This is a genomic window from Pseudoalteromonas ostreae (genome assembly GCF_018069805.1).
GTDB classification, from domain to species: domain Bacteria; phylum Pseudomonadota; class Gammaproteobacteria; order Enterobacterales; family Alteromonadaceae; genus Pseudoalteromonas; species Pseudoalteromonas ostreae.
Genome location: NZ_JAGPYN010000016.1, coordinates 1 through 115,343, shown reverse-complemented (window position 1 = coordinate 115,343; position 115,343 = coordinate 1). Strand labels below are relative to the sequence as shown.

General features: G+C 40.9%; 96 protein-coding genes and 2 tRNA genes (1 of these 98 running past the window's edge). 43 read left to right on the top strand and 55 right to left on the bottom strand.

Annotated elements, in window-relative coordinates; genetic code table 11:
• From J7338_RS14160 to prfC, 4 genes are all read right to left on the bottom strand, one after another.
• Positions 1 to 444, bottom strand: the 5' portion of a protein-coding gene (locus J7338_RS14160; protein WP_210797656.1) for a TatD family hydrolase. The gene continues 330 nt to the left of window position 1, outside the view; 444 of the gene's 774 nt are visible here — the first part of the coding sequence; the start codon lies at positions 442 to 444; the stop codon falls past the left edge of the window.
• A gap of 5 nt (positions 445 to 449) precedes the next feature.
• Positions 450 to 1,088, bottom strand: coding sequence for a pyridoxamine 5'-phosphate oxidase (gene pdxH, locus J7338_RS14155; protein WP_210797655.1), 639 nt, complete (start codon positions 1,086 to 1,088; stop codon positions 450 to 452).
• Positions 1,089 to 1,379: 291 nt separating this feature from the next.
• A complete protein-coding gene (gene argS / locus J7338_RS14150) occupies positions 1,380 to 3,122 on the bottom strand; it encodes an arginine--tRNA ligase (RefSeq protein WP_210797654.1) in 1,743 nt (580 codons plus the stop codon).
• A gap of 55 nt (positions 3,123 to 3,177) precedes the next feature.
• Positions 3,178 to 4,761 carry a peptide chain release factor 3 gene (gene prfC / locus J7338_RS14145; RefSeq protein ID WP_210797653.1) on the bottom strand — a complete coding sequence of 528 codons (1,584 nt, stop codon included), beginning with the start codon at positions 4,759 to 4,761 and terminating at the stop codon, positions 3,178 to 3,180.
• A gap of 261 nt (positions 4,762 to 5,022) precedes the next feature.
• Between prfC and J7338_RS14140 the strand changes: the two genes are divergently transcribed.
• Positions 5,023 to 7,692 (top strand): hybrid sensor histidine kinase/response regulator, encoded by a 2,670-nt coding sequence (locus tag J7338_RS14140; protein ID WP_210797652.1) that lies wholly within the window; start codon positions 5,023 to 5,025, stop codon positions 7,690 to 7,692.
• Here the strand turns inward: J7338_RS14140 and rimI are convergent.
• The 4 genes from rimI to J7338_RS14120 form a co-directional block, all read right to left on the bottom strand.
• Positions 7,689 to 8,150 carry a ribosomal protein S18-alanine N-acetyltransferase gene (gene rimI, locus J7338_RS14135; protein WP_210797651.1) on the bottom strand — a complete coding sequence of 154 codons (462 nt, stop codon included), beginning with the start codon at positions 8,148 to 8,150 and terminating at the stop codon, positions 7,689 to 7,691. The two genes, J7338_RS14140 and rimI, sit on opposite strands and share 4 nt — an antisense overlap.
• The gene (locus J7338_RS14130) at positions 8,137 to 8,445 is read right to left on the bottom strand and encodes a hypothetical protein (protein WP_210797650.1); all 309 of its coding nucleotides are present in this window, start codon (positions 8,443 to 8,445) and stop codon (positions 8,137 to 8,139) included. Before J7338_RS14130 ends, rimI begins: the two co-directional genes overlap by 14 nt.
• Before the next feature lie 65 nt (positions 8,446 to 8,510).
• Positions 8,511 to 8,587, bottom strand: a tRNA-Trp gene (locus J7338_RS14125).
• Positions 8,588 to 8,785: 198 nt separating this feature from the next.
• Complete coding sequence (locus J7338_RS14120; RefSeq protein ID WP_210797649.1) at positions 8,786 to 9,556, bottom strand: AraC family transcriptional regulator; 771 nt, start codon at positions 9,554 to 9,556, stop codon at positions 8,786 to 8,788.
• Between the two features lie 96 nt (positions 9,557 to 9,652).
• Here J7338_RS14120 and J7338_RS14115 point away from each other — a divergent pair, with 96 nt between their 5' ends.
• The gene (locus tag J7338_RS14115) at positions 9,653 to 10,369 is read left to right on the top strand and encodes a type 1 glutamine amidotransferase (protein ID WP_210797648.1); all 717 of its coding nucleotides are present in this window, start codon (positions 9,653 to 9,655) and stop codon (positions 10,367 to 10,369) included.
• A gap of 142 nt (positions 10,370 to 10,511) precedes the next feature.
• On the opposite strand, the gene guaA is transcribed toward J7338_RS14115, so the two are convergent.
• On the bottom strand, positions 10,512 to 12,089 hold the full coding sequence (gene guaA / locus J7338_RS14110) for a glutamine-hydrolyzing GMP synthase (RefSeq protein ID WP_210797647.1): 1,578 nt from the start codon (positions 12,087 to 12,089) through the stop codon (positions 10,512 to 10,514).
• A gap of 103 nt (positions 12,090 to 12,192) precedes the next feature.
• Positions 12,193 to 13,662, bottom strand: a complete 1,470-nt coding sequence (gene guaB / locus J7338_RS14105) for an IMP dehydrogenase (RefSeq protein ID WP_210797646.1) — start codon at positions 13,660 to 13,662, stop codon at positions 12,193 to 12,195.
• Positions 13,663 to 13,797: 135 nt separating this feature from the next.
• Here guaB and xseA point away from each other — a divergent pair, with 135 nt between their 5' ends.
• Positions 13,798 to 15,132: an exodeoxyribonuclease VII large subunit gene (gene xseA / locus J7338_RS14100; protein ID WP_210797645.1), complete on the top strand. Its 1,335-nt coding sequence runs from the start codon at positions 13,798 to 13,800 to the stop codon at positions 15,130 to 15,132.
• A 6-nt stretch (positions 15,133 to 15,138) separates the two neighbouring features.
• On the opposite strand, the gene J7338_RS14095 is transcribed toward xseA, so the two are convergent.
• The 3 genes from J7338_RS14095 to J7338_RS14085 all read right to left on the bottom strand — a co-directional run bounded on the left by J7338_RS14095 (position 15,139) and on the right by J7338_RS14085 (position 19,735).
• Entirely contained in the window at positions 15,139 to 15,810 is a 672-nt protein-coding gene (locus J7338_RS14095) for a hypothetical protein (RefSeq protein ID WP_210797644.1), read from the bottom strand.
• 29 nt (positions 15,811 to 15,839) lie between these two features.
• The gene (gene cysE / locus J7338_RS14090; protein WP_210797643.1) at positions 15,840 to 16,655 is read right to left on the bottom strand and encodes a serine O-acetyltransferase; all 816 of its coding nucleotides are present in this window, start codon (positions 16,653 to 16,655) and stop codon (positions 15,840 to 15,842) included.
• Between the two features lie 194 nt (positions 16,656 to 16,849).
• On the bottom strand, positions 16,850 to 19,735 hold the full coding sequence (locus tag J7338_RS14085; RefSeq protein ID WP_210797642.1) for a M16 family metallopeptidase: 2,886 nt from the start codon (positions 19,733 to 19,735) through the stop codon (positions 16,850 to 16,852).
• 248 nt (positions 19,736 to 19,983) lie between these two features.
• Between J7338_RS14085 and J7338_RS14080 the strand changes: the two genes are divergently transcribed.
• From J7338_RS14080 to J7338_RS14070, 3 genes are all read left to right on the top strand, one after another.
• A complete protein-coding gene (locus tag J7338_RS14080; RefSeq protein WP_210797641.1) occupies positions 19,984 to 20,940 on the top strand; it encodes a methylenetetrahydrofolate reductase in 957 nt (318 codons plus the stop codon).
• A 123-nt stretch (positions 20,941 to 21,063) separates the two neighbouring features.
• Positions 21,064 to 21,678 carry a hypothetical protein gene (locus J7338_RS14075; protein ID WP_084448042.1) on the top strand — a complete coding sequence of 205 codons (615 nt, stop codon included), beginning with the start codon at positions 21,064 to 21,066 and terminating at the stop codon, positions 21,676 to 21,678.
• Complete coding sequence (locus tag J7338_RS14070) at positions 21,675 to 22,343, top strand: hypothetical protein (protein WP_210797640.1); 669 nt, start codon at positions 21,675 to 21,677, stop codon at positions 22,341 to 22,343. Before J7338_RS14075 ends, J7338_RS14070 begins: the two co-directional genes overlap by 4 nt.
• Before the next feature lie 198 nt (positions 22,344 to 22,541).
• On the opposite strand, the gene J7338_RS14065 is transcribed toward J7338_RS14070, so the two are convergent.
• The gene (locus J7338_RS14065) at positions 22,542 to 23,789 is read right to left on the bottom strand and encodes a DEAD/DEAH box helicase (protein ID WP_210797639.1); all 1,248 of its coding nucleotides are present in this window, start codon (positions 23,787 to 23,789) and stop codon (positions 22,542 to 22,544) included.
• A gap of 542 nt (positions 23,790 to 24,331) precedes the next feature.
• Positions 24,332 to 24,416: transfer RNA gene (locus tag J7338_RS14060), tRNA-Leu, on the bottom strand.
• 261 nt (positions 24,417 to 24,677) lie between these two features.
• Between J7338_RS14060 and J7338_RS14055 the strand changes: the two genes are divergently transcribed.
• Positions 24,678 to 25,172 (top strand): RDD family protein, encoded by a 495-nt coding sequence (locus J7338_RS14055; RefSeq protein ID WP_210797638.1) that lies wholly within the window; start codon positions 24,678 to 24,680, stop codon positions 25,170 to 25,172.
• Between the two features lie 31 nt (positions 25,173 to 25,203).
• On the opposite strand, the gene lptG is transcribed toward J7338_RS14055, so the two are convergent.
• Both lptG and lptF read right to left on the bottom strand, forming a co-directional pair.
• A complete protein-coding gene (lptG, locus tag J7338_RS14050; protein WP_210797637.1) occupies positions 25,204 to 26,271 on the bottom strand; it encodes an LPS export ABC transporter permease LptG in 1,068 nt (355 codons plus the stop codon).
• Complete coding sequence (gene lptF, locus J7338_RS14045; RefSeq protein ID WP_210797636.1) at positions 26,268 to 27,380, bottom strand: LPS export ABC transporter permease LptF; 1,113 nt, start codon at positions 27,378 to 27,380, stop codon at positions 26,268 to 26,270. The genes lptG and lptF overlap by 4 nt, the downstream gene beginning before the upstream one ends.
• Positions 27,381 to 27,644: 264 nt before the next feature.
• Here lptF and pepA point away from each other — a divergent pair, with 264 nt between their 5' ends.
• The 3 genes from pepA to J7338_RS14030 all read left to right on the top strand — a co-directional run bounded on the left by pepA (position 27,645) and on the right by J7338_RS14030 (position 32,693).
• Positions 27,645 to 29,156 (top strand): leucyl aminopeptidase, encoded by a 1,512-nt coding sequence (gene pepA, locus J7338_RS14040; protein ID WP_210797635.1) that lies wholly within the window; start codon positions 27,645 to 27,647, stop codon positions 29,154 to 29,156.
• Positions 29,157 to 29,330: 174 nt separating this feature from the next.
• A complete protein-coding gene (locus J7338_RS14035) occupies positions 29,331 to 29,777 on the top strand; it encodes a DNA polymerase III subunit chi (RefSeq protein ID WP_145234983.1) in 447 nt (148 codons plus the stop codon).
• Positions 29,778 to 29,837: 60 nt separating this feature from the next.
• On the top strand, positions 29,838 to 32,693 hold the full coding sequence (locus J7338_RS14030; protein WP_210797634.1) for a valine--tRNA ligase: 2,856 nt from the start codon (positions 29,838 to 29,840) through the stop codon (positions 32,691 to 32,693).
• Positions 32,694 to 32,790: 97 nt separating this feature from the next.
• On the opposite strand, the gene J7338_RS14025 is transcribed toward J7338_RS14030, so the two are convergent.
• Entirely contained in the window at positions 32,791 to 34,053 is a 1,263-nt protein-coding gene (locus J7338_RS14025; protein WP_210797633.1) for an outer membrane protein transport protein, read from the bottom strand.
• Positions 34,054 to 34,340: 287 nt separating this feature from the next.
• On the opposite strand from J7338_RS14025, the gene J7338_RS20825 reads away from it, so the two are divergent.
• Positions 34,341 to 34,682: a hypothetical protein gene (locus J7338_RS20825; protein WP_275074491.1), complete on the top strand. Its 342-nt coding sequence runs from the start codon at positions 34,341 to 34,343 to the stop codon at positions 34,680 to 34,682.
• Here the strand turns inward: J7338_RS20825 and J7338_RS14015 are convergent.
• From J7338_RS14015 to J7338_RS13970, 10 genes are all read right to left on the bottom strand, one after another.
• Positions 34,642 to 35,859: an HD-GYP domain-containing protein gene (locus tag J7338_RS14015; protein ID WP_210797631.1), complete on the bottom strand. Its 1,218-nt coding sequence runs from the start codon at positions 35,857 to 35,859 to the stop codon at positions 34,642 to 34,644. The genes J7338_RS20825 and J7338_RS14015 overlap by 41 nt on opposite strands.
• Before the next feature lie 177 nt (positions 35,860 to 36,036).
• Entirely contained in the window at positions 36,037 to 36,372 is a 336-nt protein-coding gene (gene rraB, locus J7338_RS14010) for a ribonuclease E inhibitor RraB (RefSeq protein ID WP_210797630.1), read from the bottom strand.
• Positions 36,372 to 37,085, bottom strand: coding sequence for a 1-acylglycerol-3-phosphate O-acyltransferase (locus J7338_RS14005; protein WP_210797629.1), 714 nt, complete (start codon positions 37,083 to 37,085; stop codon positions 36,372 to 36,374). The genes rraB and J7338_RS14005 overlap by 1 nt, the downstream gene beginning before the upstream one ends.
• Positions 37,086 to 37,240: 155 nt before the next feature.
• Positions 37,241 to 39,532: a DNA topoisomerase IV subunit A gene (gene parC, locus J7338_RS14000; protein WP_210797628.1), complete on the bottom strand. Its 2,292-nt coding sequence runs from the start codon at positions 39,530 to 39,532 to the stop codon at positions 37,241 to 37,243.
• 6 nt (positions 39,533 to 39,538) lie between these two features.
• The gene (locus tag J7338_RS13995; protein ID WP_210797627.1) at positions 39,539 to 40,636 is read right to left on the bottom strand and encodes a PQQ-dependent sugar dehydrogenase; all 1,098 of its coding nucleotides are present in this window, start codon (positions 40,634 to 40,636) and stop codon (positions 39,539 to 39,541) included.
• A 75-nt stretch (positions 40,637 to 40,711) separates the two neighbouring features.
• Positions 40,712 to 42,601, bottom strand: a complete 1,890-nt coding sequence (gene parE, locus J7338_RS13990; protein WP_210797626.1) for a DNA topoisomerase IV subunit B — start codon at positions 42,599 to 42,601, stop codon at positions 40,712 to 40,714.
• Between the two features lie 31 nt (positions 42,602 to 42,632).
• Positions 42,633 to 43,193, bottom strand: a complete 561-nt coding sequence (locus J7338_RS13985) for a YqiA/YcfP family alpha/beta fold hydrolase (RefSeq protein WP_210797625.1) — start codon at positions 43,191 to 43,193, stop codon at positions 42,633 to 42,635.
• Positions 43,178 to 43,969, bottom strand: a complete 792-nt coding sequence (locus J7338_RS13980) for a metallophosphoesterase (protein ID WP_210797667.1) — start codon at positions 43,967 to 43,969, stop codon at positions 43,178 to 43,180. The genes J7338_RS13985 and J7338_RS13980 overlap by 16 nt, the downstream gene beginning before the upstream one ends.
• Positions 43,956 to 44,414 (bottom strand): DUF1249 domain-containing protein, encoded by a 459-nt coding sequence (locus J7338_RS13975; protein WP_210797624.1) that lies wholly within the window; start codon positions 44,412 to 44,414, stop codon positions 43,956 to 43,958. Before J7338_RS13975 ends, J7338_RS13980 begins: the two co-directional genes overlap by 14 nt.
• A gap of 44 nt (positions 44,415 to 44,458) precedes the next feature.
• The gene (locus tag J7338_RS13970) at positions 44,459 to 45,085 is read right to left on the bottom strand and encodes an NUDIX domain-containing protein (RefSeq protein ID WP_210797623.1); all 627 of its coding nucleotides are present in this window, start codon (positions 45,083 to 45,085) and stop codon (positions 44,459 to 44,461) included.
• Positions 45,086 to 45,525: 440 nt separating this feature from the next.
• Here J7338_RS13970 and tolC point away from each other — a divergent pair, with 440 nt between their 5' ends.
• The 3 genes from tolC (at position 45,526) to J7338_RS13955 (ending at position 48,528) form a co-directional block, all read left to right on the top strand.
• Positions 45,526 to 46,869 carry an outer membrane channel protein TolC gene (gene tolC, locus J7338_RS13965; protein ID WP_210797622.1) on the top strand — a complete coding sequence of 448 codons (1,344 nt, stop codon included), beginning with the start codon at positions 45,526 to 45,528 and terminating at the stop codon, positions 46,867 to 46,869.
• Positions 46,870 to 46,974: 105 nt separating this feature from the next.
• Positions 46,975 to 47,901, top strand: a complete 927-nt coding sequence (lpxL, locus tag J7338_RS13960) for an LpxL/LpxP family Kdo(2)-lipid IV(A) lauroyl/palmitoleoyl acyltransferase (RefSeq protein ID WP_210797621.1) — start codon at positions 46,975 to 46,977, stop codon at positions 47,899 to 47,901.
• Positions 47,902 to 47,955: 54 nt separating this feature from the next.
• Positions 47,956 to 48,528 (top strand): TcpQ domain-containing protein, encoded by a 573-nt coding sequence (locus J7338_RS13955; RefSeq protein WP_210797620.1) that lies wholly within the window; start codon positions 47,956 to 47,958, stop codon positions 48,526 to 48,528.
• Here J7338_RS13955 and glnE read toward each other — a convergent pair.
• On the bottom strand, positions 48,525 to 51,323 hold the full coding sequence (gene glnE, locus J7338_RS13950) for a bifunctional [glutamate--ammonia ligase]-adenylyl-L-tyrosine phosphorylase/[glutamate--ammonia-ligase] adenylyltransferase (protein ID WP_210797619.1): 2,799 nt from the start codon (positions 51,321 to 51,323) through the stop codon (positions 48,525 to 48,527). The two genes, J7338_RS13955 and glnE, sit on opposite strands and share 4 nt — an antisense overlap.
• 73 nt (positions 51,324 to 51,396) lie before the next feature.
• Between glnE and J7338_RS13945 the strand changes: the two genes are divergently transcribed.
• The 6 genes from J7338_RS13945 to ruvX all read left to right on the top strand — a co-directional run bounded on the left by J7338_RS13945 (position 51,397) and on the right by ruvX (position 55,708).
• Positions 51,397 to 52,290: a DUF350 domain-containing protein gene (locus J7338_RS13945; RefSeq protein ID WP_210797618.1), complete on the top strand. Its 894-nt coding sequence runs from the start codon at positions 51,397 to 51,399 to the stop codon at positions 52,288 to 52,290.
• A 30-nt stretch (positions 52,291 to 52,320) separates the two neighbouring features.
• Positions 52,321 to 52,794: a hypothetical protein gene (locus tag J7338_RS13940; protein WP_210797617.1), complete on the top strand. Its 474-nt coding sequence runs from the start codon at positions 52,321 to 52,323 to the stop codon at positions 52,792 to 52,794.
• Between the two features lie 105 nt (positions 52,795 to 52,899).
• The gene (gene rsmE / locus J7338_RS13935) at positions 52,900 to 53,634 is read left to right on the top strand and encodes a 16S rRNA (uracil(1498)-N(3))-methyltransferase (RefSeq protein ID WP_210797616.1); all 735 of its coding nucleotides are present in this window, start codon (positions 52,900 to 52,902) and stop codon (positions 53,632 to 53,634) included.
• 54 nt (positions 53,635 to 53,688) lie between these two features.
• On the top strand, positions 53,689 to 54,642 hold the full coding sequence (gene gshB / locus J7338_RS13930) for a glutathione synthase (RefSeq protein ID WP_210797615.1): 954 nt from the start codon (positions 53,689 to 53,691) through the stop codon (positions 54,640 to 54,642).
• 27 nt (positions 54,643 to 54,669) lie between these two features.
• On the top strand, positions 54,670 to 55,227 hold the full coding sequence (locus J7338_RS13925; protein WP_210797614.1) for a YqgE/AlgH family protein: 558 nt from the start codon (positions 54,670 to 54,672) through the stop codon (positions 55,225 to 55,227).
• Positions 55,228 to 55,261: 34 nt separating this feature from the next.
• Positions 55,262 to 55,708 carry a Holliday junction resolvase RuvX gene (ruvX, locus tag J7338_RS13920; protein WP_210797613.1) on the top strand — a complete coding sequence of 149 codons (447 nt, stop codon included), beginning with the start codon at positions 55,262 to 55,264 and terminating at the stop codon, positions 55,706 to 55,708.
• On the opposite strand, the gene J7338_RS13915 is transcribed toward ruvX, so the two are convergent.
• Genes J7338_RS13915 through J7338_RS13905 form a run of 3 tightly spaced genes read right to left on the bottom strand, consistent with a single transcriptional unit; the run spans position 55,671 to position 58,789 of the window.
• The gene (locus J7338_RS13915; protein WP_215909092.1) at positions 55,671 to 56,597 is read right to left on the bottom strand and encodes a hypothetical protein; all 927 of its coding nucleotides are present in this window, start codon (positions 56,595 to 56,597) and stop codon (positions 55,671 to 55,673) included. The two genes, ruvX and J7338_RS13915, sit on opposite strands and share 38 nt — an antisense overlap.
• A gap of 1 nt (position 56,598) precedes the next feature.
• Positions 56,599 to 57,729, bottom strand: a complete 1,131-nt coding sequence (locus J7338_RS13910; protein ID WP_210797612.1) for a PilT/PilU family type 4a pilus ATPase — start codon at positions 57,727 to 57,729, stop codon at positions 56,599 to 56,601.
• Between the two features lie 19 nt (positions 57,730 to 57,748).
• Positions 57,749 to 58,789 (bottom strand): type IV pilus twitching motility protein PilT, encoded by a 1,041-nt coding sequence (locus tag J7338_RS13905; RefSeq protein ID WP_210797611.1) that lies wholly within the window; start codon positions 58,787 to 58,789, stop codon positions 57,749 to 57,751.
• Positions 58,790 to 58,791: 2 nt separating this feature from the next.
• Between J7338_RS13905 and J7338_RS13900 the strand changes: the two genes are divergently transcribed.
• The 9 genes from J7338_RS13900 to J7338_RS13860 all read left to right on the top strand — a co-directional run bounded on the left by J7338_RS13900 (position 58,792) and on the right by J7338_RS13860 (position 67,198).
• The gene (locus J7338_RS13900; protein WP_275074492.1) at positions 58,792 to 59,505 is read left to right on the top strand and encodes a YggS family pyridoxal phosphate-dependent enzyme; all 714 of its coding nucleotides are present in this window, start codon (positions 58,792 to 58,794) and stop codon (positions 59,503 to 59,505) included.
• Between the two features lie 15 nt (positions 59,506 to 59,520).
• Positions 59,521 to 60,342: a pyrroline-5-carboxylate reductase gene (gene proC, locus J7338_RS13895; protein WP_210797609.1), complete on the top strand. Its 822-nt coding sequence runs from the start codon at positions 59,521 to 59,523 to the stop codon at positions 60,340 to 60,342.
• A 57-nt stretch (positions 60,343 to 60,399) separates the two neighbouring features.
• Entirely contained in the window at positions 60,400 to 60,933 is a 534-nt protein-coding gene (locus J7338_RS13890; protein WP_210797608.1) for a YggT family protein, read from the top strand.
• Between the two features lie 51 nt (positions 60,934 to 60,984).
• The gene (locus J7338_RS13885; protein WP_210797607.1) at positions 60,985 to 61,428 is read left to right on the top strand and encodes a DUF4426 domain-containing protein; all 444 of its coding nucleotides are present in this window, start codon (positions 60,985 to 60,987) and stop codon (positions 61,426 to 61,428) included.
• A gap of 3 nt (positions 61,429 to 61,431) precedes the next feature.
• Positions 61,432 to 62,031 (top strand): XTP/dITP diphosphatase, encoded by a 600-nt coding sequence (locus J7338_RS13880; protein ID WP_210797606.1) that lies wholly within the window; start codon positions 61,432 to 61,434, stop codon positions 62,029 to 62,031.
• Positions 62,028 to 63,164: a radical SAM family heme chaperone HemW gene (hemW, locus tag J7338_RS13875; protein ID WP_210797605.1), complete on the top strand. Its 1,137-nt coding sequence runs from the start codon at positions 62,028 to 62,030 to the stop codon at positions 63,162 to 63,164. The genes J7338_RS13880 and hemW overlap by 4 nt, the downstream gene beginning before the upstream one ends.
• An 83-nt stretch (positions 63,165 to 63,247) precedes the next feature.
• Complete coding sequence (locus tag J7338_RS13870) at positions 63,248 to 65,080, top strand: DUF885 domain-containing protein (protein ID WP_210797604.1); 1,833 nt, start codon at positions 63,248 to 63,250, stop codon at positions 65,078 to 65,080.
• Between the two features lie 138 nt (positions 65,081 to 65,218).
• Positions 65,219 to 65,920, top strand: a complete 702-nt coding sequence (locus J7338_RS13865; protein WP_210797603.1) for a hypothetical protein — start codon at positions 65,219 to 65,221, stop codon at positions 65,918 to 65,920.
• A 12-nt stretch (positions 65,921 to 65,932) separates the two neighbouring features.
• Positions 65,933 to 67,198 carry a lipopolysaccharide biosynthesis protein gene (locus J7338_RS13860; protein ID WP_210797602.1) on the top strand — a complete coding sequence of 422 codons (1,266 nt, stop codon included), beginning with the start codon at positions 65,933 to 65,935 and terminating at the stop codon, positions 67,196 to 67,198.
• Here J7338_RS13860 and J7338_RS13855 read toward each other — a convergent pair.
• Positions 67,187 to 67,903, bottom strand: coding sequence for an SIMPL domain-containing protein (locus J7338_RS13855; RefSeq protein WP_210797601.1), 717 nt, complete (start codon positions 67,901 to 67,903; stop codon positions 67,187 to 67,189). The genes J7338_RS13860 and J7338_RS13855 overlap by 12 nt on opposite strands.
• Positions 67,904 to 68,048: 145 nt before the next feature.
• Here J7338_RS13855 and J7338_RS13850 point away from each other — a divergent pair, with 145 nt between their 5' ends.
• Together J7338_RS13850 and J7338_RS13845 are read left to right on the top strand one after the other, a co-directional pair.
• Positions 68,049 to 70,724, top strand: coding sequence for a bifunctional acetate--CoA ligase family protein/GNAT family N-acetyltransferase (locus J7338_RS13850; protein WP_210797600.1), 2,676 nt, complete (start codon positions 68,049 to 68,051; stop codon positions 70,722 to 70,724).
• A 4-nt stretch (positions 70,725 to 70,728) separates the two neighbouring features.
• Entirely contained in the window at positions 70,729 to 71,688 is a 960-nt protein-coding gene (locus J7338_RS13845; RefSeq protein WP_210797599.1) for an ion transporter, read from the top strand.
• 451 nt (positions 71,689 to 72,139) lie between these two features.
• On the opposite strand, the gene J7338_RS13840 is transcribed toward J7338_RS13845, so the two are convergent.
• The 3 genes from J7338_RS13840 to J7338_RS13830 are packed head-to-tail and all read right to left on the bottom strand — an operon-like array spanning position 72,140 to position 77,294.
• Positions 72,140 to 76,648, bottom strand: coding sequence for an EAL domain-containing protein (locus tag J7338_RS13840; RefSeq protein ID WP_210797598.1), 4,509 nt, complete (start codon positions 76,646 to 76,648; stop codon positions 72,140 to 72,142).
• 38 nt (positions 76,649 to 76,686) lie between these two features.
• Positions 76,687 to 77,091, bottom strand: coding sequence for a GNAT family N-acetyltransferase (locus J7338_RS13835; RefSeq protein WP_149981284.1), 405 nt, complete (start codon positions 77,089 to 77,091; stop codon positions 76,687 to 76,689).
• Positions 77,091 to 77,294: a DUF3283 family protein gene (locus tag J7338_RS13830; protein WP_210797597.1), complete on the bottom strand. Its 204-nt coding sequence runs from the start codon at positions 77,292 to 77,294 to the stop codon at positions 77,091 to 77,093. The genes J7338_RS13835 and J7338_RS13830 overlap by 1 nt, the downstream gene beginning before the upstream one ends.
• A gap of 229 nt (positions 77,295 to 77,523) precedes the next feature.
• Between J7338_RS13830 and J7338_RS13825 the strand changes: the two genes are divergently transcribed.
• Positions 77,524 to 78,219 (top strand): transporter substrate-binding domain-containing protein, encoded by a 696-nt coding sequence (locus J7338_RS13825; RefSeq protein ID WP_275074493.1) that lies wholly within the window; start codon positions 77,524 to 77,526, stop codon positions 78,217 to 78,219.
• Here the strand turns inward: J7338_RS13825 and J7338_RS13820 are convergent.
• From J7338_RS13820 to zntR, 4 genes are all read right to left on the bottom strand, one after another.
• Positions 78,216 to 78,461 (bottom strand): DUF1289 domain-containing protein, encoded by a 246-nt coding sequence (locus J7338_RS13820; RefSeq protein ID WP_210797596.1) that lies wholly within the window; start codon positions 78,459 to 78,461, stop codon positions 78,216 to 78,218. The two genes, J7338_RS13825 and J7338_RS13820, sit on opposite strands and share 4 nt — an antisense overlap.
• A gap of 101 nt (positions 78,462 to 78,562) precedes the next feature.
• On the bottom strand, positions 78,563 to 79,696 hold the full coding sequence (locus J7338_RS13815; RefSeq protein ID WP_210797595.1) for a 1-acyl-sn-glycerol-3-phosphate acyltransferase: 1,134 nt from the start codon (positions 79,694 to 79,696) through the stop codon (positions 78,563 to 78,565).
• Between the two features lie 158 nt (positions 79,697 to 79,854).
• Positions 79,855 to 81,135 (bottom strand): SO_0444 family Cu/Zn efflux transporter, encoded by a 1,281-nt coding sequence (locus J7338_RS13810; RefSeq protein WP_210797594.1) that lies wholly within the window; start codon positions 81,133 to 81,135, stop codon positions 79,855 to 79,857.
• Positions 81,119 to 81,532, bottom strand: a complete 414-nt coding sequence (gene zntR, locus J7338_RS13805) for a Zn(2+)-responsive transcriptional regulator (RefSeq protein WP_210797593.1) — start codon at positions 81,530 to 81,532, stop codon at positions 81,119 to 81,121. The genes J7338_RS13810 and zntR overlap by 17 nt, the downstream gene beginning before the upstream one ends.
• A gap of 101 nt (positions 81,533 to 81,633) precedes the next feature.
• On the opposite strand from zntR, the gene J7338_RS13800 reads away from it, so the two are divergent.
• Both J7338_RS13800 and J7338_RS13795 read left to right on the top strand, forming a co-directional pair.
• Positions 81,634 to 82,578, top strand: a complete 945-nt coding sequence (locus J7338_RS13800) for a D-2-hydroxyacid dehydrogenase (protein WP_210797592.1) — start codon at positions 81,634 to 81,636, stop codon at positions 82,576 to 82,578.
• Between the two features lie 165 nt (positions 82,579 to 82,743).
• Positions 82,744 to 83,124: a DUF3192 domain-containing protein gene (locus J7338_RS13795; protein WP_210797591.1), complete on the top strand. Its 381-nt coding sequence runs from the start codon at positions 82,744 to 82,746 to the stop codon at positions 83,122 to 83,124.
• Positions 83,125 to 83,190: 66 nt separating this feature from the next.
• On the opposite strand, the gene J7338_RS13790 is transcribed toward J7338_RS13795, so the two are convergent.
• The 3 genes from J7338_RS13790 to J7338_RS13780 form a co-directional block, all read right to left on the bottom strand.
• Positions 83,191 to 84,105 (bottom strand): diguanylate cyclase, encoded by a 915-nt coding sequence (locus J7338_RS13790; RefSeq protein WP_210797590.1) that lies wholly within the window; start codon positions 84,103 to 84,105, stop codon positions 83,191 to 83,193.
• Positions 84,074 to 87,529, bottom strand: coding sequence for an ATP-binding protein (locus J7338_RS13785; protein ID WP_210797589.1), 3,456 nt, complete (start codon positions 87,527 to 87,529; stop codon positions 84,074 to 84,076). Before J7338_RS13785 ends, J7338_RS13790 begins: the two co-directional genes overlap by 32 nt.
• 66 nt (positions 87,530 to 87,595) lie before the next feature.
• Positions 87,596 to 88,993 carry a PhoH family protein gene (locus J7338_RS13780; RefSeq protein ID WP_210797588.1) on the bottom strand — a complete coding sequence of 466 codons (1,398 nt, stop codon included), beginning with the start codon at positions 88,991 to 88,993 and terminating at the stop codon, positions 87,596 to 87,598.
• A gap of 296 nt (positions 88,994 to 89,289) precedes the next feature.
• Between J7338_RS13780 and rapA the strand changes: the two genes are divergently transcribed.
• Entirely contained in the window at positions 89,290 to 92,184 is a 2,895-nt protein-coding gene (rapA, locus tag J7338_RS13775; protein WP_210797587.1) for an RNA polymerase-associated protein RapA, read from the top strand.
• 486 nt (positions 92,185 to 92,670) lie between these two features.
• On the opposite strand, the gene J7338_RS13770 is transcribed toward rapA, so the two are convergent.
• From J7338_RS13770 to ampD, 8 genes are all read right to left on the bottom strand, one after another.
• Positions 92,671 to 92,976, bottom strand: coding sequence for an REP-associated tyrosine transposase (locus tag J7338_RS13770; RefSeq protein WP_415837807.1), 306 nt, complete (start codon positions 92,974 to 92,976; stop codon positions 92,671 to 92,673).
• A 606-nt stretch (positions 92,977 to 93,582) separates the two neighbouring features.
• Positions 93,583 to 94,272 carry a tRNA-uridine aminocarboxypropyltransferase gene (locus J7338_RS13765; RefSeq protein ID WP_210797585.1) on the bottom strand — a complete coding sequence of 230 codons (690 nt, stop codon included), beginning with the start codon at positions 94,270 to 94,272 and terminating at the stop codon, positions 93,583 to 93,585.
• Positions 94,273 to 94,406: 134 nt separating this feature from the next.
• Positions 94,407 to 95,834, bottom strand: a complete 1,428-nt coding sequence (lpdA, locus tag J7338_RS13760) for a dihydrolipoyl dehydrogenase (RefSeq protein WP_210797584.1) — start codon at positions 95,832 to 95,834, stop codon at positions 94,407 to 94,409.
• Between the two features lie 200 nt (positions 95,835 to 96,034).
• Positions 96,035 to 97,942 (bottom strand): pyruvate dehydrogenase complex dihydrolipoyllysine-residue acetyltransferase, encoded by a 1,908-nt coding sequence (gene aceF, locus J7338_RS13755; RefSeq protein WP_210797583.1) that lies wholly within the window; start codon positions 97,940 to 97,942, stop codon positions 96,035 to 96,037.
• A 10-nt stretch (positions 97,943 to 97,952) separates the two neighbouring features.
• A complete protein-coding gene (gene aceE / locus J7338_RS13750) occupies positions 97,953 to 100,619 on the bottom strand; it encodes a pyruvate dehydrogenase (acetyl-transferring), homodimeric type (protein ID WP_210797582.1) in 2,667 nt (888 codons plus the stop codon).
• 108 nt (positions 100,620 to 100,727) lie between these two features.
• On the bottom strand, positions 100,728 to 101,477 hold the full coding sequence (gene pdhR, locus J7338_RS13745; RefSeq protein ID WP_210797581.1) for a pyruvate dehydrogenase complex transcriptional repressor PdhR: 750 nt from the start codon (positions 101,475 to 101,477) through the stop codon (positions 100,728 to 100,730).
• A gap of 347 nt (positions 101,478 to 101,824) precedes the next feature.
• The gene (gene ampE / locus J7338_RS13740) at positions 101,825 to 102,676 is read right to left on the bottom strand and encodes a beta-lactamase regulator AmpE (protein WP_210797580.1); all 852 of its coding nucleotides are present in this window, start codon (positions 102,674 to 102,676) and stop codon (positions 101,825 to 101,827) included.
• 48 nt (positions 102,677 to 102,724) lie between these two features.
• A complete protein-coding gene (gene ampD / locus J7338_RS13735; protein WP_210797579.1) occupies positions 102,725 to 103,267 on the bottom strand; it encodes a 1,6-anhydro-N-acetylmuramyl-L-alanine amidase AmpD in 543 nt (180 codons plus the stop codon).
• A 381-nt stretch (positions 103,268 to 103,648) separates the two neighbouring features.
• Here ampD and nadC point away from each other — a divergent pair, with 381 nt between their 5' ends.
• The 8 genes from nadC (at position 103,649) to yacG (ending at position 112,336) form a co-directional block, all read left to right on the top strand.
• Positions 103,649 to 104,494, top strand: a complete 846-nt coding sequence (nadC, locus tag J7338_RS13730; protein ID WP_210797578.1) for a carboxylating nicotinate-nucleotide diphosphorylase — start codon at positions 103,649 to 103,651, stop codon at positions 104,492 to 104,494.
• A gap of 528 nt (positions 104,495 to 105,022) precedes the next feature.
• Positions 105,023 to 105,487, top strand: coding sequence for a pilin (locus J7338_RS13725; protein WP_210797577.1), 465 nt, complete (start codon positions 105,023 to 105,025; stop codon positions 105,485 to 105,487).
• Positions 105,488 to 105,815: 328 nt separating this feature from the next.
• Positions 105,816 to 106,859, top strand: coding sequence for an O-antigen ligase family protein (locus J7338_RS13720; protein ID WP_228732993.1), 1,044 nt, complete (start codon positions 105,816 to 105,818; stop codon positions 106,857 to 106,859).
• A 2-nt stretch (positions 106,860 to 106,861) separates the two neighbouring features.
• The gene (locus J7338_RS13715; RefSeq protein WP_210797575.1) at positions 106,862 to 108,091 is read left to right on the top strand and encodes a type II secretion system F family protein; all 1,230 of its coding nucleotides are present in this window, start codon (positions 106,862 to 106,864) and stop codon (positions 108,089 to 108,091) included.
• A gap of 594 nt (positions 108,092 to 108,685) precedes the next feature.
• Positions 108,686 to 109,585, top strand: coding sequence for a prepilin peptidase (locus tag J7338_RS13710; RefSeq protein WP_210797574.1), 900 nt, complete (start codon positions 108,686 to 108,688; stop codon positions 109,583 to 109,585).
• A gap of 1 nt (position 109,586) precedes the next feature.
• On the top strand, positions 109,587 to 110,222 hold the full coding sequence (coaE, locus tag J7338_RS13705) for a dephospho-CoA kinase (protein ID WP_210797573.1): 636 nt from the start codon (positions 109,587 to 109,589) through the stop codon (positions 110,220 to 110,222).
• Between the two features lie 136 nt (positions 110,223 to 110,358).
• Positions 110,359 to 112,038 (top strand): type IV-A pilus assembly ATPase PilB, encoded by a 1,680-nt coding sequence (pilB, locus tag J7338_RS13700; protein ID WP_210797572.1) that lies wholly within the window; start codon positions 110,359 to 110,361, stop codon positions 112,036 to 112,038.
• A gap of 67 nt (positions 112,039 to 112,105) precedes the next feature.
• A complete protein-coding gene (gene yacG, locus J7338_RS13695) occupies positions 112,106 to 112,336 on the top strand; it encodes a DNA gyrase inhibitor YacG (protein ID WP_210797571.1) in 231 nt (76 codons plus the stop codon).
• Positions 112,337 to 112,434: 98 nt separating this feature from the next.
• On the opposite strand, the gene J7338_RS13690 is transcribed toward yacG, so the two are convergent.
• The 4 genes from J7338_RS13690 to J7338_RS13675 all read right to left on the bottom strand — a co-directional run.
• A complete protein-coding gene (locus tag J7338_RS13690; protein ID WP_415837806.1) occupies positions 112,435 to 113,667 on the bottom strand; it encodes an NRAMP family divalent metal transporter in 1,233 nt (410 codons plus the stop codon).
• Positions 113,668 to 113,800: 133 nt separating this feature from the next.
• Positions 113,801 to 114,157: a ribosome hibernation-promoting factor, HPF/YfiA family gene (gene hpf, locus J7338_RS13685; protein ID WP_145235189.1), complete on the bottom strand. Its 357-nt coding sequence runs from the start codon at positions 114,155 to 114,157 to the stop codon at positions 113,801 to 113,803.
• A 183-nt stretch (positions 114,158 to 114,340) separates the two neighbouring features.
• Positions 114,341 to 114,652 (bottom strand): pyrimidine/purine nucleoside phosphorylase, encoded by a 312-nt coding sequence (gene ppnP / locus J7338_RS13680; RefSeq protein ID WP_210797570.1) that lies wholly within the window; start codon positions 114,650 to 114,652, stop codon positions 114,341 to 114,343.
• Between the two features lie 291 nt (positions 114,653 to 114,943).
• Positions 114,944 to 115,343: hypothetical protein (locus J7338_RS13675; protein ID WP_210797569.1), on the bottom strand; the 400-nt coding region annotated here is incomplete at its 5' end.

The window sequence follows — 115,343 nt, the reverse complement described above, 5'->3', positions numbered from 1 at the left end:
CTTTTTAGGCTGGCAGCGTTTGAATGCTTGGGCGATTAAGTCATGACTTTGTCGGTGGTGCACAATCAAAGGCAACTCAAGCTGATTGGCAAGCGCGATATGATGCTCAAAAATCTGAGTTTGTACGGCTAAGTCATCAATACTGCGGTCAATTCCGCACTCACCAATAGCGATAAGTTGCGAGCGATGTTGCTCTGCAAATTCAGTTAATGCTGCTAAATGGCTATGTTGATACTCAGCTAAAAAGTAAGGATGTAAACCGGCGGCAATACGAACGTTTGTATGCTGCGCGGAAAATGCGATTAACGCCTGGGATTGTGCCAAGGTAACCCCCGGCACGATTAGTTTTTTAATGTTATGCTGCTGACACTGATTAATTAGTTGTGCGCGGCAAGCATCAAATTCAGTAAAATCTAAATGGCAGTGTGAATCAATAAATGCCATAACACTTATGGGTTTAAACGAGTAATTTGCCAACTATTCTCAGCTTGACGCTGATACATAAAGCGGTCATGCAGGCGGTGTGCACCACCTTGCCAAAACTCAATTTTAGTCGGTACTACGCAATAGCCCCCCCAAAAATCAGGCAGTGGTATTTCGCCTTTAGCAAACTTGGTTTTCATATTAGCAAAAGTTTCCATCAACACTTTACGCGATGAAACTGGCCGACTTTGTGCTGACGCCCATGCAGCCAGCTGGCTTTCTTTGGGACGTGACAAAAAGTACTTGGCAACCGCTGAAGTTGGCAGTGGTTGTGCTTCACCATAAACAATCACCTGGCGCTCCATATGGTGCCACGGAAAATGCAAAGAGATTTTATTATTGCCTTTTAGCTCTTGTGCTTTACGCGAACCCGTATTGGTAAAAAACACAAACCCGTTATCATCAAGATGCTTTAATAGCACAATACGCTGTGAAGGCTGACCGGTTTCATCAACCGTTGCCACCACCATAGCCGTTGGATCAGGCATTTGTGTCGCCACTGCATTTTCAAGCCACATTTCAAACTGCTTAAACGGACAATCAAGCAAGTTGTCTTCGCTTAACCCATTTTGCAGGTACTCGCGACGAATATCTTCGAGTTTCATATCAAATCCTTCTTTATCAGCTGTAAGCTACACCTAGCACCTAAAATTATCTGCAAGTGCTGACAAGGCGGAGTGCTTTTTTATGCCAAAGAGCATACGTTTTTGTATGTGACTTAGGCTAAAAAAGCACGACAACGTAGTCAAAGTGAACTACACGCAGCAGACGTTCACCTAAGTAGTTTAGTCTAAGATAAGGCGGACACTCGACTTATCCCTATGAGCATACGTAGTTGTATGTGATTAGGGTCAGTCGAGTGGACAACGCAGTATTAGATTAAAATACGACGGTGATTACATTTGCTCCATGACTTCAATGCCTAAAAGATCTAGGCCCGTTTTCAGCGTATCCGCTACCAAATTACACAGCACTAAACGGCTATCACGTACACTTGGCTCTACGCCTTCTTTTAGCACTGGGCAGGCTTCGTAGAATGTCATGTAAAGACTGGCAAGCTCGTATAGGTAACTACACAATACATGCGGAGTTGCTTCACTGATCATTTGGTCTAGCACTTCTTCTAGCTGCAACAATTTAAGCGCGAGGGTTTTTTCTTGTGCTTCTACAATAGCAACATCTGCGTTTAAGCTTGCCGCGTCTACGCCTGATTTACGGAAAATACTACGTACGCGAGTATAAGCATATTGTAAGTAAGGTGCTGTTGCCCCTTCAAAGCTAAGCATACTGTCCCAGTTGAAAATGTAATCGCTGGTACGGTGCTTAGAAAGGTCAGCATATTTAACTGCGCCAATACCTACTTTACGGGCAATTTCAATGCGCTCTTCATCAGTTAAGTCAGACTCGCGCTCAGCAAGCTTAGCAGCAGCTCGAGTGATTGACTCTTCAAGTAAATCAGCAAGTTTTACCGTGCCACCTGTACGCGTTTTAAATGGTTTACCGTCTTCACCCATCATGGTGCCAAATGGGCAAAATTCGTAGCTAGTTTCATCACGTAGTAAACCGGCTTTACGGGCTGTAAGCTCTACTTGATTGAAGTGTAAGTTTTGACGCGCATCAACAAAAATTAAAATACGCGCTGCGCCTAACTTGTTTGAACGGTAATCACAGGCGGCTAAATCAGTGGTTGCGTATAAGAAACCGCCACCGGATTTTTGCACGATAAACACTGATGGCTCACCATCTTTATTTGCCAACTCATCTAAAAACACCACCTGTGCGCCTTGTGACTCAACGGCCATTTTTTTATCTTGTAAGAGCTTAATGATATTGTTCAGCTCACTGTTATAAGCACTTTCAGCCATGATGTCGTCTGGTGTAAGCGTTACATTTAAGCGTTTGTATACTTCTTCAGAATGCTTTACCGAGGTTGCGATAAACAACTTCCACAGTTTTTCACAGTGCGCGTCGCCACCTTGCAGTTTTACTACGTAGTCACGAGCTTTATCGGCAAAACCTTGTTCGTCATCAAAACGCTTTTTAGCGTCGCGGTAGAAAGTTTCTAGATCAGCAAGAGCCACAGAATCTAAATCAACACCTTGGCCGATTTGATCTTCTAGATGCGCAATAAGCATACCAAATTGCGTGCCCCAATCACCCATGTGATTTTGACGAATAACCGTGTCGCCACGAAACTCCAGTGCACGAACAACCGCGTCACCAATGATCGTTGAACGTAAATGCCCTACGTGCATTTCTTTAGCTAGGTTAGGTGAGGAGTAATCAACCACTACTTTTTTCGGTTGCGCGTGCTCGGCAACAGCCAGCTTTGAATCTTGGTTTGCCGCTTTTAAGCTTTGCGCTAAAAACTCAGATTTTAAGTGAATATTTATAAAACCAGGGCCTGCAATTTCTGTTTTGTCTGCGATATCACTTACATCTAAGTGATCAATAATTTGTTGTGCAAGCTCACGCGGGTTGCTTTTCATTTTTTTAGCAGCGCCCATAGCACCGTTTATTTGGTAGTCACCAAATTGTGGGCGGGTACTCTGTGTTACCGCAGGGTTAGTATCTGCTGGTAAGCCAGCGCCAGTCATGGCTGCAATAGCTCTTTCAATTAGTAGGGTACGAATATTCATGCAATTTATTACCTTTACCAGCCCGCGTTGGCGGGCTTTAAATTAATTTTTAAGTTTAGTTTTCACGTGTGTGGTTAAACGTCACTTCTGGATAGCGCTCTACTGATAAATTAAGATTTACACGACTTGGTGCTATGTAAGTTAAGTTATCACCGCCATCTAGTGCTAAGTTGCTCTCGCACTTACGTTTAAAGTCTTCAAACTTTTTAACGTCATCCGAACTTACCCAACGTGCGGTATTTACATTCACGCTTTCGTATAAAGCATCTACGTTATATTCTGCTTTCAAACGCGCTACAACCACATCAAACTGCAATATACCAACCGCGCCTACAATTAAGTCGTTATTAATAAGTGGTCTAAATACTTGTACTGCACCTTCTTCAGACAGCTGTACTAACCCTTTTAATAATTGCTTTTGCTTTAGTGGATCGCGCAGACGAATACGGCGGAACAATTCTGGCGCAAAGTTTGGAATACCGCTAAATTTAAGCTTTTCACCTTGGGTGAAGGTATCACCAATTTGAATTGTGCCGTGGTTATGTAAACCAATAATATCGCCAGCATAGGCATCTGCTGCGCGCTCACGATCACCCGCCATAAAGGTTACCGCATCAGAAATACTGACTTGCTTACCAATACGTACATGGTTCATTTTCATGCCTTGGCTGTACTTGCCTGATACAATACGCATAAACGCAATACGGTCACGGTGCTTAGGGTCCATATTCGCTTGAATTTTAAATACGAAACCCGTGAAGTTCTCTTCTGTTGCAACAACAGTTCGGTCTTCTGTTTCACGCGGTAATGGCGTTGGTGCCCACTCAGTTAGGCCATCAAGCACATGGTCAACACCAAAGTTACCAAGCGCAGTACCAAAGTACACTGGTGATAACTCACCTGCTAAAAAAAGCTCTAAATCAAACTCGTGCGATGCACCAATAACCAGCTCTAACTCTTCACGCAGTTGCCCAGCAAGCTCATCGCCAATCGCTACATCAAGCTCAGGGTTATCAAGCCCTTTAATGCTGCGTACTTCTTGAATAGTATGGCCTTGGCCTGTTTTGTATAACAAGGTTTCGCCGCGGTGAATATGATAAACACCTTTAAACTCTTTACCACAGCCAATTGGCCATGTGATCGGTGCACAAGCTATATTTAGCTCTGTTTCAACTTCGTCTAACAACTCCATTGGGTCGCGTATATCGCGGTCACATTTATTCATAAATGTCACAATTGGTGTGGTACGTAAGCGCGTTACTTCCATTAATTTACGGGTACGATCTTCTACGCCTTTCGCCGCATCGATAACCATTAAACATGAATCTACCGCAGTAAGAGTACGATAAGTATCTTCAGAGAAGTCTTCGTGTCCTGGGGTATCCAGTAAATTAACAAGCGCTTTATTATATGGAAATTGCATCACAGAGGTAGTTACAGAAATACCGCGCTCTTTTTCCATTTCCATCCAGTCTGATTTTGCATGCTGGTTAGAACCGCGGCCTTTAACAGTCCCTGCTTTTTGAATAGCTTGTCCGAACAACAGTACTTTCTCGGTGATAGTAGTTTTACCTGCATCCGGGTGAGAGATGATAGCGAACGTGCGTCGCGTATTGATTTCATTTAATAAATTAGACATGTAAGCCGCTTTAAGTCATAACAAGACGCCACTAAAACAACCCTAAGCAAAGGGCTCTGCTGCGCACTGTAATTTGAAAATAGAATTGCCAGTATTATACCTTGTTTGTCTTAGCCAAAAAAGCAACGATTGTAAGTAATTAGCTGATAATTTAGTTTCAAATAATACCAGCCCTATTGCAGTAGCCAACGCACTAAACTTGTGTAATTTTACGCTAACGCATACTATTGGTGGATTGCATGGAGGATATTTTGTTTGGGTATGAGAACCAGTAAGTTAAGTATAAGATTATTATGGTATATCACGCCGTTGGTGATTTTACCGTTATTGTTTTTAGGTGGCTTTACTCTCACCAACGTTACCAGTTCCACGCAAAAACAAGCTGAGCTAATTGTTAGCCGTTTTGTTGAACAGCAACAACAAAAAATGTTCAATTACATTGATTCATTCCATTCCACTACAAAGTTACTCTCGGCCTCCCCGGTACTAAGTGACTTTTTAGCCGATGACTTACGCGACAATAATAATTACACTCGCAGGCTAGGCGCGCTAATGGATGTATTTGCCAGTTACTCAGAAGCTTACCCTGATATTATTAGCGTGAATTTGATTTCACCTGATGGTCAAAGTGATGCCTATTACTCTAGTAATTTAAATACCGCGCCAACCAACTACCCGTTTTTCCCGCAAGTATTACAAAGTAACTTACGCCAACAGCAGTTTATGGTACAAAAACAAGATGGCACCACTAGCCTGTATTTTATTCAACGTATTTACAGTGCCGATTACTACCTAAAGCGCCCGCAACAACTCGGTTTTATTGTCGTACACGTTGAACCATCGATTTTAAATACCAGTATTTTAGAAGCCCCCTATAACAATACGCTGAATTTACTACTCACCAATAACGGGAAAATATTATTTAGTTCAGACTATGATAAGCGCGGTCAATATATTAGTGAATATGAACTTAAACAAGTTCATAAATTAGCTGATCTAGGCAAACTTTCAACCATAGAGCTATCGAGTATAGATAAAGTTGAACGGATGATTTACGCCATCCAAATGAGCGGAGGTTATTATTATGTCTCTACCATTCCTAAAGCTTTGCTGTATCAATCAGGTAAAGCTATCAGCTTAATTACCGCGTTGATTGTCATAGTCTCAGTGATCACCCTGCCGATGCTGATTTTTATTGTGGTTCGAAATTTACTACTTAACCCAATTGAGTTACTTGGGGCAGCCAGCCATCGAGTAGGTGACGGCGATTTGTCGGTATATTTGCCTGCCCATAATAATGATGAGGTGGGGGTATTATTTAATGATTTTAATCACATGGTGAACCAAATTCGTCATTATCAAGACGAACTTGAAGAATATAAGCAACACCTAGAAGATAAGGTCGAAAGCCGTACCAAGGCACTTGAAACCATGAATAGTCAACTCGAGGTGGCCATTGCCCAAGCGGAACAAGCGAACCAATTAAAAAGCCGCTTTTTAGCCAATATGAGTCATGAGATACGTACACCACTAACCGCCATCATGGGCTTTACTGAGCAACTATTACACAGCAATAAAACCAGCGGTGATGCTTTGCATCTGAGCACTATATTACGTAACTCAAAGCATCTACTTGAGTTAATTAATAATATTCTAGACTTGTCTAAAATCGAAGCCGAAAAATTAGCAGTTGAAAAAGAGCCCCTGGATATAGTGCAATTAGTGCATGATATAGATTCAATTATTCGGCCCTTGTCACAAGAGAAAAGGCTCAATTGCAATATCAACTTTCACTTACCATTACCGCGCATTATTAATAGTGATAGCACTCGCTTAAAACAAATTCTCATTAATATTGCCAGCAACGCAGTGAAGTTTACCGAGCAAGGTTTAATTGAATTAGATATTACCTATAACAGTGATTTACAACTCATAGAATTTGCCATTAAAGATAGCGGTATTGGCATGTCAGAGCGAGAAGTTGAGCGGATATTTAAACCTTTTGAACAAGCAGATACAACAACAACACGACGCTTTGGCGGCACGGGCTTAGGCTTATGTATTTCTAAAAATTTAGCACAATTGCTTGGTGGTGACGTTCATGTAACAAGCACGCCAGGCCAAGGAAGCTGTTTCTGCATACAAATTGCCTGTAACTTACCTGCTGATAAACAACAAACAGTGCCAATGCTGACTGAGTTAAGCCAATTAACGCCCACCAAGGACTTACAACTTTCGTTTGCAGAAAATAGTTTTGATGCCAATATATTAGTCGCCGAGGATAACCCTGACAACCAAGTACTGATCAAGTTATTACTGCAAACATGGGGACTTGAACCTGATATAGCCAACAATGGTGCAGAAGCTGTTGAAATGGCGCTAGTGAATGACTATCAGCTCATTATTATGGACATGCAAATGCCTGTAATGGGTGGTTTAGAAGCCACACAAATGTTACGTCACGCCGCTTATGATGGTCCTATCATTGCGCTTACTGCGAATGTTATGAAGCATGATGTTGACACCTACCTCAAAGCTGGTTGTAACGAAGCATTGGCTAAACCCATCGATAAAGATGCCTTAGAAAATTTGCTTGTTAGCTACTTAAATATTGAAAAAGGCAGTCAAAAAAAATGGGATAGCTTGCTTAACAGCGAAAAGTTTAAACAGATCAACGACAACTATCGCTTAAAACTGCCGGATTATTTAACCGACGTTACACAGTTATACAACAATGCTGAATGGGAACAACTCAGAGCGCTGGCCCATAGTTTAAAAGGCAGTGCTGGTTGTTTTGGTTTTAGTAATATTCATCATGCGGCGGCTACACTTGAAGATAATTTACGTAGCTCTGATCACAACCGCCGTGACTATTTAGCAATGAGCTTAATTGAAGCGATAAAATATACCTGCAACAAGAACAATCATTAACCAAAAAGTAATGTCATTCCCATTAAGATAGCATCCTCATGGCCATTTTTTGATGGGTCATCACTTGGGTAGTAATTTTTACGCACCGACATTTCACTAAAGCCTGCCCGCTCATACAAGGCGATGGCGCGAGTATTGGTTTCACGAACTTCTAAAAATAAGTTTTCAGCGTGGTGTTTTTCGCCATATTCAATAAACGCGGCAAGCAATTTTTTTGCAATCCCCCTCCCCTGAAAATCAGGTGCCACGCAGATATCCATTAAAGTAAAGTCAGGCCCTGCTTTTTCACCGATATAAAAACCAATAATTTGCTGCTCACTAAACGCGGCTAAATTAAAGTAACGCCCAGCAAGACATGATTGCATGGTATTTACTGTCCACGGATGAGTGTGACACGCGTTTTCAACACGCATCAGTGCATCAATGGATAATTCAGTAACAGATTCAAAGGTTATCAAGGTGTGTGCTCATCAGCGCCCATAGTGCGCGTTTATTGTTAGCATTAAGCTGTTGATTAGGAATACTCAGTTGACCATCATGCCATGCCAGCGTATCGCTTTGCACTACTTGGCTAATTCTTAATGGGGCAATAGCGCGATTTAAATCAGCTAATAGCGTTGTACTTAGCTCTATATTTACCTGCGGCGCTGCACTTGGTGCATAAGAACGTTGTTCAGCGACAGGCTGTAATCGGAAATGCTGATTTAGTTCGAGGTTTTCTATACCAAAAATAGCTGCGTATCGTGTATGCATAAAAACTCAGTAGATTTAAACACTGGAACAATATAAGAAGTAATCAAGGCTATGTAAAGAAGAAGTGGCAGGGGCGGAGAGACTCGAACTCCCAACCATCGGTTTTGGAGACCGCTGTTCTACCAATTGGAACTACGCCCCTGCAATGACGACGAATTATAGAGACCTTTCGCTAAAGGTAAAGAAAAAAATCATTTTTTTAGTTTAACTGCCTCTTAAATAAGCAAAACGATGAATTTACATGCTACTCAATATTTTTATAACGCGCTTGCCCTAACAATATTTGAATGAAAAGAGATGTTATTTGGCTTCTTTACATCAGCAAATTTGCATTTGTATTCTATAAATTGGCTGCAGAGTATTTTCTTGGTGTTTGGTTGAACAACTTCTTAAAAGCCTGTACATAAGCGGAATCTGACGTGTACCCCAATTCGATAGCAATTTCCTGTATGCTCATTTTCGAGTCTAATAACTGCAAAGATAAAACGAGCCTTATATTTTGCCGCCACAGCGAAAATGATTGAGAAAACTCTTTCGCGCATAGCCGAGATAACGTACGCTCAGACGCCCCGACTTTTGTTGCCCATTGCTTCAATGTGAAAGGCAAATCTGGGTGCTGTTTAAGCTGTAAAAAAACAGATAAAAGGCGTTTATCCGTAGGAATAAGTAGAGGTATTTCATAGCTGTTTGCTACCTCGATTTGATCTCTCAATACGATTAACAAATGCGTGATATTAGCTTCTGATTGAGATAGTGAATTGCTCTCAAATAAAAGCAGTATTAACTCTTTCATGAAAGAATTTATTTGGCATGATTTCGCCTCACCTCCATACTGAACATACAGGTTAGGATTGAGGTAAATCGCCAAAAATTGCGTATCTGTTACAGCAATGGATTTATGAACTGTATTTGCGGGTATGTAAAGCATCCCATTATGAGGGACGATTCCACTTTTATCTCCAAGATTAGATTGCAGTAATCCTTTCAATGGAAATACTATTTGGTGCCATGGGTGTGAATGAAAATCATCAATATAACCAGACACCATGTTAATTGTTTTAGTTATGAGTTGTTGATTAGGAAAGTCTCGGATGAGATTATTAGCTTGCATAATTGGCGACTTATCTACATTAAACGTCAGTTAGTATAAATCACGCCACGTGGATTTGATATAACATCAAAAACCGATTAATCAAAAGGTAGAAAGATGCATATTCACTTTATTGTCCATGAACATTTCGAAGCCCCTGGAGCCTATGAATCTTGGGCAAAAAAACGTAATCATACAATTACTTACTCGCGAGTATATCTAAAAGAACCTCTCCCTCAACATATTGAAGATATTGATTTTCTGATTGTAATGGGAGGACCTCAAGATCCAACAACAACAATTGAACAATGTGTACACTTCGATGCAAAAAGCGAACAGGCCATTATTTCAAAAGCAATTAATGCAAAAAAAGCTGTACTTGGCATTTGTCTAGGTTCACAACTGATTGGTGAAGCGTTAGGGGCAAAATATGAACATAGCCCAGAGCGTGAGATTGGGAAGTTTTCGATAACGCTAACTGATACAGGGCTAATACATCCATTATTTAACCATTTAGGTAAAACCTTAGCAGTGGGTCATTGGCATAATGACATGCCAGGGCTAACTACTGACGCTAAAATTATTGCTTATAGTGAAGGATGCCCAAGGCAAATTGTTGCTTATAGTGATTTAGTGTTTGGATTTCAGTGTCATCTGGAGCTAACTAAAAATGTCGTAGCATTACTCATTGAAAACAGTGATCTTAGCGAAGCTAAAAAATATCGATTTGTCGATGAACCTAGCGTTTTACTTAATCATGACTATGACAAAATGAATCAGCTATTACATGGTTTTTTAGACAAACTGGAAAGTTTTTATAAATCAAAATGTTGAACAATGATTTTTTTCCTTCTATGACATCGCTAGTAATCAACCTGAGTATGCTAAAATCCATTTGATGATAAAAAAGTCCGCAATTACGCGGACTTAATTAAGATTTAATGCCTGTTAGTGCCAGACGTTTCAGGCCGAAAAATTATTCCCACTCGATTGTCGCAGGTGGTTTTCCTGAAATATCGTAAACAACGCGTGAGATACCGTCGATTTCATTAATGATGCGGTTTGAAACCAGACCTAAGAACTCATACGGTAAATGTGACCAACGTGCAGTCATAAAGTCGATAGTTTCTACACAACGAAGACTTACAACCCAATCATACTTACGTGCATCACCCATAACGCCTACAGACTTCACCGGTAAGAATACCGTGAACGCTTGGCTTACTTTATGGTAAAGCTCGGCTTTGTGTAGTTCTTCGATGAAGATAGCGTCAGCACGGCGCAATAAGTCACAGTACTCTTTTTTGATTTCGCCAAGTACGCGCACACCTAGACCAGGCCCAGGGAACGGGTGACGATAAAGCATGTCGTACGGTAAACCGAGCTCTAAACCAATTTTACGTACTTCATCTTTAAATAATTCACGCAGTGGCTCAACTAAGCCCATTTCCATGTCATCTGGTAAGCCGCCCACATTATGGTGAGACTTGATCACATGCGCTTTACCCGTTGCAGACGCTGCTGACTCGATAACATCTGGGTAGATAGTACCTTGACCTAACCATTTCGCATTTTTAAGCTTTTTAGATTCGCTATCAAATACCTTAATAAATGTATGGCCAATCGCTTTACGCTTGTCTTCAGGGTCTGATTTGCCAGCAAGATCCGCTAAGAATAATTCCTCGGCATCCACTTTGATAATGTTTAGGCCAAACTTATTGCCAAACATATCCATTACTTGCTGACCTTCATTTAGACGCAGTAAACCGTTATCAACAAATACACAGGTTAAACGGTTGCCAATCGCGCGGTGAATAAGCATAGCCACCACTGATGAATCTACACCACCAGATAAACCTAAGATTACTTCGTCATCACCCACAGTATCTTTAATGCGCTCTATGGCGTCATCAATGATTTTTGCAGCAGTCCACAGCTTTTCACAACCACAAATATCAATCGCAAAGCGTTCTAGTAAACGTTGGCCTTGATGGGTGTGGGTTACTTCTGGATGGAATTGTACGCCGTAAAAACGTTTTTCTTCATTAGACATTGCCGCATGTGGGCAAGTAGATGTTTTAGCAGTGGTTTTGAAGGTATCTGGAATTTCCATTACTTTATCGCCGTGGCTCATCCACACGTCTAAAATGCCATTGCCACCATCAGTAATATGATCTTCAATAGCGTCAAATAATGCACAGTTACCGACTTTTTCAACTTGCGCGTAACCAAACTCTTTCTTATCAGAGCTATGAACGCTGCCGCCAAGCTGAGTAGCCATTGTTTGCATGCCGTAACAAATACCAAGTACAGGTACGCCTGCATTGAATACATACTCAGGGGCACGCGGGCTGTTTTCTAAGGTTGTTGACTCAGGGCCACCAGATAGAATGATACCTTGTGGATTGAACTCACGGATCTGCTCTTCCGTTACGTCCCATGCCCACAGTTCACAGTAAACACCAATTTCTCGCACACGGCGGGCGATCAATTGCGTGTATTGCGAACCAAAGTCTAAAATAAGAATTCGTGAATCGTGAATGTCTTTGCTCATTGAGGGTCTCGTTAGTCAAGAACTAGCACTCAGGTTACCTGAATGACTATAATAAATAAGGGCTAGCGAAGCTAGCCCAGTAATTTTAATAGATTTGAAGCTATTAACCTAAGCGGTAGTTAGGTGCTTCTTTGGTGATTTGCACATCATGAACATGTGACTCACCCATACCTGCTGAAGTAACACGTACAAACTGAGGTTTAGTGTTTAATTCTTCAATCGTGGCACAACCGGTTAAGCCCATTGCGCTGCGCAGGCCGCCAACTTGTTGGTGAATGATTGTCGCGATTGGACCTTTATAAGCCACACGACCTTCAATACCTTCAGGAACAAGTTTGTCTGCTTGATTTGATTTTTGGAAATAGCGATCTGATGAACCTTCTTTTTGATCCATCGCACCGAGTGAACCCATACCACGGTATGACTTGTAGTAACGGCCTTGGTAAAGCTCGACTTCACCAGGCGCTTCTTCAGTACCCGCTAGCATTGAGCCAACCATCACACATGATGCACCAGCAACAAGTGCTTTTACGATATCACCTGAGAAACGAATACCACCGTCAGCAATCACTGGAATATCACGACCTTTTAGGCCATCAACAGCATCAGAGATAGCTGTAATTTGTGGTACACCACAACCAGTAACAATACGCGTAGTGCAGATTGAACCTGGGCCAATTCCTACTTTAACTGCATCAGCACCGGCGTCTGCAAGCGCAATCGCACCTTCAGCTGTTGCAACATTACCCGCTACAATTTGTAAGTCTGGGAACGCTTGACGTGTGGCAGCCACACGGTCGATAACACCTTGAGAATGACCATGTGAGGTATCAATTAGTAATACATCAACGCCCGCTTCGACTAATGCTGCAATACGCTCATCAGTACCTGGACCTACACCAACGGCAGCACCTACACGTAAACGACCTTGCTCATCTTTACATGCATGTGGTTTGTCTTGTGCTTTTTGATAATCTTTTACTGTGATCATGCCTTTTAATTTAAACACATCATCAACAACAAGGATTTTTTCGATACGGTGTTCGTGCATTAATCCTAAGATTTCATCACGCGCAGCACCTTCTTTTACAGTGACTAACTTTTCTTTTTTAGTCATCACTGTTGAAACCGGTTGCTCAAGCTTGGTTTCGAAACGCATATCGCGGCTGGTAACAATACCAACAAGGCCGTTTTCAGCGTCCGTTACCGGAAAACCTGAAAAGCCTTTTTCTTCTGCAAGCGCTATTGCATCTGCAATGGTTAAATCCGCTGTTACAGTAACAGGGAAAGATACGATACCCGCTTCATACGTTTTAACTTTACGTACGTTTTTGGCTTGTTCTTCAATTGTCATGTTTTTGTGGATAAAACCTAAACCGCCCTCTTGCGCTAGCGCAATCGCTAAGCGTGCTTCGGTAACAGTATCCATAGATGCTGAAACTAGCGGCAAGTTAAGTTTGATACCACGCGTTAAGCGAGTTGAAATGTTTGCCGTATGTGGCAAAACAGTAGAATGACCGGGTACTAAAAGTACGTCATCAAAGGTAAGAGCTTCTTTAGCAATTCTAAGCATTTTGGCAACTTCTCACATGTGGATCTTGTTTAAGGAATTGCGGCCAAATTTTATCAGCGTTGTGGACACGAGTAAATAAGATTTCACAATTATTTATGATAAAATACCCCCATCATCGCTTTTTAGAGTCGCTTTATGGCCGTAACATCCCAGCAGCAAACGATTTATACCGTTTCTAGGTTAAATAGAGAAATAAGAACCGTACTCGAACAAGGATTCGCATCGTTAAATTTAACCGGTGAAATATCAAATTTCATTACACCAGCCTCTGGTCATTGGTATTTCACCCTCAAAGATGATCGCGCTCAAGTAAAAGCGGCGATGTGGCGAGGCAACAATCGAGGCCAACGCTATCGCCCTGAAAATGGCGCACAAGTGACAGTTCGAGCCCGAGTATCGCTATATGAACCCCGTGGTGACTATCAGCTGATTGTTGAACACATGGAAGCTGCTGGCGAAGGGCAACTAAAGCAACAGTTTGATGAATTAAAAATGCGCTTAGCCGCCGAAGGTTTATTTAGCTCCGCCCATAAACAAACATTGCCTGGGGTTGTGCATCGTGTTGGTGTTATTACATCAGCCACAGGAGCGGCTATCAAAGATATTTTGACCGTTCTAAAACGCCGCGCTCCACAACTTGAAGTGGTGATCTACCCTGCTATGGTGCAAGGAAAAGATGCGCACCTACAATTAATTGATAAAATCAATATTGCGAATGCCCGCAATGAAGTTGATGTAATTATTTTAGGCCGCGGCGGTGGATCACTAGAAGATTTATGGTGCTTTAACCATGAACTACTGGCACGCGCTATTTTTGCCAGTAAGCTACCAATTATCAGTGCTGTCGGTCATGAAATTGATACCACCATTAGCGATTATGTTGCCGATGTGCGCGCCGCAACGCCCAGCGCGGCTGCAGAGCTTGTTAGCCCCAATAGCAGCGAACTTTATAATCAAATCCAACAACAATTAAATCGCTTAGCCAATGCGTTTAAACATCAGTTATCTGCAAAGCAAAGCATTGCAACAGCACTTGAGCACCGTTTAACATTGTGCCATCCGCGTAATCAGTTAAATCAGCAAACGCAACGTTTAGATGAATTGACCGTAGCATTACAGCAGGCAATACAACAGCGGCTCTATCAATATGAGCGCCGCTTAAATAATCTAACGCCGCGACTAATGCAGCGCTCGCCAGATCGCAAAATCACTCAGGCAAGTCATCAATTACAGCAACTGCAAGGGCGTTTAACGCAAACCATGCAGCAGCAATTACACAGTGCCCAAAATACCCTCGCAATGCAGGCTAGTCGATTAGAATCTGTAAGTCCGCTCAATGTGCTCGCTCGTGGTTATAGCATCACTAAAAATGAGCAAGGGCGAGTGATTAAGTCTATTAAGCAAGTAACTCAAGGTGATTTAATTGTAACTGAGCTTGCTGATGGCGTGATTCAAGCTCATGTCAGCTGAAGCTCGTTATTCTGTCTGAGTGCTTAATAATAACGAAAAATCGCGATCGCTTGATTTTGAAGTACTGACTTTAAATTGCTGCCAAAAGTCTTCTTGTACCAACTTAGTATTGAGTTCGCGCCATTGGGTATGATCAAAATCATCTACATCCTTTGGCGCTGCAAGTTCAAATTTACATACCGAACTTTTACACTGCGCACTAACCAACTCAGGGGTGATGCCAAGATCAGCAATCTGTAAAAAGTCTTTCATGGCAGTTTCGGTACGATAAGCCCACTCTTCATTGCGACTTTGCTCAGTAAACTTGTCTAGCAAAGCTTGTTCAAAATCGGACGGTGCTTGTAATTGTTGTTGGTAAGCTTTTACTAATTTTTGCTGTTGCAGTAACTCACGCTTGAGCTGTTGCACTTGTTGCTCAAGCGGTTGCTCTTCTGCCGTTTGCTGTTGTGACGCAATGGCCATTTTTTTGCTATCAATCGCTTGTGCAAAATTTGCTGCTTGATTCGCAACAGCTGTTTCAACGTCCATCTCCATTATATCGCGTTGCTGCTCAAGCTCGTGTATTGATAGTGTATGAACAGGTGTTGTCTTGCTTGAGGCAAAGTGAAAGTAACCCCAAGTTAAAACCACACCAACAGTAAACGCCAGCATACGAGAAAACAAACCATTATTACTCATTTATAATTCCATTTATGGCTAATTCTGATTTATAGCATTGCACTGGTGTGTGATTCATTTACAGCTTCAACTTCTAAAAAGTTTTGATTCATGCTTTGCGCTGGACAGGGACAGCTCGGTTTACCCACTATTTTGGCTGGCACGCCAACTACCGTAGTATGTGGTGGCACGGCGCTCAATACCACTGAGCCTGCGCCAATTCGGGCGCCCTCCCCAACTTCAATATTACCCAATACTTTTGCCCCAGCGCCAATCAATACCCCGGCACGAATTTTGGGATGACGATCACCTTTTTCATTACCAGTACCACCTAAGGTGACTGATTGCAAAATAGAGACGTTATCTTCAATAACAGCGGTTTCTCCAATGACTATACCAGTTGCATGGTCAAACATAATACCATGGCCGACTTTACAAGCAGGATGGATATCAACGCCAAATACTTCTGAGGTGCGGCTTTGAATAAAGCGAGCGAGTTCTTTACGGTTTTGTAACCATAAGCAATGGGCGAGTCGATGTGCTTGAATTGCATGGAAACCTTTTAAATTTAAGATCACTGTTAAATATGTATCGGCAGCGGGATCACGATCTTTAACGGCTTTTATATCATGGGCGACATGAGTCAACATACGATCACATTCCACAAACGCCTGATCAAATAACTCACGAATGGTAAATGCAGATACCACTGCGTCTGCCAACTTATTAGCAACAATAAAGCTCAATGCAGACCCCAAACACTCATGATTTAAAATGCATGAATACACATGACTTGCTAACAGAGGTTCACGGGTAACGACTTCATTTGCTTCGGTGCGAAGCTGTTGCCAAATTTCATGACGCATAGGACGACCTTAAATTAATACGAAAATAAGCTTTTATGCAGTTTAACGGATTTCAAGTCAGATGTGTTAACGCTGCGGTTATTTGTTCTAGTTATTAGGTATAACTAAATTACTAGTTCACTTTATTATAGACAAAATAAAACGCCCCAAATTTGGGGCATTTAAATTAAGCGTCTAAGTTATTTAAATGTTCGTTATTCAAACACCTTATCTACAGCAAGTACTTCGATATTTTTCGCAGGGATAGACAACTTGTAATCAGCGATTACTTTATCTTCAGCAACTAGTTCAGCTGATTTCTCTGCGTTATATACCATAGGGGATGTTTGCTCTGACGCTAAGCGCTTTTGCATATCTTTGCCATCGCCAGTGATAAACACATACTGGATATTATCTGTTTGTAAGTTCGCTTTAATTACACGATTAACATCAGCTAAAGTCAGCTTTTCAAGCTTGCTCGTTACATACTTCACGAAAGTATCGGTGTTATAAAACTCACTATCTAGCGCATACCCTAATTGACGGTTTTGACTGGCGACCATTTGTGGCACAAAGTTAATTAAGAAGTTACGCGTTGCGTTAAAATCTTTTTCAGTCATACCGTTTTTGATCAGTTTATCAAGTTCAAACAGCGCTGTACGCGTTGCAAAGTGCGCATCGTTGTTTGAACGCAGTGGTCGTAACCAGACTTGGAAGATTTGCTCTGAACGACCTAAGTTGGCATCAGGTTTAGTTTGAAACATACCCCGTGGGAAATACTCAATATACGCGTAATCACCGTAGTTCATACCACGTGTTTGACGAATACGTTCATAAAGGTATGCATTTGAACTGCGATGCTCACCAAAGTATGAACGTACTAACCACAGTGCTGTCCAATCTTCACTGCTACGAATGGTATCAATTGGGAAACCAAATGATACCGCAGTTGACTGTGCTGACTTTTCTACTATCGTTGCATGGTGACCTTTAAGCACTGGCGCATCAGGGATCAATAAACGACTTTGCTGACCTTTAGGCAAAGCACTTAAATCGCTAAACATGATGGTTTTAAGAGCCTCTGGCACTGCGCCGATTAAACCCACTGTAAGTTTAGCTTGAGTAAATTCTTTCGCATAAAACGCTTTCACGTCATCAAGGGTTAATGCTTCTAAATCAGATAAATCACCATAGTTATAGCTCTCATAAGGATGACCTTGATACAGCTTATGATAAAGCACTTCTTTACCTAGCTCTTCGTCATTTGAGGCTTTTAAGTCTGACTTTATGCCGTCGATGAGTTCTTTCTTCAGGCGTTTAAAGTCATCTTCTCTAAAGCCTGGGTTTAGTAACTGCTCACTAACCAGTGCATACCATGTTGCAGCGTTATCTTTATGTACCCGCCCTTGCAGCGAAATCATTTCTTTATCTATCTGATAACCAAAACTACCAGCCAGGGGATAAAGTGCCTGTTTAATGTCGTTGTAGCTCTTCGCCTGCGAACCACCTTGCGCAAGCATGGCCGCAGTAAGTGCCGCTACGCCTTTTTGACCTTTAGGATCAGCCGCAGCACCGGTATGGAATAACCAGTTAATATCAATCAATGGCGAACTATTGGTTTTATCTAGCACTTTAAAGTGACGCTGTTGCACTGTTTGCTTGCTAGTAACGAGCCTGTTTAAATCAACGTCTTGCTCAAAACCAGCCACTTTATCCAGTGCAGACATAGTCACAGTAGTACGACCACTGTCTACAAAATACTTATTAGCAATGTCTTTAATATCTTGCGCGGTGATGCTATCTGACGTTGCATATAACTGATTGACGACTTCTGGATCGCGCTCAAAATGCATATAACTGGCAAGGGTTGAAGCTATTGCTTGTGATGAATCTAAGCCGTTAATAAAGCTATATTTTAAATTTGACTTTAAATCGGCTAACTTTTGGCTATCAACCAACTCTGTGCGAGCTTTTGCGTAGGTGCTATTAATTGCATCACGAGCAACCGCTAAATCGGCCTCATTTTCAACTTTTACAAATACATGCAGTAAACCCGGATCTTTTGTATCTGGGTTGTAGGTAAACATTTGGCTGGCGATTTGTTTATCGACTACTAACTCTTGGTATAAATCTGAGTTGTTAGAAAAATAAAGCTGTGACAGTAAATCAAGCGCGGCTCTATCTTTTTGCTTTGGCTGCCAAGCTGTGCCTTTATACGAGACTAATAACCAATGCCCTGGCAAGCCTTCGTTTTGCTCATGTATATATTTCGCCGCTTGCTGTTTTGGTTCGGTTGGAATATCAGCAATATAATCGCCTTTTTGCCACTTACCCCAATACTTTTTAACCATTGCCATGGTTGCTTGCGGATCGACATCACCGACAATTACTAGCGATACATATTCAGGTTTATAGAACTTTTCAAAAAACTCTTTACCGTATGCCATTTGATCCGGCATGGCTTCAATATCTTCAAAAAAGCCCATGGTGGTATGCTTATAAGTGTGTTTTTCAAATGCTTCATTGCGTACTGCAGAAAGTAACTTTCGTACTGGGCTGGCATTATTCTTAAGGTACTCGCCTTTAACTGTTAATGCCTCAGTACGAAATTGTTCTTCTGAGTAAGTGAGGTTTTGAAAAATATCCGCTTCAATCTCAAGTACTTTATCAAGATGTTGCTTTGAAAAATTTAAGTGATAGTTAGTGTAATCATTGGTAGTGTAAGCATGGTTATCTACACCTGAATTTTTCAGGATGTCTGAATACACATCTTGCGGGAATTTTTCAGAACCTTTAAACATCATGTGTTCAAAAAAGTGCGCAAAACCAGTTTTGCCCGCTTCGACTTCGTTACGTGAGCCAACAGACACAGGAATTTGTAATGAAACCACATCTGGGTAATCAGTTTTCACCACCATAACGCGTAAACCGTTATCAAGCTCTTCTAATAAATAATCTTGTGAGAACACCCGATCATTACTGCTGGCAACTGTTGACTGTTCAATCTCAACCTCTTTGACCATGTTTGAGCCGCTGTTACTTGCACAGCCGCCCAGTGCAAGCGTTACCGCAAGGCTGGTTGCTAATAATTTAAATTTCATTGCTATCCCTTGTTAGTTGAATAAATTTCTTGTTTTTAGACATTCGATTATGCAACAAAGCAAGTCAATATAAGAGCCCTTGGCCAATGATTTATGTAAACAGTTGTGTATTTTCCGTACCTAAAACCAGATTAAACATGAGATAAATTCATACACATTGAGAAAGTTTCATTAAAAAAATCTATCTAGACGTCTAAATGGCTGCTATATTAGCTGACATAGAAAGTTAATTGGCTGGAATGAGGATTATGGCTTTATCACTACAACAGAAAATTGAAGACACCAATCAAGGTGTTTACTTAATTGGTACCACCCCGCCACGTATTAGTACTGATAAAGCGCAACTTGAAACTATCGCTCAAAAGCTCTTAGCTCGTTTGCATGAAATTGAATACGATGGTGTGATTATTTACGATATTCAAGATGAAAGTAGCCGTACAGATAAGCCGCGCCCTTTTCCTTTCAAGCAGACTGTTGACCCAAGAGAATACAGTCACCTTTTACGCAATTTATCGGCACAAGATGTGATCACTTATAAAAGTGTTGCTCAGCGCGGCGAAGCGGAGTTTAAACAGTGGTTAGACGAAACTAAAAACGATTATGACTTAAAGAACTTAGTGCTAGTTGGCAGCCCATCATCAGCCGGTGATATAAAGTTAAGTTTACCGAATGCCTATAAAGTATTAGAGCAACAATCTGATAGCTTCTTTTTAGGTGGTGTGACTATTGCTGAGCGCCACGCAAGTAAACGTAACGAACATGAACGTCTACTTGAAAAAACCAGACAAGGCTGTCAATTTTTCATCTCACAAGCAGTATACAACGCCCAAGCGACTATTGATTTGATCACCAGTTACGCACGTAGCTGCAAAGCACAGGGGATTAAACCAAACCGTATCATCTTAACGTTTACACCGTGTGGCAGTGAAAAAACACTTGAGTTTATGCAATGGTTAGGAATTTCCGTACCTGATGCAACTAAATGGCGGATGCTTGATTCGCAAAACTCACTGAGTGAATCTGTACGTATTTGCCGTGAAAACTTAGATTTAATACTAAGAAGTTGCGCGCATTTAGACGTGCCACTGGGGTTAAATATTGAAAGTTTAACCAACCGTAAAGAAGAAATTGATGCATCAATTAATCTTTACCGCTTATTAAAAGCGACAATGGAATTAAATCTTGCTGAAAAACAGATTGCTTAATAGAGTTAAACTTGAGCCTGCCCATTATTTTTAAGTGAACTAGTGTTCATGATTGTTGTTTTTTTAGGTAATTTTAAGTATTCTTGTATGCTAATTAGGTAATACTATTAAAAGGAATTTTAAATGCCATTAAATCCACAAGTGAAAGCAGAAGTAATTAAAAACATTATAAAATATGAGAAAAAAATTAATCACTTTTATCTAGACTCTCAGGGCTATGTAACCACAGGCGTAGGTCATATGATAAAAAACAAACAAGCTGCAACCCTGCTCCCAATGAATAAAGTAGTTAACAATCAACCGGGTCCTCCTGCAACTCCTCTAGAAAAGCAAAAAGAATTTGAAACAATAGCTAAACAAAAAAGAAATTATAAAGCTGAATGGTATAAGCAATTTACTACACTCATAATTAAAGATGTAGAAATTACACGCCAACTAGACAAACATATGGATTCTTTTTACAGAGAGCTTTCTACTCTATATAAAAAGTCTAATGGTTATTATGATGATTTTGATAAATTAGACAAAAATATACAAGTCGCATTATTTGATATGATTTTTAACTTAGGTGCAGTAAAAATTGTCACGAAGTTTACTGAGTTTGATAAAGCAATCAAAACTGGAGATTGGATTAAAGCAGCTAAAGAAAGCTATCGTCCTCAACTCAGCGCAGAAAGAAATAACTACGTAAGAGCAAAGCTATCTGCGGCTAACAGCATAAAGGTAACGACACCGTGAAAAACTTATCATTATTATTATCGATATTTATCTGTGTTAGCTGCTCAAAATTATCTGCTAATGAAATAAAACCTAAATTATTTACTAATTATTTTACAGGTTTAGAACCTGAAATTGTGATGGATTACCAGAGCATTAAATTAAATTATGATTTAACTTTACGTTCAGAGAAGAATGTACACTTTTCTACCTGTAAACAAGTAGAAGAAACCGCTTCTGATGATATAGCAGTGAGCGAATTTCATTTGTTACAGATGTTGAAAGCGAACTGTGCCGCATTAAAACAGTACTCCCAAGCTAAAAGTTCAAACGTCAGTTATTTACAGGAAATTCTTGATAAAAAGGATATTAGCAATCTTCCTGCTACAGCTTACCCTTATGTTAATAAACATGATAAAAGCCAAAGGCGAGGTAAAACACTAAGTGAATACCATAAAAAGTTTAATACATCATTGGACATTAGTGGAGCAATAAAGGTTGAGACAGAAACAGATCAGATGTTTTACTACGTTGTTGCCACAGGCGATTTCAATGCTGATAAAGTTCAAGACGCATTAGTTCGTATTGACTGGCAGGTAATTGATGCATTTGGTAAAGGGTTTAAGCTTATTATGGTTACGAAAAAATCCGCAGATAAACCATATGAAATAACTACACTAAATTGAAGTAAGAACCTTTAGCTGCGATTTTAATTTAAAAATTTATCTTTTTAGAGGGCACTCTAGCTTAGTAAAGTTATATCGCGCTTTATTATTAATACTATTGACTACTGAATTTAGCATATAAAACAATAAAGCTACGGCGCTCGTTTTAGCGCCGTGCTAGAGCTTTACTGACAGCTGATAACTAAAAACTGAAAGCTTCTATTTACGTCGTCTGCTTGGTGCTCTTTGCCCTGTAATACGTTTTTTATCACGGTCTTTTCGCGACTTATTAGAGTTTTTGCGATTATCTTTGGGCTTTTTATTTGGATCTGGTTCATAACCTGCTAACCACTGCGGCGTTAGCCGTGTATCAAGTAGCACTTCAATTTCTTCTAATAGCCATTGCTCATCAAGACTCACTAACGACATCGCCAAGCCTTGTTCGCCAGCTCGGCCTGTACGACCTATGCGGTGTACATAATCCTCAGCTATATAAGGTAACTCAAAATTAATTACATATTTTAGTGAAACAATATCTAAACCACGGGCAGCAACATCGGTAGCGACGAGCACCCGAGTTGTGCCGTCTTTAAAGTTTTGTAGCGCTCTATCACGGGCACCTTGTGATTTATCGCCGTGGATTGACTCAGTTTTAAGCCCATCTTTGCACATTTCTTTGGCGAGCTTGTCGGCCATTTGTTTAGTACGGGTAAAAATTAATACTTGCCGCCAGTTTTTCATGCCAATCATATGTGAGACGAGTTCACGTTTACGGTCTTCATCTACTGCATAAATAACTTGTTCGACTTCAACGGCGGCCGAATTGCGCTTATCAACTTCAATTAATTTAGGATCTTTGAGTAGTTTTTTACTCAGTTCAAACACACTGTCATCAAAAGTCGCTGAGAATAATAAGGTCTGCCGATCGCTTGGCACGTGGCGTAAGATACGCCTAATTTCATCGATAAAGCCCATATCTAACATACGGTCGGCTTCATCAAACACCAGTGAATCAACACTTGATAATTTAATACTGCCTTTGATGATGTGATCAAGTAACCGTCCTGGCGTTGCTACGACAACTTGCGCGTCTTTCATTGCTTTTACTTGAGGTCCAATACTTGCGCCACCATATGCCAATGCGCCTTTAATATCAGACCCTTGTGCGTATTTCTCAAAACTGGCAAACACTTGCTGAGCAAGCTCTCGGGTTGGCGTTAAAATTAATACCCGTGCAGTGCCCTGCTCATCTTTTTTGTTAGTGGTTAACAGTTTATGCAGTAATGGCAGCACAAATGCCGCTGTTTTACCTGTGCCCGTTTGCGCACTGCCCATCACATCGTGACCGGCTAAAATTAATGGAATTGTTTGTAGTTGAATAGCCGTAGGCGTTTGATATTCATTTAGCTCAAGCGCTTTAAGCAGTAAAGGGTCGAGGTGAAGATCATTAAAGGTTGCAGCAGACATAGCATAAACTTGAAATAACTAATAATGGCGCTATTGTACGCACAAAATGAGCAACAAAAAAGGCGCTTGCGCACCTTCCTTTTTAAACCGTGTAAGCTAGCAGTAAAGCAGCTTTTTGTTGGTGATTACACCACTAATAGAAAGTAAGTTTGATTCTCGCCTTCATCCTATATCGATGCTTGACCTTTAAGTACCGATAATTTCATTACACCGTTTAAGCGACACAACTTTTTGTACCTTTCCTCATGTAACTCCCCTTCATGATTAAGATTTTCACTTAAGTAGCGTCATTATATTTTAATATACAAAGCATATTGTAATGGTTACTTTTAATACACGCGGAATAATCATGGAAAAGACCTTTTTACTTTTACACCTAAATGCATAATTCATCCATGTACTTACTTCGAGCAACACTAAAACTTCGTCTCTATCTACTCTCACCCAGCGGGCACTCATAACAATGCCGCAGCTCGTGGCGCTCGATTTCCCTTTCTTAAGACATAAAAAAACCCTTGCTAAAAAGCAAGGGCTATTAAAAGTGGTACCAGCGGCCGGACTTGAACCGGCACGCCTTTCGGCAGGGGATTTTGAATCCCCCATGTATACCAATTTCATCACGCTGGCATCATTTTTCTTTAACCTTCTAACATGAGAAGATAAAGAAAAACCACTTTAGAGCTGGGACTTATCAAACCGTCTTCGTCTCTATGGCAAGCATTATACAAAGAATAAGGTGAGCAGCAAGCATTTTTTACAAAACCACGATCAACCGCTTAACAATTGAGCAACCATTAACATTCACGCATAAAAGCAGCTAGCGGTGTAGCTAGTATTTGTCTCGCTATTTGCTAAACTAGCGCGCATATTAACTTTGTAGGTTTGTTTATGTCTGCTGAATTTCCGCGTGCGAGCTTTTGGCGTCGCTTTGCTTCTTTAATTTACGATTCTTTAGTCGTTATTTCATTATCTATGTTGACTGCCATACTATACTTTGCGGTCATTCAAGGCGTAATCGCGTTCGATCTGATACCACAAACTGAAGATCCTGCCGCTTTTATACAAGACTCCCCGTTACTTTATGGTATTCGCAGTGTCTTATTTGTTGGTGTAAATATTGTATTTTTTGCTTATTTTTGGACTAAGAGCGGGCAAACCATTGGTATGCGTGCATGGCGTTTAAAAGTGCAAACGCGTAATGGCGATCTGATCAGTTGGTCACAAGCAATTATTCGCAGTATGACAGCATTGCTTGGTCTGGGGAATTTAGTAGTATTAGTTGATTTTAAGAACAAACGAGCATTGCAAGATTACCTCTCTAAAACCGAGGTTGTTGCGCTAACAAAAGAAGAAAATAAACGAATTTACCGCTCTTTAGATTAACAAGAAGGAGCTACGCTTCTAGCTCCTCGAATCAGTTTCGCCTATTGAGTAAGTAAATCGCAAAACCAGTGAAAAGTAAGCTTGGTAGAATAGCGCCAATAATCGCAGGGATCTGATATACCAAAACTACAGGCCCAAATATCTGATTGCTTAGATAAAAAGTAATCCCCGTGATGACACCCATTATAATTCGTGCGCCCATAGTTACCGTACGTAATGGTCCAAATATAAACGAGAGTGCCACTAATAGCATCACCGCAATCGATACTGGCTGCATAATTTTACGCCATAAAGCCAGCTCATAGGTGCTGGTATCTTGCTCATTTTGCTTTAAATAACCTAAATACGACCAAAGTCCTGTGAAAGAAAGCGCCTCTGGTTTTACCGATACCACACCCAATTTTTCAGCAGTTAACTGTGAATCATAAAACTCTTCTTTTACCTGCTGCGTAGTAATAATTTCCGTACCCAATATCACTTTATTTACATTACGCAATAGCCAACCATTTTCGCGTCCCACAGCTTCGCGTGCTCTGGTTATTTGAGTTAACTGCAATGACTTGTCAAATTGATACATATTTAAGTTGTGTAATACACCATTCTGATCAACATTTTCAATATTAATAAAGTTATTACCATCCTTAGCCCATACACCTTGCTGAGCAGTAAATACATCACCACCATGAATAGCTTGATTACGCATTTCTTTAGCTTTAAGCTGTGTCTCTGGCGCGCCCCACTCACCTAATGCCATCATACAAAGCGCCATAAACAAAGCGGTTTTCATCACCGATAGTATAATTTGTAATCGTGACATTCCCGCCACTTGCATAACCACTAACTCACTACTTGAAGCGAGTGCGCCCAGCCCCATTAGGCCCCCGATTAACGCAGCCATAGGAAAAAATATTACCAGATCGCCTGGCATACTGTACACGGTATAAAGCAATGCAGTAGTGATATCATAACTGCCTCGGCCTACAATTCTTAGCTGGTCAATAAATTTAATCAAAGTACTGATCCCCACCAATACCATCAAAGTAAAACCAGTGGTTTGCAAGATGCTGCGACCTAAGTACCAATCAAGCGTTTTCATCATGCGCCTTTTCTCCATTTAGTGAGCAGCGCTTTCACCCAACTACCTAAAGGTCGCCCTTTAATTATTAAAAAACCACCAATAAACAAAGCACTTAAATGAATCCACCATAAACCAATTGAAGGCGGTATTTTGCCATCTTCAACAGCAAATTTAGCTGCATTCAATAAAATGAAATAGCCTAAATACAAACTAATTGCAGGCACTAATTTAGCAAATTTACCCTGACGGGGATTAACCACACTTAAAGGTACAGCAAGTAGAGTAAGCAACGGAATTGATAAAGGCACAGCGATTCGCCATTGCCATTGAGCAACGGCCTCTGGCGTTGCCATTAACCGTAAATCAGATGTTGCAATTGCTTCTAATTGGCGCCGTTTATGCTCTATTTCTTTATCTTGAATTTGTACGCTGTAGCCATCAAATTCAGTGAGGTTTAATGCTTTTGTTAAACCATCGGTTTCGTATCTTTTGCCATCGTTCAGAATCAATTGCTGCTCTCCCGTAGCTGATTCAATAACCACACCACGCTCGGCATAAACTAAACGGGCTAAGTTATCTTTAGTGTCGCTCGGTAGCTGTGCCACAAACACTTTATGCAACTCTTTACCGCCATTTTCAATATTATGAATAAATACAACAGCTTTTTCATTGTCTGTTTGCTGAAAACGGCCAGCTCTCAATGTCGATAAACCCGCATCTGTTTTTGCTTCTTCTGCAAGCTGATATTCTTGTTCACTAGCCCAAGGCGCCAAGTAAAAAGTAAGAACAGTGGCAAAGATAGCCAATACAGTACTCGAAATTAATGTTACTCGAACAACATACCACTCACTCACACCACAGGCTTTCAATACCGTCATTTCACTGTCCGCATAAATACGGCTGTAGGCCAAAATAATGCCTAAAAAAATGCTTAATGGTAAAATGAGTGAAGCTAGTTGCGGCAACCTAAGCGCAATAACGGACAGTAACAGTTGAGCCGGTATGTCCCCCTCTGAAGCTTCACCTAACAGAACCACAAAATTTTGAGATAAAAAAATAGTCATCAAAGTTACAAATACAGCAGCCTGAGATTTTAAAACTTCAGTGGTCAAATAACGGAAAATTAGCAATGATCGCCCCTGTTAAACATAGTGTTTCACTTCAAGAGTAAGAAAATTTGAGTAAACTTAGGGTTTTATTATATGTCATCAACATTAAATATTATACCTAGCAACTCGATATATTGTCGCATTAGTGGTATTGATGGCTACAAAAGTATAAAGTTCAAATACACATAATGAGTCAACGTTTATAAGCTAGTATTAAGCTAGTGTCTGGATTTTTATTTTATTACCCTTATTTAAGGGTTAAATGACTCAAAATTAGGAGTGACAATGGAATTTAGCGTAAAAAGTGGTAGTCCTGAAAAGCAACGTAGCGCATGTATTGTAGTTGGCGTTTATGAGCCACGTCGTTTATCCCCCATTGGTGAACAACTCGATAAAATCAGCGATGGTTATATCTCTAATTTATTACGCCGTGGTGACCTTGAAGGTAAGCCTGGGCAAGTCCTGTTATTACACCATGTACCTAATGTGCTAAGTGAGCGAATACTGCTGGTTGGTTGCGGTAAAGAGCGCGAGCTTGATGATAAACAGTACAAGCAAATTATTTCAAAAACCATTAATACCCTTAACGAAACAGGATCGATGGAAGCTGTATGCTTTTTAACTGAGCAACATGTTAAAAGTCGCGACACTTACTGGAAAGTTCGCCAAGCGGTCGAAACCACCCAAGACTGCTTGTATACCTTTAACCAATTAAAAAGCAAAAAAAGCGACCCACGTCGCCCGCTGCGTAAAATTGTGTTTAACGTACCAACTCGCCGCGAACTGACCATTGGTGAAAGCGCCATTGAACATGGCTTAGCGATTGCCGCAGGTAGTAAGTTATGTAAAGACGTAGCAAACATGCCGCCAAACATCTGTAACCCTGCATATTTAGGTGAACAAGCACAAGAACTTGCAGCTAACTTTGCCAACATTACGGTTGATATAATTGGCGAAGATAAAATGGCAGAGTTAGGTATGAATTCATACTTAGCCGTTGGTCGTGGTAGTGATAACGAATCTATTATGTCGGTTATCAACTATCAAGGTGGCGCAGCAGATCAAGCCCCTATTGTACTGGTTGGTAAAGGTTTAACCTTTGACTCAGGCGGTATTTCACTAAAACCTGGCGAAGCCATGGATGAAATGAAATACGACATGGGCGGTGCAGCCGGTGTTATTGGCGCAATGCGTGCTTTGGTGCAAATGCAATTACCGATTAACGTAATTGGTGTACTCGCAGGTTGTGAAAACATGCCAAGCTCGAATGCTTATCGTCCGGGTGATATTTTGACCACTATGTCAGGGCAAACAGTTGAAGTACTAAATACCGACGCTGAAGGTCGTTTAGTATTATGTGATGCACTCACTTACGTTGAGCGCTTTGAACCTGAAACCGTGATTGATGTCGCTACTTTAACTGGCGCGTGTATTGTTGCCCTTGGCGCTCATGCAACGGGGTTATTATCTAACCACAACCCACTGGCACATGACTTGTTAAAAGCATCTGAGCAAAGTGGCGACCGTGCGTGGCAGTTACCACTGTGGGATGATTATCAAGATCAACTAGAAAGTCCATTTGCTGATTTTACTAACTTAGGCGGCCGCTCTGCGGGAACGATAACAGCAGCATGCTTCTTATCTAAGTTTACTAAAAAGTATAACTGGGCCCATTTAGATATCGCAGGCACTGCTTGGCGCAGTGGTAAAAACAAAGGCGCAACAGGTCGACCAGTGCCGATGCTTACGCAATATTTACTAAACCGTGCCGGTGTAAGCGAAACCAGCCAAGATTAAACCCCGCGTTTAACAATACATTGTAAATTTAAATAAGGCGCTTTTTAGCGCCTTATTTATTCCCCACTTATTAACGTATAAATTAGCGTATTAATTGAAGCAAAACGCGTTATATGGCAAAATCCCTGCTTTGATTTGAGTATTATTTTCAATACTGTGGGAAGCCCCGATACAATGAGCATGAACGCCCAGTTTTTCGTTCTAAAGCAACAAGATGAGTCATTAGCCAAGGCTGATGATCACTTTAGCTTAGCGGCTGATATTGCTGCTGAACAGTATCGCCTTGGTCATCGTATCTTTATTTACGTTGATGATCTTGAAATTGCCCATGCCATTGATGAAACTATTTGGTCATTCGACCCCGACAGTTTTGTGCCTCACAATCTCCAAGGTGAAGGTCCAAAAGGTGGTGCGCCCGTTGAAATAGGTACTACCCCGCCAGTCGGTAATCGTAAAGTTTTAATTAACTTGGCTGCACAATTGCCGGACTTTATTCGTCGGTTTAACCAAGTTTTTGATTTTGTGCCCGTTGAAGCCACTGCTAAACAAGCTGCCCGTGAGCGCTTTAAAAAGCTGCGTCAACTCGGAGCCAACATCACCACGCAAGATATTAATAGCTAACATACCTTTTTTATTAATAGCTAACTAACTCATTTAAGTACTTATTTAAGGTTCTGTGTAATGGATAAAACCTACAATCCGCAAGATATTGAACAGTCGCTATACCAAGACTGGGAAGAAAAAGGCTACTTTAAACCATCGGGTAAAGGCGATGCATATTCAATTATGATCCCACCACCTAATGTCACTGGTAGCTTACACATGGGCCACGCGTTTCAAGATACCATTATGGATACCTTAACGCGTTTTAAGCGTATGCAAGGTAACAATACCTTATGGCAAGTAGGTACTGACCACGCAGGTATCGCAACACAAATGTTGGTTGAACGTAAACTTGCTGCTGAAGAAGGCAAAACGCGTCATGATTTAGGTCGCGACGCTTTCATCGACAAAATTTGGCAGTGGAAAGAACAATCTGGCGGTACAATTACCAAGCAGCTTCGTCGCCTTGGCGCATCTGTAGATTGGGATCGTGAACGTTTCACTATGGATGACGGCTTATCAGAAGCGGTTAAAGAAGTATTTGTACGCCTGCACAAAGAAGATTTAATTTATCGTGGTAAGCGCCTTGTAAACTGGGATCCAAAATTACACACAGCGATCTCTGATCTTGAAGTTGAAAACAAAGATAAGCAAGGCCACATGTGGAACTTACGTTATCCACTTGCTGACGGTGTGAAAACCCAAGATGGCAAAGAGTACATTGTCGTTGCCACAACTCGTCCAGAAACCATGCTGGGTGACTCTGGTGTTGCTGTAAACCCTGATGATGAACGTTATCAAGACTTGATCGGTAAAGACATTTTACTGCCGATTGTTAATCGTCGTATTAAAATTGTTGCTGATGAACATGCCGATAAAGACAAAGGCACTGGTTGTGTAAAAATCACGCCAGCACACGATTTTAACGATAACGAAGTGGGTAAGCGTCATCAAATGCCGATGATCAACATCTTCGATAAAGATGCAGCAATTCTAAGCCAAGGTGAAACCTACACCTTTGATGGTAAAGAGCTTGAATTTGATGCACCAATTCCAGAGCGCTTACACGGCCTTGACCGTTTTGCTGCACGTAAAGTGATTGTGGCTGAGTTTGAACAATTAGGTCTACTTGAAAAAATCGAAGATCACGCGTTAACCGTGCCTTACGGCGACCGCTCTGGTGTAGTAATTGAGCCACTACTTACCGACCAATGGTATGTACGTGTTGCGCCGCTGGCTGAACCTGCAAAAGACGCCGTTAAAAATGGCGATATTCAATTTGTACCAAAACAATACGAGAACATGTATTTCTCGTGGATGAACGATGTACAAGATTGGTGTATTTCACGCCAGTTGTGGTGGGGTCACCGCATTCCAGCTTGGTACGACAGCGAAGGCAACGTTTTTGTTGGCCGTGATGAAGCAGAAGTACGTCGTGAAAACAACATTGCTGATAGCGTCACACTTAGCCAAGACGAAGATGTACTCGATACATGGTTCTCATCAGCACTTTGGACTTTTTCAACCCAAGGCTGGCCTGCGAACACTGATGATTTAAAAACCTTCCACCCGTCTGACGTATTGGTAACTGGTTTTGATATTATCTTCTTCTGGGTAGCGCGCATGATCATGATGACCATGCATTTCATCAAAGATGATAACGGCAAGCCACAAGTGCCCTTTAAAACGGTTTACGTTACAGGCCTTATTCGCGATGAAAATGGCGATAAGATGTCAAAATCTAAAGGTAACGTGCTTGATCCAATCGATATGATTGACGGTATCGACCTTGAAAGCTTAGTAACAAAACGCACCAGCAACCTGATGCAAGAAAAAGTTGCTAAAAAAATCGAAAAAGATACTCGTAAAACCTTTGATAACGGTATTGAAGCCCACGGTACAGATGCACTGCGCTTTACTTTAGCGGCAATGGCATCGACTGGTCGTGACATCAACTGGGATATGAACCGCCTTGAAGGTTACCGTAACTTCTGTAATAAGTTATGGAACGCCAGCCGTTATGTACTAATGAACACTGAAGAGCAAGACTGTGGTTTTGCAAACGACGCAGCGAAAGAATACTCACTTGCTGATCGTTGGATCTTAGGCCAATTTGAAGCAACCGTTAAGACCTATACTGAGCACTTAGATAATTACCGTTTTGACCTTGCAGCCAATACGCTTTATGAATTCACTTGGAACCAATTTTGCGATTGGTACTTAGAGCTGACTAAACCAGTATTATTCAAAGGCAATGAAGCACAACAACGTGGTACGCGTCATACTCTGATCACTGTGCTTGAAAGCCTACTGCGCTTAATGCACCCAATGATGCCATACATTACCGAAACTATTTGGCAACGTGTTGCGCCACTTGCAGGTCTTGAAACAGCGAATACCAGCATCATGGTACAAGCCTTCCCTGTTTATAATCAAGCGAGCGTTGACGCGAAAGCAATGGATGATTTAGAGTGGGTTAAGCAATTCATTTTAGCCATTCGTAACATTCGTGGTGAAATGGATATTAGCCCAAGCAAGCCGTTATCAGTATTACTAGCAAATGCATCTGCGGATGATGTACGTCGTATTGAAGAAAATAAATCTTTCTTAGCATCACTTGCTAAAATTGAAGAATTTACGCTGCTTGATAACAAAGATGACGCACCTGCATGTGCAACATCGTATGTTGGTAACCTTGAGATCATGATCCCAATGGCAGGTTTAATCGATGTTGACGCCGAACTTGCACGTATTGCTAAGCAGCTTGAAAAAGCCGAAAAAGGCCTAGCTCAAGTGCAAAATAAACTAGCAAACGAAAAGTTTGTTAACAATGCACCTGAAGCAGTCCTTGCTAAAGAAAATGAGAAGCTTGCAGAGTTCTCAGATGCGAAAGCAAAACTACTTGAGCAAAAAGCCAAGATCGAAAGCTTGTAACTAGATGCGGGGAAACCCGCACAGCTAGACACAAAAAAAGCCGCGTTAATAAATAACGCGGCTTTTTATTTGCGCGGGATAAACCCGCGCCTACAAATTAAAACGTGTAGTTATACTGCGCACCAAATAAGTATGCATGGCCTTTTGATTCAAAGCCCCACTGCTGACCTAGCTTGTCTGATTCAGTAAAGTTTTGTGTTTTACCACGGAGAATACTCATACCAATATCTAAGTTTGCTCGCTCGCTCATGGTGTAGTTAACACCAAACGAGTACCAAAAACGGTCAGTATCAGGGATAGAAATCGACAGGTGTTTTTGATCGGCTGGTGATTCATCATAAGCAATACCTGCACGTAATAGTACAGCATCGTTAAACTGATAATCGCCACCGATTGAATAACGCATTGAGTTTGAGAAGTGCTCATCTTTAGAGAATACTGGAGCATCGCTACCAGCAACATGCGCTTCTAGTTTTTCAAAGCTATCCCAACCAGTCCACATAACGCTGTAGTGTAAGCCTGTCTTCTCATCTAACTGATGCGAGCCAGAGAACTCAGCAATCGCAGGTAGTGTAATTTCAACACTTCCAGGCACACTTACGCCAACTAGGCCGCCGATTTGTGCAGGTAATTGGTTAGAAAACTCACCATCAAATGTGATGTCTGTCTCACTACGATAGTTAAAACCAAAGCGGCTATTTTCATCAATCTGATAGCTAGCTCCTAAGTTCCAACCAAAGCCAGTATCATCGCCTTCTAAATGTACTGCTTGAGTTTGTGCTGGTAAACCTAATGGATTAGCACCAAAATTACGGACAATTTTTGCATCTGCATAAACATAGTTCAGGCCAAGGCCTACGCTAAATTGTTCATTAATTTTATATGAACCACTAACATTCATGTTTACAGTCACAATCTCGGTTTCACCAGCAAGTTGCCCTGCAGGGTAATCGGCTTCAAATTCAGTTGATAAACCAAAATTTGAAAACGCACCAAACCCGACGGCAAATTTGTCATCGATAGGCATAACAAAATAACCCGCAGGAACAAATGCAGCAGGAGCAATGCTGCTGTCGTTTAGTTGGCTGGGGTTAACTGATTGATTACTAGCTTCAGTGCCACGAAGGCTGACATCTGGAATGACAGCGATACCAGAAATACTTAACTGCTGCTCTTTAAATACAGACATAAGAGCGGGATTGCGCGCAACAACAGAGGCATCATCAGCCACTGCTGCTTCACCAGCATATGCGCGCCCTAAGCCAGAGGCATTTTGCTCTGCTAGTTGGAAAGCCGCTGCAAACGTATCTGCAGACATCACAGCAAGTGATGCTGCTATTAAAGTTTTTGTAAATTTCATTGTGTTTCCTTAACCAAACAAAATGTTTGGGTTCCCATGTGTTGTCTCTAATTATTAGGAGTAAGTTACTTCAAAACCTTAGCACAGTACCTTACTTTTATATAAAAAACTGTAACAAAGCGTTAAAAAGCCCCACAAAGATAATTTTTAACAGCAAAGTAACAGTTTTTTAAAACTCATCGGATAAGTTGCAGGAAAAACACACTTGCAATTAATTATCATTTAGATTGACTTGCTTAATTAGCACTATTAGACTGCCAAACAGGACTAGCAAAGGAGATAAAGCGGTGGAAATAGCATTAATTATTGCTTCATTGGCTTTTTGTGGGATAAGTGTATATTGCTTCTGCAAAGCTAATTTTTGTGCTTGCACCAGAGCTGGTGAATGCGATAACCCTGTTAACCATTATTGGTTAGGTGCTATTGTTTGTGCTTTAGTCGCACTATTGTGCTGTTGTGGTGCGTTACATTCAGAGAATGGGACTTTATTGTGGCTACTATTAATGGTGAGTTGCTTCAGTGGTGCACTATTATCGGCTAAGCAATCAACTAAAAAACACTGTGACAAAGCAATAACTAAAAAAGCCCTTAAATCAACAGATGCTCTTTTAACAAACGAGCCAAATTAAGCTGGTAATCTAATGGTTTAATACTCGCTAAAATTTTTAAGTCGTGATCTGGTGAAGTTAAATCAACATCTTTTGCGGTAATATGATGGCTATGCTTAGCATTATAGAAAATTTTAACTTTAGGTTGAATTGGATTCTGATGATTACCTTCAGTTACTAATGCCAATCGTTCATTAGTTAATTTAACAATCGTACCGACCGGATGCACGCCTAAACACTTAATAAACCGCTGTACCAGCTCACCATCAAACAAGTGTTTATGAGCAAGTAAATAGCGCAGTGCGTTGATTGGTTCATCACCAATTTGATGGGGTCTATCTGCTGTCATTGCATCATAAACGTCAACTATCGCCATAATTCGTGCTGGTCGGCTTAGCTTTTCCCCCTGTAAACCTCGTGGATAACCACTGCCGTCTAAACGTTCATGGTGATTAACTATCATATCAAGCATTAATGGGGTAATGCCCTTTTCGCCTTTTACCAAGCCTAAACTTTGTGCTACATGCTTTTTAATCGATTGCATCTCTAGCTTGTTTACTTTTTCAGGTTTAGAAAAAATCCCTTGTGGTAATTTAGCTTGACCTAAGTCATGCAGCAATGCCCCCATGGCCAGTTCTTGCACAACACTTTCTTTGTAACCCAAGTACTTAGCAAATACAGTGACAAAAATAGCGCAATTAGTCATATGTCGCCAATTGTACATATGTTTATCTTTAATGCGGGTTAAAATAGCCATTGCATTATGATTACGAAAGACTGATGCCACGATATCTTTGGCAATGTCATCAAGCAATGTGATATTCATCTTTAAACCTGAGGTGACATCACCATATAGACTTTGTAAATTACGATTGTGCTGCTCATAACTGACACTCGCTTTGGCAAACTCTTGCTCAACTGAAATGACCTTTTTTATTTTTAATTTTTTAGGTTTATCGACCGTTGCAGGAGCAACTTCAGGTTTAAGCTGATATTTGGCAGGAACACTCACATCACTTTGCGTAAAATCTATCAGCAGCTCCTGCACGCCTTCAGATACCAAGCGTTTGATGATCGATTTGTCGCGAACAAGACCACGAGTTTTAATTTTTATACTGTCCCCCCCCTCAAACTGTTTGCTAACACTGTCAACAAACATTCCTGGTACGAGTTCAGAAATAGGAAGGGTAATAAGCATATAAAGTGGCTAATTCATTTCAAACAATAATAGTTACTGATTATCAACGATCCACTACAAATGTCTATAACAAAAGTAACGAATACGAAATAAGCACTAGGAAATAGCGAGTTGGGGAGTTAATAATAGTTATGAATTACACTAGGTCCTAGTGATTAGGACCTAGTGGCTAGCACATTACTCTTGGAAGTAAGTGCCCCAGCCGTCGTACTCTACGTCGGTGTCGATTGCAAGTTGTGCTAATTTATCAACATCTTCCATTATTACATCAACATCTAACTCAGCTTCAACTACGATGTCAAAGCCCCAAATCTTACTGCCGTCTTCAAGCTCAAGTTCTGCAGGTTCTTCAACGTCATAGCCTAGTTTAAACGCAGCTAGTGCAGCTTGCTCAAGCTTGGCAAAATCTTCGCAAACAAAGTGGTGTTCTACTTCGTATAAAATCTCAGGATCAGAACCATCTTCTAATAACGAAGTTACAATGTCTTCACTAATTTCACGCCAATTTTCCATTACTTTTCTCTCACTTGAGCATCTAATTCAGTTATTCTAGCAGCCATTTTGCTATGAATACGCTTTGCGTGTTCACGTGCTCCAATCGTTTTATCAAGTGGCTCTGGCGCTAACATGTCTATGTAGATTGTACCATTGTCCCAGCGGTTTAGCTTAATGGTTTTATATGTTGTACTCATACACACAGGCACTACAGGTACATCAGCGTTTAAAGCAGTATGAAAGGCACCGGTTTTAAATGGCAATAAGCCACGCCCATAACTACGGGTTCCTTCAGGAAACATCCACACCGACAAGCCTGTTTGTTTAATTTTATCGGCCGATTTAGTGATCGTGCCAGCGGCTTTAGAACGGTTACCACGGTCAATTAAAATATTACCCGACAACCAATATAGCTGGCCAAAAAATGGGATCCACTTGAGACTCTTCTTCCCTAAACTGACGCAGTTTTCAGGGACTGCCGCAGGTAAAGTGAAAATATCGTAATTATTTTGATGGTTTGCAACATACACTGCGGGCCCACAACTTTGCGCATCAGGGTGGCGTGTAATAACCACGTTTACACCAAGCATTTTAGCCACAGTGCCAAACCAACTTGAAATAATATGTACATTATTTATATGAAAAGGTTTTACTAAACAAAGGAGTAAACCAAATACACAACTTAATAAAATAAACAATGCCATAATAACAATACGAATAATAGCTAACAAAAAAACTCTCCAAAAATAACAACGCCGGCATTATAGCGTTATTTTTACCGCTAAACGAGTGTTTAGCGAACACATGTAAGCTTAAAATAATTTTCTGCTTTAAAAACAAACGACCTGCAATAGCAGGCCGTTTTATTTATGAGTATTTAAAGTACTTACTCGGTTTCTATCGGCTCAATGTCATCGTCAATCGCCGTCAGCTCTATAACGGCTTCATCGACACGCTGTAAACCACGCGGTAATTTATTACCTCGACGACCACGCTCACCATGATAATGCTCTAAATCACTGGGTTTAAGAGTCAGTTTACGCTTACCTGCATGCAAGGTCACACTTGTGCCTTCTGGCACTACAGCAAGTACTTTAACAAACTCTTCACGCGCTTGTACTTTGGCACTTGGGATAGAGATTATCTTATTACCTTTGCCTTTACCAAGTTTTGGTAAATCACGTAATGGGAATAACAACATCCGTCCTTCATTCGATATCGCCATACAGTAATCATTAGCAACATCATTAACTCGAATTGGCGCTAATAATTGCCCACCTTTTGGCACACTAACCAGTGCTTTACCGTTTTTGTTTTTACTAACTAAATCAACAAAATCTGTAATGAAGCCATAACCCGCATCCGATGCCATTAACAGCACTTGTTTATCCTCTCCCATCACTACATGCTCAAAATTAGCACCTGCAGTGAGGTTAAAGCGTCCAGTCATTGGTTCACCTTGGCTGCGCGCCGACGGTAAGCCATGCGCATCGGTGGCAAATGCTCGCCCTGCTGAATCTAAGAACACCGCTGGCTGATTGCTCTTACCACGGGCTGAGGCTTTATAGCCATCGCCAGCTCGATAACTGAGCCCTTCAACATCTAAATCATGACCTTTACCCACTCGGGCCCAACCTTTTTCAGACAACACAACGGTTACTGATTCTGATGGGATCAAATCTTTTTCGCTTAATGCTTTGGCTTCAAGGCGCTCTACAATTGGAGAACGACGGTCATCACCATACAGCTCTGCGGCTTCTTGAATTTCTTTTTTCAGTAACGTCGACATACGACGATCAGAACCTAAGATCAGCTCTAATTTATCACGCTCTTTGGCAAGCTCGTCTTGCTCACCACGAATTTTAAACTCTTCAAGCTTCGCTAAGTGACGAAGTTTTAATTCAAGGATTGCTTCGGCTTGAATATCACTGATGCCAAAGCGTTCCATTAACACAGGCTTAGGCTTGTCTTCGCTACGAATAATTTCGATCACTTCATCAATATTTAAAAAGGCAGCCAATAAACCTTCTAAAATATGTAAACGAGCCAATACTTTATCTAAACGATATTGCAGGCGACGACGCACTGTTTCGCGGCGAAACACCAGCCACTCAGTTAAAATGGTTCGTAAGTCTTTTACCTGCGGACGACCATCAAGGCCAAGCATATTTATATTAACGCGATAATTTTTTTCCAAGTCTGTAGTCGCAAATAAATGGGCCATTAACGGCTCCACTTTAATGCGGTTAGAGCGTGGAATAATCACTATACGAGTTGGATTTTCGTGATCAGACTCATCACGTAAATCAGCCACCATAGGCAGCTTTTTGGCATTCATTTGCGCTGCGATCTGCTCTAGTACCTTACCACCAGAACACTGATGAGGCAGTGCAGTGATGACAATATCACCATGCTCCTCTGTATAAATAGCGCGCATTTTTATCGAACCACGGCCGGTTTGATAAATTTTACGAATATCCGCTTTTGAAGTAATTATTTCAGCTTCTGTAGGATAATCAGGAGCTTGTACATAATCAAGCAGTTGTTCTAGTTCAGCTTTGGGATTATCCAATAACAAACAACAGGCACTGGCTACTTCGCGCACGTTATGTGGCGGAATATCCGTTGCCATGCCCACAGCAATACCTGTTATACCATTGAGTAAAATATGTGGTAACCGTGATGGTAATACTTGTGGTTCGTCCATTGTGCCATCAAAGTTTGGCGTCCAATCGACAGTCCCTTGGCCAAGTTCTTTTAACAGTACTTCTGAGAACTTAGATAAGCGCGCTTCGGTATAACGCATGGCCGCAAATGACTTGGGATCATCGGCTGCCCCCCAGTTCCCTTGCCCATCAACTAATGGGTAACGATAAGAAAACGGTTGTGCCATTAACACCATCGCTTCATAACAGGCGCTATCACCATGTGGGTGATACTTACCGAGTACATCACCAACAGTACGAGCTGACTTTTTATATTTAGCCGTTGCCGACAAACCCAGTTCACTCATGGCGTAAATAATACGCCGTTGTACTGGCTTTAGACCATCACCGATATGTGGTAATGCCCTATCCATGATCACATACATGGAATAATTCAAATAGGCGTCTTCAGTAAAACGCCCCATTGTTTGTTGTTCAATTCCTTGCAATAGCAAGGTATCTGTATCACTCATCAAAGCCTACTTAATTTTTTTATAGCTTACACGGTAGATCACATTGGCATAATCATCGGAGATCAATAAGCTGCCATCGGCAAGTTCTGCAAAAGCAACCGGACGACCCAATGTTTCTTCGTTTTTCATAAAGCCCGTAATAAACGGCGTGTATTTTATCACACGTCCTTGCTCAACGGTGGCAAGTGCCACTTTATACCCGGATTTTTTACTGCGGTTCCACGAACCATGCTCTGCAACAAATAATTGCTGCTTGTAGCTAGCAGGAAATTGTTTACCTTGATAAAAATGGATCCCTAACGGCGCAACATGCGCATCCAGGGCTAAAGCTGGGGCACTGTAATCGGCAATATTTTTACCTTTACCAAATTCAGGATCTAAGATGGCGCCTGCATGCACATACGGAAAACCAAAATGTTCACCTTCGGTTGTTAGCCGGTTTAGTTCATCAGGTGGTAGATCATCACCCATCATGTCGCGGCCATTATCACTAAACCACATAGCTTGGGTACTGGGATGAAAGTCAAAACCAACAGAATTACGCACACCTTGCGCTAACGTAATCATTTGCTTGGTGTTAACATCCAATGAAAATATTCGCCCATAGCGCTCATCGTCAGCACAAATGTTACAGGGTACACCCACAGGAATAATCAGCTCACCAGTGGGCGAAAAGCGTAAAAACTTCCAGCCGTGATGACGTTCTGTCGGTAATGCGTCGTAAACCACTTCATATTTAGGTGCTTTCAATTGTGTATCAATATTTTTGAAGCGAATAATACGTTGTACTTCAGCTACATATAAGTCGCCATCTTTGATCGCTAAACCCGATGGCATGGTTAAACCACTAGCCACCAGTATTTGTCTATCAGCAACTCCATCGCTATTATGATCAATCAGCGCATACACGTTTCCCGCTCTACGCGAACCAACATAAACAATACCTTTTTTAGATACTGCTAATTGCCGTGCATTTTCCACATCACTGGCAAATATGTTTACGGTAAAACCATCTGGAACACTGAGCTCTTTAAGGATTTCTTTTGCTGCTAAGGGAGTACTTAGCAAGCCTAAAGTTAGTAGAGAAACTAGTAATTTATTCATCGATTTCACCCAATTTGAGCATGCTGCTTCGCTGCATATAACACTCTATCCGCTTTATCAAAAAACTTTTAAAAATCACACTTGAGCACGGTTACCATGATCTTCTAGCCATTGACGACGATCTGATGAGCGCTTTTTAGCCAGCAACATATCCATCATTTCCATAGTTTCAACTTCATCCTCTAAGGTTAGCTGAACTAAGCGACGAGTATTAGGATCCATGGTCGTTTCGCGTAGTTGCAATGGGTTCATTTCACCCAAGCCTTTGAAACGCTGTACATTGACTTTACCGCGTTTTTTCTCTGCTTCAATACGCGCTAGAATGCCGGACTTTTCATCTTCATCAAGGGCATAATAAACATCTTTACCAATGTCGATTCTAAACAACGGCGGCATAGCTACATATACGTGACCCGTTTTCACCAACGTTGGAAAATGACGAACAAATAGTGCACACAATAAAGTCGCAATATGCAGCCCATCAGAGTCAGCATCCGCTAAGATACAAATTTTATTATAGCGTAACGAAGAGATATCAGTTGAGTCAGGGTCAATGCCCAGCGCCACAGAAATATCATGTACCTCTTGTGACGCTAAAATTTGCCCTGATTCAACTTCCCACGTATTCAAAATTTTACCGCGTAGTGGCATTATTGCCTGAAACTCACGATCACGCGCTTGTTTAGCTGAGCCACCAGCTGAGTCACCTTCAACTAAAAATAGCTCCGTACGGTCGTTATCTGCAGCGCTACAATCAGTTAACTTACCCGGTAATGCTGGACCTGCGGTAACACGCTTACGTACCACTTTTTTGGCAGCGCGAAGACGTTTTTGCGCATTAGAAATACATAACTCTGACAGTAACTCAGCAGTATCGGTGTGCTCATTTAACCATAGACTGAATGCATCTTTTACCACTCCAGATACAAATGCCGAGCACGAACGAGATGATAATTTCTCTTTGGTTTGACCGGCAAATTGTGGATCTTGCATTTTCACTGATAAAACGTAGCTACACCGTTCCCAAATGTCATCGGGGGTGAGCTTAACGCCACGCGGCAATAAATTGCGAAATTCGCAAAACTCACGCATTGCTTCGAGTAACCCTTGACGCAGACCATTTACGTGAGTACCGCCTTGCGCAGTTGGTATTAAGTTAACATAACTTTCAGCTATCGATTCACCGCCTTCAGGTAACCACACAACCGCCCAATCGGCACCTTCCGTTGAACTTGAAAACTCACCGGTAAATGGGTCTTTTGGCAGTACTTCGTAACCTTTAACGGCTTCGTTTAAGTAATCTTTTAAACCCGTTTCGTAATACCATTCTTGGGTTTCTTTGGTTTGCTTGTTGGTAAACTTAATACGTAAACCTGGGCACAATACCGCTTTGGCTTTAAGTAAATGATGCAGTTTAAGTAATGAAAAATTAGCTGAATCAAAGTAGCTTACATCTGGCCAAAAACGTACAGTTGTACCTGTATTACGTTTACCTACGGTGCCTATAACATGAAGATCTTCAACTTTATCACCATTTTCAAACGCCATCATGTATTGTTGTGCATCGCGGCGCACAACCACTTCAACACGTGTTGATAATGCATTAACCACGGAGATCCCTACTCCGTGTAAACCACCTGAAAATTGGTAGTTTTTATTAGAGAACTTACCACCAGCATGCAGCTTGGTAAAAATCAATTCAACCCCAGGAATACCTTCTTCTGGGTGAATATCTATAGGCATACCACGGCCATCATCGCTGACTTCTAGCGAGTTATCTTCATGCAAAATGACATCAATTCTAGTGGCATGTCCGGCCATGGCTTCATCAACACTGTTATCTATAACCTCTTGCCCTAAGTGATTAGGACGGGTGGTGTCGGTGTACATACCAGGGCGGCGTTTAACAGGTTCTAACCCATTTAATACTTCAATGGCTTCGGCGTTATAATTTTGCTGACTCATAGTGTTTATCTTTTATGCGCTTAGCTATGTTTTACGTGATTTTAAGAAAATCTACAATACGTGCAATGGAGTCTTCAAAGCCAATAAAGCTATGATCACCACCAAATTCTATCTGTTGCTTGCATTGTGAATAATATTTTACGGCCTGTTGATAATCCAGTACTTCGTCACCCGTTTGCTGTAATAAGTACAGTAGAGATGGACGCTCTAAGCAGGATATCGACAGTGATTTTAACGCGTTAATATGACTATTGTTGAGCTCGTAATGGCTATCCTGATAGGGATTATAGTTCGGCCCTAACAAAGAACTCAATAATAAATAAGGCTTAACCGCAGGGTTTATAACCACTGCTGGTAACTGATATTTTTGCGATAAATAGGTGGCATAAAAACCACCTAAAGAACTGCCAAGTAATACAGTATTTGGCGTTAATAATTGTTCAATTTGAATTACCGCATGAAACGGTTCATGGCTTAGCCGTGGCACACAATAATCAACGTCATAGTGTGCCATATACTCACCAAAGCGGACAGCTTTAAATGAGTATTCGCTGCTATTAAAACCATGAATATAAATTACTCGTTGGGCCACATCAATTCCGAGTTAATTAATAGTTTTTCACTGTTTACTGGCTTTGATATTGTCAACAATCGATAACCAGGCCCCGCATTATGCTGCTGCCAGTCATCGGTGTATTTAGTAAACTGTACTGAGCTTGCTGGCGTAGCAAAAATCTCAATACTTCTGAATTTAAATTGATAGTCATTGTGAACATGACCATGAAATAACTGCCTTACTAGCGCGCTATTATGCAATACATTAAGTAATTGCGGGCCATTTTCGAGCATATGCTTGTCTAGGTAACCATTAATAGGTAATGGGTTATGGTGGCAAAAAGCCACGCTCGGCAACTGTGAAGTCGCTAATAAATCAGCGAGTTCATTTAAATCTGCTTCGCTTACCCAACCTGCTGGTGTTGGCCCTTTAGAGCTAATTAGCAACACTTCAAAGCCATCGGCAATTAATCGCTTTGCGCTATTGATTTGACCACCAGAAATACGCTGCATTGCACTGATATCATCATGATTACCTGGCAGCCAAAAAACAGGGCAAGTAAGCGCTGAATCGGCAATCAGCTGAGCAAACAATAAATATGAAGCGAAACTGTGATCTTGGGTTAAATCGCCACCAAAGATTATGGCGTCTAGTGACTGTTTTGCCATATCTGCAAGTGCGCGAGAAAAGTGCTCAGCGGTATTGACCGCGAAATACTCTCCTTGTGGGTCTGCAAATAAGTGACAATCGGTAATATGCGCTAAGCGCAGCTGAGTATTATTGAACTGCGCAGACTCATTAAACCAAGCCATCATTTATATCCCAGTTAAGTACCGCACGGCCACTTTCAACACATGCCACTAACCAATCATACAAAAATGCATTGAGTTGATATTTTTCATCTTTTTGATGCATTTTCGGATTAGGGTAACCATATGAAGGTTTGATCCTTTGATGGTAATCATGGTGAATTATTTCAGCAACTTTTGCATCATGATACAAGCGCACAGTTAAAAACAGCGGATTAAACCCTTTTAACATACCGGTTAATTGCGTTATTGAAATATCCATTGTGTATTTAGCACAGCCATCCACCTTAATTACAAACTGGTTATTAGCCAATTGTACTTGCCGTGTATTGCCTTCTTTGCGCTCATTGGGCAACAATTTTAAAGCACGTAAGTAGTTATGCTCACATAACGTCAAGTATTTAGGAAGACTCTGAATATATCGTTGTTTCACTGCAAGTGCTGTCACGTTACCGCCATAAAGTTAGAGGTTAAGGGTAGTCTATTACTATTTTAGCTGCGCTGATTAATTATACGTTCGCGATTAAGTGCTAACCACTGCAATGAAATCACCGAGGCTGCATTATCTATCTCACCGGTTGCTAAACGCCCCATTGCATCATCAAAACTGAGAATATGCGTTTTAATATCTTCACCTTCCGTTGCAAGTCCATACACGCCACTTTGCAGCTGACTTAAATCGGTTTTTGCAAGATAAAGATATAACCGCTCAGTGGTCCCTCCTGGGCTTGACAGGTACGATAGCATAAATTCTAATTCGCTCAGTACTAAGCCCGCTTCTTCAAATGCTTCTCGCCTAGCGACATCTTCATAATTAGTGCTGCCATCGGTCATACCTGCTATACATTCTAATAACCAAGGTGACTGTTTACTTTTTATCGCGCCAATACGTATTTGTTCTATCAGCAAGACACTGTCTGATATTGGATCATACGGTAAAACAGCAACAGCGTCACCGCGTTCGAGTATTTCACGGCGGATCGTTGCTGATTGCCCTCCCGCAAATAATGCATGTTCAAACTGATATAAGTTAATCTTAAAGAAGCCGTTATAAAGTGCTTTTATTGGAGCTATTATAACGTCTTGCTTAGTAAATTTTGTGAGTTTGTCATCAGCCATGAAGTTTCCTATTACACATGCTTTTACTTGAATTTAAACCTAGATACTTACTATCATGTCCGGGGATTATACCCAAACCACCTCAAAATGCAGAATCCAGCGTTTCACAGGGGCTTAATATCAAGGCGTTACTTTGCAACAATGGCAGTCCCTTTTAAGAAGTAACAACGATGAGAGTAAGTGCCTGTGAAACGCCCAGGGGGTTGGTTTAAAAGCGATTTATACTGCGTTATTGATTTTAATAATAGAACCACTATAACTTACAATCAATGCCTTGCCTAAATCGCTTTTAATTCCAACTGAAACTCGCATCTTGAGGTGGTTTGGGTATATATTCTGTTACACTTGTTTACGCTGTTTTACGCAAATTTTTTTTTGTTCTTAAGTAAAACAGGTTACCATGCTTTTAGAACGTAAATTGTCTAAGGACTGAACGAATAATGAAAAAAAACATTCTTGCTGCGCTGATTGGTATATCTTGCGCATTAACCGCCACAGCGTCAAATGCTGAAGACTTATTACAAGTTTATGAAATTGCCACAGCTAACGATCCTACTGTTTTAAAAGCAAAAGCCCAAGCAAATGCACAAGCTTATAACAGTGACCGTGCAATGAGCGCATTATTACCACAAATCGGTTTTTCTATGGGGTATGAAAAAACCGATAGCACATCGTTTAATGGTACTGATGCGGCAGGTTATACCAAAGTAGATAGCGATTCCGATACATTCAGCCGTGGCCTTAGCCTTAGCCAACCACTGTTTGATTTAGGTGCATGGAATTCACTCGGTATTGCAGACAAACAAGCGTTGCAAGCAACTGCTCAATATGACTTTGCCAAGCAAGATCTCATTGTTCGTGTTGCTGATGGCTATTTCAACGTATTAAGCTCAATTGATAACTTAGAATTTGTACAATCGGAAAAACGCGCCATTGAACGTCAACTTGAGCAAACCAAGCAACGTTATGCTGTAGGACTAACGGCAATTACCGATGTACATGAAGCGCAAGCACAATATGATAACTCGGTTGCCCGCGAAATTGTGGCTAAAAATAGTGTTGAAACAGCCCGAGAGCAGCTTCGCGAAATCACTGGTAAGTATCACGCTAAGTTAGATATGTTGAACACAGAAACTTTCTCTACCGTTCAACCGACAAAAAAATCACCTGATTACATTAAGCTTGCAGAACAAAATAATTTAACTCTGCAGGTATCTAAAGTAACAGTTGATATCGCTAAAGATCAAATTGATTTAGCGCAAGCGGGCCACTACCCTAAGCTGACTTTAAATGCCAGCTACGGTGACTCACTAGCTGATAGCAATAGCAACACAGCAAGCCCTAGAGGTGATAGTACCAGTGTTGGCCTTAATTTCAGTGTGCCACTATACTCAGGTGGAGCAACGACAGCAGCAACCGAACAAGCTCGTGCATTTTATGTTGCGGCAAGCGAAGACTTAGAAGCTTCATTACGTGGCGTAACCCGATCGGTGATCACCTCTTATAATCAAGTGGTATCAGATATTGCGACTTTTAAAGCGCTTGAACAAGCCGTAGTTTCTGCACAAAGCGCATTAAAAGCCACTGAAGCTGGTTTTGAAGTAGGTACTCGAACTATTGTTGACGTATTGGTAAGTACACAAAACTTATTTAACGCCAAACGTAACCTTGCCGATGTACGTTATCGCTACGTTGTATCAACGCTGCGCCTAAAACAAGCTGCGGGCACGTTAACAAGTAATGATTTACAAGCCATCAACCAAGGTTTAAAAGAAACCCAATAGGGATAGGCTTTACGTGCCTCATTTAAAAGCCAGCAACTTGCTGGCTTTTTTGTGTTTTTTTATTCATCCAGTTAAACTAGCTTCTTTTGCATATGAGATACTTCTGTGGTCAACAACTCCCCATTTAAATGGTCTTTCTTGGGCCCTCGTTATTGGTTTACTTGGTTTGGCGTATTTATTTTATATATAATTTCTTGGCTACCGCAGAAATTACAACTTGCCTTGGGCCGACTGCTAGGTCGTTTAGTCCATCGCTTTATGAAAAGTCGCCGCCATATCGCTGAAGTCAATATTAAACGCTGCTTTCCAGATATGCCCGCAGCCGAGCAACAAGCATTAGTACTTTCTAACTTAGAAAATACCGGTGTAGGTATGATTGAAACAGCCATGTCATGGTGGTGGCCTGATTGGCGTGTAAAAAAAGTTTACGGCTCGGTTAAAGGGCTTGAATACTTTGAGCAAATACAACAATCTGGTAAAGGGATTCTAATGATAGTCCCGCATATACTGCATCTTGAAATGGCAAGCCGTGTCATGGGGCTACACTATCAAGGTATCGGTTTTTACCGCCCCCATAATAATCCGCTAATGGAGTATTTTATTACCAATGGACGTTTACGTTCAAATGAATTTGTGGTTGGCAAACGCGATGTTAAAGGCCTACTCAACGCCTTGAAAAATAAAAAATTATGTTATTACTTACCCGACCAAGATTATGGCCGCCAACGCTGCGAGTTTGCACCTTTTTTTGCAGTTCAAGATACCGCAACGACTACGGGGACTTTGCTATTTGCAACCAGTAAACACTGTGAAACCGTCAGTCTTATAAGTCGACGTGACGAACAGGGAAAATATCATTTAGAAGTACGCCCCATGCTTGAAAACTTTCCATCTGGCGATAACCTCGCCGATGTGACTCGTGTAAATCAGCGCATTGAAGAAGCTATTAATGTCGCACCAGAACAATATATGTGGGTTCATCGACGCTTTAAAACTAGGCCTGATGAGAACGCCCCCTCTTATTACCAGTGACAACGCCGCTGTAATATGCTTTTATTAATGAATATAAACATAAGAGTATGAACCATGTGGTTTTGGGTTAAGCATTTATCATTAGCTGCCATTTTGATAGCCGCAGCGATTTATTTTTTATTAGGCCATGGTCCAGTCATAGACATGAAAGAGACTAAAAATGCCGCAGCACAAGGTTTATCACGTTTTTATTCATCCTTACGCAATCAGGTAAATAAAAGTAATGAACGCGATAAATACGTACTTAAATTAGCTAATCCGGATATAAATATAGATGCGGCGCTAACCGAGCGCGCTAAAGTTGTTGAACCATCCTCACCAAATTGGACAGGGGAATTAATGCCGAGACGCTTTGAAAATGGCTCGACTTTAAAAAAGGTGTTAACTGACTACGCACACGATGAAGATATCGTTCTATATTGGTATTTAAGTAAAGACTATGTGATAAAAGAACACTTTAGAGTGGATAGCAGTTTTAATTCAACACTTTATCAAGTTGGCCGGGCGATCAATGATGACTTTGAAAACGAAGTTTATACCTTCTTTTGTTTTAAACAGCGAGCAGCCGTGATCACCGAGCTGCCCTCTGAATATGTGCGCGAAAACTGTAAGCGTCTAAAAAGTTAAGCGCTTAACTCAAATATCTGCTGCCATGCTTGTGTAACAAATGCGATGTCTTTCGCAAATTCAGCTTTTGTTACACAACGTCCCTGCTGATCTAAGCTCAGCACATGATAACGCGAGCGATAATCAATATAGGCTGTAATAAGCCCTTGCTTGATCTCATCACTAATACAACCAAGCCTTGCTGCATCGGTTAAAATCCTTACGTTGTCTGAGTAAGTAGTTAGTTGCTCCAAGCTATAAGCGTTATCAAGCACTAAATATTGAGTCAGAAACTCAATATCAGCAATGCCGCCAGTATCTTGTTTTAAATCAAACTCAATATCGTTGCCCTTCGCTAAATGTGTGCGCATTTTTTCACGCATGGTGATCACATCGTCTTTAAGCTTTTGCGGGTCGCGCTGCTGGCACAAAATGCCTAAGCGAATTTGCGCAAAGCGCTGCTGCAACTCTAACTGCCCTAAAATCATCCGGGAACGCACTAGCGCTTGATGTTCCCATGTCCAAGCTTGCGTTTGCTGATAGTGGTTAAAGCTCTCAAGATTGATTGCCATTAACCCTGAGGCACCTTCTGGGCGTAACCGCGTATCTAGTTCATATAAAATGCCCGACGCCGTACGAGTATTAAATAAATGCATTAGTCGCTGTGCTAATTTTAAATAAAACTGCCGTGAATCAATCGCTTTAGTGCCATTAGTTTGCTCTGAGCCATCACTATTATGTACAAAGACTAAATCGAGATCAGAATCATAACCCACTTCGAAACCACCAGTTTTACCATACGCTATTACGGCAAAGCCCTTGTGCTCTTCATCAGTATTGGGCGGAATACCAAAACGCTGCGCCATTTGCTGCCAAGCAAGGTTCACCGCTTGCTCAACTATCGCTTCGGCTAATGCTGTTAAATGATCGCTTACTTTCATTACATCTAACACACCGGTTGCATCAGCGGCAGCAATGCGTAGTTGATGGGTTTGTTTAAACTGACGCAGTGCTTCCATTTGCTGTTCTAAGTCTGCACTATCAATACGTAAAAAATACTGTCGTATTTCGTCTTTATATGCTGTCAGTGGTGTAGGCTTATACAGCACCGCAGGATCGATAAGCTCATCAAGTAAAATCGGGTAACGCGAAATATGCTCACCAATCCATTTACTATGACAACACAACGAAACAAGCTGTTTTAACGCGCCTTGGTTTTCAAACAGCAACTCTAAATAGGCGGTTCGCGAAATAACCTTGCTTAATACTTGGCAGATCATACTAAATACATCACCACTTGCTTGACTGTCTGACAGTTGCTTTAGCATTAACGGCATGAGTTTATCGAGAATATCGCGGCCACGATGACCAATTTTAGTTTTCGTTAAGCGGGCTTTAAAGTCTTCTAATGGCATTTGCCATGCATCATTTGGATCGGTTAAAACACTAATATCGGTGTGTTCCCATACACTTATAAAAGCACTTTCGCAAGGATCGACAGGCTCACTTTCATAACCAATAACTTGTTCAAATTCACTGTGTATGCCGACCATAATGTCATTTATTTGGACTAAAGATGCGCTGAAGTCACTCTGCTCTAACAGGTAATTTAACCGTTGTTGGTTCAGAGCATCATCTGGCAATGTTTGCGTTTGTTGATCTGCAAAAATCTGCAAATATTGCTCAACTTGCCTTAAAAATAAATAATTGTGGCGTAATAGCTTTGCTTCATCTGCGCCAATAACTTGAATATTCTCTAATTCAGCTAACGCTTTTTGTAATGATTGTGTTTGTAAATTGGCTTCACGCCCACCTCGTACCATTTGCAATGCTTGCACTACAAACTCAACTTCACGGATCCCACCAGCGCCTAATTTTATATTGTTGGTTAAGCGCTTACGACGTACTTCTTGAGCTATCATTTGCTTCATTTTACGCAGCGAATCAATCACAGAAAAATCAATATAGCGACGATACACAAAAGGCTTTAATAACTGATAAAATTCATTGCAGTAGCACGTTTGTGGGCCAATTAAACGCCCTTTGAGCATCGCATAGCGCTCCCACTCACGGCCTTGATCTTGGTAATAATCTTCCATGGCATTAAAACTCATCACCAAGGGGCCACTTTCACCAAAAGGCCGCAGCCGCATATCGACCCTAAAGACTTGGCCATCAACCGTTGTTTGGTTAAGTGCGGCAATCAGCTTTTGTGCCACTTTAGTGTAAAACACTTGCGCTTCTAAAGAGCGCCGCCCACCTTGAGTTTTTACACTACGCGGATAAGAAAAAATTAAATCAATATCTGACGAATAGTTAAGTTCTTGGCCACCTAACTTACCCATTCCTAATACCAACATCGACAGTGGCTGTTGTTGCTCATCGAATGGTTGCCCATTAATCTGAGTAACTTGGGCAAATGCCCAGTTATTGGCACTATCAATTAGCTGATCGGCTAAAGCCGAGATATAGCCAATACTATCGGCTATATCATTGCGAAAACACAAATCTAAACACGCTACTTTTAGCCAATAGCGTTCCCGGTAACGACGTAAAATTTTATGACACTGCGCTTCGTCCACTTCGGCCAAATTTAAGCCTTGAAATGGATTGGGACTATCACGTAAACTCATTTGCGTATCACTGAGCAACATTTCAATTAATTGCGGCTGAGATTGTAGGCAACGCCAAGCAAAGTCACTCAAGCCTAATAGATTAATAATTAATTCATTAGCAGGAAGCTCTGGATATAACTGAACAAAACGTTCGCGGCCTAGTGCGTGCAGTGGTGTTGGGAGTTGTTCGCCTGGTGTCATCAAATACTCTCTTTTATATCAGTCGTAACCGTACTAGAATAGTTAACATAATAATAACCCCCCTAGGTTCTCAATGTCATATTTATCTTTATCTAACACTAGTTTACTCGCGATTGCTATCTGTTTTATGGTTATTTGTTTAGCTGTTATTTGTTTGCGTGTCGTAAGTCAACTCAAAGCTAAACAAGCATTAAAAGAAGAGCTTGCTCAACATGACAATTTTGCTCTAGGAATTAGTTTTGCATCAGAAATCAGTGTGGTGGTCGCGACTGTAGCATTTTTATTTGATGAAATTAATATCAACGCAGCCCAATCAAACCCGCTTAAGATGATAGTGCTGATAGTACTGTTGTTTACTTTTATTAAAGTAGGCCACTTGATCCACCGCAAGTGGATCTTGCACCGCTTTAATGAAGAAGCCGCCATACTAAAACAAAATGTCTGTGCCGCTTTGGTAGATTCAGGCATGTTGATCGCTAACTGTATTATTACATTAGGGCTATACAGCTGGTCTCATACCCAAGGGTTTAGCAGCTTACTAATTGCCTTTGTTAGCTTTTTTTTACTGCAGACTATTTTTGCCTTAGACAGTAAATTCCGTGAATATCGCTTTGCTCGCGCCAATCAAGGTGCATCATTACAAAGTAACTTTAATTTAGAAAATACCTCTATTGGCATTCGTTATGCCGGTAAATCCATAGGCCTTGCATTAGCTATTTATGCAGGTCTTGCCAGTGCCACTTTTCACAGTGGTAAAATGGTTGAAAATTTATTCACATTAGCTTTACATTGCGGCACTATGTGGTTATTACTGTATCTATTAACAACTATAATCAAGTTCATCTCACTACCAAACATTGATACTGCGCTTGAAATTGATCATCAGGATAATATTGGAATAGCTTGCATTGAATTTGCTGTTTTCAGTGCTATAGGCTATTTACTAATAAGTATGTTTTCAATTTAATATTGAAAATAACGTAATACGTGGGGCCCTATGCCGTTTGAAGTAAATAACTACCTACTGATCGATAACGACAGTGAATTCAGCCGACAATTCACTGAACACTATTTCGCTCAGCCACACGGAACCAGCCCAAGTACTCTTGTTGTTGCTGGCGCAAATACTCGTCAGTTGGTTAAATTAATGTTTGATCAATTGATTAAAGATTATTGCTACTGTGACTTTAGCAATGAAATTAGCGTATCAGAACTGGCAAGCTATTTACATGAACATCATGATATTGCCGGTGTCCTATACAATCAAACGGACTATTTATTAGCTGATGATAAGCAACGATTTATATTCAATTCATTACATTCTGTACGATTTTTAATAAAAGAAGTTGATAATGGATACCTGTTTGAGCCAATCACGGATATAGCACAAAACAACCACTTGTCATGCCAAACCGAAATAGCCGAAACACCACAAAATTTAGAAGCTTTATGTGAAAAGCTTAATAACTAGTCAAAATAAAGTTGAACTAATTATCACTGACTCACAATAAGTATTTGCACCTAAGAGATGACTTACATACCATAACAATATTAGCTATTTTTGTTGAAGGTCATCATGAGAGTTCCTCATATTTATCAAGCAAGCCCTATTGTAATTGCCACTGCACTTCAGTTAGAGGATGATGCAGCAGGCCACATTGGTCGCGTATTACGAATGAGAGCCGGTGAACATATTTCGTTGTTTAATGGTCAAGGCGGCGAATATCTTTGTGAACTTATTGAAGTGGGGAAAAAGTCAGTCATTGCAATGCCGCTTGAATTTAATAACAAAGATGTTGAATCACCGCTGAGCATTCATCTAGGCCAAGGGATTTCTCGTGGTGATAAAATGGACTTTACCATTCAAAAGTCTGTTGAATTAGGGATCACTGAAATTACCCCTATTTTTAGCCAGCGTTGCGGGGTTAAATTAAGCGCCGAGCGACTTGCAAAAAAACACCTGCAATGGCAAAAAATAGCGATTGCTGCAGCAGAGCAATCTGGTCGTAATCGGATCACCACCATTCATCCACCAATTGACATCAGCCAATGGCTTGCACAAAGCAGTGATGAAATTAAGCTTACCCTACACCCTCGTGCAGAGCACAGTATCAAGACAATCAAAGTACCTAGCGCTGGCGTGCGGTTTTTAGTTGGTCCTGAAGGTGGCTTCACTGATGATGAAATTGCACAAACCAAACAACAAAAATTTGTTGATATCCGTATAGGGCCACGCGTGCTACGTACCGAAACTGCCGCTTTGACGGTCTTAAGTGCACTACAGCTACAATTTGGCGATTTAGCTAATTGAAATTAGTAAAACCACCCTCATATCAATAGCAACAGATTCAGTAAGGCAACGAACATGGCAATTAAGTTAGGTATAATTTCAGATCCGATCAGCGGATTCAATATCAAAAAAGACACCGGTTTTGCAATGATGATGCAAGCCCAAAGCCGAGGCTATGAAATTTACTACATGGAAATGAATGATCTTTCATTACGTAAAGGCAAAGCGTATGCCACAGCCGCAAAAACAACCGTGTTCGACGATACAAACCATTGGTATGAGCTTGAAGAAAAAGCCAGTATCGCACTTGCTGATTTAGATGTTATTTTAATGCGTAAAGATCCGCCATTTGATACTGAATATATTTACGCTACTTATATTTTAGAACGCGCCGAGCTTGAAGGTACACTTATTATTAATAAGCCACAAAGCCTGCGTGATGCGAACGAAAAGTTATTCACTGCATGGTTTAGTGAGCACACACCTGATACGTTAGTAACCCGTTGTAAGCATCAGATCCGCGCATTTTTGGCTGAACATAAAGATATCATTCTAAAGCCTTTAGATGGCATGGGTGGCGCATCTATTTTCAGGGTTACTGAAAATGACGCTAATATTGGGGTTATTTGTGAAACGCTAACCGAGCATGGTAGCCGTTTCGCCATGGCACAAAACTATATCCCAGAGATCAAACAAGGCGATAAACGCGTATTGGTCATTGATGGTGAAGTGATCCCATATTGCCTAGCCCGTATCCCTCAAAATGGTGAAACGCGCGGTAATTTAGCCGTTGGTGGTCGTGGTGAAGCACGCCCAATTAGTGATTCAGATCGTAGAATTGCCGAAGCCGTGGCACCGACATTAAAAGCCAAAGGGCTGATTTTTGTTGGCCTAGATATTATTGGTGATAAATTAACAGAAATTAACGTAACAGCACCTACCTGCGTAAAAGAAATTGAAGCCGCTTATGATATTTCAATTACTGGGCGCTTATTTGATGCCATAGAAAGAAAACTGAGCCATACTTAAATTTACTAACAATAAAGGGGTATCGTTATGCAATCATTAGAAAATCATTTTTTAATCGCAATGCCATCAATGCAAGACCCTTTTTTTAAACGTGCTGTCGCGTATATTTGTGAGCACAATGAAGACGGGGCTATGGGGCTGGTGATCAATCAGCCTATCAATATTACTGTCGGTGATTTACTCGACAAAATAGAGATTGATAACGACAAATCAACCCAAGCCGCCAGTGTGGCCGTGTTTGCTGGGGGGCCTGTAAAAACGGATCGTGGTTTTGTACTGCATTCACCAAAATCCGGTTATAGCGCAAGCCAAGAGCTCAGCAGCGAAATTATGATCACTACGTCTAAAGATGTGTTGGCAAGTTTAACCACCGCTCAAGCACCAGAGCAATTTATTATTACACTTGGTTATTCTGGTTGGGAACAAGGCCAACTAGAACAAGAGCTACTTGAAAACTCCTGGCTAATTATAAAAGCCGATCCTGATATTATTTTTAACACACCGATTGAGCAGCGCTGGGAAAAAGCAGTCGCGACACTCGGATTTGATATTAGCCAATTAAGTTCAGAAGCTGGCCACGCATAAGCGTGGTCACCACCTATTTACGCACAGAGATAACATGACGAAAAAACAACTCAAGCCCAAAGGTGAACGTACCGTAATGGGCTTTGATTTTGGCACCACCAGCATTGGCGTTGCGATTGGCCAGGAGTTAACGGGTACTGCATCGAGTTTAACTGCGATTAAAGCAAAAGATGGCATACCAAATTGGGATTTTATTAAACAGCATGTCGATGAATGGCAGCCTGATTTACTGGTTGTTGGTTTACCGCTCAATATGGACGGCAGTAATCAAGAAGTGACTTTTAAAGCCAAGAAGTTTGCCAACCGATTACATAACCACTATGGACTACCTGTAGAGACTCAAGACGAGCGTTTAACCACCGCAGATGCAAAAGCACGATTATTTGAGCAAGGCGGTTACCGCAACTTAGGCAAAGGCAATGTTGATAATATGTCGGCTGTTATTATTTTGGAAAGCTTCTTTGAACAAGCTTACGGGTAAATGGTAGGTTAATGATCAACTGTTCTGTCAGGTCAGGAATAAGTCCTGCCTGACGGTAGGCTTTTTCTATCGCGCCTTGCTTACGTAATAGTGTTAAACCCTTTTGTAATGCTTTAAATGCGCGATTACCGTCAGGATGATGTTTTGATATCACAAAGTGACGACTATCATCGAGCAAAACCAGTACATTAGGTACTGCAGTTAACAGAATATCTTCAAGTACATATTGGTTATTCACCTGCGGCATCAATGGCATCAGCATAAAATCAATCCATTGCATTGACACCATCCTAGCTTGGCTCAGCCATTCATCTTCTGCAACTAAATTTTTTAATGGCAATTGTGATAAGGTTTTCCAATCTGTGCGCCAGCGTGGTGTAGAAACGCTGGTGAGCTGATTAAAATCGGATAAGTTACGTAGATTAAATACTTTTTTATTTTTTGGGGATGCAAAAATACCCGCAAAATACTCACCTTTCCGGATCACCGCATCACTTATATGTAGTTTATCTACCTGTAACTTAGCGTCTTCGTACCAATACGTATCAAAACTTATCAGCAACTCTCCTTGCTCTAACAGTTTGGTATTGCGAAAGTTAATTTTACCAATTTGATAATTAAAGGTTTTATCAAAACCGCCTAAATACAAAGCTTGCTGCGCGATGATCATATCAACAACATCACGGCGAATAAACTGGCCACTGAAATCAGTAATATTTTGTGGCTGCCTACCCGCTAAAAAGCGCCTGTAGTCGTGATACACATCATCTCGGATAAAAATAGCAACCGATTGTTCTGCACTTGGCTGCTCAGTAGCGAAAGCAAAAAATGATCCACTAACAACATAAAAACCAACTGTTATGAGTAACCATTTAATGCTTTTTTTCATTTTATTGACCTTTAGGCTCTAACCCGTCAATGGTCACTCCCTGTAAAAAACCAGCTCCTTGCTGCTCGTTATTTCTCAGCTTAATCATCAAACGTAAATCATTTGGTGAATCAGCATAATGTAATGCATCAGCATAGTTAATTCGCTGCTGTTTATAAAGCTCAAAGAGCGCCTGATCAAAGGTTTGCATCCCCATGTCTTTCGCTTTAGCCATCGCTTCTTTAATACCGCCAATATCCCCTTTTTTGATAAGTTCGCCAACAATTGGGGTGTTTAACAAAATTTCGATAGCAGCGACACGGCCATTGCCATCTGCGGTAGGCACTAACTGCTGGGCAATGATCGCGCGTAGATTTAAAGATAGATCATATTTAAGCTTATCGTGCTTTTCTTTAGGCACTAAATGCATAATACGGTCAATTGCTTGGTTAGCGTTATTGGCATGCAAAGTAGCAACACATAAATGACCTGTTTCAGCAAAACTAAGTGCGTATTCCATGGTCTCTTGCGAACGTATTTCACCAATTAAAATTACATCGGGCGCTTGGCGTAATGAGCTTTTTAACGCCGCTTCAAAACTTTCCGTATCTAAGCCAACTTCACGCTGAGTAATAATACTTTTGCGATGTTCATGAACAAATTCAATCGGATCTTCGATGGTCAAAATATGGCCGCGTTGATTACGGTTACGGTAACCCAACAATGCAGCTAACGACGTTGATTTACCTGTGCCAGTACCACCGACAAACAGCACTAAACCACGTTTAGCCATGATCACATCGGTCAATGTCGAAGGTAGACCAAGCTCAGCAACATCAGGAATTTGCGTAACAATACGGCGAATAACCATACCCGCACAGTCACGTTGCCAAAATGCCGAGATCCTAAAGCGCCCTTCCTCGGTGGCAATCGCAAAGTTACATTCTTTGGTATTATGAAACTCTGCTTTTTGTTTTTCGCTCATCGCTGATTCAACTAACTGCAGCGACTGCTCGTCTGATATTTTGTCGTCGCCCAATGCTATCAGTTCGCCATTAATCTTTGCGCTGACCGGCAATTGGCTTGATACAAATAAATCCGAACCTTGCTTTTCAATCATTAAATGTAAAAAGTAATCAAGAGAATGTGTCATTACAGATCCTTACTCGGGCCTAACTGCCGAAAGTATTTTTATCTTGTGCTTTAGCGCGCGCCTCGGCATTGGTAACTACACCGTGGTTAACTAAATTGGTTAAACATTGATCCATGGTTTGCATGCCGTGCGATGCACCAGTTTGAATCGACGAATACATTTGTGCAATTTTATCTTCGCGGATCAAGTTTCTGATCGCAGGCACTGCAATCATAATTTCATGGGCGGCGACCCGCCCACCACCAATTTTTTTCAACAGGGTTTGTGAAATTACCGCACGCAATGATTCTGAAAGCATAGAGCGGATCATGCTTTTTTCTTCTCCAGGGAATACATCGATAATACGGTCAATGGTTTTTGGCGCAGAGGTGGTATGCAAAGTACCAAATACTAAATGGCCGGTTTCAGCTGCGGTCATAGCTAGGCGAATAGTTTCTAAATCACGCAACTCACCAACCAAGATCACGTCTGGATCTTCACGTAAAGCACTGCGTAGTGCATTAGAAAAACTATGCGTATCGCGATGCACTTCACGTTGATTAATCAACGATAGCTTATTGTCGTGCACAAACTCAATAGGGTCTTCAATGGTTAAAATATGATGATGCTTATGTTGATTTATATGATCCACCATCGCAGCCAATGTGGTCGATTTACCAGAGCCTGTAGGTCCTGTTACCAACACTAAACCACGCGGCGTATCTGAGATTGTTTTAAATATATCTGGCGCACCTAAATCATCAAGTGTCAGCACTTCACTAGGAATGGTACGAAATACAGCAGCTGGGCCTCGATTAGAGTTAAAGGCATTAACACGAAAACGCGCTAAGTTTGGCACTTCAAACGAAAAATCCACTTCTAGGTTTTGTTCGTAGTCCTTACGTTGATTATCGTTCATAATATCGTAAACTAGGCTGTTAACATCTTTGTTTTCCAGCGCTGGTATATTAATACGTCGCACATCACCATCAACACGGATCATTGGCGCAACCCCTGATGATAAGTGTAAATCTGATGCTTTGTGCTGCACACTAAAGGCCAACAATTCGGTAATATCCATTTATGACTCCACAACTAACTGATAATTATATGGTTACAATAGCAGAACGACTTAAATCCGCCTATGCTAGAATTGCTCTAGCTGCAAAAAAACATCACCGTAACGAACGTGATGTGTGCTTGTTAGCAGTATCAAAAACCAAACCTGCTGATTTTATTTTAGCTGCTTATCAACAAGGTCACCGAGAATTTGGTGAATCATACGTACAAGAAGCTGTTGATAAAATAACCCAACTAGCAAATTATAACGATATCGTTTGGCATTTCATTGGCCCAATTCAATCAAATAAAACAGCGGCTGTGGCTGAACATTTTGATTGGGTGCAGAGTATCGAACGTGAGAAAATAGCAAAACGGTTAAGCGATCAAAGACCCGCAGATAAAGCCCCGTTAAAAGTACTGATCCAAGTGAATATAAGCTTAGAAGCTGCTAAGTCAGGTTGCCACCCGGATCAACTCGACAGCCTTGCTGAATATATTCAACACTGTCCAAATTTAGAATTACGTGGAGTGATGGCCATCCCAGCCAAAACCGACGACAACCAGCAACAAATACAATATTTTAAGCAATTACGGGCTTGCTTTGATAGACTTAAAGCCCAATATCCTCAAATAGACACCTTGTCGATGGGGATGAGTGGTGATGTCGAAGCTGCGATTGCAGCAGGCTCAACCATGGTACGCATCGGCACGGATATTTTTGGCCAACGAAGCTAAGGTGATAACTAAGATATGTCAGATAAAACAATCGCATTCATAGGCACAGGTAATATGAGCTACGCCATTATTGGCGGCATGGTAAAAAAAGGATTTGCTGCATCGAACATAATTGCAACAAATCGTAACCACGAAAAACTCGCTAAGGTAGCAGCGGATTTCGGGGTTAAAACCACCGCAGATAACAACGCAGCACTGCGCGATGCCGATATTATTGTGTTATCTGTAAAGCCACAAATGATGGGGGATTTATGTCAATCATTTCAAGATTCTGGTATCGACTTTAGCGATAAACTATTTATCTCTGTTGCCGCAGGCCTTACCGTTAAACGCTTACGTGAAATGCTCGGAAAAGACGTTAAAATGGTCCGTTGTATGCCAAATACTCCGTCTTTATTAGGACGCGGTGTTTCGGGTTTATTTGGTGCCGGCGAGACCAAGCAAGAACACGAATTTGTGCAGCAAGTATTTGAATGTACAGGTATTGCGGCATGGGTTGAGCAAGAGTCCCAAATTAACGATGTTATTGCTGTGACTGGTTCATCACCGGCTTATTTTTTCTTATTTATGGAAGCCATAGAAGAAAAAGCCAAAGCACTTGGCTTTAGTGATGAAGACGCTCGTCGCCTAGTACAGCAAACAGCATTGGGGGCCGCTGAAATGGCGGTATCACAGCCTGAAATTAGTATTTCACAATTGCGTGCTAACGTGACATCTAAAGGTGGCACTACTCATGCAGCAGTTGAACATTTAAAAGCACACGGCCTAACTGGCACCGTCGCTGATGCAATGGATGCATGTATTGCGCGTGCAGAGCAAATGGAACAAGAACTTTAAAAGCAACTCTAAGCTTTTAGCCCAATTTATATTTAAGGTTTTTAATTAAGGTAAGTTATGAACGCCATGCAATTTTTAATAAGCACATTATTCGACCTATTTTTAATGGTCGTATTACTGCGCTTTTGGCTACAAGCCGCTAAAGCTGACTTTTACAATCCATTAAGTCAGTTTGTGGTTAAAGCCACTTCATTTGCTGTTAACCCCCTGCGTAAAATAATTCCAGGGTTAGGTGGGCTTGACTTAGCCTCATTATTGCTCGCGTTCATTATCGCGGCAGCAAAAATTACTGCGCTAATATTTTTAGTCGGCGCGACATGGGAAGTTGGCTTTGTCCTGTTAAATGCGTTAGTAACGGTGATTAAAGAAGGCTTAAACTTACTGTTTTGGGTGTTAGTTATTCGCGCGCTATTAAGCTGGGTAAGTCAAGGTAACAATCCAATCGAAGCGGTTTTTCACCAATTAACAGAGCCAATGCTAAGACCTATTCGTAAAGTATTACCACCACTAGGTGGCTTAGACTTATCAATTTTAGTGTTAATTATTGCACTGCAATTTGCCCAGTTTTTGTTTATAGACTTAGTCGGCTAACCTTATTATTAACACAGAGGCCTACTAGGCCTCTTTTTTTAAGAGTCATTTATGAAAAAACTAGCAAGTATTTTATTTTTTGCACTGGCAGGTATTACCTTTAGTGCTCACAGCGAACAAATGCAAGGCGCACAATACAAGGAGCTTGGCCCGTGGCAAGTTCACTACATTGCATTTCCGTCTACGTTTATTCAACCACAAATAGCCAAAACCTACGGCCTAGAACGTAGTGGCTATAAAGGCATTGTAAATATTTCAATCCTTAAAAAAGATACCGATGCCACAGCGCAAACCGCCACTCTTAAAGGCACTGCTAAAAACCTACTTGGTAATAAGCAAACCTTAGATTTCAAAGAAGTCATCGAAGGCGATGCAATTTATTACCTCGCGCAGGTTGATTTTACCAACGAAGAAATTCTTCGCTTTGACGTTGAAATACAGCAAGGTAACCAATTTCAAAAGCTGCAGTTCCAGCAAAAATTTTACGTAGATTAATTTATGAAAAAAACTTTAGTTTTAGCCACCGGTAACCAAGGCAAAGTCAACGAATTAGCACAAATGCTAAGCCCGCTTGAAATCAACGTTGTGCCACAAAACGACTATAACGTGCCAGAAGTAGCAGAAACAGGCACCACCTTTGTTGAAAACGCTATTATCAAAGCTCGCCATGCGGCAAAAATAACTGGGCTACCAGCTATTGCTGACGACTCAGGGTTAGAGGTAGATGGATTAAACGGCGCACCAGGTGTTTACTCAGCACGCTTTGCAGGCGAACACGCCAGCGATCAAGATAATATTGATAAGCTCTTAAGCGAGCTTGCTGATAACCCTAACCGCAGTGCACGATTTTGGTGTGTGTTGGTGCTAATGCGCCACGCCGATGACCCTACCCCACTGATTTGCAGTGCTAGCTGGGAAGGCCAAATTACCTTAGCTCAAAACGGCCAAGGTGGTTTTGGTTATGATCCGGTTTTTTATGTGTCAGAACTTAACTGCACCAGTGCTCAATTAACTAAACAGCAAAAAAATGCAGTAAGCCATCGCGGCCAGGCATTACAACAATTACTATCAGAGCTTAAGCTTAAAGGCGGCCTGTGAATTTACCACCATTAAGTTTATATGTGCACGTACCTTGGTGTGTGCAAAAGTGCCCGTATTGTGATTTTAATAGTCACGGCCAAAAAGGCGATATTCCTGAAAAAGAATATGTGCAGCATTTAATTGATGATTTAAAAACTGACTTACACTTAGTGCAAGGACGTAAAATTCATTCAATCTTTATCGGTGGTGGCACGCCTAGCTTATTAACCGGTGAGGCCTACGTTAATTTACTAACAGCGGTGGATTCATTAATTGGTCTGAGTGAAAACTGCGAAATCACCTTAGAAGCCAACCCGGGCACGGTTGAAACTGGCCGCTTTAAAGAATACGTAGCTGCTGGGATTAATCGTATTTCGATTGGCGTACAAAGCATGCAAAATGACAAGCTCAAAGCACTCGGGCGCATTCATGGTGCCGATGAAGCGACTTATGCTGCAGAGCAAGCTCATGAGGCAGGCTTAAACAGTTTTAACCTTGATCTAATGCACGGCTTACCTGGACAATCGGTTGCTGATGCGCTGAGCGACTTGAAAAAAGTAATAGCTCTTAATCCACCACACATATCTTGGTATCAATTAACTATTGAAGCCAACACGCAATTTGCTTCTAAGCCACCTACCTTGCCAGCTGATGACACCTTGTGGGATATTCAAGAGCAAGGTCAAACACTGCTTGCAGAAGCTGGCTATCAACAATATGAAATATCTGGCTATGCGAAACCTGGCTACCAATGTCAACACAACCTGAATTATTGGCGCTTCGGCGACTATTTAGGTATTGGCTGCGGTGCCCATGGTAAGGTAACCGATGCTAAAACAGGCATCATTACCCGCACTGAAAAAGTAAAACATCCTCGTGGATACATGGATTTAGCGAAGCCCTATTTATTTAAACAGTGGCAAGTTGAACAACATGACTTACCGTTTGAATTCTTTATGAATCGCTTACGGTTATTTGAAGCCTGCCCAATTAATGACTTCACAGCCTTAACTCAGTTACCGCTGCAAAGCCAAGCTAATGCGCTGCAACAAGCCATTGCCAAGGGGTTGCTTAAGCAAACGGATCGTCATTGGCAGGTAAGCCAAAAAGGTCATCGCTTTTTAAATGACCTGCTAGAATTGTTTGTGTAATAACGACCCAAACTTTACTAACAAATACATACTAATAATAATTAATAACCTTTAATGGGGTTTCTAACAACAAAAGGGAAAACATGCGTAAACTAACCTTTATCGCTGCCGCAGTAAGTATTGCACTGCTAGGTGGTTGCCAGCAAACACCTGAGCAACAAACCGCGCCAACTGTACAAGCACAACCTGTACAAAGCGAAATAGACAAAGCCAATGCGTTCTTCGAAGATACTTTTAACCGTGATGTTATGAGCAGCCCTGTTTATCAAACCTACATGGGTATCAAACAAGACTACGACAAATGGGATGACGGTAGCGAAGCGCGCGTACTGAAAGATCATCAACAAACCAAAGATGATTTAGTGACATTAAACGCAATTAACCGCGAACTTCTTGATGACACCACAAAAGTTAGTTATGACCTTAAAAAGCAAGACCTTGAAAACAACATTGCTGATTTTAAATGGCGCTATCATAACTACCCAGTGAACCAAATGTTTGGTACTCACTCGATGATCCCAGCCTTTTTAATCAACCAACATCAAATTACTGATGTTGCCGATGCTAAAGCCTATATCTCACGTTTAAATGGCGTAACCACAGTTATTGATCAACTGATCACTGATTTAGAAGTACGTGCTGATAAAGGCATTATTGCTCCTAAATTTGTATTCCCACATGTGATTGATTCAAGCAAAAATATCATTCACGGTGCGCCGTTTGAACAAGGTGATGATTCCACCTTACTTGCCGACTTTAAACGTAAAGTTGCCAAGCTTGAAATTGCTCAAGCAGATAAAGACGCGTTGATCAGCGATGCTGAGAAAGCGCTTAAAGCGGCTGTAAAACCATCTTACTCTAAGTTGATTAATTATTTAGCACAGCTTGAAAAACGTGCCGATGATCGTGATGGTGCTTGGAAATTTCCTGATGGCGAAGCGTTTTACAACAACGCATTAGCGCGCACTACTACCACTGATTTAACGGCTAAAGAAATCCACACTATAGGTTTAGCTGAAGTATCTCGTATTCATGATGAAATGCGCCAAATCAAAGAAAAAGTTGGCTTTAAAGGCGATTTAAAAGCCTTTATGCAGTTTATGAAAACCGATAAGCAATTTTACTTACCTAATACTGAAGCAGGTAAGCAGCAATACCTTGACGAAGCCACGGCACTTATAAACACCATGAAATCACGCTTAGATGAGCTATTTATTGTTAAGCCTAAAGCCGACATGATTGTTAAGCGTGTTGAAGCATTCCGTGAAAAAGCGGCTGGTAAAGCATTCTACCAACAGCCTGCACCAGATGGTTCACGCCCGGGTGTTTACTACGCTAACCTTTACGACATGGAAGCAATGCCAACGTATCAAATGGAAGCGCTGGCTTATCACGAAGGTATTCCAGGTCACCACATGCAAATTGCAATTTCGCAAGAGCTTGAAGGCGTGCCTAAGTTCCGTAAATTCGGTGGCTACACAGCCTATATCGAAGGCTGGGGATTATATTCTGAGTTATTACCAAAAGAAATGGGCATGTATGCAGACCCTTATTCAGACTTTGGTCGTTTATCAATGGAACTATGGCGCGCATGTCGTTTAGTGGTTGATACCGGTATTCACGAAATGAAGTGGACTCGCCAGCAGGGTATTGATTATTACGTAAATAACACACCAAATGCGACCTCTGATGGCGTAAAAATGGTTGAGCGTCACATAGTCATGCCTTCGCAAGCAACGGCTTACAAAGTAGGTATGCTGAAGATTCTAGAACTTCGTGAATCTGCGAAGGTTAAACTGGGTGATAAGTTTGATATCCGCCAATTCCACGATGTAGTACTTAAAAATGGCGCAGTGCCACTAAACGTACTTGAAAGCTTTGTTGATGAATGGGTTGCAAGCAAACTAGCAGCTTAAGCATCCTTACTTTATAACATATACAAAGGCCGTATCTACGGCCTTTTTTATTGCCTGAAAAATAGATAAACACTTGACCAACAAGTGCTTTACGCTAGGATAAAGCAATTGATATACAAGTAACGTATAGGATTAACAATGGATACATGTATCAGTCAACTAAATCAACAGATGCAGCAGCATCAGTTGCAAGCCATTGTTGATAGCTTTGCCAGTTTATCTGCAACACAACAAGCCATGCAGTTACAGCACTTATATAGCAGTGCGCAACGCATGAGTGTAAAATATACTTACCTGCAAAATATCGCCACACGCATATTAACTCAACACTCGCTACCAACGCCCATCATCAGTCAGCTAAATAATACCGATCAATTAAGTTTTTTTACCCCTGGACTGAAGTTCAATCATGGTTTTACACAACAAAACCAACAGCAGCAAAATGTATTGCACCGCTTGTTTAGCGAGTGTAGTGAGGCTAAATTACCGTTTAATTATGTACGTTCACTGATGCTATTTGAAAGTAACGAAAACTTGCTGCAAGCATTAGCACAAGTTAATGATATCGGGCTCACCCCAGTTGCAAGTTACATTGCAAACAACCCAGCCCAACATAGCTTACCAAAACATGAACTTTCTGCTTTGCTGGCATTAATGGAAGTTGAATTTAAACAAAATCAAGGCAATATAAACACCGCCGCATTCTTAAAAGCCTTACTCACGTTATGTCAAACAAGCCCTAACAAGCCACTCAGTGACTATAAAATACTGCTCAGTGGCGCTTACTTACGCTGTAAAACAGAGCAAGTTGAGCGCTACTTAAATCAACGTTTACAATAAAGTCAGCAAAACATGGATGTATATAAACAATTTTTATCTTTAAGTAGCTTTACAGCGCTTAATCATTTTAGTCGTATTTTACTGACTCTATTTTTAGCCCGACTGCTCAGTGCTGAGCAATTTGGTACTTTCGGCGCACTGCTCGCACTGTGTGAAATATTGCTATTACCTGCCAGTATGGGATTTTCAGCCTCATTAATGCGCTTGAGTCACCCGCTCTACAAAGCTCAACAACATGATTTACTGCAAGGGCTTAAGCGTGTCTATTTAGTTGCATCGTGTTTGTTTGGTATTTTATTGGTCAGCTGTGTGGTGGCTGCATTTAGCTATGTTTCTCCCCATCAAACAGCCAAAGAGCATATTTTTTATTTGCTGCTATTAGTGCCTGTGGGAGCAATAATGCAAAGCCAAGCAGCCTTTTTAATTGCGCTCAATAAAACCAAAGTGGGATTGTTTACACAGCAATGTTTATTTGAGGTTTTGACCACACTCTTTTGTTTTATAGTATTTATAATTGGCGGTGGACTATCACTGACTGTTATTTGCCAGTTACTATTTAGCGCTTTAGTGTGCGTGGTGATTTATCAATATTGGTTAATAAAAAAAACTATCGAGCCAAGCCCCGCTCGCTACCAAACAAAGCAATGGTGCAGCTCATCGCTAATTATGTTGGCAAGTGGCGCTGGAACAGTGTTGGTTGCAAAGTTAGATGTGTTGTTGGTTCATCATTGGTTTGGGGCCGCTGGCGTCAGTGTGTTTTTTCCTGTGATTGTAATAGCTGGGTTATTAACCATCATAGGGAACGCCGCCAGCCAGTTTTTGAAACCTCTTTTAATGGCTAATACCGCTCCCTATCAGCAAGTCAGTGAACTGATGCGCTTGTTATGGAAGTTAAATTGCGGCGCAATTATCACTTTAGCAGTGATTGCCTACCCTTTACTTACACTCTATGGTGAAAAGCAACTCGAAGCAGGGCATCAGTTACTGCTGATATTATTACTGGGTCAATTGTTTTTGCCTGCGCGAATATTGGCCAGCAGTATCATTAAATTAAACGGTAATCCATTACATAACTTATATGTTTTGTTAGCAGCCACTAGCATTACCTTGATAATGGCTTGGTGTTTAAAAGACAGTTACGAGATAATTGGAGTCGCCACTGCATTTAGTTTTGGTTTTATACTTGGCGCACTATGTCGGGTAGCGATAATAGTTAAAACCATGCAGGTGCCAGTAACTGTATTATTGGGCACCCATAAACTATCTTCAATCAGATAAATAATATTCGACACTGGTTACAACCCGTACTTTTTTGATTTGCGGGGTGTTTGAATCTCGGTCGATTATACTAAACTGCCCTTGTCTTGCGGTGCGAATTTTACCAAGTTTTGACTGTGAGTCCTTGGCAAACTTTAATGCCACTTCGCGCGCTTTTTCGGTTGCTTCTTGCACCATTGCTGGTTTTATATCATTTAGCCCAGAGAACAAATATTCAATGCGGGTTTCGTAATTATCTTGCACAATCGCAATACCTTGTTTGGCTAGCTGACCCACTTTAGTTAAGGCGTTTTGCACTTTATCGGGCTGCTGCGAATACACGGTAATATTAGCGCGGGCAATATAGCGAAACTGTTGATTTTCAGCGCCGTATTCGCGCGCTTGTTTATCAACAATTGATTGCCTACCTTGGCTGATCTCTTGTTCATCAAAGCCATGCAGTTTTAAAAAAGCAATTACTGCGGCATTTTTCTGCTCGACGCGTTCGACCAGCTTTTCTAAATTGTTATCTGCATCACTAAACTGTACCGGCCAGATCACCGTATCAGCAGTTACTTCACGCTCTGCTAATCCTTTAACCTCAACCGTGCGTTCCATATTTTTTACATCAAGCGCTGCTGATTTTAAAATCCATCCGCAGCCAAGTATAGCGACACTCAATACAGCTGCGCCTAGCAACTGGTAATATCCATTTGGCTTATTCATTTAGATTCCTTTGATAATTATCAATGTTAAGTTGGTTTGATGCTCGAAAAATCAACCTAAACAGGTTACATTGAGGTGCATAAATTAGCAAAAAGATTCTATTGCAGCGCCTAGCTAAAAAACAAATAACCCGCAAGGAAAGAGCATGAGTGTAAAACGCATTAGTCAGTTTTTCAACCCGACTTCGGTTGCCGTGATTGGTGCATCGAATAACGTTTCTCGGGCAGGATTTGTAGTAATGCGCAACTTATTACAAGGGGGGTTCAACGGCCCTATCATGCCAGTAAGTCCGACTAATAGCGCCGTACATGGCGTGCTGGCCTACCCGTCTATTGCAGCGCTACCGAAAATACCGGACCTTGCGGTTATTTGTACGAACAAACACACTCTACTTAATATCATTGCAGAGCTGGGAGAGTTTGGCTGTAAAAATGCGATTGTGATCGCAGCCGGGCTCAATCATCAGCAAAAAACAGCACTGCAAGAAGCCGCTAAACAAGCCAAAGTATCGTTACTTGGCCCTAATTGTTTGGGCTTATTGATCCCCCATATTGGCCTCAATGCGAGTTTTTCTCACACTATCGCAAGCCCTGGTAAATTAGCGTTTATTTCACAGTCCGCTGCTGTGTGCTCCACTATTTTAGATTGGGCAAAACATAAAGAAATTGGCTTTTCCTACTTTCTCTCTGTGGGAGATTGTTTAGATATCGACTTTGCTGAACTACTCGACTTTTTAGGTCGCGATGCAAAAACGAAAGCTATTTTGCTGTACATCGATAACATTGAGAATATCCGCAGCTTTATTTCAGCTGCCCGTGCCGCTGCGTTTAGTAAACCGGTGATCGCCATTAAAACCGGTAAAACAGCGGCTGGGGCACTCGCCGCCGAAATTCACACTGGTGGCAAGCAAAGCTCAGATGCGGTGTATGACGCCCTATTCCAACGCGCAGGTATGTTACGGGTAAATGATTTAACAGAACTGTTTGCTGCTACACAAACACTGGCCATGCACCCTAAATTATTAGAGGTAGAACAACTCACCATTTTAACCAATGGCGGCGGCCCAGGTGTAATGGCCGTTGATAGCTTATTACAAAGCTCCGGCAAGCTTGCCCAACTAAGTGAAGAAACTCGCGCAGCATTAAATAAAGTGATCCCACAATCGGATATGACTTCTAATCCAGTGGATATTTTTGGCGACTCAGCCCCAGCCCGCTATCAACAAGCTCTTGAAATTTTACTGCAAGCAAAAGAGGTTAAAAACTTACTGATAATTCATACACCATCCGCTCTTGCACCAAGTGAAGACTATGCATTAATTATCGCTGAAACGTTGAATAAACTACCGAAAATGGCGCGTCCTTATGTGATCACAAATTTTATGGGCGAAGATGCCGCCTACGCCGCCCGCCGCGTGTGTAGCAACTACGGTATTCCTACTTATCGTACCCCTGAGGGCGCAGTTCGTGCTTTTATGCACTTAGTAAGTTATCGCCGTAATCAAAAACATTTAACCCAAACTCCAGAGTCAAACACAGATGACGCTAAAATCAATAAACACGCAGCAAAAGCGCTCGTGAATGAATTTTTAGCAGAGCAGCAAAGCTATCTATCCACCCATCAAGCAAGCCAAATACTCGCTCACTATGGCGTTGAATGTATTCAAACCGAGGTCGCATACACGCCAACAGAAGCAAAAGAACAAGCAATTGAACTAGGCTTCCCGGTGGCACTGAAACTGATCAGCCCTAGCATTCCGTCTAAATCAGAAGTCGGTGGCGTGGTACTTAACTTAAACGATGCGCAGGAAGTTGAGCAAACCGCTTTTGCAATGCTGCTGAGAATAAAAAACACTTATCCAGATGCGATTATTGAAGGTTTCTCACTGCAAAAAATGGCTCCCAGAGCGGGTGCCAATGAACTGCGTATAGCGATAAAAACAGAACCGAACTTTGGCCCTGTAATACTTCTAGGAGAAGCTGGCACTGGTCTAGAGTTTGCTCAAGCAGCGGTTGCTTTGCCACCTTTGAATATGAACTTAGCAAAGTATTTAATTGCTGCAGCGCATGACAAAGGCGTGCTTAAAGATCGCATTTTACCTGAGAAAGTTGATAAGTATCGCCTCTGTGCACTGCTTACGCGAATTTCACAACTGGTCATTGATCAACCCGATATAACTTCGGTTGAGTTAAATCCTATTTTAGCCAGTAACGGGCAGTTTTTGGTGCTTGATGCCACCATGACCCTGAGTCACTACCAAGTACAATCACATCGTAAGCGCTTATCTATTCGCCCTTACCCAATTGAACTGGTTAAACAAGTGACGCTAAAAAATAATACCCACGCGACACTCAGACCAATAAAACCAGAAGATGAACAAGCGCATCAAGAGTTTGATCAATCCCTAAGCAAAGAAGACCGCTACAAACGCTTTTTTGGTGAGCTGCCGCAATTTAACCACGATCAACTCGCTAAAATGACACAAATTGACTACGATCGTGAAATGGCATTTATTATCACTCAAGACAGCGCCACACTTGGCGTCTCTCGGGTGTTGATGGACCCTGATAAAGTGCATGCCGAATTTGCCATTGTAGTACGCTCAAACTGCCAAGGCCTTGGCTTAGGTGGCTTATTAATGCATGCCGCCATTAAGTATTGCCAAAGCCAAGGCGTACAATTTATTGAAGGTATCACCCTACCGGAAAATACCGGCATGATTGAATTAGCCAGAAAGCTAGGCTTTAAGATCAGCCGCGACTTTGAAGAAGGCAGTATAAACATGGTACTTGCTTTAACTTGTAGAAACGAAGACGGATAATAGCTTGAATAATTTACGTAAACGCACAGCGCTATTTTTTGAAGGTAATGGGGAATACCGTAAGGCGGGTCACTATATCGATATATTTCTAATATCGCTGATCATGATTAACGTCGTTGCGATTGTGCTTGAATCAATTGCTAGTTTAGCTCATCAATATAAGCATGAATTTTTAATGTTAGAGTTAGGCTCAGTGATTATATTTTCTATCGAGTATTTGCTTCGCCTTTGGTCATGCGTAGAACGTATCGAGTACAAAAATCTAGACTGTGATAATTTTCAACGCCGTTTAAAATATTTACTCTCACCGTTAGCTTTAATTGATCTCATGGCAATTCTACCCACGCTCTTAATGATGTTTATCACCTTTGATTTACGCTTTTTAAGAGTACTCAGACTCCTACGTGTTTTTAAGCTCACTCGTTACTCACGAGCAATGCAGCTACTTTTACAATCATTTCGTGATGAAAGCAGTTCGCTTTTGGCCGCATTCTTTATAATGGCAGTGGTGCTGATTTTAGCTTCCTGTGGAATTTATTTAATTGAACACGATATACAACCGGATAAGTTTGGCTCTATTCCTGCGGCCATGTGGTGGGCAATGGCAACGCTGACCACTGTAGGTTATGGTGATGTTGTGCCAGTAACACCGCTAGGGCGTTTTTTTGGCGGCGTGATCACATTACTGAGTATGGGGATGGTAGCAATACCCACCGGCTTATTAGCTTCGAGCTTCTCTGAACAGCTACGTAAACGTAGGATCATGTTTAGTGATGCAGTGCATGAATATCTGCATGATGGCGAGCTAGATGGCAAACTAGATAATGCGCAACTGGAGCACCTAGAGAATTTGCGTTGTAAGCTTGGTTTAAGTAAGCAAGAAGCAAACAAAGCAATTAAGTCTCAACTTAGTGCACGCACTAAAAACCTTTATTGTCGTCACTGCGGTGAACGCCAAGACTAGATATAGCTTCTAGTTAAAACTTCAAGTATTTAGGGCATCAACACTGCGATTGGTTTAATTGTAGTGTTGAGTCTCAAAAACGTTATGACTGAGCAAATAAAACCCAAGCTATAAAAAAGAAGAAAGCAAAGAAGACCACACCTTTTATATAAACAGCATTTCGAACTTTAAGCCAAAATTCTCTTTGAGTTTTTTGCTCAGTATGACTGAGCAAATAATCACAATGCGGGCACCTGTTTCCTAAGTACATTATCAAATTACAATTAGGACATCTCGCTGATGGTTTAAATTCGGACATATCCATAATAGTAGGCTTCTCAGGCTTCATAACGTCCTTGATTCGTAATAATTATTTTTTTGCTAAAACAAGTTAAGCTTAAAAACTTAAAAAAGTAACCATTTATAGATTCGGCTCTGATAATTTCACCATTTAATAAAACTCTAGCGAGCATTAGTCATCGTTCAACAACGACTGCCAGTCTTTATTTAATAGTGCACTTACATCATCACCTGGGATTGGTTTACTGAATAAATAGCCCTGAAATAAATTACAGCCTAGGTTGCGCAAAAAGGTAAGCTGTTGCTTAGTTTCAACGCCTTCTGCGATGCATTCTTTACCTAAGCTTTTCGCCAATGCAAGCGTTGACTGAATAATCGCTTCATCGCCACTATCTATACCAATATCGGTGACAAAGCTACGATCAATTTTCAGTACATCGATCGGAAAGCGCTTTAAATAAGTGAGTGACGCATAGCCTGTACCAAAGTCATCCATATATAAGCGACAACCTAATTGCTTCAACTTTGACATGCTGTTTAACGCTTGCGGTGAATCATGCATTAGCACTGATTCTGTAATTTCAAACACCACAGAGCTGGCTGATACATCAGCATTAATTAGCGCACTGCGAATTTCATCAACTAAATTTTTATACTCAAAATCCAGTGCAGACAGGTTAATAGACACATACAAGCCAGGCTTTTGTAACTGCCATTGTTTAAGTTCAATCAACGCTCTAGCTAGGGTTTGCAACATAATTTTTGTGATCAAACCAATACTCTCAGCAGCAAGCGCAAACTCTTGTGTTTCATAGCTGTTATTTTCTGGCCAGCGCAGCAATACTTCCAGCCCTTCGGCCTGATGAGTTTTAGCATTAACAATCACTTGGTAATGATTACAAAACGCATGATTTTGATAGGCTTGAGTTAATTGCGATTCTAAATGCAGTGAGCGTTGTACATGCTGATTCATTTCTTGTTTATAAAATTGATAACAACCTTCCAAGCTTTTTTTCGAATGATACAGTGCAATATCAGCCGCTTTAACTAAACTTTTCGCACAGAGTGCATCATCAGGCGAAATCGCCACGCCAATACTTAAACTGACACTAATCGCTTGATTGTTAATAATGATGTTGTCATTCAAGCTAGCCATCAACTTAACGCACAGTAAAACAACTTCTTCGATTTGTTGAATGCCCTCGATTAACAGCATAAACTCATCACCACTAAAGCGGGCTACACTGTCTTTCGCCTGTACACGCGATTTGATCCGCAGTGCCACCGCCTTTATTATCTCATCGGCAGCTTCATGCCCTAACGAATCATTAAAATACTTAAAGCGTTTGATATTAATATTGAGTAACGCAACTTTTAGGTTTTGGCCTTTAGCCTGTTCAAGTGCATGTTCAACTCGATCATTAAATAAAGTACGATTTGGTAACCCCGTTAAACTGTCGTAATTTGCTAATAAGAATAATTCATTTTCAGCTAACTTTTGCGCATTAATATCAGTCAGAATAACCACATAGCTTTCTAAGCGTTGCTCCGTATCAGCAACCGCACTAATTTTAATAAGCACATAACGCTGCTCGCCATTCGCCAAGCAAACAGTATCTTCAGCAGAAAAGTGCTCGCCAGCTTGCAACTCCTTCATTACACGTAAATAGTTAACTCTTACAGCACGACTTAATCCTAAGTGTAATGAGCAGCTAGAACGACAATCAACAGGAAAGTTAAATGCGCTTTGCAGTGCTTTGTTGGTAGCTAAAATACGTAAACTTTTATCCAGAATAAAGACCCAATCGCGGGTCTGCTCAAATGCTGCGCCAAATAAACGGGCATGTTCTTCAAACACTAATTCACGAGTCATATTGGTATAAGTGCCGGCCACTTTCTCGGGTGTACTTCCTTGCCATGCAACCACTTTGCCAAAGTCTTTATACCAGCGCCAATAGCCTAATTTATGGCGTAAACGATAGGTGCAGTTAAAATAGCCTTTTTCGGTGGATAAAAATTCTAACCACTCAATGCGAAAATTTTGTTTATCTTTAGGATGAATTTTTGCTAAATAATCATCTAAATTAACCGATTCAACATCATAACCTAACTCATTTTTAAGCCGCGGTTGATAAATGATTGGACTTGAAGATTGCCAATCCCACACCCCCGAACGGCTCCCTTCCAATGCTAACTTTAAGCGCGCTTCACTTTCTTGGCTTTCTCTGTGGGCTGCTAATAATAATTGCTGAATTCGATTACGACGCATTATCCAAGCTGCAACTAATCCTAAAAATACCAATGCGTAAAGCACTATAAACTGAGGTGCTCGCCATAGCGGGTATTTAACCACAATATCCAGCACAGCGGGTTGCGTGTAGTCACCAGTAAGCGGATCTTTAGCCCAAATTTTTAGTTGGTATTTGCCGGGGTTAAGTTTTGGAAATAGCACTCGGTTATTATTACGGGTATACGATTTTTGCCCATCAGAGAGTTGATACTCATAAATAATACGTTCTTGGTAGTTAAATGCCATTGCCGAAAAAGCGACTTCGAGACCGATATCGTCGTGCTCTAAGGTGATTGTTTTTATCGGTTGCTTAAGATCCGTAGATAATTCACGAGACATCAAATCAATGCTGGTTATATTTACGTGATCAATTAAACCATGCCTAGGGTGATTATCATTTGGGTAAAAATAACTAAACCCTTTTAACGTACCATAGACTATTTGGCCGGTTTTTAAACGCGTAAATGCACCACTATTAAACTCGCTAGAGAGCAGCCCTTCTGCAGTCGTAAATTGCTGAAAATGTTTGTTTTCTGGATTTAATCGCCAGATCCCTTTATGACTACTCATCCAGATCATTCCAGCATCATCTAACACCATATCGTACAATAAGGTGCCGAGCTTATTTTTATCTAAATCTATGGTATACAGCAGCTTGTAATTCGATGCATCAAGACCAATTAAGCCAAAATTCGATAACGTGATCCACAGCACATTATTATTATCAACAATATAAGACATCACATTAACGGCGACATTTTCATGTTGCTGTGGCACTGTATAGATTTTTGTTAAAGCAAATGAGTTTGGATCAACCTGATAAAGCACCCCAGCATTGTAAAATAACGGAGAGTCAGATTTGGTAGATAAAGGCGGTAAGAAACCATACGCTAAAAACGGTTCAAACTTTTCAAATTCACCACCTAAAGGTGTGATCTTTTGGCTGTCGATATTATAAACAAACATGCCATGATCAGAATGAACATAAAATAATTCACCATTTGGCATCAATACTGAGCCATGTACCCAGCCTGTTATCAGGTGTTGCAGGCTTGGGTCAGCTGTTGTCGCTGGAAAAATTTCATAGCTATGTGGATCAAAACTAAAAATCCCGCGATTAGTGCGCAGCCACAATTTATCTTTATAGGGCGAAATAGCGTAAATATTAAATTCGGTGGTAAATAAATCAGCTTGATAATCTTTTAAAAACACTTGCCCTTGATTAGTCTTTAAATCAACCGCAGTTAAGCCATTATGGGTTGCTAACCAGAGTTTATCTTCATACTCAGTTATGCCCCAAATTGAAGGGTGCGATAAACCATCACCAGAGAGCATACTGGCATTAACATTTTCAAAATGATAATTATCATAAGGTAAATAAAATGCCCCATCACTTTTAGTAGCTGTCCACATAGCGCCGTTACTATCTTTGACAATATCGATAACACTTGGATCTGCAAGTGAGTATTTACTTTCTTTTACTCTATTATTTTTAGTCAGCTCACCGGTATTCAAATCGAGACTAAATAAACCTTTATCGGTGCCTAAATCAAGCACCCCATGGTCATTTATTATTTTCCAAATATTAAGATCGTTCAATATGGTTTTATTTTTAAAAGGCACATCTGGGCGCTCAAACATACTCGGTAAATCACTAATATCAACTTGATACAAACCACGTACGGCCCCCACTAACAGTTGCTCATTTTCGCCTATTGCAAACGACTTTATATAATTTTGATATACATGGTCTGGCTTGGTGCTTAAATGCTCTAATTTTCGGTATTGCCCAGTTGCTATATGATAGACATATGCGCCAGTACTGGCGGCAATAAAGATATAACCTTTGTAATGTAATAAATCGCGGATCACGGTATTACGGGAGCGCTCTGGCAATTCAAAAATAGTCTCAATTTGGCCTGTCGCTAAATCAAGGCGAGCAAAGTCCCAACCGCGACCAATCCATAATGACTTATTATCGGTGGCAACCATACTAAATACTGACTGACTTAAAACTTGCTCTTCACTGGTAGGTTTTGATAAAAATTGTTGGTAGCTATCGGTACTTGGATCATAGCGAAATAGCCCTGCAACTAACGACGCAATCCAAATATAACCATCAGGGTCTTGATATATAAGGTCAATAATTGCTTCATCTAGTTCACCATTAGGCCCAGCAATATGTACCACCTGATAGCCATCGTAACGATTTAAACCCCCTTCAGTCGCTAACCAAAGATAGCCGCTTTTATCTATCAACATGGTGCTGACATAGCTTTGTGATAAACCTTCACTTGGCGATAAACGTTTTACCTGCGCCATAGCAACTTGGCTAGCAACAACTGAGGCGGCTAACAAAAAGAATATACTAGCCTTAAACCATTGACCCATTTAAATTTCCACATAGTTGTTTTAACAAATTATTTTTACTAGCACTGCATAGCTACAATATTTCGCTGCTGATAGACAGTAAAGAGTGTATCCAAAGGTGACGGCAATGTTAACACAAAGTTAAAGCCAATTGATTGATAAAAATCAGCTAAATGCGTATAAGCAAATGTATAAACGAGTGAGTTTTGGTTAGATAAGGTATGTATTAGTAGCTGTTTGGCAAGTCCTTGTCCGCGCCAAGCAGGTGCAACCAACAAGGTAGACAAAAACAAATAATCACTGCGATTTTGAATTCTGCAAGCCGCGACAATAACTAAGTCATGATAAACAACCCACACTTGATCTTGCCTGGTTGCCCGACCTCGGGCTTTATATTGGCTGTAAAACTTATTCACTAAGGGGGTTTTAATTGGCTCTAGGCATTCAAAACGCAATGCCGTCATTAACTTTGCATCGTCGCTAAATATTGTTCAAACTGCTGCTTCAAAAATATTTGCTCTGCCACTGGACGACTATGAATTGTATTGTATATTTGCTCACGAGTACTCTTACCACGCTTTATTTGATAAGCCCAAAACGATGCCTCGTAATCCAATTGAATTTGATATTTTTGTTCACGAGGAAGTAAACATAAGTTAAACGACATAAATCACCTGTTTCTTACTGATCATATTAATGCTCAGAGTATAACAAACAACTATGTCCAAACCACCTCAAGATGCGAGCGTCGTTGGAATTAAAAGCAATTTAGGCAAGGCATTAATTGCAAATAATAGTGGTTCTATTGTTAAAATCAGTCCCTCATAAAAGTAACGCAGTATAAATTGCTTTTAAACGTAGATTGGGGGCGTTTTTCGTCCTAATATGGAAACGCTGTGATTAAATATTTTCTTCAATGCATCATACTATACTGTTTACTTGCACCACTTTGCACGTTAGCAAAAAACCAAGATATACTATTTAATCGCCCCACCGACACCCCTCAAGCTCGCTATGTTATTGAGCTGATGACCCTTGCATATAAAGAACTTGGCTATGATGTACACATTATTGACTTTAATCACCAAAACGCTTTATCAGCAGCGAACAATGGCACCCTTGATGGCCAATTAGGACGAGTAGCTAATATCAACCAACAATATCAAAACTTGCACCCAGTTAACTTTGCGCTATTTGAGTTTAACCTTGTGCTATTAAAAAACTGCCAACAATGTACATTTGAGCAGCTAGACAGCATTGCCATTCAAGTTGGCTATCCAGCAGCACAGAGTTATCTTAACGAACACCCTTTTATTGGTGACATTGTTAAGGTGAAAAGTGTGACTGCCCAGCTCAATTTACTCACCCAACAAAAAGTCCAAGGGGTATTATTACTCGACTTTTTATTATCGACTAAACACCCTCTCTTTGATGTTAATCAATTTCAAATGGAGGTGCTTTCATCGATCAAGAGCTTTCATTTTTTACATACTCGCCATCGAGCATTAATACCAAAACTTGAGGATCAACTGCAAAAACTGGATGAAAACGGTACGATCCGATTACTCAGAGCTAAATATAACCTTGATTAAAAGCCAAAATCGTTCTGCTTAGGTGATGTTGCTTGTTCAGTATGTGCTTTGCGCTTTTGTAAGTAACGCTTATAGCGTTGTTGACATAAACTGATAACGTGCTTTTTTTCTACATTTGAAAATGAATTCCAACCAAAGCGCTCTTCACGACTGCGATAACAGCCTTTGCAGTAGCCTCGATTATTTACCTCACAAATGCCTTTGCAAGGACTTGGAATTTCAAAAATTTCAATTTGTTGCATAGCAAACATCAGTCAATAAACACAACTTTAGTATAGCCCGTTTTTTAAACGAAAAAAAACCGTAACTTAAATTACGGTTTTTTGAAGATGTTTTACATTAGTTATTGGCCACTTTCGCCACTATTAAACTCAGTTTTACGATGAAAAGGCTTAGCGTACATTGCTAATACAAGAGGTTTTAGCTCCTCTGGCACACTTGACATGCGTTGCTCAAATGCTTTTGCGTCACTTTTATCAATCACCGCTTGCTTACAACCGCCAGCAATATAATTACCAGGGTGTAAGAAAAACGAATCAACTATTTGCTGATCAATCGTCTTTGCTAACTGCTCTGGCGAATCACAATCTGAATCAATAGGTTGCCCAAACGCTAAATGTACATGCCCTTTGGCGGCACTGAACCCCTCAACAATACTGGCAATATCTTCACCAACCGATTTAACATATTTACCGTGATGTTGTTTATGATAAAGCTCTTTGGCTTTTGCTATGACGCAAGGTTCATATTGATAAGATATTGATACTGGAACAATTTTCAGCTCACATACATACTCCGAAAATTCTTTCTTTTGCTTACGGCCATTTAATTGCAACATTTTTAGTAACGCTGGATCGGTTTGATCAAAACCATCTTTTGCGCGGCCTTCTTTTTGCGCAATCCAAATTGAATCGCCACCAGCAAGTGAATCATAAATATATGCAGAGAGCTGCGATAGGGCTTTGAGCATCTCTTTCGGCGCTTTAGCTGAGCGCTTGACAATAAAGCTTTTATTGAGGCGCATTAGCTCAGTAATATAAGGTATTTGCAGTAAGTTATCACCAATAGCGATACGGACTGTCTTCATTTTATGGCTGAATAAGCCCCAATTAATTAAAGCGGGATCAAGTACGATATCGCGGTGGTTTGAGATAAACAAATACGCTTGCTTTGGATCGAGTTGATCTAAGCCAGAAAAGGTAACTTCTGAGGTTGTGCGCTTAACTAATAAAGTTAAATATTTCGCAACTTCTTGCTGCACTTGTTCAACAGAATTAACACCGCCCCATTTTTTTTGTAATTGGCGGCGAACTAAAAAACGCGCCAAAAATGGCACTGAGGATATAAAGCGCGGCAAATTATATTTTGCTAATACATCAATAAATGCGTTATCTGCAATCAAACGAGTAACAGAGGCTGCGACTTCGTTATCGTTGTAAGGTCTTATATCGGCGTACTTATCCACTAATTCACTCATTACTGCATCTATAAAGTTAAAAAAACGGTGCGCTCATGCGCACCGTTTATATTCTATAGGCGATTATAACTCAGACAACCTAAAATGCGAACTAAGTCATTAATTTGGTCAATTATTTATGTTTTATTATAGCTAAAAACCTATTTAATAATATTCAATTATGCAATGCTCTTACCAGTACTACGGTATTGACTAAACGCTCCTTTAAGAACTAAACGCACCATTAGCAGCGCTAAAATTATACCACAGAGAAGGGATAGCCAATGTGGTAGCACTTGATGTTCTTCACCTAATAATGGTGTAACAACAAAGCCAAACTCAGCCACTAAATAATCGGTTAAAAAGCCAAATATTAAAGCAATCCCTATTACACCGACTAAATAAGCAACTACTGCACGTTTACCAAGCTCATTAGCAACTACGCCAAGCGTCGCGACATTCGTGGCAGGACCCGCAAGCATAAACACCAACACCGCCCCCGGCGATACACCGCTCAATAGCAAACCTGCCGCAATGGGCGTTGATGCAGTCGCACAGATATACATCGGGATACTAATCGCGATCACCACCAGCATAGCCAAGATACCACTGCCCCATTGGGTTAAAAATGATTCTGGCACATAAGTTTGCACTAAGGCTGCAAAGAACAAACCAATCATTAACCACTTCATAGTGTCTGATAGTAATTTGTTACAACTGAAACTCACAGCCTGTTTCATCTTTTGCCATTGGCTAGCTGGCGCTGCGCTTGGTGTATCACAACAACTTGCCTTCTCTTCAGCCGCTGCTGATTGCGTTGAACAACAACTTGCCTTCTCTTCGACCGCTGCTGATTTCGTTGAACAGCAACTTGCCTTCTCTTCAACCGCTACTGATTGCGTTGAACAACAACTTGCCTTCTCTTCGACCGCTGCTGATTTCGTTGAACAACAACTTGCCTTCTCTTCAGCCGCTACTGATTTCGTTGAACAGCAACTTATTGTATCCGCTAGCTTTTTCTCATTATTAACTTCACTAGAGTGATCTGTAGTTTGCATTTTTTCAGCATCACGTCCTACCAACACACCCGCAACTATGGCACTGCAAATTGCAGCAATGGGACGAATAATTGCCATAAAAGGACCGAGTAGCACATACGACACCGACACCGAATCAACCCCTGTTTCTGGCGTCGAAACTAAAAATGCAGTAGTGGCACTTTTTGAAGCGCCGGCACGTCTTAAACCAATTGCTGCGGGTATTACACCGCACGAACACAATGGCATTGGCGCACCAATTAAAGCAGCTTTAACAGTTGTCCAAAAACCTTCTTTTCCTAAGTGTTTATTTAAAAAATTAGCCGGTAAGTACACATTTAATAATCCAGCTATTAATAAGCCAAGCATTAACCAGGGTGCAGATAATAAAAATAACTGCCAAAAATTATTGATTAAGTCCATCTATGTCCTCCAAAGTAGTAAGTATAGAACAGTTATCTGCAGGCTCTTGTCCGCCACAGCATTTGTCAGCAAGTACCGATAATGATTGATGAAAACGTGTTAATTCAGCAATACGCCCTGCGACTAAGTCACGCTTTTGTATTGTTAAGTTTTTAACTTCATGGCACGAATGTTGATGTTTTTTAAATTTAATTTGTAATAACTCTTTTATCTCAGCCAAGCTAAAGCCAACATTTTTAGCACGCAGAATAAACATCATCTGTTTAAGATCGGTTTGGCTATAATCTCGATAACCTGCCTGTGTTCGTACTGAAGGCGTTAACAAAGCATGCTTTTCATAGTACCTTAGGGTATCTGTAGAGACACCTAATTGACTGGCAAACTCGCCTATTTTCATCACTGTCTCCAATTAACGTATCATCAACTGATATTAAGTATAAACCTTAGAGTACACACTAAGGTCAAGCATTTTTAAATTTTTTATTATAAGGAAAGCGCATGAATATTACTCTTCTCGATACTGCTACGCTTGCAGGCACATCCCTTGAACCTTTTCAAACACTTGGCAATTTCACAAGCTACCCACTAACCAGCCCAGCACAAGTTTTAGCGCACAGTGCAGGCGCTGATGTATTGATCACCAATAAAGTGATCCTTAATCGCGAAACATTGACAAAACTCCCTGAGTTAAAGCTCATATGTGTTGCCGCAACTGGCACTAACAATGTTGATTTAGTTGCCGCGAAAGAATTTGGCATTGCCGTAACCAATGTTGCGGGCTACTCAACGCCTTCGGTTGTCCAACACACCTTTGCTTTGATCACCAACTTACTGGGCAATACCCACCGTTATATTGCTGATTGTCAACAAGGGCTGTGGCAAAAAAGCGAGATGTTCTGCCGCCTTGACTATCGCTTTAATGATATTGGCGGTAAAACCTTAGCAATTATCGGGTATGGATCGCTTGGTAAAGCAGTTGCTGATGTTGCAAAAGCGTTTGGTGCTAATGTGATCATTAGTGAGCGTAAAGATCACAGCCCAAGAGAGGGCCGCACAGAGTTTTTTCAAGCAATAAAGAATGCCGATATTATCAGTGTTCACTGCCCATTAACCGATGAAAGCCGCGATCTAATTGGCAGCGAAGAGCTGGCTATGATGAAACCCAATGCCATTTTAATTAACACCGCGCGCGGTGGCATTGTTAACGAAGCACAGTTAGCGCAGGCATTAGAAAATAAACAAATCGCAGGAGCAGGATTTGATGTGTTAAGCAAAGAACCCGCAACTGATAATAACCCGCTGGCTCTTTACAAAGGCGACAATTTAATTTTAACCCCACATATTGCCTGGGCAAGCGAGGAGTCAATCATTCGCTTGGTTAAACAAGTGAGCTTAAATATCAGTGCATTTAGCCAAGGTGAAAGCTTAAACAGATTGGTGTAAAAAACTAAATTTTAGTTTTTACTACTATGAAAGGTGGTTAAATACAATTTACCACCTTGCACAAAAACAACTAACCGCATGATTTTTAATAAATTAAAAAATTGGCAGATTCTTTGCTTCTAAATAAACAAATTAATAATCACTATTTAGTATCAGGATAAAATAATGAAAAAAGTATTTTTAATCGCCGCACTTACAGCCCCTCTTCTTACTGGTTGTGTAATTGCCGTATCAGACGGTGAAGCAGAAACACACTGGGCAGGCAATAATTCAAGCTGGGAGAAACATCACCAATCTAATCGTGAAACAATTGCGTCAATAGCTTTAGATACTAGCTATCAGAGCGTTTTAAATAAGCTTAAAACCCCTGACTTTTCTGAGTTACTAAAAAAAGACGGCGATGTATATCAAGTGCTATTTTATGCCACCCAAAGTATTCACTCAGATAGTAAAACAACAAAAGATGAATGTACGCCACTGGTGTTTAAAAACGACAAGCTGATTGGTGTGGGTGACAGTATTTATAACTCACTAAGTGTCATCTAGACACTAAACAAAGACTATAAAGAGTGGGGCATACTCACTCTTTATTTACTGTAATAACTGACTTTACTAACTTGCGGCAATAACTCGAGCGATAATTTTATCGCGGCCACTATCTTTAGCTTCATATAAACCTAAATCGGCTTCTTCCAGTAATATATGCTCAGCATGAACTTGACAAAACTCAGTGGTAGCAACCCCAATACTTATCGTAATGTGAGCGGCATTAAGTGATGCTTTATGAGGTATAGCAAGCGCATTAACCGCATTTCTGAGCTTATTAGCAAACTTTAATGCCTCGTGTTGGTTGATATCTGGTAACACAGCGGCAAATTCTTCACCGCCGTAGCGCGCAATAAAGTCAGTACCACGCTCACACGCTGCAACTAATGCATGTGCAACACGTTTTAGGCAGTCATCCCCAGCACGGTGACCATAACAATCGTTATAACGCTTAAAGTGATCTATATCCATTAAGATGACTGAAAGCGGCGTTCCTGCACGGCGGCTACGGCGCCATTCTCGCGATAAACTTTCATCTAAATAACGCCGATTAGGTATTTCTGTTAGCCCATCAATTGAGGCGAGCATTTCTAACAAGTCATTTTTTTGCTTGATCAATAATTGATTACGCACTCGTGCACGTACTATTATAGGACTAAATGGCTTAGCAATATAATCCATTGCACCTAATTCAAACCCTTTCGCTTCATCATCATGGCTTGTATTAGCTGAAATAAAAATGACAGGAATAGTGTGTGTTGTTGAATTTTCTTTTAACTGAATTAACACCTCATAGCCATTAATGCCGGGCATTACTATATCGAGGATAATTAAATCAACCGCCGTTGACTTAATAAATGTCAGGGCTTTTTCACCACTGTCAACTAAAAATATTTCGTAATCATTCGCTAAGGTTTTTTCCAACACTAATCGATTTAATGGGTCATCATCAGCGATCAGTATTTTGGCTTTCTTCAACATTTACTGAGCCTTGTATTTGGATATATCTATTTACTTGTGCTAATTCGAACTTTAACTGAGTCAGGGATATTTTCCCTATATGTGGATCATTGCGTAGTCTACTTTCTAATTGCTGAGCGATAGCACTAAGGCGATTAAATCCAAGATTTCCTGACACACCTTTAATACTATGCACTAATCGTTCCAAACCATTTTCCAAAGTTGAAACTTGTAATTGCTGTATATGACTATCACACAGCAGCATAAACTTTTCTAACATAACCTGTAGTAAAGTATTATCGTCTGAGAATTGAGCTAATGCAAAAAAACGGTCAAAAAATGCAATTTTCGTTATTTCCAGATCATTGATTGCTGTTAATAAAGTCGCTGCAATGACAGGTTTTGTGAGATGTTTGTTCATACCCGCTGCAAGTGAGCGCTGCTCATCAGCCAACTCACTGTGAGCTGTCAGGGCAAAAATAGGTAATTGCTGCTGATCATAACGTTGTCGTAATAAAGCGGTTGCTTGCAACCCATCAACTTCTGGCATTTGAATATCCATCAAAATCAAATCTGGCATGACTTGTGCCACTAAATCGATCCCTGCCATTGCCGAATTTGCTGACATAACATTAATATTTGCTTGGCTTAAAATGTTACTAATAATATCTAAATTAAGCTGATTATCATCAATGACTAACACCAGCAAGCCACTAACCTTAAGAGTCGGCGATGTCATCGCACTCTCAAGCTTTTTAGGTTGAGCGAGCTGTGTTAATTGCGGCTCAATAGTGAAAGTGATGGTGAAGAAAAACTCACTGCCTTGGCCTTTCTCACTCACTACGTTAATTTTTGAGCCCATTAATGCCACTTCATGTTTTACAATGGCAAGTCCTAATCCGACACCTTGATGGGTGCGAGTGAGTGATTCGTCACCTTGGGTAAATGCGTCAAATAATCGACTTTGGTCAGCTTTATCAATGCCTACACCAGTATCTCGCACCGTAAAACACAGTGTTTGCTGAGTATCCGATATATCATGAGCCGTTATTTTTAGTGTAATAATACCCTGCTCGGTAAATTTCACGGCATTGGTCAGTAAGTTGCCTAACACTTGCTGCAAGCGAATATAGTCACCCACAAGTTGAGGCGCAATTAACGAGTCCACTTCAATATTAAACGAAAGCCCTTTTTGCTGACAAAGCCCGATCAATAAACTCTCACAGCTATCTACCAGTGCGGCTAACTCAAAGTTAACCAAATCGGGTTGTACTTGATTATTCTCGCTTCGCGCAAAATCGAGCATTCGGTTAAGCATGGTTAATAAACTTTGCGCTGCATTTTTTGCTTGAGCTGCATGCTGTTGCTGCTGTGCTGTTAAGCCTTGCTGAGCTACCATATCAATAAGGCCTGTCACCGCATTAAGCGGAGTGCGTATTTCATGACTTAAATTAGCGATAAACCGGCTTTTCGCTTCTGTTGCCCGCTCGGCATCTTGCTTTGCCTGAGTCAATGCACTGACATCTTGAATATGAATAACATAATAATAAGGTGCTTGCTGCTCATCCCACACTAAAGAGACGCTCAGCTGCCACCAGCAATTTAGATCCTCTTGTCCTAAAGTAAGGTGATACACTTTCTTTTTCTCACTCAACAATAAAGCTAATAGTGATGCTATTTCTTGCCATTGTTGCTGTGGAAATAAATCCACTAATAATAAATCCTGCTCTGTTTTGTCAATATTAAAAATCTTTCGCGCAGTTTTATTCAGTTGTAATACAATCTGTTCAAGTGAAAGTAAAATCACTCCATTAGCTGCATATTCTATAGCGCTACGAAGTTTAGACTCTGACGCTTTTAACGCCAATAGTGCGTGTTGTTGAGCAGTTATATCACGGCCAATTCCCATTGAGCCTAGTAGCTGATTTTGATCGTTATAAAATGGCGCTATGGTTAATTGAAATGTTTGTTTTTGAGTTTCAATACGTTGCTCAGCTTTAGTTTTGGTTGTTAAAACTTGTTGCTCTAATTCACTGATCTGGCCATTATCATCACTAATATCACATAACTGCTGACCAACTAACTGCCCTTGCTCAATACCTATGTATTGTTCATAAGCACGATTACATCCTAAGAATGAGCCGTCAATATTTTTAAAATAAATAAGATCTGGCACACTATTTAACATCGTATTTAGCAAGGCTAAATGTCGCTCTTTAGCCTCATAACTGCGCGCGAGTTCACGGGTTTTTATTTTTACTTGGTCATCAAGTTCACTATTTGCTTGCTGTAATGAGCTTACCAACTGCTGATTTTTATTAAGCACCCACTTGATTCGGCTAAACCACGGCTGCCAGTTCGCTGGTATGTGGTAATTTGAATAATTTTTATAGTGCTCCTCATTTTGTTCAAGATACGCCATTAAATATGTCATAGGTTTGACAAAAATACGCCGACTTAACCACAGTAAGGTGGCGAACATCATTACTAAAAACACACTCAAAAAAGCAAATTCTATTAATACATCAGCCAGGATCGGTGAGGCTAATTCAGCATGCGATGCAAAATAACCAGCATAAATTGGTAGCTGCTTTTGCGCTTGTAAAAGAGTAAGATTACCCTGGTTATTTAATTTTGTTAATGGCGCTTTAGCTGAGGGCCAATACTGCGTCAATGGCATATCTTCTTCAATATCGTAAAGTGAGCTGATGATGACGTGCTGCGCACTATTTAAAAATATATATTCGCCACTACGCGGCGATATTTTTTTTAGCCACTGCGATACTGCCGATAAGTCATAAATCAAAATAATATAATCTTCACTACCTCGCTCATGCGCACGCCCAATTGATAAGTAGTGGTTACCAGCGACCTCCACTATCGCACTTGATGTCAGTGAATTGTCAATCAGTGCAGGGCGCAACTGGCCATCAAGCACTTGGGTTAACATTAAGCTATCCCCATCATCGCGGCGCTTAATATAAACAAAGCCTTGCTCATTCACATAAGCAACTGCCGATAAGGATTGAATTAACGATAATGCGGTATTAAAAGCAGGTCCAAAGGCAATAACCTGCTGCCATTGAGCAATTGCATTTGGGCTGCTAGAAAATTTCCCCTGACCGATAATTTCACCGCCTCCATCAGGAATTTTTCGATAATAATAATTCTCTTGCTGATTAACATCTTTAAGCCATTGCAGCTCAAATTGATATAACAAAGGTTGCTCGTATAAAGAGAACAGTGTGTTGATCAAACCATCAGCACCATTCATAGCATGCTCAACTTGCGCCGCTATATTGGCAAAATCTGCTTCACGCTTCGCAACAGCGCGATCTAATTTAATATTATATAAGTGTAAACATAATAGAAAAGCCACCAGCAGCGGCACAATAAGTGCCACAACCAGTGATCGATAGTAATGTTTTAAAGGTAGAAAGTTCAATCTACAGTCCGTTACTTGGCGCTAAATTTATGCCCAAGGTTAGCGAGCCAAGAGGGACTGCGCAAGTTATAAATTTTCTTCCGCAAACGATGCTAAACGGCTTCTCACCACACCATTTAAGTTAACCGTGGCACTGCCTTCAAAGTCTTTAAAGCGCTCCACAATATAGGTTAAACCTGAAGTTACTGGTGTTAAGTAATTACTGTCTATCTGCGCAAGGTTACCTGAGCAAATCAGCTTTGTGCCCTCGCCACAACGGGTAATAATGGTTTTAAGTTGCGAGGCAGTTAAGTTTTGGCTTTCATCTAAAATCACCACAGCATTTTGAATACTGCGACCACGCATAAAGTTAACTGATTTAAACTGTATATTGGCCTTTTCCATAATATAGTTACGGCTTGAAATAGGATTTTCGTCGCCTTTATGCAGTACTTCAAGCGTATCAGTAATTGCCGCTAGCCACGGCGCCATCTTCTCTTCTTCTGTACCAGGTAAAAAACCGATTGATTCGGCTATTTCAGGGGTATTACGAGTAACTATAACTTTATCGTAAATACCTTTTTCAACCACCATTTCAAGAGCGCAAGCAAGCGCTAGTAAAGTTTTACCACAGCCTGCAGGGCCTGTTAATATAACCAACTCAACACCAGTATCTAACAAGGCATCCATCGCCATCCCTTGGTAAATATTTTTTGGTTTTACCCCCCATGCTGATTGGTGCATTAGCCGCTCGACACCAATATCTTTGAGCATAATATGTTGATCATCGTACGACTTAACTCTTGCCGCAAAGTGACCGTTGTCATCCAATAAATATTCATTACAAAATACATCGGGGATCAAACTTTTGGCCACCTTATGAAACGCATCACGACCATGTTGTTGTGTTTCACATTCGCCCACGTGCTGCCAAAAATCGCCAGCAATTTTTTTATAACCACTGGAGAGCAAAGCAATATCATCAATCAGCTGATCGGTACGATAATCTTCAACAAATTTAAGCCCTGCGCCTTTAGCCTTTAAACGCATATTAATATCTTTGGTAACTAACACCACTTTGCTATTAGGGTGTTGTTTTTGAAGGTGAACTGCACAGTTAATAATGCGATGGTCGTTTTCATTGCCAGGTAAACCAGAAATCGAATCAGCAAATAGATGATCGTTAACAATAATTAGCGTGCCAGCAGATGACGCCTTAGCCTTTTTATTACTAGGTAACGCAACGCCTTTTAGCATTTGTTCTGGCGTGGCATCTTTGAGTACTTCATCTAAACCACGGATGGCCACACGGGCATCACGGCTGACATCGTGTTTGCGGTCTTTAATATGATCCAGTTCCTCTAAAACTGTCATAGGGATCACAACGTCATGTTCTTGGAAAGATAAATAAGCGAGGGGCTCGTGGAGTAATACATTGGTATCTAGCACATACATTTTACTATCAAGGTTCGAAGCTTTTTCCATAGCACTTTCCTTACGTTTTATGATTTTTATGCTATACCCAACTAATCAAGTAAAACGGGTTGAATATCCACCCTGAAAAACTTAATTGTTAAGGTATATTCTAAGTTTAGCTTAGATGTCATAAAAGTCTGTTTTATGACAAACCTTTTTTTGTTTTGAATTAATCCTTATTGCAGCAACTTTAATAGGAATAATTCACAGTTATTAAATTAATTAAAAGTGAGCTAGTTCGCACCTTGCAGTGGTGTTAGCTAACAGGTAACATAGCCGCCTTTTTCTTCATAGACGAGACATACATGAATTTTTCCTTAGGTCAGCGTTGGATCAGTGATACAGAGTCAGATTTAGGATTAGGCACAGTGGTTGCCCTTGAGGGCCGTCAGGTCAGCATTTTATTTCCCGCCAGTGGCGAAAACCGTGTTTACTCAATGCTAGAAGCACCGGTTACCCGCGTGGCATTTAATCCTGGTGATGTGATCAAAAGCGTTGAAGAATGGGAACTTGAAGTCGAGTCTATTGAACCTATCGGTGATTTACTTTGTTATCACGGCACTCGTATTGATAACGGTGAACAAGCACAATTAAAAGAAACGTTTTTAGATCACTTCATCAAATTTAATAAACCACAAGACCGCTTATTTGCCGGCCAAGTAGACCGTTTTGACCGCTATACCTTACGCTATCAAACATGGCAACATCAGTTTGAACGTGAGCAATCACCTATTAAGGGTTTGATTGGCCAGCGCGCAAGCCTCATTCCGCATCAGCTTTATATTGCACAAGAGGTCGGTAAGCGATTTGCGCCACGCGTATTACTCTCAGATGAAGTAGGCCTTGGTAAAACCATTGAAGCAGGGATGATTTTACATCAACAAATTATCAGTGGACGTGCCAGTCGTGTACTCATCGTAGTGCCGGAGAACTTGCAGCATCAGTGGTTAGTAGAAATGCTGCGCCGTTTTAATTTACACTTTTCAATTTTTGACGAAGAGCGTTGTGATGAAGCCTTTGCTGACTCACCAAATGTATTCGACACTGAACAGTTAGTACTCACTAGCCTTGAGTTTTTAACCAAGAAAAAACGCTGGTTTGAACAAGCCACCATGGCTGATTGGGATTTACTGATTGTTGATGAAGCGCATCATTTAAGTATTACTAACGGTAAACCAAGCACTGAATATCAACGTATGGCTGAGCTTAGCCAAGATATTCCAGGCTTAATATTACTAACTGCAACGCCGGATCAACTTGGTCACCGCAGCCACTTTGCGCGCCTGCAGTTACTCGATCCTGATCGCTTTTATGACTACGATGCCTTTGTTGCTGAAGAAAGTAACTATAAGCATGTGGCAGAGGCAGCCAACCAATTACTGCAAGAACAAGCGCTAGACGACAGCGCCAAAGCCACGCTAATTGAGCTATTAAAAGAAACCGACATCAGTAAGGTGCTTGAACAAGCGCAAAATGGCGATGCAGCCGCCCGTAAAGAAATTTTGGCGATGTTATTAGATCGCCATGGCACAGGCCGTATTTTATTTAGAAATAGCCGTAGCGGCATTGACGGCTACCCTAGTCGCAAACTACACGCCTACCCGATGGCGATGCCGAAACAATATAAAACGGCAATTTCAGTATTGGGCAATATGAGCGGCATTAAAAATGCAGAGCTTAGCGCGCAACGCGCCCTATTCCCTGAAAAAATATTCCAAGAGTTTGAAGGTGAAAGCGCTAGCTGGGGACAATTTGACCCTCGCGTAGAATGGTTGATCGACACCCTAAAAACCCTTAAACGCGAAAAAGTCCTGCTTATCTGTGCTAAAGCCGAAACCGCTATCAGCCTTGAGCAAATCTTGCGTGAACGCGAAGCGATTAAAGCCTCAGTGTTCCATGAAGGCATGACAATTATTGAGCGAGATCGCGCCGCCGCTTTCTTTGCTGATGAATACGACAATGCACAAATATTATTGTGCTCTGAAATTGGCTCAGAAGGTCGTAACTTCCAGTTTGCTCATCACTTAGTGTTATTTGATTTACCACTGAACCCAGATTTACTTGAGCAACGTATTGGTCGCCTTGACCGTATTGGTCAAACTCAAGACATCAATATCCATGTACCGTACTTTGAAAACAGCGCACAAGAAGTATTACTGCGTTGGTATAACGAAGGCTTAGATGCCTTTGAAACCACCTCTAGTACCGGGCAACTTTTGTATAAAGAGTTCAAAGATGAGCTGCTTGAGTTTATTGCCGCCCATAACTGTGATGAAGACGAGCTAGAGCCATTACTAGAGCAAGTAGCCGGTCAAAATGCCGTACTGCGTAAACAAATGGAAAGCGGCCGTGACCGTTTGCTTGAGTTACACTCATCAGGCCAAGGTGCAGCAGACTCGCTGGTTGTTGATATTGAAAAACTAGACAACCAGTTTGAACTACCAAGTTATATGATCAACGTGTTTGATACCTTTGGCGTTAGCCAAGAAGATAAAGGTGAAAACACTATAATCTTAAAACCGACTGAGCATATGCTAAATCCGTCATTTCCAAGTTTAAAAGACGACGGCATGACAGTCACATTTGACCGTGACACTGCATTAGCCCAAGAAGATGTGCATTTCATCAGCTGGGATCACCCTATGGTGCAAGGCACCTTAGACATGATTTGCGATGATGACTTTGGTACAGCTTCTGTAGCACTGCTTAAAAACAAAAAGTTACCGCCAGGCACCTTCTTTGTTGAGTTAATATACGTAGCAGCAGCCATGGCACCAAAAGCGCTGCAAGTGGGCCGCTTTTTGCCACCGACGCCAATTCGTATCTTGCTCGACAAAGCCAGCAACAACTTAGCTGATAATGTAGGATTTGATGGTTTTAACCAGCAGCTTTCTGCGGTAGGTCGCCAAACAGCGAGTAAACTTGCTGGCGCATTACAAAGTGCGATTCACCCGATGCTTAAAACTGCCCAAGAAATGGCGCAAACTAAGCTAGAAGTTATTAGAGCTGAAGCACTTGAGCAAATGCAACAATCACTCAGTGAAGAACAAGCACGTTTAGCGGCGCTGAAACAGATCAACCCTAATATCCGTGAAGAAGAACTGACCTTCTACGATAAGCAACGCACAGAGCTGACAAGTTATATCGGCAAAGCACAGTTGCAGTTAGATGCCATTCGCTTAATTGTGGTATCACATTGATTTGAGTTTTGAGTTGTAAGTTTAAAAAAGCGCGGTGTGTTAAGTTACACCGCGCTTTTTATTGCATTTGCGCGGGGTAAACCCGCGCCTACAAGATGTTGCCCATTCGTAGCAGCGATTTATATCGCGATTTTTCGAGCTACAACGCGGGGTAAACCCGCGCCTACGAGATATTGCACACCCCGTAGCAGCGATTTTATATCGCGATTTTTCGAGCTACAACGCGGGGTAAACCCGCACCTACAAAATATTACACATTCGTAGCAGCGATTTTATATCGCGACAGCGAGCCGTTCTGTGGCTGAATTTTATCTCGTACTTACATTTTACATTTGCGCGGGGTAAACCCGCGCCTACAAGGTATAACACATTCTTAGCAGCGATTTTATATCGTGACAAGAGCCGTTCCGGCTGAATTTTATCCCGTGCTTATATGTTGCATTTGCGCGGGGTTAACCTACGCCTACATCACCAAAATGCTAAGACTCAAACATAAACACAATCCCAATATGGATAATCAGCCACATTTTTAACCAAGCCCGCTCTTAGTGAATTCGCAATTATATAACGCGCACTCTTAACCAAATCATCTTCATCTCTAATTAAATGATCGTAATATCCTTTTTGCCATAATTTATAAATACCAAATTCACGGCATACAACTGCCGTTCGCCCTTTAAAGCAACGGATTGCTTGTGGTAAAAGATTGTTATTTAGCAACTGAAATTGCCAATGGATATGATTTGGCATAACAATAAGTGCATTAGATTTGAGGTATTTTTGTACTTCCAATAAGTGCATTAGATTTGAGGTATTTTTGTACTTCCAATAACTGCATTTGCTTTATAATTTGGCGATTAAAATCCAAACTTACAAAGTAATTACTGCGATTATGTGTAACGAGGGTAATTACATAAAAGTGATTTGATAAAGAAACCCGTCCCTTTCTTAAATTTTGCGATTTATACATCTACCAATCCTTGTAGGTAAAGTATAAATGTAGATCAAAATTCAAACGTTGTTAAATTTGCAGCTCATTTAACTTGATACTACGCGGGGTTAACCCGCGCCTACAAGGTATTGCAAATTCGTAGCAGCGATTTTATATCGCGACAGGAGCTGTTCCGTGGCTGAATTTTACCCCGTGCTTATATGTTGCATTTGCGCGGGGTAAACCCGCGCCTACAAGGTATTGCAAATTCGTAGCAGCGACTTTATATCGCGACCAGAGCGGTGCCGTGGCTGATTTTTATCCCGTGCTTATATTTTACATTTGCGCGGGGTAAACCCGCGCCTACAAGGTATTGCAAATTCGTAGCAGCGATTTTATATCGCGACAGGAGCTGTTCCGTGGCTTATTTTGTCCCGTACTTACATTTGCGCGGGGTAAACCCGCGCCTACGCTGGTCGGCCTTTGTTGCGTTTGCCTAATAAATACGCATCGCGGAATTTCATAAAATGCTGCTCAAGCTTTGTTGCGGCATCAGCCTCGCCTGCCAGTGCTAACACCATAATTGCCACTTCTGCGGTGCCAAGTTGGTGTGCGTGAGGGGCTACACGTAAGCGATAATCTGAGAGCTTTTCTGCAGTGATCGACAGCACGGGTAAATTATCGAGATAAGGGCTTTTGCGGATCATTTTTTTCGCTTCACGCCAGGTGCCATCTAAAAAGATAAATAAAGGGCGTTTATTAGGCTGGTGTTGTACATCAGTAATAACGCGTGCGGTATCTTCAACATCTGTAGCAGGAAAGATCAACATAGGCTGATATTGTGGATCGCTCAATAAAGCTAATAGTTTCTCGTCAGGATCAGTCCTGTCCCAGCGAAAAGCATGATTATCAGGAATGATTTCAGCAATTAAACGCCCTGTATTAGAGGGTTTAAAACTCTCGTTGTGGTACATCAGTAAGCATACCGCCGCCTGACTATCAGCCTGCTCCACACCGTCACAAATACAATAATGTTTTGCAATTAAGCATCGCTCACAGCGATCCATTTTACCGCCACGAGCATTAAACTCACGGCGAGATTCACTAATTTGCTGGGCACGCAAAGTAAGTACTGAATTAGCAGAGCGGTTAGTCACAAGGTTTGTCACCTAAAAAAGTACCTAAAAATTGTTCGGCGCGTATTGTAGCACATTCGCGCGGGGTAAACCCGCGCCTACAAAACAAAAAACCCAAGCCGGGGCTTGGGTTTTTAAACAATTAACTAAAAGAATTACTTCTTCTTTTTAACTGCTTTTTTGTTTGGTAAATCAGTGATCGAACCTTCAAAGATTTCAGCTGCAAGGCCAATTGATTCGTTCAATGTTGGGTGAGCGTGAATTGTAAGCGCTAAGTCTTCGCCATCTGCGCCCATTTCAACTGCTAAGCCGATTTCGCCAAGCATTTCGCCTGCGTTGATACCAACCATAGCGCCACCGATAACACGGCCACTGTCTTTATCAAAGATAAGCTTAGTTTGACCTTCAGTACGGGCAGATGCAATTGCACGACCTGATGCAGCCCATGGGAATACCGCTGTTTCGATGCTTAAGCCTTGCTCTTTTGCTTCTTTCTCAGTTACGCCAACCCAAGCGATTTCTGGATCAGTATAGGCGATTGAAGGAATGCATTTAGGGTCAAAGAAATGTTTTTGACCAGAGATAACTTCAGCTGCAACGTGTGCTTCGTGAACCGCTTTGTGCGCAAGCATAGGTTGACCAACAATGTCACCAATCGCGAAGATGTGATTAACGTTTGTTTTAAGTTGCTTATCAACATTGATAAAGCCACGCTCATCAACGTTAACGCCCGCTTTGTCTGCATCAAGTAGTTTACCGTTTGGTGTACGACCAACAGCAACAAGTACTTTGTCATAACGTACAGGTTCAGCCGGTGCATTTTTACCTTCAAACGTTACGTATAGGCCGTCGTCTTTTGCTTCAACGCCAGTTACTTTAGTAGAAAGCATTACGTTGAACTTTTTGCTCACGTATTTTTGGTAAATCTTGATAACGTCTTTATCAGCCGCTGGTACTAGTTGGTCAGCAAATTCAACTACGTCGATTGCAGAACCTAGTGCACGGTACACAGTGCCCATCTCAAGACCGATGATACCACCACCTAATACAAGTAGTTTCTCTGGTACGTCTTTAAGCTCAAGCGCGCCAGTTGAGTCAATTACACGGTCATCTTCAGGGATGAAAGGTAAGTTAACTGGTTGCGAGCCTGCTGCGATAATTGCATTATCAAAGGTAATTGTTGTTTTACCATCTGCGCCTTCAACATCAAGAGTGTTGTTGCCAGTGAATTTACCGTAACCGTAAACCACTTTAACTTTACGCATTTTAGCCATGCCGTCTAGGCCGCCAGTTAACTGACCAATTACAGACTCTTTCCATGAACGGATTTTGTCTAAGTCAATTTGTGGTGCGCCAAAAGTAACACCATGAGACGACATTTCAGCTGCGTCATCAATTACTTTAGCTACGTGTAAAAGTGCTTTTGAAGGGATACAACCCACATTAAGACATACACCGCCTAATGTGTCGCGAGATTCTACTAATGTAACTTCTAAGCCCAAGTCAGCAGCACGGAAAGCCGCAGAATAACCACCAGGACCACCGCCTAATATAACAACTTGAGTTTTTAATTCGTTGCTCATGCTTTTACCTTAATTGTTTGAACGGGACACTGCCCTAAAGTTTAACTGCCATGTTTCTGCATGGGCAGAAAGCCAGAGCAGATCAAAAATTTATGCAAAATATACCAGTAGTGTATCATTGCAAATGGTAAAAATCCCAGCTAAAAACAACTGGCTGGGATTTGATTCTATTTATTTAACTAGATGCATCAATTAGTGCATTACATTACTAACTGGCGTATATCGCTCATGTAACTTGCAAGCGTTACAGTAAAGCGTGCCGCTAGTGCACCGTCAATCACCCTATGGTCGTATGACATAGAAAGTGGAACCATCAGTTTAGGCTCAAACTCTTTGCCATTCCATTTCGGTTTCATTTCAGATTTAGAGACACCTAAAATAGCAACCTCTGGCGCGTTAACGATTGGCGTAAATGCCGTACCACCGATACCACCTAAGCTTGAAATAGTAAAACAGCCACCTTGCATATCAGACGAGGTTAGTTTGCCGTCACGCGCTTTAACTGATACTTCCATCAATTCACGTGATAATTCAATGATGCCTTTTTTATCAACATCTTTAAATACGGGAACAACTAAACCATTTGGCGTATCAACCGCAACACCGATATTGATGTACTTTTTAAGGATTAAGCTTTCACCATCTGCAGATAGCGACGAGTTAAATGTAGGGAACTCAGCGAGCGCTTTTGCCGCTGCTTTCATTACAAATACCAGTGGCGTAATTTTAACGCCGAGCTTTTTCTTTTCTGCCAGAGCATTTTGCTCTTTGCGGAACTCTTCAAGCGTTGTGATATCAGCTTCATCAAACTGGGTAACGTGAGGGATTTGCACCCAGTTACGGTGTAAGTTTTTACCTGATAGCTTTTGAATGCGAGATAGTTTCTTCTCTTCGATTTCACCAAATTTAGCAAAATCAACTTTTGGCCATGGAATTAAACCAAGTTCACCACCACCTGCATTGCCGTTACCAGCTGAAAGCTGACCAGACTCAACTTGCTTAACTAAGTTCTTCACATAGTTTTGCACGTCTTCTTTAACAACACGGTTTTTACGGCCAGAGCCTTTAACATTCGCAAGGTTAATACCAAACTCACGGGCTAAACGGCGCACAACTGGCGATGCGTGAGCATATGCACTGTTGTTCTCAAAGCTTTCATTGCTGGCTTTTGCCGGTGCTGCTTGTGGCGCTGGTGCCGACTCTGCTTTTGCTGCTGGTGCAGATTCAGAAGCCGTTTTTTCAGCGGTAGCTGCAGGTGCACTGCCTTGCACTTCAAATACAAAGATAAGTGAACCGGTCGATACTTTATCGCCCGCAGCAACTTTAATCTCTTTAACAGTACCGGCAAATGGTGCTGGTACTTCCATTGCCGCTTTGTCGCCTTCAACGTTTAAGATTGACTGATCTTCAGTAACCTTATCGCCTACTGCAACCATCACTTCAGTGACTTCAACCTCATCACCGCCGATATCAGGCACGTTTACTTCTTTAGTGCTTAGCGCTGAACTTTGTGCCGGCGCAGACTCTTGAGCTGGCGCTGTTTCTGCTTTCGCAGCTGCAGGCTCACTACCAGCCACTTCAAAAACAAACACTAAAGAGCCTGTTTTTACTTTATCGCCAGCGGCAACTTTAATTTCTTTAACAGTACCTGCAAACGGCGCTGGTACTTCCATTGCCGCTTTGTCGCCTTCAACGTTTAAGATAGATTGTTCTTCTGAAACGGTGTCGCCAACAGCAACCATGATTTCCGTTACTTCAACTTCATCATCGCCGATATCTGGTACGGTGACTTCTTTAGTTGTTGAACCAGAAGACGCAGCTGGTGCTGCATCTTCAGATTTAGCCGAAGCTTCCGGCGCTTTTTCTTCGCCAGCGCTTTCGCCTTCAAATAAAAATACTAAAGAGCCCGTAGTAACCGTGTCACCCACGTTTACTTTGATTTCTTTTACAGTACCGGCTTGTGCCGCAGGTACTTCCATTGAGGCTTTATCACCCTCAACAGTTAGTAATGATTGGTCAACGTCAACTTTGTCACCAACGCTCACTAGAATTTCGGTTACTTCGACTTCATCGCCACCGATATCTGGTACTTTAATTTCAATACTCATTGCAAACCTCTTATGCGTACAGTGGATTAAGTTTGTTAGTGTCGATGTTGAACTTTTTAAGTGCTTCAACCACAACTGACTTCTCAACTTCACCACGTTTAGCAAGTTCAGATAACGTCGCAACTACTACGTAGCTGGCGTTAACTTCAAAGTGACGACGAAGGTTTTCACGGCTATCAGAACGACCGTAACCATCGGTACCTAATACTTTGTAGTTGCTGCTTGGAATGAATGAACGCGCTTGTTCTGCGTAGTTTTTCATGTAATCCGTTGCGGCAACAGTCACTGAGTCATTTAATACACTGGTGATGTAGGCAGTCTTCTGCTCGCTTTCTGGGTTAAGCATATTGAAACGCTCAGCATCTTGCCCTTCACGAGTTAATTCGTTAAACGACGTTACCGAGTAAACATCAGATGCAATACCGTAATCATCACTTAAGATGGCAGCAGCTTTACGCACTTCAGTCATGATAGTGCCTGAGCTTAGTAGTTGTGCGTTGGCTTTTTTGCCTGCGTAGCTTTCAAGCTTATAAATACCTTTACGAATACCTTCTTCAGCACCTTCTGGCATAGCAGGTTGTGCATAGTTTTCGTTCATAAGCGTTAGGTAGTAGTAAATGTTTTCTTGCTCTTCACCGTACATACGACGAATACCATCTTGAACAATAACCGCTACTTCGTAAGCGTATGTTGGATCGTAAGAGATACAGTTAGGTACTGTGTTTGCAAGAATATGGCTGTGACCATCTTCGTGCTGTAGGCCTTCACCGTTTAATGTTGTACGACCAGCAGTAGCACCTAGTAAGAAACCACGTGCTTGTTGATCACCCGCCATCCATGCCATGTCGCCAACACGTTGGAAACCGAACATTGAATAGTAGATATAAAATGGGATCATTGGTAAATCGTTAGTGCTGTATGATGTTGCCGCAGCAACCCACGATGACATTGCACCTAACTCGTTGATACCTTCTTGCAATACTTGACCTGATGTTGCTTCTTTGTAGTAAGAAACGATATCGCGGTCTTGCGGCGTATAGTTTTGGCCATGTGGATTATAAATACCAATTTGACGGAATAAACCTTCCATACCAAAAGTACGCGCTTCATCGGCAATAATTGGTACGATATTTTTACCAATACCTTTATCTTTCAATAAGATATTAAGTGCACGAACAAAACCCATAGTGGTAGAGATATCACGCTTTTGCTCTTCAAGTAGTGGCTTGAACGCGTCTACTTCTGGCAGTACTAACTTTTCAGTAAAGTTAGGAATACGTTTTGGCGTATAACCTTTAAGTGCATCACGGCGAGCATGTAAGTACTTGTGCTCAGCCGAACCATCTTCAAGTGTTAAATAAGGTAGTTCTGCAAGTTGCTCTTCAGATACTAAATCATCAAGACCTAAACGTGAACGTAAATGGGCAACGTGTGACATGTCCATTTTTTTCACTTGGTGAGCAATATTCTTACCTTCAGCCGCTTCACCCATACCGTAACCTTTTACAGTTTTAGCTAGGATAACTGTTGGGCGACCTTTGGTCTCTTCTGCTTTTTTGAATGCAGCGAATAATTTTGATGGTTCATGACCACCACGCTTAAGCGCGAAGATTTCGTCATCTGTCATATCAGCAACAAGTGCTGCTGTTTCAGGGTAACGACCAAAGAAATGTTCACGTACGTACGCGCCATTTTTAGCTTTATAAGTTTGGTAATCGCCATCGACTGTTTCGTTCATCAATTGCAATAACTTACCCGTGGTGTCTTTAGCTAGTAGGATATCCCAGCCGCTGCCCCACACTAGCTTGATCACATTCCAGCCAGCGCCTTTAAATAGACCTTCAAGCTCTTGAATGATTTTACCATTCCCCATTACTGGGCCGTCTAGGCGCTGTAAGTTACAGTTAATTAAGTAACAAAGGTTGTCTAGTTTTTCACGAGCAGCAAAAGAAATAGCGCCACGCGATTCTGGCTCATCCATTTCGCCGTCGCCTAAAAACGCGTATACACGTTGGTTTTTAGTGTCTTTTAAGCCACGACCATCTAGGTACTTTAAGAAGCGCGCTTGATAAATAGACGCGATAGGACCAAGACCCATAGATACCGTAGGGAACTGCCAGAATTCAGGCATTAATTTAGGGTGTGGGTAAGATGGTAAACCTTCGCCATCAACTTCTTGACGGAAGTTATCAAGCTGCGCAGCAGATAAACGACCTTCAACAAATGCACGTGCATAAATACCCGGAGAGATATGACCTTGATAATAAACTAAGTCACCGCCGTCTACGTCATTTGGTGCTTTGAAGAAATGGTTAAAACATACTTCATAAAACGCCGCTGATGACTGGTAAGACGCCATATGGCCGCCTAGGTCGAGGTCTTTTTTCGAAGCACGCAATACAATCATGATTGCGTTCCAACGAATAATAGAACGAATACGGCGCTCAAGGTTTACGTCCCCAGGGTATGCAGGCTCTTGATCTACCGGGATCGTATTAACGTAGTTTGTGCTGATACCTGTAGGCATATCAACACCGTCTAAACGGGCTTGCTCTAATACTTGCTCAAGTAAAAACTGAGCACGTTCAACACCTTCTTCGCGCACAACTGATTCAAGAGCTTGTAACCACTCTTGTGTTTCTAGCGCGTCTACGTCAATTTTATTGACTTCAGACATATGGAGGTTTCCTTATGTTTAAAATACGAATGTTCTTAATTAGTACTGTGGTAATCATTATTGCCATGTGCAGTACTTGCTTAAATTATTGATTTTTTACTGTGTTTGCTAATTTTGTTTGGTGCGCCTTAAACTACGTTCAATTCGCGAATGCTCTTTACCTGCTTCCAATAACGCTTCTTCAATGAAAGCTAAGTGAGCATTACTGGCAAGTCGCGCCTGCTCGGGATTCCCTTCAATCACTGCATCCATTAATAAACGGCGATGCTCAGCTAAGCGCGAACTAATATGCGGCTTTTCTAACAATACCGTTAAATTTTGTAAAACATTTTGCTCTAGCAATGCCCGCATACCACGCACTAAATGCAACAGCACCACGTTATGCGAAGCTTCTGCAACACAAAAGTGAAAGGCGTTAATTGCTTTGGCTTTTTGCTGTAAATTATCATTCGCTACGGCAATACTATCAAAACTCTGTTTCACTTTAGCAAAGTCAGTAGTCGTGCCACGAAGCGCAGCATAATAAGCTGCAATCCCTTCTAATGCATGACGAAACTCTAATAAATCAAATTGTGATTCAGGATGCTTACTGATCAAGTCAAATAACGGATCAGTAAGCCCTTCTTCGAGCTGATTTTTTACGAATGTCCCGCCACCTTGGCGACGTGTTACTAAACCTTTTGCCTCTAGCTTTTGAATGGCTTCACGTAATGAAGGGCGCGACACTTCAAATTGCTTGGCTAATTCACGCTCTGGCGGCAGTTTTTCACCGGGAGCTAATGAGCCCTCAAGAATCATATTCTCAAGTTGCTGTAAAATAACATCCGATAGTTTTGCTGCTTTAATCTTTAAAGACATTAATCAACGTCCGCATTGTAGTGGGAATATAGCCTGAATAATTCAAGTTTATACCCATAGTCTAGACCAAAAGGTAAATTGGTCATACCAAATTTGAGCCATACGTTACCAAAAAGCAAGTTTGCTGTCAATTTCGCTGCGATGCACCTTAAAAAACACCCTAACGTATTTTGCACAAAGATCAAACAGTATGAGATAAAGCCAGAGTTTGGGAAGGGTTTTCACAGAAAAAACAAATGGTCTGACCAGATGGTTGCATCTCTAAAGTGCGGCGTCTCTGAACTTCTTTGTCGAATTTATAATTGCGCGGGGTAAACCCGCGCCTACGTAACCTAGCACCTGTTTATTTACGCTAATCCACCAAACAAAGTAAGCAAGGCAATTAACACTAAATAAAACAATACATTTCGTTTTACAAGCTTCATCATACAAGTTGCTTCATACGCGCAACCAAAATGTTGCTGTTCTATCTGCTCTGCGGCAAGCGCGGTATTAGTAACCACTTTACGGTTACTCACTGTAAAATCGAGTGCATAATGCAGCCAGCAACTGGTGCCTTTATTAAAGTTACCTATTACTAGATAACCAAAGCTGGCGATTCTGGCTGGTAACCAATCAAGCCAAAATAATAATGAATGAATAAGTTTAAAACGTTTGGCATACACAACTTTATGGTCGTTCTGCACTAAATCAGCAAAAGTACGTACTAATGCATACAAGGTCGCGCCAGGTACGCCTAATATTACAAACCAAAAAATAACTGCACAATAAAAACGAAAGTTTACCCAAGCCAACGTTTGTCCAAAGGTTTCACCGCCTTTTTGCTCTTCCGTTTTATTTTGCCCCATTTGCAGTGCATATAAGGTTGCAGCTTGCTGATCATCACGAGTTAACGCATTTAAATAAGACTTATATAAAGCACGTTGTTTAGCACAGCCAAAGCAAATCAGCAGCACAACCACATTAATAGCTAACTGCCATAATACAAAATCAGATAAGGTAAAAATAACCGCCACAAGTAATACCGGCAAACACAGCCAAATTATAAATCCCGCAGGCGAATTGAATAAACCTTGCTCGCCAAGCTGTTTTTTGGAACGTGTTAAATAGCCTTGCGCGTAATAGCTTATTTGCCAGTAATCAGATCGGGCACCTAAACGCTCTAATATTAGAGCTATTATTATAGAAATTAAGATCATACTTTTCTGTTTCCAAATTGGCGCTAGTTAAAGCTGATTAAAATATTGTTATAGTGCAGCAAAATAATGATTCCAATCAAAACTGTCACCTGGGTCTGTTTTTCGACCTGGTGCAATGTGGCAATGGCCAACAATACGCTCGCGTGTGATAGCTGAATATTTATTAGTCAATGCGTTAGTTAAGGATTGTAATGCATTATATTGATTTTGGGTATATGGCGTTGTGTCAGTTCCTTCAAGCTCAATACCAACACTAAAATCATTACACTGACTACGCCCTAAAAATTCAGAGCGCCCTGCATGCCAAGCACGTTTACTAAAAGGCACGTATTGCACTATTTCACCCGTGCGTTTAATAAAGCAATGGGCTGAAACTCTCAGCCCCTTTAAATCAGCAAAGCTAGGGTGTGCTTGGCAATCAATACATCCCATAAACAAATCATCCACAAACGGCGTGGCAAACTGCCCTGCAGGCAAGGAAATATTATGAATCACTAATAAAGATATTTCCTCAGCTAGTGGGCGCTCATCAAAATGCGTACTTGGTCGCTGGATAGCGGTACTAACGACACCAAAAGAGTTTATTTTCATTGTTTATTCATAACGGCCTGTAAATAAATGCATAGTCAGATGCTAATAGATTTTTAAATAGAATAATAGCAAAGCTTTAATTGCGCGGGGTAAACCCGCGCCTACGTATTGGTCGCAGCAAGTTTACCTCGCGACTGTTTTTACATTTACACAGACACACTATTTCACCGCAGAGCCCACCAAAGCGCTTTGTTACACCGAGAAGAAAAAATGCCACGTGCGACAAGCGGGGAACCACGAATATGCCCTAGCATCTAGCCACTTCCAAAAACCTAGAACCTCACTCTCTAGAACCTAATCAAACTTATAGTTTCAGCCTTCTCTTTCACTTTCAAACCATGTAAAATTTGAACAATTTCCTAATTATAATGAGCTTTTATAATGTCTATCCCACACAGCCTTTTAAGCCAATTGGTTAAACTTGCCCTTGATGAAGATTTAAATTACCAAACAGCCGAACAAGGCGACATCACAGCGCAACTAATTCCAGCGACGCAGCACGCTAATGCCAAAGTGATCACCCGTGAAGATTGCGTGTTTTGCGGTAAAGACATTATCTTAGAAGTGTTCAAACAAGTTGACCCGAATGTGGAAGTTAATGTGCTGATAAATGATGGTGAGACTGTTAAAGCTAACGATACCTTATTTACAGCAATAGGTTCTGCCCGCGCTATTTTAACAGCTGAACGTACCGCACTTAATTTTGTACAAACCTTGTCAGGTACAGCAACCACTACAGCGCATTATGTAAAAGAGCTCAGTGGCACCAACACCCAACTACTCGATACCCGTAAAACCATTCCGGGCCTACGTGCATTACAAAAGTACGCAGTCAAATGTGGCGGTGGCGCAAATCATCGCATTGGCTTATTTGATGCGTTTTTGATTAAAGAAAACCACATTGCCGCCTGCGGTGGCATCGATAAAGCCGTAGCGCAAGCAAAACTTAATCATCCAACTAAACCAGTAGAAGTAGAAGTCGAATCACTTATTGAGCTAGATCAAGCCATTACAGCCGGTGCTGATATTATAATGCTGGATAACTTTAGCGTTGAGCAAATTCAACAAGCTGTGATACTGACCGATAGGCGCGCAAAATTAGAAGTGTCGGGTAATATGACCCTTGCGACACTGCGCACCTACTCACAGGCCGGGGTTGATTTTATATCCAGCGGTGCACTTACAAAAAATTTACAATCGATCGATTTATCAATGCGTTTTGAATGACTATAAAACCAAAAAATAAATATTATGCAATCCTAACTCATTGACAAGCTGGCGAAGACAGCATTAAATAAGCCGAAAGGCTTACAAAACATAACAAACTGTTAAAATTAGTGCTTTATATAATACAAAACAGTGTTATTGTAAGCTTCTTGGATTAATTAACTAATTTAAACCAAGCCTAAATAACTACTTTTAAATTTTCGTGCACCGCACGGCTAATTTGATGAAAGCTAAGAGCAAAATAAGCCACATTGAAATTAAGTTGTGAGTGAAGAAAGTTTTTATAATTCGATAAAATGCAGCTAAAGCAGCTACCAATAAGTAGCTTTAGTGCTAAAGTTGTTATAATGGATTGATTTTAATAGATGCTAAAACCTATCATGCATTCTTTAGCTAGGTTAGGGGTTAGTAGTTTAACGATTTTAAAAAAAACGTAAGATAAAGCAGTTACAGTAGCTAACGTGAACACATACTTTGCTAACATAATTAATTTAGCTTACAGAAAATACTATCCTTTAGGAGAGGAATATGGAAAAAATGACACAACAAAATCAAAAGGGTTTTACCCTAATTGAATTAATGATTGTAGTAGCAATCATCGGTATTTTGGCAGCAGTCGCGTTACCTGCCTATCAAGATTATACTACTCGTGCGAAAATGAGTGAAGTTGTTACTTTTGCTGGCTCAGCTAAAACAGCAGTTAGTGAATGCGCAATCACAACAGGAGACACAACACTTGCCGCATGTAACAGTAATTCAAAAGTAGGATTGGATCCTACTGCAACTAACATATCTTCTACTTATGTAGAATCAGTAACAGTTGGAACTGGTGGTGTCGTTACTGCAGCAATCCAGGGTACCTCTGTTACGGCACTTGATGGTGGTTCACTTACATTCACGCCTACAGCAACTAGTGGAAGTGTCAGCTGGAAGTGCGAAATAAGCGCAGCAACGTTAAACAAATATGTGCCACAAAACTGCCGTAAAAGCTAATTAGTTTTTATTCAAAGAGAGGAGCTCTTAGCAAGGAGCTCCTCAATCTATCAATATGATAAAAAAAACATCTCATACAATAACTCCCTCTGTATTTTTAATTTTCTGTTTAATTCCATTTATTGATGAATATTTTTTTGGTTTATTTAATGAAAAAAGAGTCTTCCAGTCTATACTACTTATTTTATGTTCCTTACTTTATTTTCATTCATTCAAGTTAGAAAAGAGATCTAATCTGATATTGATTTTAGTTCTATTCATTGGTTTAATCAGCACGTTATTAAGTAACAATCTATTATATTCAAGCTTAAGCTATCTTCACGCTACAATGCTAATAAGCCTTGTTTTTTTAGGTTATAAAATAAAAGATAATAACTCTATTTTATTTTATACGATATTTTTCTCTAACGTATTTTTAGTATCTTATTCATTACTTAATTATTCTTTTTTTATTCTATCAAGTGAAGCGCCATTTCCTGATGGCGTTTTATATGGTTTCTATAACATTCGATTTTTTAATCAATTTCAAGTCCTAAGCATACCCTTTGTCATCTATTTTCTTTCACACTCTAAGTTACATAGAGTTGCCAAAATCACTCTGGCTTTAAATTTATTTTTGTTACTTTTCAGTAGTGCTCGAGGTGCTTCAATAGCAATATTGGTGACAACATTAATTTACTGCTATTTCATAAATAAAAGTATGATAAAAGAACTGTTCTTTTGTCTATTAGGTGCTATTTTATTGTTTTTAATTCACTATTTTTACCTTGATATTTACTACTCAGCTGAATATATAATAAGAACTGGCAGTTCAAAAAGATACGAGCTATGGCTAGAAGTAATCAACAATATAAACTTTAAAACACTACTTATTGGTAATGGCCCAGGTGGATATAAGTCAGAAACTTTCGATTTTGGCCACCCCCATAATAGCTTCCTTCAAATTCTGAATAGCTGGGGAGCAATTGTTTTATCTATTTTTGTTTTTTTTATATACAAATTAATTAATCACTCACTAGCCTTCATTAAGAAAAACAAGGATAACAATGAGTTTTTAACCTGTTTCACTTCATTCATGAGCTTACTAATTTACTCACTAGTCAGCGGCGTGATAGTCATGCCAATTTCGCAGACTTTTTTATTTGTTTTAGTTGGGATTTTACTTGGGTATTTAGGTTATAATCTATTTGAAAGAAAAAATAACACACATAAAAAAATAGCACTAATTATTACATTCACAATATCTTTACTTTACGCGGCATTAGTTATACTGAGCTACAGCTGTTTAGACCCTAAACCATACGGCCCTAGCTTTTGGTCTAACGGACAATTATCTTTTGAAAATTGTAAACTTACTTACTTCGAGGATTAATAATGGCAAAGCAACCGGACAAAAAAGGATTTGATACTTTTGAATGGGTCGGCGTGAGTGCTCGCGGGAAGCGCCTTGAAGGCGAAATGACAGGCGCAAGTATAGCTTTAGTCAAAGCCCAATTACGTAAACAAGGTATCACCCCCTCAAAAGTAAAACGTAAAGCAAAACCGCTGTTTGGTATTCAAAATATTCAAAAAATAACCCCCAAAGATATTGCGTTAGTTACGCGGCAAATTGCCACTATGCTAATGGCGGGCGTGCCCCTTATCCAATCAATTGAAATGATTGGCACTGGCTCGACTAATAAAAGCGTTACTAAGCTAATGGAGACCATTGGCGATGAAGTAAAAGCTGGTGGTACTTTATCTAACGCACTGCGTAAACACCCTCGTTATTTTGATGACTTATATTGTGATTTAGTTGCCTCTGGTGAACAATCGGGTGCGCTGGATAAAATATTCGACCGTGTTGCTCTTTATAAAGAAAAGTCCGAAGCGCTAAAGTCAAAAATTAAAAAAGCGATGTTCTATCCCATTGCTGTATTGGTCGTGGCTTTAATTGTTACTTCTATCCTACTTATTTTTGTTGTGCCACAGTTCCAAGATATTTTTGCCGGCTTTGGAGCAGAACTCCCTGTCTTTACTTTAATGGTGATTGGTATATCTGAGTTTATGCAAGAGTATTGGTGGATAATGCTCATTGCAGTCGTTGGCTTTGGCTGGGCTTACAAAGAAGCACTGCTAAAAAGTAAAAAACTACGCGATGCTAACGACCATGCTATTTTGAAGCTCCCAGTAATTGGTATGATTTTAAATAAAGCGGCGGTGGCGCGCTATGCCCGTACGCTTTCGACCACTTTTGCAGCAGGTGTTCCTTTAGTTGATGCATTGGATTCTGCTGCTGGGGCTTCTGGTAATGCGGTTTATCGTTATGCTATTTTAGATATCAAAGCTGAGGTAAGCTCTGGTAATCAAATGAACTGGGCAATGCGTAATTCTAAAATATTCCCCGATATGGTGATCCAAATGGTCGCCATTGGTGAAGAGTCAGGCTCTTTAGATGGCATGCTAGCAAAAGTCGCCACTATTTATGAGCAAGAAGTTGATGATGCGGTAGATGGTCTATCAAGCTTATTAGAGCCGCTTATTATGGCGGTGCTCGGCGTGTTAGTTGGTGGTTTGATCATTGCTATGTACTTACCTATTTTCCAACTTGGGTCGGTTATATAAAAGCTGTAAGCTGTAAGCTGTAAGCTGTAAGCTGTAAGCTGTAAGCTGTAAGCTGTAAGCAAAAATGTTCCTAATTTATATTAAGCAATACAACATTTTTTTATTTAAGTGATTTATTCACCACGGCGATTAAGAGACGCTGTGCTTTAGAGAAGTAATTGTAAACATAGGTTCTAGGAAGTGGCTAGGGTGTATTCGAAGCCCGTGGCGCTTTTCTCATTTGCTCTCATTCTACTCTTTGTGCAGAAAGGTTTTTGATTGTGGACATTACTTGTAGGCGAGTGGCTTGCCACCGCGAAAATAATTTCATTGTCGCGAGGTAAACTCGCTGCTACCAATGCGTAGTCGCGGGTTTACCCCGCGCAATAGATTAAAGTTCTGTCAGTGATTAATTCACCACCGAGAACACAGAGAAGAAATCAAAGATTTTTTACTTTGGTTTCTCTGTATAGCGCACAGCGCCTTTATGCCCTCAGTGGTAAAATAGTTTTATCGGTGTAAATGTATAAACAGTCGCGTGGTAAACTCGCTGCGATATAAACGTAAGCGTGTGCTTTTAGTATTTTTTAGGTTTTAGGTTTTAGGTTTTAGCGAATGCAAAATTTCTTTCTTGATATAATCACAGTAATGCAAAGCCAATTATGGTTTTATTTACTCACTGTTGGCTTAGTGAGCCTGTGTATTGGCAGTTTTTTGAATGTAGTTATTTACCGGCTGCCGATAATGATGCAGCGTGAATGGCAAACAGAATGCCGTGTTTTACTGGCTGACGATTTAAAACCTACAAAAGCTGATAATACAGAAGCTGAATTAAATCTAGTAAAGCCCAACTCGACCTGCCCAAAATGCAAAACGGCCATTAAGCCTTGGCAAAACATTCCTGTTATTAGCTGGTTATTGCTAAAAGGTCGCTGCGCCAGTTGCAGTAACCCAATCTCAGTACGATACCCAATTGTTGAAATGCTTACTGCTATTTTAAGTTTAATAGTGGCCTACACTTTTGGCGCGACTGAGCAATCACTACTATATATTTTAATTACTTGGCTGCTTGTTACCCTGACCTTTATTGATATTGACCATATGCTGCTACCCGATCAACTCACCTTACCTTTACTCTGGCTAGCATTAATTGCCTCGGTAATGGGCATCACTATCTTACCTACTGATGCGATTATTGGTGCAGCTTGTGGTTACTTAAGCCTTTGGAGCGTATTTTGGCTGTTTAAACTGATCACCGGGAAAGAAGGTATGGGCTACGGTGATTTTAAATTACTGGCGGTATTTGGCGCATTGCTTGGCTGGCAATCATTACTCACCATTGTTTTATTATCAAGTGTAGTGGGCGCTATTATTGGTATCGCATTATTGAGTATTCAAGGCAAAGATAAAGCCACGCCAATTCCATTTGGGCCTTATTTAGCCATTGCCGGTTGGGTTACTTTGTTATGGGGCACACAAATCCAAGTATTTTATTTTAATTTGTTAGGTTATTAATATGAATGCATCCACTCATAAACCGATGAAAAATTGGGTGCTGGGCTTAACCGGCGGTATTGGTTGCGGAAAAAGCGCCGTTAGCGCCATGTTTGAAAAACTCGCTATTACCGTGGTTGATGCAGACATTATTGCACGCCAAGTAGTCAAACCGCATAGCCCTGGTTTAGCTGCTATTAGGGAGCATTTTGGTGCCCCAGTGCTAAACCCCGACGGCAGTTTAAACCGGGCGCAATTACGTGAGATTATTTTTGCTGATACAGCGCAAAAAAATTGGCTTAATAATTTGCTACACCCACTGATCCGTGAAAAAACCCTTACTGATTTACACTCTGCAAACAGCGCATATGTGGTGCTCGTTGCGCCACTGTTATTTGAAAATGCTCTTGAGCAATATTGTGCTCGCACTTTAGTGATTGACGTTCCTGTAGAAATACAACTCAAACGCACTATTGCCCGAGATAATATTAACGAGCAACAAGCGCTCAGTATTATTACCGCACAAATGTCGCGCGAAGATAAATTAAACCGAGCTGACGATGTGATTGATAACAACCGCGCTTTGTATTTAGTTGAGCCAGATATAGTGCAACTGCATCAAAACTACTTACAACAAGCGGCTAAATTTAACTCATAAAGACGATAACTGTTGTGATAAACAAAAACTTTTTAGCTTTTTGTTGTCAAATTATCTTAAATCGACAAGACTGATGTTATACCTTTCTTTTTTCTGATAAATTGCTGGCTATGAAAGGGTCTAACCAAGGTGCGCAATGAATATTAATTCACCATTACTTAGAAAGTTTATTACGCTTGGCCGTATTGACGCTGAAACGGTTAAATTAAAGCAACGTGAGTATGCCTCAACCGCAGAGCTAATAGCTAAATGCAGCGGTATTGACGGCCATGAGCTTGCCGAGCAATGCATTGACTTATTCCGAGTGCCTTATTTTGATATACGTGAGTTTGATGTCGAGCTGATCCCAAAAGAGCTTGTTAAAGAAAAGCTGATCAAAGATCACCATATTCTACCTTTAGTTAAAAAAGGCCGTAAACTTTATATTGCCGCGTCTGATCCTACCGATTACGGTGCTTTTGAAAACTTTGAATTTAGTACCGGACTTGCCTGTGAGGTAGTCGTGGTTGATTATCGCCAGCTTGAAGTCAAAATAGATCAACTACTTGATGCCTCAGGCAGTTTGCATTTAAGTGATGAAGAATTTAAAGAGTTTAGCGATCTAGATACCGAAAGTCCTCGAGAACAACAAAATAACGGTGAAGACGAAAAAGACGATGCCCCAATTATTGTCTACATCAATAAAATTTTGATGGATGCAATAAAAAAAGGCGCGTCGGATCTACACTTTGAACCTTACGAACATAAATACCGCGTACGTTTTCGTATCGATGGTATTTTGCATGAAATGGCCAGCCCGCCGAACAGCTTAGCCACGCGCTTATCTGCGCGTATAAAAGTTATGGCGCGCTTAGATATTGCCGAAAAACGAAAACCACAAGATGGCCGTATCAAACTAAAAATTACCGAACGTAAAAGTATCGATTTCCGGGTAAGTACGCTGCCGACCTTATGGGGCGAGAAAATAGTAATGCGTATCCTTGATTCCTCCAGTGCCATGCTGGGCATTGATGTACTGGGTTATGAACCTGAGCAGAAAAAGCTCTATATGGATGCTCTGCAACAACCGCAAGGCATGATTTTAGTTACTGGCCCTACCGGCTCGGGTAAAACAGTATCACTTTACACTGGTTTAAATATTCTTAACCAACCAGAGCGTAATATCAGCACTGCAGAAGATCCGGTTGAAATTAACCTTGAAGGTATCAACCAAGTACAAATTAACCCGCGCGCAGAAATGACCTTTGCTAATGCGTTAAAAGCGTTTTTACGTCAAGATCCTGATGTAGTAATGGTAGGTGAGATCCGTGATCTTGAAACCGCTGAAATTTCTATCAAAGCGGCGCAAACTGGTCACTTAGTATTATCGACATTACATACTAACTCTGCACCTGAAACCCTAACCCGTTTACTTAATATGGGTGTACCTGCTTATAACGTGGCCAGCTCGATTAGCTTGATCATCGCACAGCGTTTAGCCCGTCGTTTATGCCCTAAATGTAAAACACCTGAAACCTTACCTAGTGAAGAGTTACAACGCCAAGGTTTTAGCCCTGAACAAATAAGTGAACTCACTTTATTTGTCCCCAAAGGCTGCGATAGTTGTACAGATGGCTATAAAGGCCGGGTAGGTATTTATGAAGTAATGCAAATTACCCCTGAAATTGCACAGATCATTATGCGTGGCGGTAACTCACTAGAAATTGCTGAAGTATCGCTAAAGTCAGGCTTTAATAACTTGCGTTTATCAGGCCTCAGAAAAGCTGCCGCCGGTATGACTTCATTAGCCGAGATAAACCGAGTAACTAGTTTTTAATATTCTGAAACCTAGGGTGCTAGGTTTTAGAGTTATAAATTATAAACAATATGTATGAGAAGATGTTATGCCAACAGTTGTAAACTGCCCAACGTGTAAAACCCAAGTAGAATGGTCAGAAAAAAGTCCGCACCGCCCTTTTTGTTCAAAACGCTGCCAGTTGATTGACTTAGGCGAATGGTCGTTTGAAAACAATAAAATCTCTGCTCCAATCACCTCTGCAGATGATTTAAGCCAAGATATGATTGAAGATATTGAAGCTATGCTTGCTAAAAACGACGATGATTTTTTCAAGTAAGCCCGAAAAAAGAGTAAAACAGTCGCGAGGTAAACTCGCTGCTACCAATATGCAGGCGCGGGTTTACCCCGCGTAAACTCCAATTAACTACTTTGCAGTTAACCAAGCTTCCAAACTAAAAAAACTAACGCAAAGCCAACTAAATAAATCAGTCCTAACCAGCTCAAGCTTTGTATTACTTTGGAATGCTGAATACTTGGTACTGAGCGAACTAAGCTGAAGTTCAGCCATGCAAAAATCGGTGTGGTCAAAAATGCTAGCGTCATGGCAAAAGTAAGCATAGGGCCAAGGGCTGATTTAAAGAATAAAATCACCGCCATCCCCGCCAAAGATTGCACTATCAACCAGATATTTAAGCTGTGCTTACTTTGTTTAAAACCTAATAACTTGTGTGATTCGTTTAATGTGCGGGCGTAGCCATCAAGCACAGTTAAAGTTGTGCCAAACATACATAAAAATGCGATAATTGAAACCAATGGTCGAGCCCATTCACCTATAGTCAGGGCATACATATCAATAAGCTGTTTAGCAAATGCTACGCCGCCAAGCTCTATATTTGCGCTTTGTCCATATTGTACTAACACACCGAGTGAAAAGAATACTAATGCCAGCCCTGCGGTTAACCAATAACCTAAATTAAAATCAAACAACCCCTGAGCCTTAGTCACGCTTTGCTGGCTTTGCTTTTCTTTAAGCCACAATGAGCTTAATGCTGAAATTTCAATCGGTGCAGGCATCCAACCCATCAATGCCACCATAAAACCCAGCATAGCAAGTTCATAAGGAGATGGGCCAACGTAATCAGCAGGTGCCATTGGGCCGTTACTAAATGCAATAGCGAGGGCAATGACTGTTGCTAATGTAAGTAGCCCCATAATAGCCTTTGCGACGTTATCGAGTGCTTTAAAATGCCCGAGTAATAAAATGACTAAGCAAACGGCGAGGATCAACCAACATAGTAATGTCACTGAAATAGCAATAGGTAAAGCGTAGTGTAATAAACTGGCCGTTAATAGCAGCACACCAGCAGTATTGACCACCGCGGCAATAATATTTAAGCCAATAAAACTATAAAAAAACCACGGGCCTTTACTTTGATAGCCTTCAACTAAGCTTTTTTTTGTGGCTAGCGTGTACTCGATACCAAAGCGGAAAAACGGATATTTGAGTAAATTAACCACCACGATAAGCCAAAATAACTGCCAGCCAAATATTGCTCCGGCTTGAGTCGATGCCACTAAATGTGAGCCACCAATAGCGGCTGTTGCCATTAAAATACCAGGGCCGAGTGCGTTTAAACGAGTTTGCCAAGTTAATACTGCTGATTGCATGTGCGAGCTTACTATATTGTTTTTATTAATAAACAAGTTACAGCGTTTTAATGAGGATTGAAAGTGAGAAAATTAATGGAAGATTAAACGATTCGCTAGATCCTAGTTACCTAGAACCTAGCGCCTTTATTAATTAACGTAAATCCATTTCTTGAATAATTTCATGAGCAATTTCAGGTGTAGTGCTCACCGGTTTTTCATGTAAATTGGCTTTAATTTGGCCTTTACGATGCTTTAGTGCTGCATCGAGTTTTTTAGCCGCGTTTGCAATAGCTGGATAAAGAACTTCGTTCTCACCTTTAACGGATAAACGCGCGCCTTCGTATATGGTACTGATTTCTGCTTGGAGCTTGTGGTGCTCTTTTGAAAGAATGATATCGAGTGCGATCAGAGATGGAAAATGACTCGCAATTTTTGAAAATTTTTCGTTGATGTGCTCTCTAATAGAGTCAGTAACGTCAACATGGTGACCTGAAAGATTAATTTTCATAGGGTATCCTTTTTTATGTTACCTCATAACTAGTATTGGGGGCTATTTAGATTAACACAAGGAAGCAAAGCATAAATATGACATTTATTTGTTAGTAAAGATGACTCAGATCAAATTATACACATTAAATATGCAAAACCCCGCATGGTACGGGGCTTTCAGCGTGACTCTTAATTTTGTATATTAAGTATACGAACAACAGTAATCAGCAAAATCAGCCACTTTTACTTGGAAAGTAACGTTAGCATCAACGTTAAAAGATTCCCCTGCTGACATTGATTGCCATTTCGTCTCACCAGGGAGTAATACATCCCACTGGCCGCCGTTTAATTCCATCAATTCTTTTTTGCTCGTAGCAAATTCAAACTCACCCGGTTGCATAAACCCTAACGTTTTAGTGCTACCATCAGCAAAAACCACCGTACGACTTGATACTTTACCGTCAAAATATACGTTCGCTGTTTTAACAACACTTACATTATCAAACTGAGACATCCTAACTCCTGTTTATTTAAGTTTATAATTTTAATTATGTTCACAGTGCCTGATACTCAAAAAGCTTGCAAGGGAAGAGTCATAGTAATGAAAAATACTCATGGGCTTCGGGCTTACATTGTAGGTCGTGCTTTAGCGCGTAAAATGCTTAAGAGTTAAATAAATAATTAAATCACCGCTTTTTTAGCTGTGATAAATAGTGGTAACGCCTAAATAATTCGCCGAAGCGAGATGGTTGTTTTTTTGCTCTGCAAAAAAAGACAACTTGCGGAGGTAGTATTAATTTGATTGTTATGAGTTTTTAACATGATGTAAATACTGGCTTAATACAATATGCAACCATGCAATACTGAATTCGAGATCGCTACCTCTAGATTTAGGCATCATATAGTGATCATAGCTAGATACCATTTCAGTAAATGCTTCTATTTTTTCGTCTATGCCTTTAGGTTCAACAGCATGAGCCATTTTATTTCTTATTGCATTTAACTCTTTGAGAAAAGGCCAAATTTCCAGCTTTATATCTTTCTGTACAAGGGCCCAGCAAAGATTGAGTTTTTGAGCAAACATCGTATTTTGGCCAATTTTTATTTCTAGAGGGTTCCCCAGTGCTAGTTTCTCTTTGAGCAAATCAGTAAGTAACTCCTCTATCAGAAGGTGCCCCTTTAACACAATAAGCGCACTATCAACC

Bases quoted from the DNA above. Each gene is read 5' to 3' on its own strand.
- tolC (WP_210797622.1), top strand. From the start codon at position 45,526: ATGAAAAAAAACATTCTTGCTGCGCTGATTGGTATATCTTGCGCATTA.
- gshB (WP_210797615.1), top strand. From the start codon at position 53,689: ATGGCAATTAAGTTAGGTATAATTTCAGATCCGATCAGCGGATTCAAT.
- coaE (WP_210797573.1), top strand. From the start codon at position 109,587: ATGAATGCATCCACTCATAAACCGATGAAAAATTGGGTGCTGGGCTTA.
- J7338_RS13800 (WP_210797592.1), top strand. From the start codon at position 81,634: ATGAATATTACTCTTCTCGATACTGCTACGCTTGCAGGCACATCCCTT.
- J7338_RS13925 (WP_210797614.1), top strand. From the start codon at position 54,670: ATGCAATCATTAGAAAATCATTTTTTAATCGCAATGCCATCAATGCAA.
- aceE (WP_210797582.1), bottom strand. From the start codon at position 100,619: ATGTCTGAAGTCAATAAAATTGACGTAGACGCGCTAGAAACACAAGAG.
- guaB (WP_210797646.1), bottom strand. From the start codon at position 13,662: ATGCTTAGAATTGCTAAAGAAGCTCTTACCTTTGATGACGTACTTTTA.
- yacG (WP_210797571.1), top strand. From the start codon at position 112,106: ATGCCAACAGTTGTAAACTGCCCAACGTGTAAAACCCAAGTAGAATGG.
- J7338_RS14035 (WP_145234983.1), top strand. From the start codon at position 29,331: ATGAGCATGAACGCCCAGTTTTTCGTTCTAAAGCAACAAGATGAGTCA.
- J7338_RS13790 (WP_210797590.1), bottom strand. From the start codon at position 84,105: ATGTTGAAGAAAGCCAAAATACTGATCGCTGATGATGACCCATTAAAT.
- J7338_RS14095 (WP_210797644.1), bottom strand. From the start codon at position 15,810: ATGAGTAATAATGGTTTGTTTTCTCGTATGCTGGCGTTTACTGTTGGT.
- J7338_RS13940 (WP_210797617.1), top strand. From the start codon at position 52,321: ATGCCGTTTGAAGTAAATAACTACCTACTGATCGATAACGACAGTGAA.
- J7338_RS14075 (WP_084448042.1), top strand. From the start codon at position 21,064: ATGCCATTAAATCCACAAGTGAAAGCAGAAGTAATTAAAAACATTATA.
- J7338_RS13815 (WP_210797595.1), bottom strand. From the start codon at position 79,696: ATGAGTGAATTAGTGGATAAGTACGCCGATATAAGACCTTACAACGAT.
- J7338_RS14065 (WP_210797639.1), bottom strand. From the start codon at position 23,789: ATGTCTGCTGCAACCTTTAATGATCTTCACCTCGACCCTTTACTGCTT.
- J7338_RS14025 (WP_210797633.1), bottom strand. From the start codon at position 34,053: ATGAAATTTACAAAAACTTTAATAGCAGCATCACTTGCTGTGATGTCT.
- J7338_RS13900 (WP_275074492.1), top strand. From the start codon at position 58,792: ATGACTCCACAACTAACTGATAATTATATGGTTACAATAGCAGAACGA.
- J7338_RS13860 (WP_210797602.1), top strand. From the start codon at position 65,933: ATGGATGTATATAAACAATTTTTATCTTTAAGTAGCTTTACAGCGCTT.
- argS (WP_210797654.1), bottom strand. From the start codon at position 3,122: ATGAATATTCGTACCCTACTAATTGAAAGAGCTATTGCAGCCATGACT.
- J7338_RS14120 (WP_210797649.1), bottom strand. From the start codon at position 9,556: ATGCAAGCTAATAATCTCATCCGAGACTTTCCTAATCAACAACTCATA.
- ppnP (WP_210797570.1), bottom strand. From the start codon at position 114,652: ATGTCTCAGTTTGATAATGTAAGTGTTGTTAAAACAGCGAACGTATAT.
- J7338_RS13725 (WP_210797577.1), top strand. From the start codon at position 105,023: ATGGAAAAAATGACACAACAAAATCAAAAGGGTTTTACCCTAATTGAA.
- J7338_RS13905 (WP_210797611.1), bottom strand. From the start codon at position 58,789: ATGGATATTACCGAATTGTTGGCCTTTAGTGTGCAGCACAAAGCATCA.
- J7338_RS13830 (WP_210797597.1), bottom strand. From the start codon at position 77,294: ATGTCGTTTAACTTATGTTTACTTCCTCGTGAACAAAAATATCAAATT.
- J7338_RS13885 (WP_210797607.1), top strand. From the start codon at position 60,985: ATGAAAAAACTAGCAAGTATTTTATTTTTTGCACTGGCAGGTATTACC.
- J7338_RS13915 (WP_215909092.1), bottom strand. From the start codon at position 56,597: ATGAAAAAAAGCATTAAATGGTTACTCATAACAGTTGGTTTTTATGTT.
- J7338_RS13795 (WP_210797591.1), top strand. From the start codon at position 82,744: ATGAAAAAAGTATTTTTAATCGCCGCACTTACAGCCCCTCTTCTTACT.
- ampE (WP_210797580.1), bottom strand. From the start codon at position 102,676: ATGATCTTAATTTCTATAATAATAGCTCTAATATTAGAGCGTTTAGGT.
- J7338_RS13835 (WP_149981284.1), bottom strand. From the start codon at position 77,091: ATGACGGCATTGCGTTTTGAATGCCTAGAGCCAATTAAAACCCCCTTA.
- glnE (WP_210797619.1), bottom strand. From the start codon at position 51,323: ATGACACCAGGCGAACAACTCCCAACACCACTGCACGCACTAGGCCGC.
- J7338_RS14085 (WP_210797642.1), bottom strand. From the start codon at position 19,735: ATGAAATTTAAATTATTAGCAACCAGCCTTGCGGTAACGCTTGCACTG.
- prfC (WP_210797653.1), bottom strand. From the start codon at position 4,761: ATGTCTAATTTATTAAATGAAATCAATACGCGACGCACGTTCGCTATC.
- zntR (WP_210797593.1), bottom strand. From the start codon at position 81,532: ATGAAAATAGGCGAGTTTGCCAGTCAATTAGGTGTCTCTACAGATACC.
- lpdA (WP_210797584.1), bottom strand. From the start codon at position 95,834: ATGAGCAACGAATTAAAAACTCAAGTTGTTATATTAGGCGGTGGTCCT.
- J7338_RS13955 (WP_210797620.1), top strand. From the start codon at position 47,956: ATGTGGTTTTGGGTTAAGCATTTATCATTAGCTGCCATTTTGATAGCC.
- J7338_RS13840 (WP_210797598.1), bottom strand. From the start codon at position 76,648: ATGGGTCAATGGTTTAAGGCTAGTATATTCTTTTTGTTAGCCGCCTCA.
- ampD (WP_210797579.1), bottom strand. From the start codon at position 103,267: ATGAAAATAAACTCTTTTGGTGTCGTTAGTACCGCTATCCAGCGACCA.
- J7338_RS14130 (WP_210797650.1), bottom strand. From the start codon at position 8,445: ATGCATACACGATACGCAGCTATTTTTGGTATAGAAAACCTCGAACTA.
- J7338_RS13850 (WP_210797600.1), top strand. From the start codon at position 68,049: ATGAGTGTAAAACGCATTAGTCAGTTTTTCAACCCGACTTCGGTTGCC.
- J7338_RS13855 (WP_210797601.1), bottom strand. From the start codon at position 67,903: ATGAATAAGCCAAATGGATATTACCAGTTGCTAGGCGCAGCTGTATTG.
- aceF (WP_210797583.1), bottom strand. From the start codon at position 97,942: ATGAGTATTGAAATTAAAGTACCAGATATCGGTGGCGATGAAGTCGAA.
- cysE (WP_210797643.1), bottom strand. From the start codon at position 16,655: ATGCGTCATGAAATTTGGCAACAGCTTCGCACCGAAGCAAATGAAGTC.
- J7338_RS13720 (WP_228732993.1), top strand. From the start codon at position 105,816: ATGCTAATAAGCCTTGTTTTTTTAGGTTATAAAATAAAAGATAATAAC.
- parC (WP_210797628.1), bottom strand. From the start codon at position 39,532: ATGAGTGATACAGATACCTTGCTATTGCAAGGAATTGAACAACAAACA.
- nadC (WP_210797578.1), top strand. From the start codon at position 103,649: ATGTCTATCCCACACAGCCTTTTAAGCCAATTGGTTAAACTTGCCCTT.
- lptG (WP_210797637.1), bottom strand. From the start codon at position 26,271: ATGATGAAAACGCTTGATTGGTACTTAGGTCGCAGCATCTTGCAAACC.
- J7338_RS13715 (WP_210797575.1), top strand. From the start codon at position 106,862: ATGGCAAAGCAACCGGACAAAAAAGGATTTGATACTTTTGAATGGGTC.
- J7338_RS13865 (WP_210797603.1), top strand. From the start codon at position 65,219: ATGGATACATGTATCAGTCAACTAAATCAACAGATGCAGCAGCATCAG.
- rsmE (WP_210797616.1), top strand. From the start codon at position 52,900: ATGAGAGTTCCTCATATTTATCAAGCAAGCCCTATTGTAATTGCCACT.
- J7338_RS13690 (WP_415837806.1), bottom strand. From the start codon at position 113,667: ATGCAATCAGCAGTATTAACTTGGCAAACTCGTTTAAACGCACTCGGC.
- pdhR (WP_210797581.1), bottom strand. From the start codon at position 101,477: ATGTCTTTAAAGATTAAAGCAGCAAAACTATCGGATGTTATTTTACAG.
- J7338_RS14055 (WP_210797638.1), top strand. From the start codon at position 24,678: ATGTCTGCTGAATTTCCGCGTGCGAGCTTTTGGCGTCGCTTTGCTTCT.
- guaA (WP_210797647.1), bottom strand. From the start codon at position 12,089: ATGAGCAAAGACATTCACGATTCACGAATTCTTATTTTAGACTTTGGT.
- J7338_RS14080 (WP_210797641.1), top strand. From the start codon at position 19,984: ATGGCTTTATCACTACAACAGAAAATTGAAGACACCAATCAAGGTGTT.
- J7338_RS13945 (WP_210797618.1), top strand. From the start codon at position 51,397: ATGTCATATTTATCTTTATCTAACACTAGTTTACTCGCGATTGCTATC.
- J7338_RS14115 (WP_210797648.1), top strand. From the start codon at position 9,653: ATGCATATTCACTTTATTGTCCATGAACATTTCGAAGCCCCTGGAGCC.
- J7338_RS13910 (WP_210797612.1), bottom strand. From the start codon at position 57,729: ATGACACATTCTCTTGATTACTTTTTACATTTAATGATTGAAAAGCAA.
- hpf (WP_145235189.1), bottom strand. From the start codon at position 114,157: ATGAAAATTAATCTTTCAGGTCACCATGTTGACGTTACTGACTCTATT.
- pilB (WP_210797572.1), top strand. From the start codon at position 110,359: ATGAATATTAATTCACCATTACTTAGAAAGTTTATTACGCTTGGCCGT.
- rraB (WP_210797630.1), bottom strand. From the start codon at position 36,372: ATGGAAAATTGGCGTGAAATTAGTGAAGACATTGTAACTTCGTTATTA.
- parE (WP_210797626.1), bottom strand. From the start codon at position 42,601: ATGAGTCAGCAAAATTATAACGCCGAAGCCATTGAAGTATTAAATGGG.
- J7338_RS13880 (WP_210797606.1), top strand. From the start codon at position 61,432: ATGAAAAAAACTTTAGTTTTAGCCACCGGTAACCAAGGCAAAGTCAAC.
- J7338_RS14015 (WP_210797631.1), bottom strand. From the start codon at position 35,859: ATGCTTATTACCCTTCCTATTTCTGAACTCGTACCAGGAATGTTTGTT.
- J7338_RS13995 (WP_210797627.1), bottom strand. From the start codon at position 40,636: ATGAATAAATTACTAGTTTCTCTACTAACTTTAGGCTTGCTAAGTACT.
- pdxH (WP_210797655.1), bottom strand. From the start codon at position 1,088: ATGAAACTCGAAGATATTCGTCGCGAGTACCTGCAAAATGGGTTAAGC.
- J7338_RS13780 (WP_210797588.1), bottom strand. From the start codon at position 88,993: ATGGAAAAAGCTTCGAACCTTGATAGTAAAATGTATGTGCTAGATACC.
- J7338_RS13890 (WP_210797608.1), top strand. From the start codon at position 60,400: ATGAACGCCATGCAATTTTTAATAAGCACATTATTCGACCTATTTTTA.
- J7338_RS14140 (WP_210797652.1), top strand. From the start codon at position 5,023: ATGAGAACCAGTAAGTTAAGTATAAGATTATTATGGTATATCACGCCG.
- J7338_RS13980 (WP_210797667.1), bottom strand. From the start codon at position 43,969: ATGGCTTGGTTTAATGAGTCTGCGCAGTTCAATAATACTCAGCTGCGC.
- pepA (WP_210797635.1), top strand. From the start codon at position 27,645: ATGGAATTTAGCGTAAAAAGTGGTAGTCCTGAAAAGCAACGTAGCGCA.
- J7338_RS13810 (WP_210797594.1), bottom strand. From the start codon at position 81,135: ATGGACTTAATCAATAATTTTTGGCAGTTATTTTTATTATCTGCACCC.
- xseA (WP_210797645.1), top strand. From the start codon at position 13,798: ATGGCCGTAACATCCCAGCAGCAAACGATTTATACCGTTTCTAGGTTA.
- J7338_RS13710 (WP_210797574.1), top strand. From the start codon at position 108,686: ATGCAAAATTTCTTTCTTGATATAATCACAGTAATGCAAAGCCAATTA.
- ruvX (WP_210797613.1), top strand. From the start codon at position 55,262: ATGACGAAAAAACAACTCAAGCCCAAAGGTGAACGTACCGTAATGGGC.
- J7338_RS13820 (WP_210797596.1), bottom strand. From the start codon at position 78,461: ATGCAACAAATTGAAATTTTTGAAATTCCAAGTCCTTGCAAAGGCATT.
- J7338_RS14030 (WP_210797634.1), top strand. From the start codon at position 29,838: ATGGATAAAACCTACAATCCGCAAGATATTGAACAGTCGCTATACCAA.
- J7338_RS13970 (WP_210797623.1), bottom strand. From the start codon at position 45,085: ATGGCTGATGACAAACTCACAAAATTTACTAAGCAAGACGTTATAATA.
- proC (WP_210797609.1), top strand. From the start codon at position 59,521: ATGTCAGATAAAACAATCGCATTCATAGGCACAGGTAATATGAGCTAC.
- J7338_RS13870 (WP_210797604.1), top strand. From the start codon at position 63,248: ATGCGTAAACTAACCTTTATCGCTGCCGCAGTAAGTATTGCACTGCTA.
- rapA (WP_210797587.1), top strand. From the start codon at position 89,290: ATGAATTTTTCCTTAGGTCAGCGTTGGATCAGTGATACAGAGTCAGAT.